The sequence below is a fragment of the Herbiconiux sp. J20-20 genome, from assembly GCF_057365085.1.
Genome location: NZ_CP195122.1, coordinates 1,357,290 through 1,469,428, shown reverse-complemented (window position 1 = coordinate 1,469,428; position 112,139 = coordinate 1,357,290). Strand labels below are relative to the sequence as shown.

General features: G+C 68.7%; 113 protein-coding genes and 1 tRNA gene (2 of these 114 cut by a window edge). 89 read left to right on the top strand and 25 right to left on the bottom strand.

The features are described from left to right. A tRNA-Ser gene (locus tag ACR3ZA_RS07050) sits at window positions 1-61 on the top strand; it begins 30 nt to the left of the window's first position. Between the two features lie 144 nt (window positions 62-205). Here ACR3ZA_RS07050 and ACR3ZA_RS07045 read toward each other — a convergent pair. Next, window positions 206-1,186: an SRPBCC domain-containing protein gene (locus ACR3ZA_RS07045; protein WP_473661288.1), complete on the bottom strand. Its 981-nt coding sequence runs from the start codon at window positions 1,184-1,186 to the stop codon at window positions 206-208. A gap of 11 nt (window positions 1,187-1,197) precedes the next feature. Continuing rightward, window positions 1,198-1,542 (bottom strand): metalloregulator ArsR/SmtB family transcription factor, encoded by a 345-nt coding sequence (locus tag ACR3ZA_RS07040; protein ID WP_473661287.1) that lies wholly within the window; start codon window positions 1,540-1,542, stop codon window positions 1,198-1,200. 144 nt (window positions 1,543-1,686) lie between these two features. On the opposite strand from ACR3ZA_RS07040, the gene ACR3ZA_RS07035 reads away from it, so the two are divergent. After that, window positions 1,687-2,841 carry a hypothetical protein gene (locus ACR3ZA_RS07035; RefSeq protein ID WP_473661286.1) on the top strand — a complete coding sequence of 385 codons (1,155 nt, stop codon included), beginning with the start codon at window positions 1,687-1,689 and terminating at the stop codon, window positions 2,839-2,841. An 83-nt stretch (window positions 2,842-2,924) separates the two neighbouring features. Further along, window positions 2,925-3,620 (top strand): NAD(P)-binding domain-containing protein, encoded by a 696-nt coding sequence (locus ACR3ZA_RS07030; protein ID WP_473661285.1) that lies wholly within the window; start codon window positions 2,925-2,927, stop codon window positions 3,618-3,620. On the opposite strand, the gene ACR3ZA_RS07025 is transcribed toward ACR3ZA_RS07030, so the two are convergent. Next, on the bottom strand, window positions 3,617-4,639 hold the full coding sequence (locus tag ACR3ZA_RS07025) for an alcohol dehydrogenase catalytic domain-containing protein (RefSeq protein ID WP_473661284.1): 1,023 nt from the start codon (window positions 4,637-4,639) through the stop codon (window positions 3,617-3,619). The genes ACR3ZA_RS07030 and ACR3ZA_RS07025 overlap by 4 nt on opposite strands. Window positions 4,640-4,720: 81 nt before the next feature. On the opposite strand from ACR3ZA_RS07025, the gene ACR3ZA_RS07020 reads away from it, so the two are divergent. Then, window positions 4,721-6,439: a dihydroxy-acid dehydratase gene (locus tag ACR3ZA_RS07020; protein WP_473661283.1), complete on the top strand. Its 1,719-nt coding sequence runs from the start codon at window positions 4,721-4,723 to the stop codon at window positions 6,437-6,439. A 14-nt stretch (window positions 6,440-6,453) separates the two neighbouring features. On the opposite strand, the gene ACR3ZA_RS07015 is transcribed toward ACR3ZA_RS07020, so the two are convergent. Together ACR3ZA_RS07015 and ACR3ZA_RS07010 are read right to left on the bottom strand one after the other, a co-directional pair. After that, window positions 6,454-7,590 (bottom strand): Gfo/Idh/MocA family protein, encoded by a 1,137-nt coding sequence (locus tag ACR3ZA_RS07015; RefSeq protein WP_473661282.1) that lies wholly within the window; start codon window positions 7,588-7,590, stop codon window positions 6,454-6,456. Next, entirely contained in the window at window positions 7,590-8,390 is an 801-nt protein-coding gene (locus ACR3ZA_RS07010; RefSeq protein WP_473661281.1) for a TIM barrel protein, read from the bottom strand. Before ACR3ZA_RS07010 ends, ACR3ZA_RS07015 begins: the two co-directional genes overlap by 1 nt. Before the next feature lie 90 nt (window positions 8,391-8,480). Here ACR3ZA_RS07010 and ACR3ZA_RS07005 point away from each other — a divergent pair, with 90 nt between their 5' ends. Next, entirely contained in the window at window positions 8,481-9,059 is a 579-nt protein-coding gene (locus tag ACR3ZA_RS07005) for a TetR family transcriptional regulator (protein WP_473661280.1), read from the top strand. Between the two features lie 17 nt (window positions 9,060-9,076). Here ACR3ZA_RS07005 and ACR3ZA_RS07000 read toward each other — a convergent pair whose 3' ends face one another. After that, complete coding sequence (locus tag ACR3ZA_RS07000) at window positions 9,077-9,829, bottom strand: GDSL-type esterase/lipase family protein (protein ID WP_473661279.1); 753 nt, start codon at window positions 9,827-9,829, stop codon at window positions 9,077-9,079. A 65-nt stretch (window positions 9,830-9,894) separates the two neighbouring features. Here ACR3ZA_RS07000 and ACR3ZA_RS06995 point away from each other — a divergent pair, with 65 nt between their 5' ends. From ACR3ZA_RS06995 to ACR3ZA_RS06980, 4 genes are all read left to right on the top strand, one after another. Continuing rightward, window positions 9,895-10,314 (top strand): pyridoxamine 5'-phosphate oxidase family protein, encoded by a 420-nt coding sequence (locus ACR3ZA_RS06995; RefSeq protein ID WP_473661278.1) that lies wholly within the window; start codon window positions 9,895-9,897, stop codon window positions 10,312-10,314. A gap of 309 nt (window positions 10,315-10,623) precedes the next feature. Further along, window positions 10,624-11,958, top strand: coding sequence for an extracellular solute-binding protein (locus ACR3ZA_RS06990; protein ID WP_473661277.1), 1,335 nt, complete (start codon window positions 10,624-10,626; stop codon window positions 11,956-11,958). Between the two features lie 5 nt (window positions 11,959-11,963). Beyond that, window positions 11,964-12,866 (top strand): ABC transporter permease subunit, encoded by a 903-nt coding sequence (locus ACR3ZA_RS06985; protein WP_473661276.1) that lies wholly within the window; start codon window positions 11,964-11,966, stop codon window positions 12,864-12,866. Window position 12,867: 1 nt separating this feature from the next. Beyond that, on the top strand, window positions 12,868-13,761 hold the full coding sequence (locus ACR3ZA_RS06980; protein ID WP_473661275.1) for an ABC transporter permease subunit: 894 nt from the start codon (window positions 12,868-12,870) through the stop codon (window positions 13,759-13,761). Window positions 13,762-13,960: 199 nt separating this feature from the next. On the opposite strand, the gene ACR3ZA_RS06975 is transcribed toward ACR3ZA_RS06980, so the two are convergent. The 6 genes from ACR3ZA_RS06975 to ACR3ZA_RS06950 form a co-directional block, all read right to left on the bottom strand. Beyond that, a complete protein-coding gene (locus tag ACR3ZA_RS06975; RefSeq protein ID WP_473661274.1) occupies window positions 13,961-14,230 on the bottom strand; it encodes a hypothetical protein in 270 nt (89 codons plus the stop codon). Window positions 14,231-14,708: 478 nt separating this feature from the next. After that, window positions 14,709-15,131: a hypothetical protein gene (locus ACR3ZA_RS06970; protein WP_473661273.1), complete on the bottom strand. Its 423-nt coding sequence runs from the start codon at window positions 15,129-15,131 to the stop codon at window positions 14,709-14,711. A 66-nt stretch (window positions 15,132-15,197) separates the two neighbouring features. Next, window positions 15,198-16,010: a DNA-formamidopyrimidine glycosylase family protein gene (locus ACR3ZA_RS06965; protein WP_473661272.1), complete on the bottom strand. Its 813-nt coding sequence runs from the start codon at window positions 16,008-16,010 to the stop codon at window positions 15,198-15,200. A gap of 31 nt (window positions 16,011-16,041) precedes the next feature. Further along, the gene (locus tag ACR3ZA_RS06960; protein WP_473661271.1) at window positions 16,042-16,629 is read right to left on the bottom strand and encodes a thermonuclease family protein; all 588 of its coding nucleotides are present in this window, start codon (window positions 16,627-16,629) and stop codon (window positions 16,042-16,044) included. A gap of 38 nt (window positions 16,630-16,667) precedes the next feature. Continuing rightward, window positions 16,668-21,455: an ATP-dependent helicase gene (locus tag ACR3ZA_RS06955; RefSeq protein WP_473661270.1), complete on the bottom strand. Its 4,788-nt coding sequence runs from the start codon at window positions 21,453-21,455 to the stop codon at window positions 16,668-16,670. Between the two features lie 29 nt (window positions 21,456-21,484). Beyond that, complete coding sequence (locus tag ACR3ZA_RS06950; protein WP_473661269.1) at window positions 21,485-22,747, bottom strand: substrate-binding domain-containing protein; 1,263 nt, start codon at window positions 22,745-22,747, stop codon at window positions 21,485-21,487. On the opposite strand from ACR3ZA_RS06950, the gene ACR3ZA_RS06945 reads away from it, so the two are divergent. From ACR3ZA_RS06945 to ACR3ZA_RS06905, 9 genes are all read left to right on the top strand, one after another. Further along, entirely contained in the window at window positions 22,730-23,482 is a 753-nt protein-coding gene (locus ACR3ZA_RS06945; protein WP_473661268.1) for a ThuA domain-containing protein, read from the top strand. The genes ACR3ZA_RS06950 and ACR3ZA_RS06945 overlap by 18 nt on opposite strands. Next, window positions 23,467-24,585, top strand: a complete 1,119-nt coding sequence (locus tag ACR3ZA_RS06940) for a Gfo/Idh/MocA family oxidoreductase (RefSeq protein ID WP_473661267.1) — start codon at window positions 23,467-23,469, stop codon at window positions 24,583-24,585. The genes ACR3ZA_RS06945 and ACR3ZA_RS06940 overlap by 16 nt, the downstream gene beginning before the upstream one ends. Continuing rightward, complete coding sequence (locus tag ACR3ZA_RS06935; protein WP_473661266.1) at window positions 24,582-26,123, top strand: sulfatase-like hydrolase/transferase; 1,542 nt, start codon at window positions 24,582-24,584, stop codon at window positions 26,121-26,123. The genes ACR3ZA_RS06940 and ACR3ZA_RS06935 overlap by 4 nt, the downstream gene beginning before the upstream one ends. Before the next feature lie 71 nt (window positions 26,124-26,194). Then, window positions 26,195-27,334: a Gfo/Idh/MocA family protein gene (locus ACR3ZA_RS06930; RefSeq protein ID WP_473661265.1), complete on the top strand. Its 1,140-nt coding sequence runs from the start codon at window positions 26,195-26,197 to the stop codon at window positions 27,332-27,334. Between the two features lie 5 nt (window positions 27,335-27,339). Continuing rightward, complete coding sequence (locus ACR3ZA_RS06925) at window positions 27,340-28,350, top strand: TIM barrel protein (protein WP_473661264.1); 1,011 nt, start codon at window positions 27,340-27,342, stop codon at window positions 28,348-28,350. A gap of 90 nt (window positions 28,351-28,440) precedes the next feature. Continuing rightward, window positions 28,441-29,748: an extracellular solute-binding protein gene (locus tag ACR3ZA_RS06920; protein ID WP_473661263.1), complete on the top strand. Its 1,308-nt coding sequence runs from the start codon at window positions 28,441-28,443 to the stop codon at window positions 29,746-29,748. A gap of 85 nt (window positions 29,749-29,833) precedes the next feature. Further along, window positions 29,834-30,763: an ABC transporter permease subunit gene (locus ACR3ZA_RS06915; RefSeq protein WP_473661262.1), complete on the top strand. Its 930-nt coding sequence runs from the start codon at window positions 29,834-29,836 to the stop codon at window positions 30,761-30,763. Further along, window positions 30,760-31,593, top strand: coding sequence for an ABC transporter permease subunit (locus tag ACR3ZA_RS06910; RefSeq protein ID WP_473661261.1), 834 nt, complete (start codon window positions 30,760-30,762; stop codon window positions 31,591-31,593). The genes ACR3ZA_RS06915 and ACR3ZA_RS06910 overlap by 4 nt, the downstream gene beginning before the upstream one ends. A gap of 5 nt (window positions 31,594-31,598) precedes the next feature. After that, window positions 31,599-33,905 carry a family 78 glycoside hydrolase catalytic domain gene (locus ACR3ZA_RS06905; RefSeq protein WP_473662294.1) on the top strand — a complete coding sequence of 769 codons (2,307 nt, stop codon included), beginning with the start codon at window positions 31,599-31,601 and terminating at the stop codon, window positions 33,903-33,905. Here the strand turns inward: ACR3ZA_RS06905 and ACR3ZA_RS06900 are convergent. Next, entirely contained in the window at window positions 33,874-34,506 is a 633-nt protein-coding gene (locus ACR3ZA_RS06900; protein WP_473661260.1) for a dienelactone hydrolase family protein, read from the bottom strand. The two genes, ACR3ZA_RS06905 and ACR3ZA_RS06900, sit on opposite strands and share 32 nt — an antisense overlap. A gap of 23 nt (window positions 34,507-34,529) precedes the next feature. Between ACR3ZA_RS06900 and ACR3ZA_RS06895 the strand changes: the two genes are divergently transcribed. Continuing rightward, window positions 34,530-35,102 carry a DUF4916 domain-containing protein gene (locus ACR3ZA_RS06895; RefSeq protein ID WP_473661259.1) on the top strand — a complete coding sequence of 191 codons (573 nt, stop codon included), beginning with the start codon at window positions 34,530-34,532 and terminating at the stop codon, window positions 35,100-35,102. Between the two features lie 201 nt (window positions 35,103-35,303). Next, window positions 35,304-43,640, top strand: coding sequence for a DUF5979 domain-containing protein (locus tag ACR3ZA_RS06890; RefSeq protein WP_473661258.1), 8,337 nt, complete (start codon window positions 35,304-35,306; stop codon window positions 43,638-43,640). 76 nt (window positions 43,641-43,716) lie between these two features. Here ACR3ZA_RS06890 and ACR3ZA_RS06885 read toward each other — a convergent pair whose 3' ends face one another. Together ACR3ZA_RS06885 and ACR3ZA_RS06880 are read right to left on the bottom strand one after the other, a co-directional pair. Then, entirely contained in the window at window positions 43,717-45,237 is a 1,521-nt protein-coding gene (locus tag ACR3ZA_RS06885) for a DEAD/DEAH box helicase (protein WP_473661257.1), read from the bottom strand. Window positions 45,238-45,434: 197 nt separating this feature from the next. Next, window positions 45,435-45,899 (bottom strand): hypothetical protein, encoded by a 465-nt coding sequence (locus ACR3ZA_RS06880; protein ID WP_473661256.1) that lies wholly within the window; start codon window positions 45,897-45,899, stop codon window positions 45,435-45,437. Between the two features lie 55 nt (window positions 45,900-45,954). Between ACR3ZA_RS06880 and ACR3ZA_RS06875 the strand changes: the two genes are divergently transcribed. Continuing rightward, window positions 45,955-46,461: a 2-phosphosulfolactate phosphatase gene (locus tag ACR3ZA_RS06875; RefSeq protein ID WP_473661255.1), complete on the top strand. Its 507-nt coding sequence runs from the start codon at window positions 45,955-45,957 to the stop codon at window positions 46,459-46,461. 85 nt (window positions 46,462-46,546) lie between these two features. After that, window positions 46,547-46,852, top strand: coding sequence for a DUF427 domain-containing protein (locus ACR3ZA_RS06870; protein WP_473661254.1), 306 nt, complete (start codon window positions 46,547-46,549; stop codon window positions 46,850-46,852). A 12-nt stretch (window positions 46,853-46,864) separates the two neighbouring features. Here the strand turns inward: ACR3ZA_RS06870 and ACR3ZA_RS06865 are convergent, their stop codons facing one another. The 4 genes from ACR3ZA_RS06865 to ACR3ZA_RS06850 are packed head-to-tail and all read right to left on the bottom strand — an operon-like array spanning window position 46,865 to window position 49,985. Next, window positions 46,865-47,452: a CGNR zinc finger domain-containing protein gene (locus tag ACR3ZA_RS06865; protein WP_473661253.1), complete on the bottom strand. Its 588-nt coding sequence runs from the start codon at window positions 47,450-47,452 to the stop codon at window positions 46,865-46,867. 34 nt (window positions 47,453-47,486) lie between these two features. Next, window positions 47,487-47,942 carry a SprT-like domain-containing protein gene (locus tag ACR3ZA_RS06860; RefSeq protein ID WP_473661252.1) on the bottom strand — a complete coding sequence of 152 codons (456 nt, stop codon included), beginning with the start codon at window positions 47,940-47,942 and terminating at the stop codon, window positions 47,487-47,489. Between the two features lie 2 nt (window positions 47,943-47,944). Then, window positions 47,945-49,105, bottom strand: coding sequence for a PQQ-dependent sugar dehydrogenase (locus ACR3ZA_RS06855; RefSeq protein WP_473661251.1), 1,161 nt, complete (start codon window positions 49,103-49,105; stop codon window positions 47,945-47,947). 25 nt (window positions 49,106-49,130) lie between these two features. Continuing rightward, the gene (locus tag ACR3ZA_RS06850) at window positions 49,131-49,985 is read right to left on the bottom strand and encodes a fused MFS/spermidine synthase (RefSeq protein WP_473661250.1); all 855 of its coding nucleotides are present in this window, start codon (window positions 49,983-49,985) and stop codon (window positions 49,131-49,133) included. 256 nt (window positions 49,986-50,241) lie between these two features. On the opposite strand from ACR3ZA_RS06850, the gene rpoB reads away from it, so the two are divergent. Together rpoB and ACR3ZA_RS06840 are read left to right on the top strand one after the other, a co-directional pair. After that, window positions 50,242-53,736 (top strand): DNA-directed RNA polymerase subunit beta, encoded by a 3,495-nt coding sequence (gene rpoB / locus ACR3ZA_RS06845; protein ID WP_473661249.1) that lies wholly within the window; start codon window positions 50,242-50,244, stop codon window positions 53,734-53,736. A 49-nt stretch (window positions 53,737-53,785) separates the two neighbouring features. Next, a complete protein-coding gene (locus ACR3ZA_RS06840; protein ID WP_473661248.1) occupies window positions 53,786-57,658 on the top strand; it encodes a DNA-directed RNA polymerase subunit beta' in 3,873 nt (1,290 codons plus the stop codon). A gap of 10 nt (window positions 57,659-57,668) precedes the next feature. Here ACR3ZA_RS06840 and ACR3ZA_RS06835 read toward each other — a convergent pair whose 3' ends face one another. Genes ACR3ZA_RS06835 through ACR3ZA_RS06825 form a run of 3 tightly spaced genes read right to left on the bottom strand, consistent with a single transcriptional unit; the run spans window position 57,669 to window position 60,525 of the window. Beyond that, a complete protein-coding gene (locus tag ACR3ZA_RS06835; RefSeq protein WP_473661247.1) occupies window positions 57,669-58,709 on the bottom strand; it encodes a hypothetical protein in 1,041 nt (346 codons plus the stop codon). Then, window positions 58,706-59,866 (bottom strand): ATP-binding protein, encoded by a 1,161-nt coding sequence (locus tag ACR3ZA_RS06830; RefSeq protein WP_473661246.1) that lies wholly within the window; start codon window positions 59,864-59,866, stop codon window positions 58,706-58,708. The genes ACR3ZA_RS06835 and ACR3ZA_RS06830 overlap by 4 nt, the downstream gene beginning before the upstream one ends. Then, a complete protein-coding gene (locus ACR3ZA_RS06825; protein WP_473661245.1) occupies window positions 59,863-60,525 on the bottom strand; it encodes a response regulator in 663 nt (220 codons plus the stop codon). Before ACR3ZA_RS06825 ends, ACR3ZA_RS06830 begins: the two co-directional genes overlap by 4 nt. A gap of 215 nt (window positions 60,526-60,740) precedes the next feature. Between ACR3ZA_RS06825 and ACR3ZA_RS06820 the strand changes: the two genes are divergently transcribed. The 53 genes from ACR3ZA_RS06820 to ACR3ZA_RS06560 all read left to right on the top strand — a co-directional run bounded on the left by ACR3ZA_RS06820 (window position 60,741) and on the right by ACR3ZA_RS06560 (window position 100,819). Continuing rightward, complete coding sequence (locus ACR3ZA_RS06820; protein ID WP_473661244.1) at window positions 60,741-61,091, top strand: hypothetical protein; 351 nt, start codon at window positions 60,741-60,743, stop codon at window positions 61,089-61,091. Between the two features lie 77 nt (window positions 61,092-61,168). Continuing rightward, window positions 61,169-61,966 (top strand): hypothetical protein, encoded by a 798-nt coding sequence (locus ACR3ZA_RS06815; RefSeq protein WP_473661243.1) that lies wholly within the window; start codon window positions 61,169-61,171, stop codon window positions 61,964-61,966. Then, window positions 61,938-62,351, top strand: a complete 414-nt coding sequence (locus tag ACR3ZA_RS06810; RefSeq protein ID WP_473661242.1) for a hypothetical protein — start codon at window positions 61,938-61,940, stop codon at window positions 62,349-62,351. Before ACR3ZA_RS06815 ends, ACR3ZA_RS06810 begins: the two co-directional genes overlap by 29 nt. A 132-nt stretch (window positions 62,352-62,483) precedes the next feature. Next, on the top strand, window positions 62,484-64,148 hold the full coding sequence (locus tag ACR3ZA_RS06805) for an ATPase, T2SS/T4P/T4SS family (protein ID WP_473661241.1): 1,665 nt from the start codon (window positions 62,484-62,486) through the stop codon (window positions 64,146-64,148). A gap of 31 nt (window positions 64,149-64,179) precedes the next feature. After that, on the top strand, window positions 64,180-66,027 hold the full coding sequence (locus ACR3ZA_RS06800; protein WP_473661240.1) for a PilT/PilU family type 4a pilus ATPase: 1,848 nt from the start codon (window positions 64,180-64,182) through the stop codon (window positions 66,025-66,027). Next, window positions 66,027-67,277 carry a type II secretion system F family protein gene (locus tag ACR3ZA_RS06795; protein WP_473661239.1) on the top strand — a complete coding sequence of 417 codons (1,251 nt, stop codon included), beginning with the start codon at window positions 66,027-66,029 and terminating at the stop codon, window positions 67,275-67,277. The genes ACR3ZA_RS06800 and ACR3ZA_RS06795 overlap by 1 nt, the downstream gene beginning before the upstream one ends. Window positions 67,278-67,424: 147 nt before the next feature. Next, complete coding sequence (locus tag ACR3ZA_RS06790) at window positions 67,425-67,859, top strand: prepilin-type N-terminal cleavage/methylation domain-containing protein (RefSeq protein ID WP_473661238.1); 435 nt, start codon at window positions 67,425-67,427, stop codon at window positions 67,857-67,859. 91 nt (window positions 67,860-67,950) lie between these two features. Further along, a complete protein-coding gene (locus ACR3ZA_RS06785) occupies window positions 67,951-69,336 on the top strand; it encodes a type IV pilus modification PilV family protein (protein ID WP_473661237.1) in 1,386 nt (461 codons plus the stop codon). After that, entirely contained in the window at window positions 69,333-70,028 is a 696-nt protein-coding gene (locus ACR3ZA_RS06780) for a prepilin-type N-terminal cleavage/methylation domain-containing protein (RefSeq protein ID WP_473661236.1), read from the top strand. Before ACR3ZA_RS06785 ends, ACR3ZA_RS06780 begins: the two co-directional genes overlap by 4 nt. A gap of 3 nt (window positions 70,029-70,031) precedes the next feature. Beyond that, window positions 70,032-71,849: a hypothetical protein gene (locus tag ACR3ZA_RS06775; protein WP_473661235.1), complete on the top strand. Its 1,818-nt coding sequence runs from the start codon at window positions 70,032-70,034 to the stop codon at window positions 71,847-71,849. Then, entirely contained in the window at window positions 71,846-72,673 is an 828-nt protein-coding gene (locus ACR3ZA_RS06770; protein WP_473661234.1) for a prepilin peptidase, read from the top strand. Before ACR3ZA_RS06775 ends, ACR3ZA_RS06770 begins: the two co-directional genes overlap by 4 nt. Window positions 72,674-72,692: 19 nt before the next feature. Next, a complete protein-coding gene (gene pilM / locus ACR3ZA_RS06765; protein WP_473661233.1) occupies window positions 72,693-73,742 on the top strand; it encodes a type IV pilus assembly protein PilM in 1,050 nt (349 codons plus the stop codon). Next, window positions 73,739-74,491 (top strand): PilN domain-containing protein, encoded by a 753-nt coding sequence (locus ACR3ZA_RS06760; RefSeq protein WP_473661232.1) that lies wholly within the window; start codon window positions 73,739-73,741, stop codon window positions 74,489-74,491. Before pilM ends, ACR3ZA_RS06760 begins: the two co-directional genes overlap by 4 nt. Continuing rightward, window positions 74,488-75,210: a hypothetical protein gene (locus ACR3ZA_RS06755; protein ID WP_473661231.1), complete on the top strand. Its 723-nt coding sequence runs from the start codon at window positions 74,488-74,490 to the stop codon at window positions 75,208-75,210. The genes ACR3ZA_RS06760 and ACR3ZA_RS06755 overlap by 4 nt, the downstream gene beginning before the upstream one ends. A gap of 302 nt (window positions 75,211-75,512) precedes the next feature. Continuing rightward, the gene (gene rpsL, locus ACR3ZA_RS06750; RefSeq protein WP_141145283.1) at window positions 75,513-75,887 is read left to right on the top strand and encodes a 30S ribosomal protein S12; all 375 of its coding nucleotides are present in this window, start codon (window positions 75,513-75,515) and stop codon (window positions 75,885-75,887) included. Further along, a complete protein-coding gene (gene rpsG / locus ACR3ZA_RS06745; protein ID WP_294178381.1) occupies window positions 75,887-76,357 on the top strand; it encodes a 30S ribosomal protein S7 in 471 nt (156 codons plus the stop codon). The genes rpsL and rpsG overlap by 1 nt, the downstream gene beginning before the upstream one ends. Before the next feature lie 113 nt (window positions 76,358-76,470). Next, complete coding sequence (fusA, locus tag ACR3ZA_RS06740; RefSeq protein ID WP_473661230.1) at window positions 76,471-78,585, top strand: elongation factor G; 2,115 nt, start codon at window positions 76,471-76,473, stop codon at window positions 78,583-78,585. A gap of 107 nt (window positions 78,586-78,692) precedes the next feature. Next, on the top strand, window positions 78,693-79,886 hold the full coding sequence (gene tuf, locus ACR3ZA_RS06735) for an elongation factor Tu (RefSeq protein ID WP_473661229.1): 1,194 nt from the start codon (window positions 78,693-78,695) through the stop codon (window positions 79,884-79,886). Window positions 79,887-80,041: 155 nt separating this feature from the next. Then, window positions 80,042-80,257: an Rv0909 family putative TA system antitoxin gene (locus tag ACR3ZA_RS06730; RefSeq protein ID WP_473661228.1), complete on the top strand. Its 216-nt coding sequence runs from the start codon at window positions 80,042-80,044 to the stop codon at window positions 80,255-80,257. Window positions 80,258-80,769: 512 nt separating this feature from the next. Beyond that, complete coding sequence (rpsJ, locus tag ACR3ZA_RS06725) at window positions 80,770-81,078, top strand: 30S ribosomal protein S10 (RefSeq protein WP_294178374.1); 309 nt, start codon at window positions 80,770-80,772, stop codon at window positions 81,076-81,078. Between the two features lie 37 nt (window positions 81,079-81,115). Continuing rightward, window positions 81,116-81,766, top strand: coding sequence for a 50S ribosomal protein L3 (gene rplC, locus ACR3ZA_RS06720; protein WP_473661227.1), 651 nt, complete (start codon window positions 81,116-81,118; stop codon window positions 81,764-81,766). Between the two features lie 5 nt (window positions 81,767-81,771). Then, the gene (rplD, locus tag ACR3ZA_RS06715; RefSeq protein WP_473661226.1) at window positions 81,772-82,425 is read left to right on the top strand and encodes a 50S ribosomal protein L4; all 654 of its coding nucleotides are present in this window, start codon (window positions 81,772-81,774) and stop codon (window positions 82,423-82,425) included. Further along, window positions 82,422-82,721 carry a 50S ribosomal protein L23 gene (gene rplW / locus ACR3ZA_RS06710; RefSeq protein ID WP_473661225.1) on the top strand — a complete coding sequence of 100 codons (300 nt, stop codon included), beginning with the start codon at window positions 82,422-82,424 and terminating at the stop codon, window positions 82,719-82,721. The genes rplD and rplW overlap by 4 nt, the downstream gene beginning before the upstream one ends. A gap of 17 nt (window positions 82,722-82,738) precedes the next feature. Further along, on the top strand, window positions 82,739-83,578 hold the full coding sequence (gene rplB, locus ACR3ZA_RS06705; protein ID WP_294178367.1) for a 50S ribosomal protein L2: 840 nt from the start codon (window positions 82,739-82,741) through the stop codon (window positions 83,576-83,578). A gap of 12 nt (window positions 83,579-83,590) precedes the next feature. Next, entirely contained in the window at window positions 83,591-83,872 is a 282-nt protein-coding gene (rpsS, locus tag ACR3ZA_RS06700) for a 30S ribosomal protein S19 (protein WP_473661224.1), read from the top strand. Then, a complete protein-coding gene (gene rplV, locus ACR3ZA_RS06695) occupies window positions 83,872-84,270 on the top strand; it encodes a 50S ribosomal protein L22 (RefSeq protein ID WP_473661223.1) in 399 nt (132 codons plus the stop codon). Before rpsS ends, rplV begins: the two co-directional genes overlap by 1 nt. Then, on the top strand, window positions 84,270-85,031 hold the full coding sequence (rpsC, locus tag ACR3ZA_RS06690; protein ID WP_294178363.1) for a 30S ribosomal protein S3: 762 nt from the start codon (window positions 84,270-84,272) through the stop codon (window positions 85,029-85,031). The genes rplV and rpsC overlap by 1 nt, the downstream gene beginning before the upstream one ends. 2 nt (window positions 85,032-85,033) lie before the next feature. Continuing rightward, window positions 85,034-85,453: a 50S ribosomal protein L16 gene (rplP, locus tag ACR3ZA_RS06685; protein WP_473661222.1), complete on the top strand. Its 420-nt coding sequence runs from the start codon at window positions 85,034-85,036 to the stop codon at window positions 85,451-85,453. Beyond that, entirely contained in the window at window positions 85,453-85,788 is a 336-nt protein-coding gene (gene rpmC / locus ACR3ZA_RS06680; RefSeq protein WP_473661221.1) for a 50S ribosomal protein L29, read from the top strand. Before rplP ends, rpmC begins: the two co-directional genes overlap by 1 nt. Beyond that, on the top strand, window positions 85,788-86,105 hold the full coding sequence (gene rpsQ, locus ACR3ZA_RS06675; protein WP_294178360.1) for a 30S ribosomal protein S17: 318 nt from the start codon (window positions 85,788-85,790) through the stop codon (window positions 86,103-86,105). Before rpmC ends, rpsQ begins: the two co-directional genes overlap by 1 nt. Window positions 86,106-86,108: 3 nt before the next feature. Further along, window positions 86,109-86,477: a 50S ribosomal protein L14 gene (gene rplN / locus ACR3ZA_RS06670; RefSeq protein ID WP_473552129.1), complete on the top strand. Its 369-nt coding sequence runs from the start codon at window positions 86,109-86,111 to the stop codon at window positions 86,475-86,477. A gap of 2 nt (window positions 86,478-86,479) precedes the next feature. Beyond that, a complete protein-coding gene (gene rplX, locus ACR3ZA_RS06665; RefSeq protein WP_294178356.1) occupies window positions 86,480-86,842 on the top strand; it encodes a 50S ribosomal protein L24 in 363 nt (120 codons plus the stop codon). After that, complete coding sequence (rplE, locus tag ACR3ZA_RS06660; RefSeq protein WP_473661220.1) at window positions 86,842-87,426, top strand: 50S ribosomal protein L5; 585 nt, start codon at window positions 86,842-86,844, stop codon at window positions 87,424-87,426. Before rplX ends, rplE begins: the two co-directional genes overlap by 1 nt. A gap of 109 nt (window positions 87,427-87,535) precedes the next feature. Continuing rightward, window positions 87,536-87,934 (top strand): 30S ribosomal protein S8, encoded by a 399-nt coding sequence (gene rpsH, locus ACR3ZA_RS06655; RefSeq protein ID WP_473552124.1) that lies wholly within the window; start codon window positions 87,536-87,538, stop codon window positions 87,932-87,934. Between the two features lie 6 nt (window positions 87,935-87,940). Further along, window positions 87,941-88,477: a 50S ribosomal protein L6 gene (gene rplF, locus ACR3ZA_RS06650; RefSeq protein ID WP_473661219.1), complete on the top strand. Its 537-nt coding sequence runs from the start codon at window positions 87,941-87,943 to the stop codon at window positions 88,475-88,477. A 2-nt stretch (window positions 88,478-88,479) separates the two neighbouring features. Beyond that, window positions 88,480-88,854, top strand: coding sequence for a 50S ribosomal protein L18 (gene rplR / locus ACR3ZA_RS06645; RefSeq protein ID WP_294178426.1), 375 nt, complete (start codon window positions 88,480-88,482; stop codon window positions 88,852-88,854). Window positions 88,855-88,886: 32 nt separating this feature from the next. Continuing rightward, window positions 88,887-89,570: a 30S ribosomal protein S5 gene (gene rpsE / locus ACR3ZA_RS06640; RefSeq protein ID WP_473558460.1), complete on the top strand. Its 684-nt coding sequence runs from the start codon at window positions 88,887-88,889 to the stop codon at window positions 89,568-89,570. Beyond that, on the top strand, window positions 89,570-89,755 hold the full coding sequence (rpmD, locus tag ACR3ZA_RS06635) for a 50S ribosomal protein L30 (protein ID WP_271119459.1): 186 nt from the start codon (window positions 89,570-89,572) through the stop codon (window positions 89,753-89,755). The genes rpsE and rpmD overlap by 1 nt, the downstream gene beginning before the upstream one ends. Further along, a complete protein-coding gene (gene rplO, locus ACR3ZA_RS06630; RefSeq protein ID WP_473661218.1) occupies window positions 89,755-90,546 on the top strand; it encodes a 50S ribosomal protein L15 in 792 nt (263 codons plus the stop codon). The genes rpmD and rplO overlap by 1 nt, the downstream gene beginning before the upstream one ends. An 86-nt stretch (window positions 90,547-90,632) precedes the next feature. After that, complete coding sequence (secY, locus tag ACR3ZA_RS06625) at window positions 90,633-91,955, top strand: preprotein translocase subunit SecY (protein WP_473661217.1); 1,323 nt, start codon at window positions 90,633-90,635, stop codon at window positions 91,953-91,955. Continuing rightward, on the top strand, window positions 91,952-92,536 hold the full coding sequence (locus ACR3ZA_RS06620) for an adenylate kinase (RefSeq protein WP_473661216.1): 585 nt from the start codon (window positions 91,952-91,954) through the stop codon (window positions 92,534-92,536). The genes secY and ACR3ZA_RS06620 overlap by 4 nt, the downstream gene beginning before the upstream one ends. Window positions 92,537-92,691: 155 nt before the next feature. Beyond that, window positions 92,692-92,913, top strand: coding sequence for a translation initiation factor IF-1 (gene infA / locus ACR3ZA_RS06615; RefSeq protein ID WP_066056559.1), 222 nt, complete (start codon window positions 92,692-92,694; stop codon window positions 92,911-92,913). Window positions 92,914-92,979: 66 nt separating this feature from the next. After that, the gene (rpmJ, locus tag ACR3ZA_RS06610) at window positions 92,980-93,096 is read left to right on the top strand and encodes a 50S ribosomal protein L36 (protein ID WP_055821300.1); all 117 of its coding nucleotides are present in this window, start codon (window positions 92,980-92,982) and stop codon (window positions 93,094-93,096) included. Window positions 93,097-93,226: 130 nt separating this feature from the next. Beyond that, entirely contained in the window at window positions 93,227-93,607 is a 381-nt protein-coding gene (gene rpsM, locus ACR3ZA_RS06605) for a 30S ribosomal protein S13 (protein WP_294178336.1), read from the top strand. Beyond that, window positions 93,607-94,005 (top strand): 30S ribosomal protein S11, encoded by a 399-nt coding sequence (gene rpsK, locus ACR3ZA_RS06600; RefSeq protein ID WP_294178335.1) that lies wholly within the window; start codon window positions 93,607-93,609, stop codon window positions 94,003-94,005. Before rpsM ends, rpsK begins: the two co-directional genes overlap by 1 nt. 185 nt (window positions 94,006-94,190) lie before the next feature. Continuing rightward, window positions 94,191-95,183 carry a DNA-directed RNA polymerase subunit alpha gene (locus ACR3ZA_RS06595; protein ID WP_473661215.1) on the top strand — a complete coding sequence of 331 codons (993 nt, stop codon included), beginning with the start codon at window positions 94,191-94,193 and terminating at the stop codon, window positions 95,181-95,183. Window positions 95,184-95,231: 48 nt separating this feature from the next. Further along, window positions 95,232-95,759 carry a 50S ribosomal protein L17 gene (gene rplQ / locus ACR3ZA_RS06590; protein WP_473661214.1) on the top strand — a complete coding sequence of 176 codons (528 nt, stop codon included), beginning with the start codon at window positions 95,232-95,234 and terminating at the stop codon, window positions 95,757-95,759. A gap of 89 nt (window positions 95,760-95,848) precedes the next feature. Beyond that, the gene (locus ACR3ZA_RS06585) at window positions 95,849-96,868 is read left to right on the top strand and encodes a GNAT family N-acetyltransferase (RefSeq protein ID WP_473661213.1); all 1,020 of its coding nucleotides are present in this window, start codon (window positions 95,849-95,851) and stop codon (window positions 96,866-96,868) included. 52 nt (window positions 96,869-96,920) lie between these two features. Next, window positions 96,921-97,820 carry a tRNA pseudouridine(38-40) synthase TruA gene (gene truA, locus ACR3ZA_RS06580; protein ID WP_473661212.1) on the top strand — a complete coding sequence of 300 codons (900 nt, stop codon included), beginning with the start codon at window positions 96,921-96,923 and terminating at the stop codon, window positions 97,818-97,820. 165 nt (window positions 97,821-97,985) lie between these two features. Then, the gene (rplM, locus tag ACR3ZA_RS06575; protein ID WP_473661211.1) at window positions 97,986-98,432 is read left to right on the top strand and encodes a 50S ribosomal protein L13; all 447 of its coding nucleotides are present in this window, start codon (window positions 97,986-97,988) and stop codon (window positions 98,430-98,432) included. A 34-nt stretch (window positions 98,433-98,466) separates the two neighbouring features. Then, the gene (rpsI, locus tag ACR3ZA_RS06570) at window positions 98,467-98,955 is read left to right on the top strand and encodes a 30S ribosomal protein S9 (RefSeq protein WP_473661210.1); all 489 of its coding nucleotides are present in this window, start codon (window positions 98,467-98,469) and stop codon (window positions 98,953-98,955) included. 21 nt (window positions 98,956-98,976) lie between these two features. Next, complete coding sequence (gene glmM / locus ACR3ZA_RS06565; protein WP_473661209.1) at window positions 98,977-100,350, top strand: phosphoglucosamine mutase; 1,374 nt, start codon at window positions 98,977-98,979, stop codon at window positions 100,348-100,350. A gap of 28 nt (window positions 100,351-100,378) precedes the next feature. After that, window positions 100,379-100,819 carry a nitroreductase/quinone reductase family protein gene (locus ACR3ZA_RS06560; protein ID WP_473661208.1) on the top strand — a complete coding sequence of 147 codons (441 nt, stop codon included), beginning with the start codon at window positions 100,379-100,381 and terminating at the stop codon, window positions 100,817-100,819. 43 nt (window positions 100,820-100,862) lie between these two features. On the opposite strand, the gene ACR3ZA_RS06555 is transcribed toward ACR3ZA_RS06560, so the two are convergent. Continuing rightward, complete coding sequence (locus ACR3ZA_RS06555) at window positions 100,863-101,423, bottom strand: alpha/beta hydrolase (RefSeq protein ID WP_473661207.1); 561 nt, start codon at window positions 101,421-101,423, stop codon at window positions 100,863-100,865. 59 nt (window positions 101,424-101,482) lie between these two features. On the opposite strand from ACR3ZA_RS06555, the gene ACR3ZA_RS06550 reads away from it, so the two are divergent. Continuing rightward, the gene (locus ACR3ZA_RS06550) at window positions 101,483-101,833 is read left to right on the top strand and encodes a MerR family transcriptional regulator (RefSeq protein ID WP_473661206.1); all 351 of its coding nucleotides are present in this window, start codon (window positions 101,483-101,485) and stop codon (window positions 101,831-101,833) included. A gap of 24 nt (window positions 101,834-101,857) precedes the next feature. Here the strand turns inward: ACR3ZA_RS06550 and coaA are convergent, their stop codons facing one another. Next, window positions 101,858-102,805 (bottom strand): type I pantothenate kinase, encoded by a 948-nt coding sequence (gene coaA, locus ACR3ZA_RS06545; protein WP_473661205.1) that lies wholly within the window; start codon window positions 102,803-102,805, stop codon window positions 101,858-101,860. A gap of 43 nt (window positions 102,806-102,848) precedes the next feature. Between coaA and glmS the strand changes: the two genes are divergently transcribed. The 8 genes from glmS to ACR3ZA_RS06505 all read left to right on the top strand — a co-directional run bounded on the left by glmS (window position 102,849) and on the right by ACR3ZA_RS06505 (window position 109,305). Beyond that, window positions 102,849-104,699 (top strand): glutamine--fructose-6-phosphate transaminase (isomerizing), encoded by a 1,851-nt coding sequence (glmS, locus tag ACR3ZA_RS06540; protein WP_473661204.1) that lies wholly within the window; start codon window positions 102,849-102,851, stop codon window positions 104,697-104,699. Window positions 104,700-104,709: 10 nt separating this feature from the next. Then, complete coding sequence (locus ACR3ZA_RS06535; protein ID WP_473661203.1) at window positions 104,710-105,081, top strand: holo-ACP synthase; 372 nt, start codon at window positions 104,710-104,712, stop codon at window positions 105,079-105,081. After that, complete coding sequence (alr, locus tag ACR3ZA_RS06530) at window positions 105,078-106,196, top strand: alanine racemase (protein ID WP_473661202.1); 1,119 nt, start codon at window positions 105,078-105,080, stop codon at window positions 106,194-106,196. The genes ACR3ZA_RS06535 and alr overlap by 4 nt, the downstream gene beginning before the upstream one ends. Next, a complete protein-coding gene (tsaE, locus tag ACR3ZA_RS06525) occupies window positions 106,189-106,704 on the top strand; it encodes a tRNA (adenosine(37)-N6)-threonylcarbamoyltransferase complex ATPase subunit type 1 TsaE (protein ID WP_473661201.1) in 516 nt (171 codons plus the stop codon). Before alr ends, tsaE begins: the two co-directional genes overlap by 8 nt. A 9-nt stretch (window positions 106,705-106,713) precedes the next feature. Beyond that, on the top strand, window positions 106,714-107,358 hold the full coding sequence (tsaB, locus tag ACR3ZA_RS06520; protein ID WP_473661200.1) for a tRNA (adenosine(37)-N6)-threonylcarbamoyltransferase complex dimerization subunit type 1 TsaB: 645 nt from the start codon (window positions 106,714-106,716) through the stop codon (window positions 107,356-107,358). Beyond that, window positions 107,355-107,828 (top strand): ribosomal protein S18-alanine N-acetyltransferase, encoded by a 474-nt coding sequence (rimI, locus tag ACR3ZA_RS06515; protein ID WP_473661199.1) that lies wholly within the window; start codon window positions 107,355-107,357, stop codon window positions 107,826-107,828. Before tsaB ends, rimI begins: the two co-directional genes overlap by 4 nt. Beyond that, window positions 107,825-108,877, top strand: coding sequence for a tRNA (adenosine(37)-N6)-threonylcarbamoyltransferase complex transferase subunit TsaD (tsaD, locus tag ACR3ZA_RS06510; protein ID WP_473661198.1), 1,053 nt, complete (start codon window positions 107,825-107,827; stop codon window positions 108,875-108,877). The genes rimI and tsaD overlap by 4 nt, the downstream gene beginning before the upstream one ends. 107 nt (window positions 108,878-108,984) lie before the next feature. Further along, the gene (locus tag ACR3ZA_RS06505; protein ID WP_473661197.1) at window positions 108,985-109,305 is read left to right on the top strand and encodes a hypothetical protein; all 321 of its coding nucleotides are present in this window, start codon (window positions 108,985-108,987) and stop codon (window positions 109,303-109,305) included. 77 nt (window positions 109,306-109,382) lie between these two features. Here the strand turns inward: ACR3ZA_RS06505 and ACR3ZA_RS06500 are convergent, their stop codons facing one another. Beyond that, window positions 109,383-110,558, bottom strand: coding sequence for a THUMP-like domain-containing protein (locus ACR3ZA_RS06500; protein WP_473661196.1), 1,176 nt, complete (start codon window positions 110,556-110,558; stop codon window positions 109,383-109,385). Window positions 110,559-110,687: 129 nt separating this feature from the next. Between ACR3ZA_RS06500 and groES the strand changes: the two genes are divergently transcribed. From groES to ACR3ZA_RS06485, 3 genes are all read left to right on the top strand, one after another. Further along, window positions 110,688-110,984, top strand: a complete 297-nt coding sequence (gene groES, locus ACR3ZA_RS06495; protein ID WP_473552034.1) for a co-chaperone GroES — start codon at window positions 110,688-110,690, stop codon at window positions 110,982-110,984. 79 nt (window positions 110,985-111,063) lie between these two features. Next, the gene (gene rarD, locus ACR3ZA_RS06490) at window positions 111,064-111,999 is read left to right on the top strand and encodes an EamA family transporter RarD (RefSeq protein WP_473661195.1); all 936 of its coding nucleotides are present in this window, start codon (window positions 111,064-111,066) and stop codon (window positions 111,997-111,999) included. Window positions 112,000-112,039: 40 nt separating this feature from the next. Then, window positions 112,040-112,139: the start of an ABC transporter substrate-binding protein gene (locus ACR3ZA_RS06485; protein WP_473661194.1), read on the top strand. 1,157 nt of this gene lie beyond the right edge of the window; the window shows 100 of its 1,257 coding nt (coding positions 1-100); the start codon lies at window positions 112,040-112,042; its stop codon lies off the right edge, out of view.

Genomic DNA, 112,139 nt, shown 5'->3' with positions numbered 1-112,139 from the left:
CTCTCGAAAAGTTGTGTGGGCCTTAAACCCACCGTGGGTTCAAATCCCACCGGTACCGCCACTGTCTTACATCAGGACACAGAAAAGCCCTCGAATCTCTCGGTTCGAGGGCTTTTCCGGTTCCGGGGGCGATCTGTCGCAACCGGCAAGGGTCTCGATCTGGCCCCGCATCTCTCGCGGGGCCGACCGTGGCCCGCTCGAAGGCCTACGCCGTGACCGACTCCAACAGACCCTCGAGCCGCGCATAGCTGGTCTCCATGCCGCCGGTCATGCCGGTCGCGAGCACCGCGTCGCGCTGCGCCGCATCCGCGTAGGTGATGACGATCGACAACAGCGTGCCTCCCGCGACGGGCGTGAGAGTGAGCTCGTTGAGGGTCGCGGGGAAGTCCATGCCGATCATCGCCTCGGTGGTCACCGCGCGATAGGGTGCCTCCGACTCAAGCAGCTCGCCGGTGAAGCCGAATCCCTCGCCGCCACCGTCCGGCTCCCAGACGTAGCGATAGCTGTCGCCGACCGCCGTGGCGATCTCGCAGACGGGCATGGTCCAGCCGTCGGGGCCGAGCAGCCACTTCTTCATGAGCTCGGCGTCGTTGTGCGCGTGCCAGACCTGCTCGACGGTTCCGCGGATGACGCGAGACACCCGCACCTGGGTGTCGCCGAGCATCTGCGCCTCCACGGCTCGGTCGGAGGCGAAGGCGGCGAGGTCGGCGAGCACGTCGTCAATCTGCGCCATGGCCTGCTTCGTGCCCTCGAGCATTCCCATGGCGAGGAGCTGGTCGAGCTGTTCCAGGGTGTCGAAGCTCGTGACGGTGGTCAGGCGCGAGCCGGTGTCGGTCGCGTCGAAGGCGAAGGTCACCCGCATCGTCGGCAACTCGGTGTTGGGTGCGCCGGTCTCGTCGGCGAACCCGTCGACGACGGCGAAGGATGCCGGAGCGTTGACCTCCTTCCATTCCCAGAAGCCGAAGTGCTCGTCGCCATCCGGGCCGGTCATCTTGTAGAGGCTGCGGCCGCCCACCGCGGCGTCGTGACGCAGGAAGGTCGCGGGATACGTCGGAGGGCCCCAGAAGCGTTCGATCTGACGCGGGTCGACGTAGGCATCCCACAGTCGGGGAAGGGGTGCCGCGAACTCCGCGACGATGGTGAGGGTGAGCGTGTCGAGGTCTTTCTCGACGGAGGTGACAGGCATGATCGCTCCTTCTAGTTGTGGTGGTCTTCTTCGAGCAGCGCGTCGAGGCGGTCGATCCTCGAGCGCCAGAGTTCTTCGAACTGGGTGAGCAGGCGCTGCGCTTGGCGGATCCGGTCGGGGTTGCCCCGCACCATCCGCTCTCGGCCGCGCGGTTCCTTGGTCACGAGCCTCGCCTCCTCCAGCACGGCGACGTGCTTCTGAACTGCGGCGAATGACATGGCGTACGCGTCTGCGAGCTGCGACACCGAGACCTCGGCAACGAGCGTTCGGCGCACGATGTCGCGTCGCGTTGCGTCGGCGAGAGCCCGGAAGATGCGGTTCACGTCGTCGTCGGAGAGTTCAAGTTCTACAACCATTTGGTTGTACGATACGCCTCGGCTTGGCGGCGCGCAAGGGGTCAGGCGGGTGCGCGCCCGCGCGCGCCCGCCACGCCGCGCGGGGGCACCCGCCTCGCCCGCATCCCGCTACGCTGGCCCGACCCCCTGACTTCTGGAGACTCGATGCTGCGCGTCCGAAATTCCCTTCTCATCGGCGCGCTCGCCGCTGGCCTCGTCGTTGCTGGCGGCGTCTCCGCCGCGGTCGCCCTCGGCGGCCCGACCGACACCCGCACCTCCATCACCGTGGATTGCGCGGTCGGAGAAGGCGACGGCGACAACCAGGTGATCCTCCCCGGCGAGACGCTCACGATCGCCCTCCTCAACTGCGAGGACTGGACCGTCGAAGACCAGGATGCGCTCGGCGCCATGACGGTTCCCGGCGAGGCGACGCCCGTCAACTCGTTCGTCGTGCCCAGTGGTGCGTCGAGCTTCACCTTCACCGTCGACGACGAGGTCGACATCGAGGTCGCGTTCGGCGGCGACGACATCGACATCGACGTCTACTTCGCGACTCCGGGCGCCGACCCGACCGGGTCGTTGATCGTCACGACGAGCGTCGACATGCCGGTCGTGATCGACGACTTCGCGGTCGACGTCGACCTTGCCGGCGACGATGTCGACCTCGGCGGCTTCGCTGACTGCGAGATGGAGGCCGGGTACCACCCGTATCAGGCGCTCCCGATCGTCATCTCGACCGACGGCGACTTCACCTTCCGGGTGATCGACGTCACCCCGGTCGACGAGGATGTCCAGTGGGGTCAGCCCTACTACCCCTCCCAGGACCTCTTCCTCGCGGTGTACACGAGCTTCGATCCCGAGAACCCGGCCGACAACCTGGTCGACTGCAACGACGATCGCGACCTCGACAACGTCTCGTTCGTGAACGGCGGGGTCGACTACATCTCCGATGACCAGGCCCCCGAGTTCGTGTCGTCCCTGACCGCCGGCAGCTACACCCTCGTCGTGACCACCTACCGCTCGACGAGCAGCGACGACTGGGCGAACGGCCGGTTTTCGCCCTGGTCGGGCGTCTCGGACATCTCCTGGACCCCGACGCCGATGAGCGCCCTATTCGAGCTCTGGGGCCCGGCTGGCAGCATCGCGCTGGGGTCGGACGCGGGCGCGGGCGAGGTCGACGATGCGGCGGAGCCCGAACTGGCGGCGACCGGTGCCGACGGTGGCGTCGCCGCGGGAACGGCCGCGATCGCGCTTCTGCTCATCGCGGTCGGGATGCTGTTCGCGCTGACGCGTTCGCGTCGGGGCCTGCCTCAGGCCTGAGCCGGCGCGAGGGCGCGACGCGCGAGGCGCACCCGCGACGCGGCAGCCTGCACCCGACCCGCTCAGTTCCCTACGCTGAACTCATGCCCCAGCCCACCCTCGCCATCCTCGGCGCGGGCAAGGTCGGCACCGTGCTCGCCCGGCTCGCGCGCGATGCCGGCTACGAGGTGCTGATCGCCGGGTCGGGAGATCCGGGCCGCATCCGGCTGATCATCGAGGTGCTCGCCCCGGGCGCCGTCGCGACGACGGCGGCGGATGCGGCGGCACGCGCCGACCTGGTGGTCCTGGCGCTGCCGCTCGGCAAGCACACCGCGCTGCCGGTGGACGAGCTCGCCGGCAAGCTCGTGGTCGACGCCATGAACTACTGGTGGGAGGTCGACGGCATCCGTGACGACCTCAACGACCCGACCACCTCGTCGAGCGAGATCGTGCAGCGCTTCCTGGCGCGCTCGCGCGTCGTCAAGGCGCTCAACCACATGGGCTATCACGACCTCGACGAAGAGCCGCGGCCACCGGGCGCGCCCGGCCGCAAGGCGATTGCGATCGCGGGGGATGACCCCGCCGACCTGGCGACGGTCGCTCGACTGGTCGATGACCTCGGTTTCGATCCGGTCGTCGCCGGACCGCTCGCCGAGGGGGTGCGCTTCGAGCCGCACACCGAGCTGTTCGGCGCGCATGTCGAGGCCGAGGAGGTGCGCCAGATGCTGGCGCGCTTCCCCGACTCGGCACGGGGGCAGGTTGTCGCGCGGGCGCGTGAGCGTCGAGGGGCTGCGGATTAGAGACGCGGGTCGACGTGCACCTTGGGGCCGGGCCCCGCGTCTGCGCCGCGCCGCCCCTCCAGCCGGTCCGGCACCTCGGCCAGGGTGACAACCTCGCTGACGATCGCGTCGGGGACGACAACCCCGCTCGCGAAGGCCTCGATCGCCCCCGCCAGCCCGGGTGACGCCGACAGGATCCCCACCACGTCCACGTCCTTCAGGGCGATCGCGCGCGAGTCGACGAGGCTCGCCGTGGACGACAGCCCGATGTAGACGACGCGGCCCCCCGGTTTCACGAGGCGCACGGCCAGCGCGGGCATCCGCTCGTTGCTGGTGCACTCGATGACCGCGTCGAAGCGGTTCTCGTCGCTGTCGGCCAGCTCGGTGAGCGTGTGCGTGTGCGGCACCCCGAGCGCGCGAGCGAGTGCAAGCGACTCGGCGCGCACGCCGCCGACGTGAACCTCCGCCCCCTCGGCGAGGGCGAACTGGGCGGCGAGCAGGCCGATCGTCCCCGAGCCGAGCACCAGCACGCGATGGCCGGGCTCGATGCGCGCCGCCCGCGCCGCCCGCAGCGAGTTGCCGCCGGGCTCGACGAGCGCGGCGGCGGCGAGGCTCACCTGCGACGGGATCTCGAACGCGAACCGCGTCGGAATCAGCACCTTCTCGGCCAGGGCGCCCGCCCACCCGTCGCGGATGCCGACCTCGAAGCGTTCCGGGCAGACGTGCTGCTTTCCGGCGGTGCAGTACCCGCAGCGGCCGCAGCCGAGCATGGTGTCGCCGGTGATGCGGGTGCCGAGCCACGCCTCATCGGTACGGCTGCCGACGCCGACCACGCGGCCCGTCCATTCGTGTCCGAGCCGCAGCGGAAAGTGCATGTGACCCTGCTCGATGTACGCCATCTCGCCGGTGTACAGCTCGACGTCGGTGCCGCAGATGCCGACCCGCTCCACGTCGACAAGCAGTTCCCCCGCCGCGGCGACGGGATCGGGCACCTCGAGCACCGCGGCCTCTCGGGGCGCCGTCACGACGAGCGCGCGCATCAGGTCTGCCCCGCCGCGTTGCGTGCCATAATCTCGAACACTACCCAACCCGTCGCGCGGTTGGAGTCAAGAGGTTCACTGGTGAATCACCTCCGCAGTGCCGACTGGTACCGAGGAAGCGACCGCAACGCCTACATCCATCGGGCGTGGATGCGGCGCGGCAACCCGAGCGACGCCCTCGACGGCAGCAAGCCGCAGATCGCGATCGCGAACACCGCATCCGATCTGACGCCCTGCAACCTGCATCTCGGCGAGGTGGCCGAGAGCGTGAAGAACGGGGTGTGGGCCGCGGGTGGCGTGCCCTACAACCTGCCGGTCGTCTCGCTCGGCGAGACCCAGGTCAAGCCGACCGCGATGCTCTGGCGCAACCTGGCGGCGATGGCGATGGAGGAGATGTTCCGCGCCAACCCGATCGACGGGGTGGTGCTGCTCGGCGGCTGCGACAAGACCATCCCGGCGCTGCTGATGGCGGCCGCCTCCGTCGACATCCCCGCCATCGTCGTGCCGGGCGGCCCGATGCTCACCGGCCACTTCCGGGGCGAGGCGCTCGGCTGCGGCACCGATGTCTGGCGACTGAGCGAGGAGGCGCGCGCCGGCACCATCACCAACGGCCAGTTCATCGAGTCGGAGCAGTCGATGATCCGCAGCAAGGGGCACTGCAACACGATGGGCACCGCCTCGACCATGGCCGTCGTCGCCGAGGCGCTCGGCATGACGATCCCCGGCTTCGCGGGCACCCCCGCGGCGGATTCCCGGCTGCTGTCACTCTCGCACGAGACCGGGCAGCTCATCGTCGACATGGTCGCGAAGAACTGCACCCCGAGCCAGATCATGACGCGGGATGCCTTCCTCAACGCGATCGTCGCCGTCGCCGCGCTCGGTGGGTCGACCAACGCCGTCGTGCACCTGCTCGCGATCGCCGGCCGGCTCGGCGTCGACCTCACGCTCGACGACTTCGATGCCGCCGGGCGCGGGGTGCCGGTGCTGGCGAACCTGCAGCCGAGCGGCGCCTTCCTGATGGACGACCTCTACCGCGCGGGCGGCGTGCTGGCGGCGCTCGCCGAGGTCAAGGACCTTCTGCGGCCCGATCCGATCACCGTCACCGGTGCTCCGCTGGTCGATGCGCTCGACGACCGGCCCGTCTACGACGACACCGTGATCCTGCCTCGCGACGCTCCGCTCATGCAGAACGCGGGAATCGCCGTGCTCCGCGGCAACCTGGCACCCCGCGGCGCGATCGTGAAGCCGGCTGCCGCCACTCCCGCGCTGCTGCAGCACACGGGCCCCGCCGTGGTGTTCGACAGCATCGAAGACATGCGCGCGCGGATCGATGACCCCGATCTCGACGTCACCGCCGACTCGGTGCTGGTGCTGCGCGGCTGCGGGCCGCGCGGCTACCCGGGCATGCCCGAGGTCGGCAACATGCCGCTGCCGCGCAAGCTGCTGGAGCAGGGGGTGCGTGACATGGTGCGCATCAGCGACGCTCGCATGAGCGGCACCGCCTACGGCACCGTGATCCTGCACGTCGCGCCGGAGGCTGCCGCCGGCGGACCGCTCGCGCTCATCCGCACCGGCGACCTGGTGACGATCGACGTCGCCGCACGCGAGCTGAGCTTCGCGGTCAGCGACGACGAGCTGCGCTCCCGCGGGCAGGCTCCCGCCCGTGAGGCGGCGTATGCGTCACCGGCGCGCGGCTGGGAGCGACTGTACATCGATCACGTGATGCAGGCCGACACCGGTGCCGACCTCGACTTTCTGATCGGGTCCAGCGGTCCCGACGTCAGTCGCGAGTCGCACTGAGCCGACCGGCGAGTTCAGAGCGTCCGCTCGAGCGGGCCGAAGTCGACCGGCATCGCGTCGGGCGACACGACGGTGCTCTCAACCGGCACGAACCGGCCCGATTCGGCGGCCTCCGACGTCGACATGAGGATGTCGAGCACGTGGTAGCCGAGTTCGCCGGTCGCGCGGTGCGGCCGACCTTCGCGGATCGCGCGCGCCATGTCGAGCACGCCGAGTCCGCGACCCACGACCGTCCCTTCTTCGATCACGTCGACGCGGACCTGCTCGGAGCTGCCGCGTTCGCGCGGCCGGATGATCGTGGTGGTGCCGCTGAAGGTGTTCGGGTCGGGCAGGACGATCGTGCCCTCCGTGCCGGAGATCTCGACGACGCCCTGGCGGGTGAGCGGGGAGTCGAAGCTCAGGAACGACTGCGCGGTCGCGCCGCGTTCGAAGGCGGCGAGCACCGAGATGGTCGACGGCACCTCGACGGGGAAGGTGGTTCCGGCGAGCGCGCCGACGAGGATCTCGCGCTCCTCGCGCGCCTTCATGCCGAGCGCCGCGACGGCGGCGACCGGGCCCAGAATGCTCACGAGGGTCGTGAAGTAGTACGGCCCCATGTCGAAGAGCGGGCCCGCACCGTGGGCGAAGAGGAAGCCGGGGTTGGGGTGGAACGACTCCGGGCCGGCGTACTGCATGCCGGTCTGCGCGAACAGCGGCGTGCCGATGTCGCCGCGGTCGATCGCCCGTTTGGCGCTCTGGATGCCGGGGCCGAGAACCGTGTCGGGGGCGATCCCGACGCGCAGCCCGGCGGCATCCGCTTGAGCGAGCAGGGCCGAGGCGCTCTCGCGGTCGATGCCGATCGGCTTCTCGCTCCAGACGTGCTTGCCGGCGGCGAGTGCGGCCGACGAGACGGCCGCGTGCGACGCCGGAAGCGTCAGGTTCACGACCAGTTCGACGCCCGGATGCGCCAGCACATCGTCGGCGGTGCCGAACGCGGGGACGCCGTGCTTCTCGGCTTGTTCGCGAGCCCGCTCGGGGAGCAGGTCCCCGACGATGAGCACCTCGATGTCGGGGAAGCTGTTCAGGTTCTCGAGGTAGGTGTCGCTGATGTTGCCGGCCCCGATGAGGCCGACGGCCACCGTTCCGGTGCGTCCGGAGATCGTCGCGGCCATCAGGCGAGCCCTCGCGACGCCAGGAACTCGAAGCCGGTCTTCATGCCGTGCCAGATGTCGCCCCGGTAGGCATCGAACTCGACGATCGCGTACGTGGCCGCTGAGGCCGCGTCGAGGGCGGCGCCGAGTGCCACCACGCCTTCGCCGGCCGGGACCTGGTCCGTCGGCGGGGAGCCGAGGTCGGGACGCGGGTCGAGCGTTCCGTCTTTGATGTGGAGTGCCGTGACGCGGTCACCGAGCGTGCCCAGAAGCTCGACGAGGTCGGCGCCGCCCGCTGTCGCCCAGTACAGGTCGAGCTCGAGCTGCACGGCGGGATCGAGCAGGTCGGCGAACACCTCGAGAGCGAACCGCCCGTCGATCGTGGCCTCGAACTCCTGGTTGTGGTTGTGGTAGCCGACGGCGATGCCGTGCGCGGCGCCGACCTGGGCGGCCGCGTTCAGCGCCGCGGCGGTGGCCGCGATCTCCGCGTGCGTGGTCCAGCGCTCCGGCGCGACGAAGGGATCGAACACGGTGGTGATGCCGAGCGTCGCCGCCGCGGCGAACACCTCGTCGGCGGTCGGCGCGGTGATCGAATCGTCGAAGGGGTTCTCGGTCGCCGAGGCCAGCGAGGCGTGACCTGTCGGGCACGCGATGTCGTGACGCGCGAACGCGGCGGCGAGCGACTCGGCGCGCGAGACGAAGTCGAACGCCTCGACGTTCGCGAAGCCGATGGCGCGGAGTCGGGCGAGCGCTCCGTCGAGATCGGCGGTGATCTCGTCGCGCACGCTCCAGAGCTGCGCCGAAATGGTGGGTGTCTGCATGGGCTGCTGCCTTCGGTGGGATTTCAGGGTCGTGGGATGACGGTAGCAGAAAACCGCCACCTGGAGGTTTTCGATCGCTAGGGTGGGAGCGTGGCGGAAAAAGGCGTGCAGCGCTCCTACGCGAAGGGCGTCGCCCGGCGGCAGGAGATCCTCGATCGGGCGATCGAGGTGTTCATCGACAAGGGGGCCGAAGGAACGTCGTTGCGCGCCATCGCCGAGAAGATCGGCGTCTCCCATGCGGCCCTGCTGCACTACTTCGGCTCGCGAGAAGAGCTCCTGGTTGCGGTGCTCCAGGAAACGATGGCCCGCCGTGCCGACCCGATCGCCGACCGTGAGGTCGTGGGGTCAATGGTGAGCGCCGCCGAGCGGAACGTCGTGGTTCCGGGGTATGTCGCGCTCTACACGATGCTGCTGGCCGGGTCGCTCGAAGCCGACAAGACGCACTCCCGCGAGTTCTTCAGCACCCGATTCGCGGCCCTGCGCGCGCGGTTGGCGCGGCTGATCCGCGACGGGCAGGAGGCCGGCACGATCCGAGCCGGCGTCGACCCGATGGCGATGGCTGCGCTGGTGATCGCCGCGTCCGATGGCCTCCAGACGCAGTGGCTCCTGGACGACACGGTCGACATCGCCGACAGCCTGAGGCTGCTGGAGCGGATTCTCGAGCCGTAGCCGATCAGAGCGTCGCGTCAGAAGGTGACCGGCTGCAGCGTCGCGCTCTTCGGCTCGCGGGAGTCCCCCGACGACGTGCCGCGCAGTCGGCGGCCGATCCACGGCAGGACGTACTCGCGCCAATAGGCCGCGGTGCCGGGGCGCTGATCGGGCGCGCCGCCGTCGAGGGCGAACTCGGGCACGGCGACGCCGAGAGCGCCCAGCACGTTGCTCGCCACCCGCGCGTGGCCGACCGGGTTGAGGTGCAGCTTGTCGACCGACCAGTACTCGAGCCGGGTGAGCTCTTCGTCGCGCCAGTTGTCGACGAAGGTGACGCCCTCGCGCGGCATGTGCGCGAGCACCGCATCGGCGTACTCGTTGCCGCGTCGTTCGATTCCGCGACCGAGCGGCAGATGCCGGCTCGGGTTGCCGCCGCTCAGCAGCAGCACGTGGATGCCCGCCTCGCGCGCCCGGTCGACGGCGGCGAGCAGGCGCTCGGCCACCGAGGCGATGGTGAACTGCGGGCGCAGCATGTCGTTGCCGCCGCCGTTGATGCTGATCAGGCTCGGCGCGAGGGCGATCGCCGCATCCAGCTGCTCGGTGACGATGGGCTCCAGCAGGCGGCCGCGGATCGCCAGGTTGGCGTAGCCGAACGGCTCGGTGCTGGCCTGCGCGAGCCCGAGTGCGACGAGGTCTGCCCAGCCGCGCACGCGGCCGTCCGGCAGCTCGTCGCCGACCCCTTCGGTGAAGCTGTCGCCGATCGACACGAGGCTGGAGAACGGATGCGTCATACTCCGAGTTCACCACAGGACGTTCGGCACTGCCCGCATCCGCCGTGCCGCGGTGAACTGGGTGCATGAACGCTGCGATCCGAGATGCCTCCGCCGTCACGAGCGTGCTCACCGGTCCCGACTGCTGGGAGCTGCTGCGCGGCGCCGACCTGGCGCGCCTGGCCGTGGTGACGCCGGAGGGCGCCGACATCTTCCCGGTGAACTACGTCGTCGACGGGGAGACGCTCGTCTTCCGCACCGCGCCGGGCCAGAAGCTGCGGGAGCTCACCGCCGAACCGCGCGTCGCCCTCGAGGCCGACGGGGTCACCGGGTCGATGCGGTGGAGCGTGGTCGTGCGCGGCGTGGCCCACCGTCTCGACCGTGACGACGAGATCGAGGCGAGCGGAGTGCTCGCGCTGGTGCCCGCGAACCCGGCGCCGAAGCACAACTTCGTGCGCGTCAGCCCCGTCCGGGTCTCAGGCCGACGGTTTCCGACCCAGCGCTGATCAGCCCGGCGGGCGAGAAGGCGACGACGAACCCGTTGGCACGTCTCGGGTCCCCCGGCGATGGCGCGCCACTGAATGTCAGACCAGTAGTTCGTATTTCGACAGGGAATCAAAAGTTTCTCGACCAGGAATCGCGGCTATTGGGGCTGAATCAGGGTCAACGAAACCATCCTCAGAGAGGAAGATCTCCTGCACATCTGATGAATGGAAGCTAGACGCCCGAAAAATTTCTGAAAACCTTCGCATTATTGCGAACGGTACAGGCCATTCGTAGTGTGAGCCTCCTGCAGCACTTCATCGAGAGGAGCAATGATGCTCACGAAGTCCACATCCGAGACGGTCTTGTCGCGCAGAGGCGCGGATCGTCGTCGTTCGAAGGCCGCGGTCGCGGTCGGAGCCGCCCTCGCCATCGCTCTCGCGGGGTGCGCCCCCGCCAGCGACAGCGGATCTACTGAGGCCGCCACCATCTGGGCGGTCGGCAACACCTCCGCCACGATCCTCAGCCCGTCGCTGGAGGAGTGGAACGCGGCGAACCCCGACCATCTCATCGAAGCCGTTGACATGCCGGGCGATGAGTACAAGACCAAGATCCGAACCGCGATTGCCGCGGGTGCACCGCCGAGCCTGATCTTCAGTTGGGGTGGAGACAACCTGAAGACCTACGCCGAGGCGAACATCATCCTCGACCTCACGGACGCGATGTCGACAAGCTCGGAGAAGTTCCTCCCGTCGATCCTTGAGCAGACGATGGTCGGCGACAAGATGTACTCCGTGCCGATCAGCGGCGTCTCGCCGGTCGTGCTGTACATCAACGAGAAGGTGCTCGCGGATGCAGGTGTGGCTGTGCCCGAGACCTGGGATGATCTGCTCGACGCCGTTGAAAAGCTCAAGGCTGCGGGGGTCATCCCGATCGCCTTGGCTGGTGCGCAGAAGTGGACCAACATGATGTGGATGGAGTACCTGGTGGATCGCATCGGCGGTCCCGAGGTCTTCGAGGCGGTGCTCAATGAAGAGCCGGAGGCGTGGTCCGATCCCGCTGTGCTCGATGCCAGCGAGAAGATCCTCGAGCTCGTCAACGCGGGTGCGTTCGGCAGCAGCTTCGCGTCGGTCGAAGCCAGTTCCGGTGCCGATGCGGCGCTCGTCTACACCGGCAAGGCCGGCATGGTGCTCCAGGGTGCCTGGCTCTACGGCACGTTCCGCGACCAGGCCGCCGACTTCGCCGCCGCAGACTTGGGCTTCGCACCGTTCCCGACGGTCGCGGGCGGCACAGGTGATCCGTCGAACGTCGTGGGAGTTCCCTCGACCTATCTCTCTGTCTCCGCCGACGCGAGCGAGTCCGAGCAGGAGAGCGCTCTGGCGTATCTCGTCGAGGGCGTCTTCGATGAGAACTACGTTCAGCGCATGGTCGACTCGGGCCTCGTTCCGCCGATTGCCGGCATCGAAAGCCGCCTCGAGTCCGGATCGTTCGCGAGCTACAGCTACGGCCTTGCGGCGGAGTCCAAGAACTTCCAGGCCTCGTGGGACCAGGAGCTGCCCTCCGCTCAGGCGACGCCGCTGCTGTCCAATCTGGATCTGCTGTTTGCCGGAAAGCTCACGGCGAAGGAGTTCTCCGACGCCATGAACGCAACCATCGGACAGCGGTAGCCACCATGCGTTCTCCACGCCGGCCCAGCATCGCCCGTCGCGATGTTGGGCCGACGGGGTGGCTGGCCGCGCCTGCCCTGGCCTTCTTCCTCGTCTTCGCAGTGGTTCCGCTCGGCGTCGTGCTCTATCTCAGCCTCACCAATTGGAACGCGATCGGTGACCCGACGTGGGTCGGCTTGGAGAACTGGGACCGAATCCTGAACGACCCCGTGACCTGGGATTCGATCGGGCTGAGCATCAAGCTTGTGATCCTCTCGTGGATGGTGCAGACGCCGATCAGCCTGCTTCTCGGCGCCTACGTCGCGGGCGCGCAACGGCACCGAGCGGCGATGGCGGCGGTATTCTTCGTGCCGCTCATTCTGTCGTCGGCGGCGATCGGGATCGCGTTCAAAGCGATGCTCGATCCCAACTTCGGGCTGGGGGCTTCCACGGGACTCCCGTTCCTGCAGCAGGACTGGCTGGGCAACCAGGACGTCGTTCTGTACCTGGTCGTATTCATCACCGCCTGGCAGTTCGTCCCCTTCCACACGCTCCTGTATCAAGGAGGCATTCGGCAGATCCCGGCCTCCTTGTACGAGGCGGCGCAACTCGACGGCGCCGGCACGATCAAGCAGTTCTTCAACGTCACGGTGCCACAACTCCGCAACACGATCATCACGTCGTCGACGTTGATGGTGGTCGGCTCGCTGACCTACTTCGACGTGATCTTCGTGCTGACCGCTGGCGTGCCCAGTTCGGGGCTGCGCATTCTGCCGATTCAGATGTACATCACGGGGTTCTCGGCCAACCGGATGGGCGACGCCAGTGTGCTCGCGGTGCTGCTCGCGGTCTTCGGGCTGACGCTCGCGCTCGTGCTCACGCGACTCAGTGGGTTCGCCAAGATGACGAGCCAACAGGAAGGGGTCTGACATGACGACGATGTCGCAGGCCATCACGTCTGACCGCGGCGCGGGTACGTCACCTCGTCGGATTCCGGCCGGCCTCGGGAGGCAGCGTCCGAACATCCTCGGGACGGCACTCGCCGTCCTCTGGCTGGTGGTCGTCGCACTGCCGATCTACTACATCGTGATCACCAGCATTCGACCACAGGCAGGGTTCTTCTCTGCCAACCAGTTCGTTCCGCCCGCCAACCCCACGCTCGAGCAGTACGGGCTGGTACTGCAGAGTGACTTCACCCTCTACTTCGTGAACAGCGTCGCGGTCACCGCTGCGTCCGTGGCTGTGACGGTATTCATCTGCTTGATGGCGGCGTACGCGATGGTGCGCTCGCGTACCCGATTCCTCCAGGCCACCTTCAGCCTGTTCCTCCTTGGGTTGGCGATCCCGCTGCAGGCCACGATCATTCCGCTGTTCTTCATGATGGTGAATGCGGGGCTGTACGACACGCTGGCGGCGCTGGTGCTGACGTCGATCGGCTTTGCGATCCCCATGACAGTGCTGATTCTCGTGAACTTCCTGCGTGACATCCCGAACGAGCTGTTCGAGTCGATGAAACTCGACGGCGCCTCGCATTGGCGCATGTTGTTCACCCTGGTCGTGCCGCTGGCGCGCCCGGCGATCGTCACGGTCGGGCTCTACAACGCGCTTCACGTCTGGAATGCGTTCTTGTTCCCGCTCATCCTCACGCAGAGTCCGGAGAAGCGCGTTCTCCCGCTCTCCCTCTGGGCGTTCCAGGGTGAGTTCACGACGAACGTGCCCGGGATTCTCGCAGCCGTGGTGCTCTCGACGCTGCCGCTGTTCATCCTCTACCTGTTTGGGCGCCGACAGCTCATCGCAGGCCTGACGGCGGGGTTCGGCAAGTAGGTCGTGCTCCGAGCCTCGGTGGTCGATCCAGCGCCGATCAGCGCGGTTCGCGGATGACGACGGCGGTGCGCGGCCCACGCCGCTCGCAGGAACCAGCGCGGCGGCACGGGCGGAGGCGTGCGTGTCGATTCGGCGCTCACGCCGCGTGCGACACCGCGGGCTCCCGCTGGGGGAGCGGAAGCCCGCGGTGTGCAGCACCTCATCGCGGAGGCAATGACATCAGCGCGAGGCGCTGAGCCGCGAGCTCGCGCGACTCGGTCGCGCGTGCCTGCTCGATGCGCGCCCGCTGCTCTTCACGGCTGCGGTACGGGCGTCGGCTCCAGGTGATGAGCAGGATGCCGAGGCGCAGCGCCGCGCGGTCGAGCAGACCGACGCGTCGGACCGGTCGGTCGAGGCGCGCCGGGGCGGCCTCCGCGTGGGGCGGGTGCTGGTGGATGTGTTCGGCCGGGGCCGAGGTGGTGATGGACATGCGTGTTCCTCGCAGAATCGGTCGCGCTGCCGCCGTGGCAGCGCAGTCGACGGGGTGCCGCTCACGGCGGCGGGTGGGAGCGACCTCATCGGAGCGACGAGCGCATCGACGGATCGTGGACGGGACGAGAGACCGAGGCGCCACGAAGGGTCGCCCGATCGGGGGCTTCGAGAGCGTCGTCACCGCGAGACCGGCGACGAGTGAAGCGTCGCGTCAGCCGCGCGTGAGAACGCCGACGAAGCCAGCGGTGCGAGGACGGGTGATTCCCGTGATGGTGATCATCATCAGCTGACTCCTTTCAGATTTCGGCAGCAACGAAATATAACGCGTGATCTGAGCAAAGCGCAACGACGACTTCCGCGTCGTGATCGTTCCGCAATCTTCCGCGGATCCTGCCCCGACACAGCAAGGCCGGGGCAGCCATCCGATGAGGCGATGGCCGCCCCGGCCTTGTGCCAGGGGGTGAGGGGTCGACGACTCAGCTGTCGTCGGAATCGGTGTCGGCGTCGGGCGCGGAGCCCGGGCCGCCTTGGCCTCCGTTCATCTCGCCGGGACGGTCGCCCGCGCCCGCGCCCGCGCCGGCGTCATCCGGAAGCGCGGGGCGCTCGCCGGCGTCGACGCCGGCCGTCACGGCCGGACGCTGGTCGGCGGCGGAGGTGCCGATGAAGAAGCCGCCGGCGCCGCCGGCGGCGACGCCGACGACGAGTGCCGCGGCGGCGATGAGGGAGGTCACCAAGACGGTGGGCTTGGCTCGGGCAGGCGCCGCGGGGGCGGCAGTCGCCGGCGCGTCGGGGGTCGCGTCAGCGGCGGGTGCTGGCGGGGCGGCGGGGGCCGCGGTCTCGGCAGCGGGGGCAGCCTCCTCCGGCTCCGGAGGAGTCTCAGACTTCGGTGAAGTGGTCATGACACGAGTGTCGAGCGGGGCGCTATGCCCACTCGATGAGCAGGCTGGATGCTTGCTGTGACCGATTCAGCGCTGGCAGTGCGGGCACCAGGTGACCTCGCGGTCCTGCTCCGCGTGCGCGGCTGAGACCTCGGGTCCGAGCCGGCCGCCGTGGATCGTCGTGCCGCAGCGCCGGCACGATTGCCCGGCGCGTCGATACACCCACGTCGTCTGGCCGCGACGCAGGTCGCCGGTCGTGCTGCGGGTCGTGCGGTCGCGATTCGCCACCAGGAGCCGGCGCGCAAGATCGACGATCGCGGCCGCGTCGGTGTCGCCCATCGGCCGGGTGGGCAGCACACCGCGCAGAAAGCACAGCTCGTTCGCGTAGACGTTGCCGATGCCCGCGAGGTTGTGCTGGTCGAGCACCGCGACGAAGACCGGAACTGCGGGCCGCGCCGCGAGTCGGGCGGCAGCCTCGGCGGCGTGATCCGCGCCCCAGTCCGGGTCGAGCAGATCGGGGCCGAGGCGCTCCCGGACGGTGTTCTCTTCGGTGCGCAGCATCACCTCGAGCGTGCCCAGCTCGAATCCCACGGACTCGAGCGACTCGGTGCGCAGCACCGCGCGCGCGAGGTGCGCCGGGCGGTCCCAATGCGCATCCGCGTCAGCCCACCTCGGGTACAGCTGCCAGGAGCCCTCCATCTTCAGGTGCGAGTGGATGCTGTACTCGCCCACCCGGTGGAACAGGTGCTTGCCGACCGCGACGACCTCGTCGACGGTCTCGCCCGCAAGGTCGAGCGTGGCGAATCGCGGCACCCGGAAGTCGCTCGCCGTGAGCACGGAGCCCGCGAGTGCGGCGTGCTGACCGCGAGCGCTGCGGTGGACGGTGTCGCCTTCGGGCATGGTGTGCGAAGGCTACCGCAGGCCGCCGAGACTACGGCGTGCCGCATTCACCCCACAGTCCGAGCCCGGCGCGCGCGGCGTCGTGCTCGGCTGCGAGCAGCGTGTCGTAGTGCCGGTCGTTCGGCGCGATGCGGATCGCCTCGGCGAAGCCGCCCTCGACGAGCGCCAGGTTGATGAACTCGCCGCCCTCCGTCCACAGGTAGAACAGTCGGCGGTCGTAGTCGTCCCAGCTGTCCTCATCGGCGGCAACCCAGAGCGTCGACCCGAGCGGCGCGAGGCGTGCGAGCTCATCCTCGGCCTCGGCGCCGTAGCACTCGAGCTGCGGGTAGACCTCGGGCGTATCGATGCCGATCAGACGGACCGCGATCGGGCGGGTCGTCGTGACCAGGTCGCCGGGCTCGTCGGTGGAGAGCTTCAGGGTGTCGCCGTCGGTGATGGATTCGACGCGCATCGCGATGGCGTCGGCAGGGATCGGGATGCCCTCCCGCTCGCCGCCGTCGCTCGCGGCCGGGGCGGCGGGCTGGCTGGCATCCGGCCACTCGAACGAGGCATCGCTCACGGCGACGATGAGCAGCGCCGCCACGCCCACGGCGAGAACCACCCCGATCACACGCTTCACACATCCAGGCTAGGCGGTGCGAGGCGGCGGCCGGTCGGTCAGCCGCGCAGGCGCATCCCCTGCGGGGTCGCGGCGAAGCCCGCCGCCTCCAGCAGTCGACCGAACTCGGTGCCGACACTGAACTCGGCGTCGACCTTCTCGACGCGGAGCCGTCCGCCGGTGGCCCGGATCGTCTCGGCGAGCGATCGGGCGGCAGCGCCCAGGAAGGCGCTTCGCGACTCCGCGTCGTCCGCCTCGGCGCTCGGGTCGGCGAAGGTCAGGACGGTCTTGCCGCCGCGTTCGACATAGAGCGCGAGCGCGCCGTCGACCAGCACGACCAGGGCGCCGGCCTTGCGGCCCGGTCGGTGCCCGGCGGTCTCCGGCCACGGCAGCGCGGCTCCGTAGGCGTTCGCGGGGTCGGTCGCGGCCAGAGTGAGCGCGGTCGGGTCGGCTGCGGCGCCGGAGCGCGAACGATCGTCGGCGTGCGCGCGCAGTCGATCCACGGTCGCGGGGGTGGCGAACTGCGCGGCGCCGAGCCCGTCGATGAAATACCCGCGCCGGGTGCGGCCGGTCTCCTCCAGCTTGCTGAGCACGCGGTAGGCCAGCGCGAAGCCGCCCACGACGCCCTCCGACTGCACGGCGCCGCGGGTGACCACGCCGTGCCGTTCCAGCAGGTTCTCGGCGAGGGCGCTCGCGCGTCTCGTCGCGTCGGGGGACGGCTCCGGCAGCAGGCTCCAGCGTCCGGCGAGCGTCGGCGGGCTCGACAGCGCGAGCGACGAGGCGACGCGGGCCCGAGATCGGGCGGGTCGGCCCCGCGGCGTCACGCGGGCGCGCGTCGTGGTGGCGCCAAGCCGGGCGCGCACCGGCGCCAGGGTGTCGTTGCCGACGATGCCCGCCCAGGCGAGCTCCCACAGCGCCTCGGCGAGCTCCTTCTCCGGGACCGGCGTGCCGCCCGGCTCCGCGGTCGCGGTCTGCAGCTGCCGCAAGAAGAACGCGCCGCCGCCGGCCAGGGAGGCGAGGATCCGCGCCTGCACGTCGTTCGGCTCGGCGCGGATCGCCGCCGCCGCGGGCGACTCGACGAGCGTGAGCGGGGCGAGGTCGGCGAGGTGCAGCGAGAGCCAGCCGTCGCCGCCGCTCAGCGCGCCGCCGCCCGCCCACAGCACCTCGCCGCTCGTCGTCAGCTCGTCGAGCATGGCGGGGCTGAAGTCGCGCACGCGCGCGGGAAGCACGAGGCTCTCCCACGCGGAGGCGGGAAGGGCCACCCCGGCGAGCTGCTCGATGGCGGTGAGGACCCCGTCGATGCCGCGCAGCCCGCCGCGACCGGGGGCGGCGACCTGCTGCCACTCGGGCAGGAAGCGAGCGAGGGCGCGCTGCGGCACCGGCTCGACCTCGTGACGCAGCGCCGCGAGCGAGCGGCTGCGCAGGCGCCGCAGCACCTCGGTGTCGACCCACTCGCCGCCGCTCGCCCCGGGTCGGAACTCGCCCTCGACAGCCCGCCGGTCGGCGGCGAGCCGCTTCAGCGCGTCGGTGACGACGGCGACGCCGAGCCCGAATCGGATGGCGACGTCGTTCGCGGTGAACGGGCCGTGGGTGCGCACGTAGCGGCTGATGAGGTCGCCGACCGGATCCTCGACCGGGTCCAGAAACGCGGTGGGAACGCCGATCGGCAGCGGCACGCCGAGCGCGTCGCGCAGGCGGCTCGCATCCTCGACCGTCGCCCAGCGTGCCTCGCCTGCGATGGTCGCGCGAACGACCCGGTTGGCACGTGCGAGCGCCTCCAGGCTCGCGGCGATGTCGACGCCGGGGTCGGTGCGCTCGCCGAGTTCGGCTGTCGAGAGCGGGCCGAGCAGCCGAAGCAGGTCGACCAGGCCCTCGGCGTCCTTCGCGTGCCGTTCCGGGTCGAGCCGCTGCAGTTCGCGCTCGGTCTGGACGATCACCTCAGGGTCGAGCAGTTCGCGGAGCTCGGCGCGACCGAGCAGCTCGGCGAGCAGCGCCGGGTCGAGGGAGAGCGCCGCCGCGCGGCGTTCCGCGAGGGGGGAGTCGCCCTCGTACATGAACGCAGCGACATATCCGAACAGGAGTGTGCTGGCGAACGGCGAGGGGGAGTCCGTCTCGACCTCGATCAGGCGCACTCGACGCTGTTGGATCCGCTGGGTCAGCGCGGTGAGGGCCGGCAGGTCGTAGACGTCCTGCAGCACCTCGCGCACCGTCTCGAGGATGATCGGAAAGCTCGGGTACTTGCGCGCCACCTCGAGCAGCTGGGCGCTGCGCTGCCGCTGCTGCCAGAGCGGGGAGCGCCGGCCCGGGTTGCGGCGCGGCAGCAGCAGGGCGCGGGCGGCGCACTCGCGGAAGCGCGAGGCGAACAGCGCCGAGGAGCCGACCTCCTCGGTGACGAGCGCGTCGAGCTCCTCCGGTTCGAACTGGAACAGCTCGGCGCCGGGAGGCTCGGCGTCGGTCTCGGGCAGCCGCACCACGATCCCGTCGTCGCCCGCCATTGCGGCCGATTCGACGCCGTGGCGTTCGCGGATGCGCGCGTTGACCGCGAGCGCCCACGGTGCGTGCACGGGCATGCCGTACGGGGAATGCAAGACCAGGCGCCAGTCGCCGAGCTCGTCGCGGAAGCGCTCGACGAGCAGCGTGGTGTCGCTCGGCACTGTGCCGGTGGCCTGCTTCTGGTCGGCCACGAACCCGAGCAGGTTGTCGACCGCCCACGGGTCGAGGCCGGCCTGATCGAGGCGCTCTCGGATGGCGGACTTCTCGCCGCGCGCGTTCGCGAGCTCATTCGTGAACGCGCCGATCGCCTCGCCGAGCTCGGCGGGGCGGCCCAGCCCGTCGCCCTTCCAGAACGGCACGCGCCCCGGCTGCCCGAAGGCGGGGCTGACCAGCACGCGATCGGAGGTGATCTCCTCGATGCGCCAGCTGGTGGCGCCGAGCGCGAAGATGTCGCCGACGCGAGACTCATAGACCATCTCCTCGTCGAGCTCCCCGACCCGGCGCCCGCCGCCTGAGCTGGTTGAGCCGCCTGAGCCGGTTGCGCCGCCTGAGGTGGTTGAGCCTGTCGAAACCTCCGACCCCACAATGAACACCCCGAACAGCCCGCGGTCCGGAATCGTCCCGCCGCTCGTCACGGCGAGGCGCTGCGCTCCCGGGCGCCCGGTGAGGGTGCCGGCGACGCGGTCCCAGACGATGCGCGGGCGCAGCTCGGCGAACTCGTCGCTCGGGTAACGCCCCGAGAGCAGGTCGAGGGTGGCCTCGAATGCCGAGCGCGGCAGGGTCGCGAACGGCGCGCTGCGGCGCACCGTGTCGAACCAGTCGTCGACGGTCAGCGGGCCGCCCGGGTTCTCGAGCGCGACGGCGGCGACCGTCTGCTGGGCGAGGATGTCGAGGGGGTTCGCGGGCACCTTCAGCGCCTCGATGAGGCCCGTGCGCATCCGCTCGCTCGCGACGGTGGTGTGCAGCAGGTCGGCGCGATGCTTCGGGTAGAGCACGCCCTTCGAGATCTCGCCCACCTGGTGTCCGGCGCGACCGACGCGCTGCAAGGCGCTGGCGACGCTCGGCGGCGCCTCGACCTGGATGACGAGGTCGACGGCGCCCATGTCGATGCCGAGTTCGAGGGAACTGGTCGCGACCACGCAGCGCAGACGGCCCGACTTCAGGTCGTCTTCGATGATCGCGCGCTGCTCCTTGCTGACGCTGCCGTGGTGGGCGCGGGCGAGCACGAGGTCGGCGCCGGAGGTCTGCCCGGATGCCCCCATCATCTCGGCGGGCGGAGCTGGTCGAGTAGGCGACGGAGTCGCCGTATCGAGGCCTGCGGGGCTGGGTTTCGATACGCGATCCTGCGGATCGCTACTCAACCCGCTCGAATCGAGCGGTTTCGATACACCGCCTTCGGCGGCACTCGACCCGCTCGGGTCGAGGCGCTCGGCGTAGACCTCGTTGAGGCGCGCGGTGAGCCGTTCGGCGAGGCGCCGCGAGTTGGCGAACACGATCGTGGAGCGGTGCTTCAGCACCTCGTCGACGATCGACTCGTCGACGTGCGGCCAAATCGAGCCGGCGCTCTGCAGCCCCGTCTCGCCCGCGGCGGTCGGCTCGGTGCGGCGCACCCCCAGCTCGCGCATGTCCTCGACCGGCACGACGACGCGCAGCTCGAAGGTCTTCTGCGCCGGCGGGTTGACGATCGTGACGGGCGCGCGACCGCCGAGGAAGCGCGCCACCTCATCAAGGGGACGCACCGTCGCCGACAGGCCGATGCGCTGCGCGGGGCGCTCCAGCAGCGCATCCAGCCGCTCCAGCGACACCGCCAGATGGGCTCCGCGCTTGGTGGCCGCCACCGCGTGAATCTCGTCGATGATGACCGTCTCCACGTTGGCGAGGCTCTCGCGCGCTGAACTAGTGAGCATCAGAAACAGCGACTCCGGCGTCGTGATCAGGATATCGGGGGGCTCGCGCTGCAGCAGCCGCCGGTCGGCGCTCGAGGTGTCACCCGAGCGCACGCCGACCTCGATCGGCGGCGCCTCGACGCCGAGCCGGCGCGCGGTCTGGGTGATGCCGACCAGCGGTGAGCGCAGGTTGCGCTCGACATCGACGCCGAGCGCCTTCAGCGGTGAGATGTAGAGCACGCGCGTGCGGGCCCGGCGCTGCTCGGGCGGTGGCGTGGTGGCCAAGCGGTCGAGGCTCCACAGGAACGCCGAGAGCGTCTTGCCGGATCCGGTGGGCGCCACCACCAGGGCGTGCCCGCCGGCGCTGATCGCCTCCCACGCGCCAACCTGCGCCGCGGTCGGCTCCGGGAACGCGCCGGAGAACCACTCCCGCGTGGCGGGAGAGAAACGCTCGAGCGCGGCGTGCATCCCCCTATTGTCGCTGGAGCCGCCGACGATCAGCTCGGCTGGGCCGGGGCAGCGGTGCTTTCCCGCGTCACGAGGGTCGTCGCCAATTCGGTTCGGATGTTGTCGACCGGCCCCGTGGATCTGAGGCGAAGGATCAGGCGCGTCGCCGCGCTGGCGATGTCGGCGAGCGGCTGGCGAATGGTCGTGAGCGGCGGATTGGCCAGCTCCGCCATCGGCAGATCGTCGTAGCCGATGATCGAGATGTCGTCGGGGATGCGAAGACCTCGGCGCTGGACGGCGCGGTACGCACCGAGCGCCTCGAGGTCGCTCTGAGCGAAGATCGCGGTCGGCGGCCGGGGCAGGTCGAGCAGCGCGTCGGCTCCGGCGATGCCTGCCGCGACGGTGAAGTCGCCCGCCACGATCAGGTCGGGGTCCAGGGTGACCCCCGCGGCGTCGAGAGCGGACGAGTATCCCGACAGGCGAGCGCGCGCATTTCGCATTCCGCGAGGCCCGCAGATCGTGCCGATCCGGGTGTGTCCGAGTTCGAGAAGATGGCGGGTCGCCATCATCCCGCCGTCCCAGTTTGCGGTTCCAATCGTCGGCAGATCAGGAGGTGGGTCTCCCGCCGGGTCAACGACCACGAACGGGATGTTCCGGGTGCGCAGTCGCCGCTTTTCGACGTCCGACAGGCTCGAGAAGACGAGAATCACCCCGATCGGTTGGCGCCGCATCACGCCATCGAGCCACGTTTCCGGCTGTGCGTCGAACGTGCCGCTGATCGTGACGACGGTGCTGATTCCTTCGGCGCGGGCGATCGCCTCGACGCCGCGCAGCAGCTCGACCGCCCAGGGCCCGAGCCTCTCGAAGACGACCTCGATCAGCTCACCGTGGGGTCGAGGATCCCCCCGACGCGAGTAGCCGAGCGACGACAGTGCGCGTTCCACGTGTCGGCGTGTCTCGTCGGAGACATCGGGCTTGCCGTTCAGGACCTTCGAGACGGTCGCGACGGAGACCGCAGCCTCGCGGGCGACAGCGGTCAGCGTGGGCCGGGGCTTGCCGTTGACCATCACGTTCCTTTCGCCACGGCGCTGCAAGTTCGCAGTCCGATTCGTCATTGATTCGGCGAGGAATGGCATCCCAGCAGATGCAGATGCGCATATCTCCCCGGAAACAATAGCGCCTGCACGACCGCAACGTTCGAAAATTTTCTGTTCAATGACGAATTGTTGCGGGCGCTTTTTCGCGTTCGTAGAGTGAGCTTCTGCGAAACCCCGCTCTACCTGACGGAAGCAACGATGCTGAACAATCACCACTCGGACGGGCCTGGCCCCCACGACTCCCCGCCGCGCGGCGCGGCGACCAAGCAAGCGCTGATCGTGCGCGGCGGCTGGCCCGGACACTCGCCGGTCGAGGCGACGGACGCCTTCGTGCCGTTCCTCACCGCGAACGGCTACGAGGTTCGAATCGAGGATTCGCCAGCGGTCTATGCCGATGCGGCGGCAATGAACGAGGTCGACCTCGTTCTGCAGTGCATCACCATGTCGACCATCGAGCCGGAGCAGTTCGAGGGACTCGAATCAGCAGTTCGCCGAGGCGTCGGCCTGGCCGGATGGCACGGCGGCGTCGCCGACTCGTTCCGGAATACCTCCGAGTACCTGCAGCTGGTTGGCGGCCAGTTCGTGAAGCACCCGCCGAAGCCCGAGCACGAGCGCGTCGGGGATCCCAGCGACAACATGGTGCCGTATCGAGTCGAGCTCACCGCAGCCGGGCGCGAGCATCCGGTGATGCAGGGGATCGACGACTTCGAACTCGTCACCGAGCAGTACTGGGTGCTGACCGACGACTACAACGACGTTCTTGCCACGACCACGCACCCCGCGAAGCCAGGCGACGCCTGGAACCGGCCGGTCACGTGCCCGGCCGTGTGGACGCGGCAGTGGGGCGAGGGTCGGGTCTTCGTCGCGACACCCGGTCACACCCCCGAGGTTCTTGAGGAACCGGCCGTGCGCACCATCATCGAAAGGGGACTCCTGTGGGCAAGCCGCTAGCAGTCGGAATCGTCGGCCTCGGCAAGATCAGCGATCAGTACTTCGCCACGCTCACGCGTCGCGACGAGCTCACCATCGCCGCGGTCGCCGATCTCGATCACGACCGGGCGCGAGAGGTGGCCGAACGGCTCGGCGTACCCGCACTCTCGGTCGATGAGCTGATGTTGGCACCCGAGGTCGACGCCGTGCTCAACCTGACGATCCCCGCAGCGCACGCTGAGGTGTCGCTTCGAGCCATCCGCGCCGGTAAGCACGTCTTCGTCGAGAAGCCGCTCGCGCTCGAGACTCGCGATGGCGAAGAGCTCCTGCGCGCCGCCGACGCCGCCGGGGTCCGCATCGGCTGCGCCCCCGACACCATCCTGGGCACGGGCGTGCAGACGGCGATCGAAGTCCTCGACCGGGGTGACATCGGAACACCGATCGGCGCGGCGGCCGTCTGGTCGGCACCCGGTCACGAGCTCTGGCATCCCTCGCCGAAGTTCTACTATCAGCCGGGTGCGGGGCCGCTGCTCGACATGGGCCCGTACTACATCACGGCGCTCATCTCGATGCTGGGACCCGTGATCCGCGTCGCGGGGCACGCGGCGCGCTCGACGCGCGCACGCAGCGTCGCGACCGGGCCGCTGGCGGGCGACGCCGTCCCGGTCGACGTCGATACCCACGTGAGCGCGATCCTGGTGCACGAGTCCGGAGTCTCCTCGACGGTGACGATGAGTTTCGAGGTCTGGGCAAGCCGCATGCGAGGGATCGAGGTCTACGGCACGGACGGCACGCTCGGCGTCCCCGACCCGAACCGATTCGCTGACCCCGTCGAGGTGTTCCGTGCGGGAGCTGCCGACTGGGAGCAGGTGCCGGAGCTCGCCGGCTACGTCAACGGAGGGCGAGGACTGGGCCTTGCCGACATGGCAACCTCGATCGCCGCGGGTCGCCCGCATCGGGCATCCGGGGAGCTTGCGCTCCACGTGCTGGAGGTCATGAACTGCGTGCTCGAGACCGGGCGCGAGGGAGGGATGCGAGAGCTCACCACCTCGGTGGAGCGTCGCTCCGCACTTCCCCTGATCCCCGACTCGGAGTCGGTTGCGACGAGCGAGGTGCCCGCATGACCGAGTCCCGTCGACCCAACGTGCTGTTCGTCATGACCGACCAGCAGCGTTTCGACACTCTCGCGGCCCTGGGCAACGCTGAGATCTCGACGCCGAATCTCGACCGGCTTGCCGCGCGCGGTGCTGTGTTCGACAACGCGTATGCGACCTGCCCGGTCTGCGTCCCGTCGCGCTACTCGATTCTCTCCGGCGCCCAGCCGACGCAGACCGAGGTGTACGAGAACGGTGTCAAGGACGGCGCGCACGAGCGCATCGTCGAGCGGGTCGGGCCCTACCTGGCGACCACGATGGGCGAGCTCGGCTACCGAACCTGGGGTGTGGGCAAGTTCCATACGATTCCGTGGAACGCCGAGCTCGGCTTCGACCTGCAGCTGCGCAGCGAGGAGCTCTATTTCGAACCCGAATCGCGCCAGGGCGACGACTACGCGGCGTTCATCGCGAACGAGCACCCGGAGTACAACTGGATCGAGGCGCTCATGGGTGAGCGCACCGACATGTATTACATGCCGCAGATGAGCGCCATGCCCGCCGAGATCACGGTCGAGGCGTGGGCCACGGATCGCGCGATCGAGCAGCTCGCGGTGGAGGATGAGCGCCCGTGGTTCGGCTACGTCTCCTACATCGGGCCGCACCCGCCGTTCGCGCCGCCGCTGCCGTTCAACCGCATGTACGACCCTGACCGGATGCCCCTGCCGGTGTCGGGCGATCTCGCCGTCGACCACCTCGACCAGCAGATCCCGTGGATGAACCATGCGGTGTACGCCGAAGACGTGGATGACCACCGCGCGCGTGCCTTGAAGGCTCGCTACTACGGCGAGATCAGTTACATCGATGCCTGCATTGGACGTCTGCTCGACGCGCTCGATGAGTCCGGCCAGGCCGACAACACGCTGATCTGCTTCTACTCCGACCACGGCGATCTGCTCGGCGACCACACCGGCTGGCAGAAGGAGAGCTTCTTCGAGGCATCGACGCGCATTCCCTTCCTGCTGAGCTGGCCGGGCCAGATCGCTCCCGGCGATCGACGCGACGAGCTCACCTGTCTGGTGGATCTCTTCGGCATTGCCACGACCGCGGCCGGCTCGCCCGAGCTGCGTCAGGGTGCCGACATCATCGGCGGGATCTCGGACGCCTCCCGACACCGTGATCTGCTCCTCGGGTACCACGGGAACCCCGGAACCGAGCGGTTCAAGGCGATGGTGCGCCGCGGATCGTACAAGCTCATCTGGATGGCGAACGGCGACCACTCGCTGCTGTTCGACGTCGAGTCGGATCCGCACGAGCTGAACCCCATCCAGGACGCTCACCCCGAGATCGTCAGCGAACTCCGCGCCGAACTCGTCGCGGCGCTCCGCGCCGATGAGGTTGAGGAGGCCTTCGACGGCGATGCGCTGCGGGTCTTCGACTACACCGTACGGCCGCTCGTGCGCATCGACCAGTTCGATGTCTCCCGCGGTGTGCGGGGCTTCCCCGCGCGTCCTGCCGATGTGCACTACGAGCCCGCAATGGCGAACTCGAAAGAGGAGAAGGACCAGTGAGCACGGCGTCGGAGTCCGCTCGTCAACGTGCTGGCGAACGTCATCGGGTTGCACTGATCGGAACCGGGTTCATGGGGGTTGTGCACTCCCATGCCTGGCGCACCGTGAGCCACGTATTCCCGACCGCCTCCGTCGAGCGCACCGTGATCTGCGGTCGTGACGCGGAGCGCACGACGGACGCCGCGGCGAAGCTCGGATGGGCGGAGGCGGCGACCGACTGGCGCGAGGTCGTCGAGCGCGACGACATCGACATCGTCGACATCTGCACGCCGGGCGACTCCCATGCCGAGATCGCCGAGTCGGCGCTGGCCGCCGGCAAGCACGTCCTCTGCGAGAAGCCGCTGGCCAACACCGTGGCGGAGGCCGAGCGCATGGTCGACGTGGCGCGCGCGGCGCGCACCCGCGGAGTTCGTTCGATGGTGGCGTTCAACTACCGACGTGTCCCCGCGCTCGCGTATGCGCGGTCGCTCATCGCGGACGGTCGACTCGGTCAGATCCGCCACGTTCGCGCCCACTACCTCCAGGACTGGATCGCCGACGAGACGTTTCCGCTCGTGTGGCGCCTGCAGAAGGACAAGGCCGGCTCGGGTGCGCTTGGCGACATCGGCGCCCATGTGCTCGATGCGGCCGAGTACCTCACGGGCGAGACGTTCGAGGACGTCTCGGCCATGCTGCACACCTTTGTCACGCAGCGGCCCCTGGCCGATGCGTCGCACGGGCTGAGCGCCAGCGGTTCGGAGCAACTCGGGGAGGTCACCGTTGACGACGCGGCGCTCGTCCACGCGCGCATGTCCGGTGGAATCGTGGCGGCGCTCGAGGCGACCCGCTTTGCCACCGGACGCAAGAACGGGATCCACATCGAGATCAACGGCTCGCTCGGCTCCGTCTACTTCGACTTCGAATCGATGAACGAGCTGCAGTTCTATGACGCAACCGTGCCGTCGGCGGAGGCCGGGTTCCGGCGCATCTACATGACCGAACCGGACCACCCGTACGCTGCGGCCTGGTGGCCGCCGGGCCACGGTCTGGGCTATGACCACGCCTTCGTTCACGAGCTCGCCGACTTCCTGGGCGCGATCGAACGGCACGAGGATCCGACACCGTCCTTTGAGGACGGCTTGCGCGTGCAGCGCATTCTTGACGCGATCGAGCGCAGCGCACACGACGGCTCGGCATGGACGGCCGTCTCGGCCGCGCACGGAGAGGACTGATCACGATGCCACGACCGGTCACACTGTTCACCGGCCAATGGGCCGACCTTCCGTTCGAGGAGGTGGCTCGGCTCGCGGGCGAGTGGGGTTTCGACGGACTCGAGATCGCCTGCTGGGGCGACCACCTTGATGTGGTTCGCGCGGCGAACGACCCGGAGTACGTTGCCGATCGCAAGGCGATCCTGGAACGCCACGGACTGAAGGTCTGGGCGATCTCCAACCATCTCGCCGGGCAGGCCGTCTGCGATGACCCGATCGACGAGCGGCACCGCGACATCCTGCCGGCACGCGTGTGGGGGGACGGCGAACCGGAAGGTGTGCGCCAGCGCGCGGCCGAGGAGATGATCGCGACGGGGCGTGCGGCCGCGGCGCTCGGCGTCTCGACGGTGGTCGGCTTCACCGGTTCGTCGATCTGGAAGGCGGTCGCGATGTTTCCGCCCGCTTCTCCGGAGTACATCGAGCGCGGGTACGCGGACTTCGCGAGCCGATGGATGCCCATTCTGGATGCGTATCAAGAACTCGGGGTGACCTTCGCGCTCGAGGTGCATCCGTCGGAGATCGCTTACGACTACTGGACGGCGAAGCGCACGCTCGACGCGATCGAGCATCACCCGAGCTTCGCGTTCAATTTCGATCCGAGCCATTTCGTCTGGCAGCAGCTCGACCCGACGATGTTCGTGCAGGACTTCGCCGAGCGCATCGCGCACGTCCACTGCAAGGAGACGGCGACGGCGTTCAACGGGCGCAACGGTCGGCTCGGCTCGCATCTGCCGTGGGGAGACCCGCGACGCGGCTGGGACTTCGTGTCCACCGGGCATGGTGACGTTGCGTGGGAGGCGATCTTCCGCACCCTGAACGCGATCGGCTATGCCGGCCCGACGAGCGTCGAGTGGGAGGACGCGGGAATGGACCGACTGGTCGGCGCTCCGGAAGCGCTCGAGCTCGTTCGTCGACTCGGAAGGATCACGCCGCCGGCAGCGGCGTTCGACGCAGCCTTTTCCGGGCCGCCGTCGTAGCAGAGGAAGGTGTCACCGCACCGTAGCTGCACCCCACCGCCCGGTGGTTCCGGGCACTCCATACGAAATCATTACGAAGAGGTAATCACAGTGTTCACACATTCGAAGAAGCTCCTGGGTGCGGTCGCCGCCGCCTCGGTTGCCACGCTCGCGCTTGCGGGCTGCACATCGGGCAGCGGCGAGACCGACGGGCCGGTCCAGATCACCTACCTGACGTGGAGCGACGAGACCGGAGTCAACCAGGCCAACGCGCTGATCGAAGCCTTCGAGACCGCCTATCCGGACATCTCCGTCACGCTCGACACGTACCCGGCGGGCGCCGAGGGCGACAACCTCATCAAGACCCGTCTGGCGACAGGTGAGATGGCGGACGTGTTCCAGTACAACTCCGGTTCTCAGCTCCAGGCGCTCAACCCGGACCAGACGCTGCACGACCTGTCGGGCGAGTCGTGGATGTCGGACGTCCACGAGGACTTCCAGGCCGCGGTGTCGACGGACGCAGGGATCTACGGCGCTCCGACCGGCGCTTCTCGCGCCGGCGGCTTCGTCTACAACAAGGACGTGTACGCCGAACTCGGTCTGGACGTGCCGACCACGTGGGATGACTTCATGGCGAACAGCCAGGCGGTCAAGGACGCAGGCATCACCCCGATCTTCCAGGCCTACGGAAGCACCTGGACCTCGCAGCTGATCGTGCAGGGGGCGTTCGCGAACGTCACGCAGGTCGACCCTGACTGGGCCGCTCAGTACACGGCCGGCGAGGTGAAGTATGCCGACCAGCCGGCCCTCGAGAGCTTCCAGCACCTTGAGGAAGCCGCCAAGGCCGGTCTGTTCAACGAGAACTACCCCTCGGCGACTCACGACGAAGGGGTCGCGGCGGTGGCCAACGGCACGGCGGCGCACTACCCGATGCTCACGAACGTCGTGCTCAACAACGTGCGTCAGAACTTCCCGGACGCACTCGACTCGCTCGGCGTGTTCCCGATTCCGGCGGACGACGCCGACGCCACCGCGTTGACGATCTGGGCGCCGAACGCGCTGTATGTTCCGACTACGACCGACGGCGCCAAGTTGGAGGCGGTCAAGAAGTTCGTCGCCTTCTTCAACTCGGCCGAGGGCTGCGAACTGCAGAACGCCACGGCGCCGGGCGGCCCCTACATGATCAGCTCGTGCAGCCTTCCGGAGGATGTCGCGCCGATGGTTCTCGACGTCCAGGAGTGGGTCGACGCCGGCAAGTCGGGCCTCCAGCTGTCCTTCCTCTCACCGATCAAGGGCCCGAACCTGGAGAACATCCTGGTTGAGGTCGGCTCGCAGATCATCGACGGCGAAGACGGGGCGAAGGCCTACGACGCCGACTCGAAGAAGCAGGCTCAGCAGCTCGGTCTGTCCGGCTGGTAATCGCCGCGCACCATCATGCCGGGAGCCCCCGGCGCGGGGTCGGCGGTGGCCGTGCCGCCGACCCCCAAGATCAAGGAGAAACCCCATGTCTCAGGTTGACGTGTCGCCGTCCGGCGTCTCGGTGGCCGCCGTGACACCGGCGCGACCGCCCCGGCGTCGGATGCGAAGCCCGTATCCGACCTGGTTCCACTTCCCGGCGGCGGCGCTCTACATCACGCTCTTCGCCGTCCCGACGTTCGCGTCGTTCTACTTCGCGCTGACACGGTGGACGCTCTTCGACGTGGAGTTCATCGGGCTGGACAACTTCGTGCAGTTCTTCGCCGAGCGGCAGTTCGTCCAGGCGTTCTTCAACACCTTCATCTACGCGGTTGTGACCTCCGGAAGCAAGGTGGTTCTCGGCTTCGCACTGGCGCTCCTGCTGTCGTCACAGATCCTCGGCCGGGGGTTCCTCCGCTCGACGGTCTTCTTTCCGGTGCTCGTGTCGACGATCGGCGTGGGGCTCACCTTCAAGGTGCTGCTCGATCCCTTCGATGGTGTGCTGAACGGCTTTCTCGCGTCGGTCGGGATCGACGGCCCGGGCTGGCTCACCGACCCCGATACCGCTCTGCTGACGGTGGCGGCGATCGACATCTGGAAGGGTGTCGGCATCGCGACGCTCATCTTCATCGCGGGCATCGCGGCGATCCCGCACGAGTACTACGAAGCGGCGCGCGTGGATGGCGCCAACTCGTGGCGGCTGCTTCGGCACATCACCCTGCCGTTGGCGCGGCCGGCGACCGTGACCGTCGTGATTCTGTCGCTCATCGGAGGGCTTCGCTCGTTCGACCTCATCTGGGCGACGACCGGTGGCGGGCCTGGGTTCTCGAGCGACGTCCTCGCTTCGGTGATCTACAAGCAGTATCAGTCGGGCTTCTACGGGCTTTCGACAGCGGGCAACGTCGTGCTGTTCCTCGTCGTCGCGGCCGTCATCTTCCCCCTTTCGCATTACCTGAATCGTCGGACGGTCGAACAATGAGAGCAACAGCAATTCGCGGCCGCATCGTCGGCGTCATCGCGATCTTGGTCACGGTGGTGGTGTTCATCGTCCCGTTCGCGTTCATCTTCGTCACCGCGGCGAAGACCGCTCCCGAGGCGAATCTTCTCGACTTCACGCTGCCGACCGAATGGGCGCTCTGGGAGAACCTGACGACGGTGCTCACCACCCGCGACGGCATCGTCGTGCGGGCCTTCATCAACAGCACCATCATCACGGTGGCCGCCGTCAGCCTGAAGGTGCTTCTGGCGGCGATGGTCGGCTACGTACTGCAGCGGCGGAAGTCGCGGATCAACGGACTGATCAACTTCTTCGTGCTGGCCGGTCTGATCATCCCGCCCGCGGTCGTCCCGACGATCTGGGTGCTGCAGAGCCTCGGCCTGTTCAAGACCATTCCGGGCCTCGTGCTCATCGAGGCGACGTTCGGGATGTCCTTCGGCATTCTGCTCGTGCGCGCGTTCGTCGCGTCGATTCCGCGAGAGCTCGACGAAGCGGCGATCATCGATGGCGCAGGACCGATCCGCCTGTTCTTCCAGGTGGTGCTTCCGCTTCTGAAGCCGGTTCTCATCACGATCGTCGTGGTGCAGGCGGTGGCGGTGTTCAACGAGTTCCAGAACGCGCTCTACTTCCTGCCGGGCGCCCAGAACGCCACCGTCCAGCTCACGCTGTACAACTTCTCGTCTCAGGAGTTGAGTCAGTACAACCTGTTGTTCATGGACATCCTGTTGATCACGATCCCCCCGCTCGTGATGTTCATCTTCTTCAACCGGCAGATCGTCGCGGGCATGACGTCCGGAGCGATCAAGGGGTGAGCGACATGCGGGCGCGCTTCATCGCCGCCGAGGCCGAGCCGGACAGCGCCCCGGTCTTCCGTCGGGAGTTCCGATGCGACTCGGGGCACGGAGCACTGCACTCCGCACGACTCCGGCTGAGCGCGCTGGGCATCTGCGAAGCCTGGATCAACGGTGCGCGGGTGTCCGACGACGTCCTGGCGCCCGGGTGGACGAGTTACGAGTGGCGTCGGCACTTCGTCGAGTACGACGTCACGGAGTCGGTTCGAGACCACTCGGCGATCGCGATCATGGCCGGGAACGGCTGGCATCGCGGCCGTCTCGGCTGGATCGAGACGCAGCGCTACGGCGACGAGCTGGCCGTGTTCGCCGAACTCCGATTGCGGTTCGCCGACGGCCACGAACAGGTGGTCGGCACCGACAGATCCTGGCGGGTCGGGCCGAGCTCGGTGCTCGCGAACGACTTCTACGACGGCCAGACGATCGATGCGCGCCGCGTCGATGGCGCGTGGAAGAGCGTGGGATTTGCGGATGACGGCTGGGGCGAGGTTCGCCCGCTCGGCGGCCACCTCGACGCGCTGACGCCTGACCCCGCGCCGCCGGTGCGTCGCATCGCAGAGTTCGAGCCCGTCGCGGCGTGGCGCAATCCTGCGGGCAACCTGATCGTGGACTTCGGTCAGAACATCGTCGGCTGGGTTCGGCTGCACGTGCGGGGCGACGAGGGCGCTGAGATTGTGGTGCGCCACGCGGAGGTCCTGGAAGCCGGCGAGCTCTGCACCCGGCCGCTGCGCTCGGCGCAGGCGACGGACCGCTACATCCTGAGCGGCGGGGACGACGTCTTCGAGCCGACGTTCACATTCCACGGATTCCGCTACGCCGAGATCTCCGGCTGGCAGGGCGCGCTCGACACCGTCGCTCCAGCGGCCGTCATGGGAGTCGCCATCTCCTCGGACCTGCGCCGGCTCGGTCACTTCGAGTGCTCTGACCCTGACCTCACGCGCTTTCACCAGAATGTGGTGTGGGGGATGCGGGGCAACTTCGTCGACATTCCGACAGACTGCCCGCAGCGCGACGAGCGGCTCGGCTGGACGGGCGACATCTCGGTGTTCGCCCCGACCGCCGCGTTTCTCTTCGACGTGAAGGACTTCCTCGCCGACTGGCTGGTCGACGTGGGCTTGGAGCAAGCGCATCACGGCGGCGTCGTTCCCTACACGGTGCCCGACGTTCTCAAGCGGACGCTCGACCCGCGGAAGGGCCCGCCCCGGGGGGAATCGGTCGCGATCTGGAGCGACGCGATCGTGTGGGTGCCCTGGGCGCTGTGGGAGGCATACGGCGACCCCGAGGTTCTGGCGGCCGCATGGACGTCGATGGTGTCGCACGCGCGACACGTGGCGTCGCTGCTGTCGCCCGCCGGAGTGTGGGACAACGGCTTTCAGTTCGGCGATTGGCTCGACCCCGATGCGCCGCCGGACCGCGCCGGCGATGCCAAAGCCGACCGCGGCGTCGTCGCGACCGCATGCGCGTTCCGCACCGCGATGCTCGTCGCGGCGACCGCACGGGTGCTCGGCCACGAGAGCGAGGCGCGCGAGTTCGACGAGCTGGCGACGCGGCTCCGCGATGCATTCCATCGCAGCTACGTGCGAGGTGAGCGCATCCAGAGCGACTGCACGACCGTGTACTCGCTGGCGATCGCCTTCGGGCTCCTGGGGCCCGAGCAGCTGCGCTGGGCAGGATTGCGCCTGGCAGAACTGGTCGAGGCCAGCGGCTTTCGCATTTCAACGGGCTTCGCGGGGACCCCGTTCATCGCAGATGCGCTGACGGCGACAGGACACGTGTCCGTGGCATATCAGCTCCTGCTGCAGCGCGCGTGCCCCTCATGGCTGTATCCGGTGACGATGGGCGCGACCACGGTCTGGGAGCGCTGGGATTCGATGCTGCCCGACGGCAGCATCCACCCCGGGTCGATGACCAGCTTCAACCACTACGCGCTCGGGGCGGTGACCGACTGGATGCATCGAACCGTCGGCGGGCTGGCGCCGCTCGAACCCGGGTACCGCCGGATCCTCGTCGCCCCGCGCGTCGGCGACGGCCTCGACTGGGCGCGCGTGAGGCACGACACGCCCTTCGGGCTCGCCGAAGTGGGGTGGAGCAGGCGCGACGACGCCATCGCGCTGGAAGTCCTGGTGCCCGAGGGGGCGACGGCCGTCGTGCAGTGGCCTGAGACGGCGGACATCGAGCTCGCACCGGGCGCCCACTCGATCGCGCTGCCGCTCGTCGGGGTCCACCCGTGCGGCGCCCCGGCTACGTCAGACGTGCACGCAGAAACGCGGTGATGTCGCCGAGCTCGTCGTCCGAGATCGAGTGCGCGAGCCCGCGGTAGGAGCGCACCGTCGCGTCGGTGTTCTCGCCGAGCCAGCCGGCGGTGTACTCGAACATCCGCTGCGGCACGATCATGTCGTCGAGGCCGTAGCCGAGGAAGACCGGCGGGCGCTGTTCGGCGAGGGCGGCATCCGCCGGCTCGGGGCGCGGGAAGGCGCCGCCGGAGAGGGCGACCGCGTAGTCGACCAGCCCCGGATGCCGCCGCATCGTCAGCAGCGACACCATCGCGCCCTGCGAGAAGCCGAGCACTCCGACGCTCGAGGCGCCCTCGGACGCCGTGGCAAGCCACGCCGCGAACGCGTCGGCGCCGGCCGCGGCGCTCTCCACCCGCTCCTCGAGCGGAAGCGCCTCGTGCCGCGGAAACCAGGCGAAGCCGGGAGGCTCGGGCAGCGGTGCGCGCACCGCCGCGATCGTGAACTCGGTCGGCAGGTACGGAGACAGCGCGAAGAGGTCGCCCTCGTGGCTGCCGAGGCCGTGGAGCAGCACGAGCAGCGGGGTGCCCGCCCGCTCAGCTTCGGGGCGAGACCAGATGACCGCGTCGGAGTCGAGTTGCATGTCTCCACGGTAGACAATGGAGCATGGCCTCCGTTGGAACCCCGGACCCGACTCCCGACCGCGATCGCGACCCCGAGCCGAACTCGGCATGGCTGAGCGACCAGGAGCTGGCCGAGGTGCGCCGCCGCATGCCCCTGCTCTATGTGGAGGCCGTGCCGGTGCGACTGGACGGGATGGGCATCGTCAAGGAGGTCGGCATCCTGCTGCGCGCCAACCCGCATGGTGCGATCTCGCGCACCCTCGTCAGCGGCCGGGTCATGTACGGCGAGACTCTGCGCGACGCGCTCTTCCGCCATCTCGAGAAGGATCTCGGCCCGATGGCGTTCCCGCAGCTGCCCGTGAGCCCCGTCCCCTTCCACGTCGCGGAGTACTTCCCGATTCCCGGGCTCTCGGCGTATCTGGACGAGCGGCAGCATGCGGTCTCGCTCGCGTACGTGGTGCCGGTGACGGGCACCTGCGACCCGCGTCAGGATGCGCTGGAGCTCACCTGGATGACCCCCGCGGAGGCGTCGAGCGCCACCGTTCACGCCGAGATGGAGGGCGGTCGCGGCACCCTGCTGCGGGCAGCGCTGGCGTCGGTGGGCGTCCTCGGCTGAGCCTCGGTCGGACCATTCCGCGCGGGCACGACCGGTTCACCCCCAAACGGGTCTCCCCTGTCCTGGGACTGACAAGCAGTCCTGTCCGCTCGTTAGCGTCGAAGCGACGGTGATCCCGTCTCGGGCCGCTGACCTGCCGCCTGAGCACCGTGTCGCTTTGGGGGCCCCCACTTGTTCAGTCTGTCGCGCCGACGCAGTCGCGTGCTCTCGTCCACCCTGCTCACCGCGGCGCTCGCCGGCCTTCTCGGTTCTTTCGTCGTCGCCACGCCGGCGACCGCAGCCGAGTACCCGGCGGTGCTCGACATCACGAAGAGCGTCAGCCGCACCAGTGTCGAGCCGGGGCAGTCGTTCACGTACACGATCGCCGTGGACTGCTCGAGCGCGGTGTGTCTCGACGCCCAGGTCGTCGACGTGCTCCCGCCCGAGTTCGACGCGCTGACGCTCAACTCCTCGGTGATCGTGACGGGCGCCCCGTCGAGCTACGCCTGGTCGGGTGAGAACAACCGCACGCTCACCGTGGACTTCACGCGCACCGTCGACGGCGGGGTCGGTCTCGACTCCGGGGACGGACCCTCGATCCAGGTCACGCTCACCGTGCCGCTCGGGATCTCGCCCGACTGGGCCTACAACGGCGTTCCGGTCGAGAACTCGGCCGAGGCGACGGCCTCCAACGCGGAGCCGAAGTCCGATGCAGCGACCACGACGGTCGTCATTCCCTACGTCATCGACACCACGGCCAGCGCCACCTGGTCGCCGTCGAGCACGCGGTTCCGTGTCGGCGAGGCCTCCGAGCTGACGCTCACGACGCGCAACACCTCGAACGCGCTCGCCGAGAGCCTCACCCTGACCGCGCCGACCGATCCGACGCTCTCGAGCAGCTTCTTCGACGTCGTCGACCTCACCGGCTTCGGTGACGTCACCTTCCCGCAGGGCGCCGACCGAATCCAGGTGGATGCCTGGGTCGGCGGCGAATGGGTGCTCGGCGCACCCGCCGAGACGGCGGCACTGCCGACCGGTGTCACCGCGGGGGACGTGACGGGTCTGCGCTTCGTCTTCACCTCGTCGACCGGCACGACGCTGACCGCCGCCGGCACCGCCGGCTCCGTGGTCGTCCAGCTCGCCCAGCGCTCCGCCTTCCGGTCCTCGGGCAACTCGCTCGTCGTCGGCTCGACCGTCACCGCGCGCGTCACCGGCACGGTGTCGGTTCCCGGCCAGGGCACCGATTCGGCCACCACCAGCGCCAGCTACGCGATCGGACCGCTGACCTCGGTGGTGTCCGGCTCGACCGGCTTCGACACGGCTCGCATCCCGGCGGGAACAAGCACCACCGCGACGACGACCGGGCGCAACGACTCCAACGGCATCCTGCAGACCTTCACCGTGACGCAGCCGACGACAGGAATCCTCTCCGACGCCTCCGTCACGTTCGCCGGATTCCGCTCGCTCGGCTTCTCGTGGCCGACCGGCGCCACCGGTGCCACCGTGCGCTGGTTCGTCGACAGCGGCAGCGCACCGGCGGACGTCGAGCTCGAGTACGGCGACGCGCTTCCGGCGACCCCGACGCTCAGCGGCGCACAGAAGATCGTCGGCTTCGAGGTCGAGTTCGCGGGCGCCATCGAGAGCGGCGCGACCACGGCCATCCCGTTCCGCATCGACATCGCCGATGACGCGGTCGCGGCCGACCCCGGTGTGCGCAACATCGGCAACCAGGCCTGGATCGACGGCTACAACGACGCGGGAGCCGCGACGCGCGCCACGCCGAGCGCGACGCTGCAGGTGCTCTACCCGCAGATCAGCGTGGGGCTCGGCAAGGAGGTCGTGCCGAGCAAGGCGGTTCCCGCGGGCGGTCTGTCGACCGTGAAGCTGACCGCGGTCACGGTGAGCGACTCCGGGTACGTCTCGCCGAATGAGATCGTCATCACCGACGTCGACTCCGGGCTCGACGACAACTACTGGTCCGCGTTCGACCTGATCGCCATCGCGCCGACGCAGGTTCCGGCGGGGGCAGTTCTCACGATCGAGACGACGACGAACCGCTCCGACTGGACGACCTTCGCGACGGTGACCGCGTCGAGCGCGGCAATTCTGTACCGCGCCGAGGTCTCGGACCGCGATGTCGTCGGCATCCGGTTCACCTTCACGAGCTCGTCCGGGTTCTCGCAGGGCTCGACCATGCGGGCGAACCTCTCGTTCCAGGCTCGCGAGCTGCTTCGCGGCACGAGCACCCCGACGGCGGTCGGCGACGATGAGGTCGACTACGAGAACGTCGCCACCGTCGTCTCGACCGGTGACGTCGAGCTGCCGGAGGGTGGCACCGTGCAGGATTCCGCTGTCGCCAGCGATGTCGGGACGATCATGACGGTTCCGGCCGGCAGCGGCGGCCTCGAGCTCGACAAGACGTGGCAGAAGGTCTCGGGCTCGACCGATGTCTCCGCCCAGTCCCGCGAGAAGCGCACCGCGCGGCTCGAGTGGAAGAACCAGGTGCTCGGCTACGACACCGTGGTCGTCAGCGACCCGGCAGACCCCGGCGCTCCGGTGGCGGAGACGATCTTCCAGACCTTCAACCTCACGCAGATCAAGGCGATCAACTCGTCGAACGACCCTTACATGACGTACGACCAGGTGGAGAGCGTCGAAATCTTCGACGGCACCACATGGACGCAGGTCGGCGACTGCTCGCCGACCTCCCCCTGCGAAGGGTCGATGCCGGCGATCACGCTGACGACCGCGCAGCAGGAATCCACGGTCGGCGTGCGCATCACCTTCGGCGAGTACGCGGAGGGTCGCATGACCGACGCCGAGGCGCCGCCGGTCGGCTCCGGCGTCGCCGGGGGGCCGGAGGATCGCACGATCGACCTGGTGTTCGAGCTGCGCAACACGCTGCGGGACACGACCGGCGTCGACGAAGCCGATCAGTGGATCACCGAGGACACGGTGGTGGGCGGCGGCGAGCCGGGCGTGTTCACCAACACGGCCGCCATCGCCGCCAGCGGTGACGCCGGTGACTACACCGGCACGGACTCCGATTCGCTGGTCGCGCTCGACGGTGTTCCGAGTCTCGGATTTGCCAAGTCGGCGAGCGCGGGCGTCTCGACGCCGATCGCGATCCCGTTCCCCGGCGACGTCGCCGAGTCGGGCTACCCGACGAGCCGGTTCACCCTGGCGGCATCGAACACTGCGGCCTCCCACGCCTGGTACATCCGGGTCACCGATCAGCAGCCGTGCACCGTCTTGAGCGAGTGCGCGCACCTGTCGGACGAGACCGGATCCGGTGCGCTCGTCAACCCGTACGAGGGCTACAGCTACGACCCGGCGACGAACCCGTTCGAAAAGTTCACGATCACCAAGGTGAGCTACTCGAGCCTGAGCGGCACCGGCATCAGCGCGAGCGCCTCGACCGTGACGGTGCTGCGCGCCGACGGCACGACTCAGACCGTCGCGCTCAACTCGAGCCAGCTCTCGAACGCGAGCTTCCTCGCCGATGTCGTGGGGGTCAGCGCCCTGTTCGCGGGCACGTCGACGAGCGACGGCGGCACGATCACGCCGGGCGCGTCGGTCTCGCTCTACCTCGACACCAAGCTGCGCAAGTTCCTGCGCAGCGAGCCGACCACGCTGGTCGGCCCCGGCACCGTCACCAACTCGGCATTCGCGCAGCTCTGGGATGAGGTGCTCGTCGACGACCTCGCATTCGGTTCGTCCTCGGCCGTGCTCACGCTGCAGGACGCCGGCCTCGACGTCGCCGCGACGAAGACGATTCGCAACTCCGCGGGTGCGAACATCAGCTCCCTGCTCGAGAAGGATCGCGCCTCCGAGCTGATCATCCGACTGACGGCGAATCAGGGCACCGCGACCGCATCGCCGAGCGAGGTCGTCGTCGAGGACACCGACGCCGACTTCTGGGAGGACTTCGAGCTGCGCTCGTTCACCGGCGCGACCCTCCCGACCGGCGCCAACCGCGTGCGCGTCGACGTGCAGGTGAATGGCACGGACGAGTGGATTCAGGGGACCACGGTCGCCTCCAGCCCGAGCCTGCCGAGCGGGATCACCCTCTCTGAGGTGACCGGCATCCGCGTCACCTACACGAAGGCCGACGGCACGATCTTCTCGACGACGGCTCCCGCCGCCGCCTGGAGCACGACGATCAACTTCGTCGTGGCGCTGCGCGCGAGCGTGCCGAGCTCGGCGTTCCCGAGCACGATCTCCGACACCGCGGTGGCCACGGTGCGCCACCCGTCGCTGGCCTACGACACGGCATCCGCGACCGACACCCTGGCGCTGTCGACCGGCACGTTCGTCGTCGACATCTCGAAGACGCCGGCCGTGACGACCACTCCGGCGGGCGAGACGGTCGACTTCACCCTGGTGATGAAGAACACCGGCACCGGCTACCTCGATAACCCCGTCGTGGTCGACCAGCTCCCGATCGACGCCTCGCTGCGCACCGGCGGTCCGCTGGTCTTCGACCCGACGAGCGAGCTCACGTTCACGACCAGCACGGGCGGCATCCTGCCGACCTCGGGCGTCGAGATCGACTACGACGATGGCGCGCGCACCATCACGCTGAGCTGGCCGGACGGCTCCCGTCTCGCGCCCGATGAGGTCTACACGATCGTCATTCCGCTGCTGGTGGCCCCCGGCCTCGAGGCGTCGTATGTCGCCACCAACCGGATGGAGTTCTCCAGCGATCGCACGCTCAGCAACTGCACGAACACCTCGGGCAACGGCAAGCCGGTGGTCCGCTCCGGCGCGACCTGCCGCACCGAGCACAGCGTGAGCACCTTCTCGGCCTCCGCCATCACCTCCTTCAAGGGGGTCAAGGGTGACGTGAACGACGCGGGCGTGTCGACGAGCGGTGCGGAGAACGTCAAGGACTCCGCGACCGCGTGCGTCTCGGACTCGGAGGGCTTCTACCGCCAGCCGTGCGCCGCGAACACCGTGATCGGCGGCACCGACCTCTGGAAGCTGCAGTTCACGAACGGCGGCAACGTGCCGGCGAGCTCGGCGACCATCATCGACGTGCTTCCGAACGTCGGCGACGCGTACCTGCGATCCGGCGCCGCCCGTGAAACGGACTACCGTCCGGTGTTCGCCGGCTCGGTCCAGCTGGAGACGGACGATCTGTCCGAGGGAACGGTCATGACCTGGGAGGTCACCACGACCGCCAGCCCGTGCACCAACTTCGAGACGAACGCGCTGTGCACCACGGCGACCTGGGTCGACGGCGCGTCGTTCCCGAGTGCCGACTACGCGAGCGTCACCGCGCTGCGCATCCACTTCGACTTCAGCGGCATTGAGGGTGCCGACAACACCCTGCCGCCGGCCGCCTCCCTCAAGGTCACCTACGAGTCGGTCAACGTGCCGTCCACCAGCGACGACGACAACCGCGCGCCGGTCACCGTGCCGGTCGACCAGTCGCGCGCCTGGAACAGCTTCGGCGTGTTCGCCACGTTCCCCGGCTTCAGCGACCGTCGCGTCGAACCTGTGCGGGCGGGCGTGCAGCTCGCCACCGGTCCGCTCCAGATCACCAAGGTGATGGCGGGCGCCGCTGCGGCGTACGCGCCGAACGCGGTGACGGCCGTGCTCTCCTGTGAGGTGGAGGGGGCCGAGGTGATCCTCCCCAGCTCGAGCGAGGTGACGCTGTCGAAGGACAATGCGACGCCGTACGTGGCTCGCGTGGACGGGATCCCGGTCGGCACCGAGTGCGAGATCGTCGAGTCGGGCAGCGGGGCGAGCTCCGTGGCGTACAGCCCGGCCAACACCGACGGGGATGCGGCCGTGCTCACGGTCGCGACCGCGGCGTCCTCGATCGACGCGGTGCCGAGCGCGCACCGTGCCACGATCACGAACACCTACGACACGACGCAGCTGCGCATCACGAAGGACGTCACCACCACGAGCACCGTCGGCACGTTCGGGCCGTACGACTTCTCGCTCGAGTGCAGCGTCGACACGGGCGCCGAGACGCTGGACGTGCCGCTGGCCGACGGCGACTCGACCTTCACGCTGGCCGACGGCGACGACAAGCTCGTCACCGGTCTGCCGGTGACGGCCGAGTGCGAGCTGCGCGAGGTCGACTCCGACGGCGCCAACCGCATCCAGGTCACGGTCGACGACGGGGCGCCGGTGACGGTTGCCGAGAACGGCCCGGCCACGATCACCCTCGGCACGAACGCCGAGTACGCCGCTGTCGTCGAGAACCACTTCGCCGGCGGAGTCGTCTCGGTGCTCAAGTCGCTCTCGGGCGACGGCGCCGAGGCGTACGGCGACGGCCCGTTCACGGTCGAGGTGTCGTGCGTCTTCGACGGCCAGACGCTTCTGGAGACCGAGCTCGAGCTCGAGGCCGATGAGGCCGTCGCCCTCGACCCGATCTTCCCGCAGGGCACCGTCTGCACGGTCGTCGAGACCGACGCGGGCGGCGCCACGACCGCCGCGGAGGACACGGCGGTGACCGTTCCCGGCCCGACCGGTGAACAGGTCGTCGGCGCCATCACGGCGGGCCTCACCAACGACTTCGCGGTCGGCAGTCTCGACATCACCAAGGTGCGCGACGGCTCCGGCGCGACCGCCTACGGGGTCGGTCCGTTCACCGCCCAGGTCACGTGCACCTGGGAGAAGTCGGGGGAGACCCTCACGATTCCGCTGCCCGATGGCGGTGCGGTGACGCTCTCCAGCGACAACGGCTACGAGGCCGAGGTCACCGGGCTGATCGCGGGAGCCGACTGCTCCGTGACGGAGACGAGCACCGGCGGGGCGACCGAGTCGAGCATCGGCGAGCTTTCGCCCGCGATGATCCCGGCCGACGGCTCCAGCGCCGTCACCATCACCAACACCTTCGACACCGGCTCGCTCACGATCGACAAGGTGCGCACGGGCGACGGCGCCGAGCGCTTCGGCGACGGCCCCTTCGAGGTCTCGGTCGAGTGCCGCTACCTCGCGAACGGCGCCTGGCGCGACATCGACCTCGGCGGCGACGCGACGCAGGAGCTCAGCGCCGAGAACGATTACTCGGTGACGCTCACGGGTCTGCTGTTGGACGCCGAGTGCACCGTCGAGGAGACGGATGCGGGACTCGCCATCGAGAGCTCCCTCACCCCGGCCGACGGCACCGTCACGATCACCGACGCGCGGGCGCCGGCGAAGGTGACCGTGACGAACACGTTCCGCATCGGAACGCTCGACGTCGAGAAGGAGGCGAGCGAGGAGCTGATCCAGGGCGGTCAGGAGTTCGACTACACGATCGACGTGCGCAACGTCGGCGACGTGGACGCTGCCGACGTGACCGTGGTCGACGAGATCGACGCGCTGCTGAAGGTGCGGGAGATCGACGCACCCGGCTGGAGCGACTGCGCGGTGACCGGGGCTGACCGGGACGGCTTCGGCGGCACCCTCACCTGCGTCCTCGACACGGTGCTGGCGATCGGCGGCATCGCGCCGACGATCACGGTCGGCGTGAGCGTCGACCCGGAGATCCGCCAGGACACGCTCGCCAACGAGGCGGTCGTCACCTCGAGCACCCGGGTGGTCGACGGCGACGACGACACGGTCACGGTCGACGTGGCCTGGCTCGACGCCACCGCGACGCCGGAGTGCGTGAGTGACGCCCCGTGGCTGTACTACACGGTGGATGCCCACAACCTCGCGGTCGGCGGCCGCACCATGGTGGTCGACTGGCTCGATGCCGACGACAACGTCATCTCGACGGTGTCGATCGCGCTGACCGAGGACGGCGCGGTGAGCGGCCGCCTGCTGTGGCCGGGCGCGTCGATTGACGCGGACGAGCGCGGCACCGGCTGGCCGGGCTGGCGCGAGGCGCTTCCCGGCGAGACTCCCGACTGGGAGAACCTCGTGCTCGACGAGACGCTGCCCGAGTACGCGCTGCGCTCCGGCGCCCAGGTGCGCATCACGATCAACCCCGAGACGACGCTCGCGGTGGAGTATCCGCCGGCGACGCTCGCGTGTGCCGAGACGCCGACGGACCGCGCGTCCGACCTGTGGTTCACCAAGTCGACGGATGCGACCCGGGTCGACCGGGAGCAGACCTTCGACTACACGATGAGCATCGGCAACGAGGGGTTGGGTGCCGTCACCGACGTGCAGCTGGTCGATGACGTGCCCGACGTGCTCAAGATCGTGTCGGTGACGCCGCAGCGCACCGCCGACGGCCCGCAGTGGGTCGGGTGCGAGGTCACCGACCGGCTCTCGAACGGCTACGGCGGCACCGTGGTGTGCGACCTGGATCGCGCGCTGGGCTACCAGCAGCAGACGCCGGACGTGATCCTCACGGTGATGCTGAGCCCCACGGCGTCGCCGGGCACCGTCGTCAATGTGGCCCAGGTGACGGCGATCGAATCCTATGACGGACGGCTCCGCGAGCTCGAGACGTTCGCTCTCGACGATGACGCCTCGATCTGGTCGACCGGAACCCTCGCGCTCACGGGGAGCGAATCGCGCCAGGCCGTGCTGGTCGCGCTGCTGCTGATGGGGCTCGGCGTGCTGCTGTTCGCAGCGGCCGGAGCCCGTCGCCGCCGCGCCCATTAACCGGCTCTCCCGAGGCGGGAACGGGTCCCGCCTCGGGAGAGGCTGATGCTGAGGCTGCCGGAGCAGCGGGCCGGGTCTAGCCGATCGGGCGCGAGCTGCGACGGCCGCCGCGACGCGGGTTGCCGCCGCCGGTCGACGTGCCGTTCGAGTTCGTCGAGTAGACCGAGCGGGCCCCACCGCGGGTGCCCGCGGTGCCGCCGGTGCGGGCGGCGCCTCCGCGGCCCGAGCTCGCGGCGCCGGCCGCAGCTGCGGCCCCGCGGCCGGAGCCCTGCGAACGACGACCCTGGCCCGAGCCTCGGCTCGGCTGGCTCTGGCCCTCACGCGCGGCGCGCTTGCGCTGCGCGTTGGCGCCCTGCGAACGTCCGCCGCCGCGGGCGGGCTGCGCCGCGCGGGGAGCGGGGGTCACGTACGCGGCGACCTCGCCGACGAGCTCGCGCACGGGGGCGGAGTCGGCGGTCACACGCTGCGTCGCCGCCGAGATCTGCGCCTTGCGCATCAGCTGGGCGAGGTCCTTCTCCTGTGCGGGAAGCACGACGGTGACGACGTCACCCGACGAGCCGGCGCGCGCCGTGCGGCCGCTGCGGTGCAGGTAGGCCTTGTGCTCCATCGGCGGGTCGACGTGCACGACGAGCTCGACGTCGTCGACGTGCACGCCACGGGCGGCGACGTCGGTCGCGACGAGCACGCGAGCGCTGCCGTCGGCGAAGGCCGCCAGGTTGCGGTCGCGCGCGGGCTGGCTCAGGTTTCCGTGCAGGTCCACCGCGGGAATCCCCTCGGCGGTGAGCTGCAGGGCGAGCTTCTTCGCGTGGTGCTTGGTGCGCATGAAGAGGATCCGGCGACCGGTGCCGGAGGCGAGCGTCTTCACGAGCTGCTTCTTCGACTCGACATCGGCCGTAGCGAAGACGTGGTGCGTCATGTCGGCGACGGGGGAGTTGGCCTCGTCGACGGAGTGCATGACGGGCGAGCTCAGGAACTTCGCGACGAGCTTGTCCACGCCGTTGTCGAGCGTGGCGCTGAACAGCAGACGCTGGCCGTCGCTCGGGGTGGCGTTCAGGATGCGGGTCACGCCGGGCAGGAAGCCGAGGTCGGCCATGTGGTCGGCCTCATCGAGCACCGTGATCTCGATCGCGTCGAGCTTGGCGAAGCCCTGCTTCATGAGGTCTTCGAGGCGACCGGGGCAGGCCACGACGATGTCGACGCCCGAGTTGAGGGCCTGCACCTGGCGGTTCTGCGAGACGCCGCCGAAGATCGTGGTCGTCGTCAGGCCGTAGGCCTTCGCGAGCGGCTCGAGGGTGGCGTTGATCTGGGTGGCGAGCTCGCGGGTCGGGGCGAGCACGAGGCCGAGCGGACGACCGGGGCGCCGCGCGCCCCCGGCGAGGCGCGTGCCGAGGCGGGCGACCATCGGAATCGAGAAGGCCAGGGTCTTGCCCGAGCCGGTCTTCCCGCGGCCGAGCACGTCGCGTCCCGCGAGTGTGTCGGGCAGGGTGTCGACCTGGATGGGGAAGGCTTCGGTCTTGCCGGCCGCGGCGAGAGCCTCGACAAGCGGGTACGGCACGCCGAGCGTGCTGAAGTTGGTGGACACAGTGGTCCCTTTCATTGGCAGTGCCGGTCGAGTAGTCGCGCGTCAGCGCGGCGTATCGAGACCAGCGGAGGGCGAGCGTGACGGTGGTCACGTCGAATCGCCGTAAGAAGATGTCAGCCGGGCCTCGGTGAACCGAGCGGCGAGGGATGCGTTCTTCGACGCAAGAAGCGCGGGATCGCGCTGCAAGTGGTCTCAGGCTAGCAGACGGCGGTTCAGAGCCTCGCGAAGAGGCGTCGCAGCCGCGCGGCGCGCCACTGCCACATGATCCACATCGCGGCCCAGAGGAACGGGGTGGCGATGCCCGCGCTGATGTCGAGCCGGTCGCGGTAGAGCGTGCCGCCGCCGGGCAGGGCCGAGACGGCCATCCGGTGCCGCCAGCGCGAGATGACCGACAGCGGGCCGCTGAGCGGGCGCCCGGAGTCCTCGATGATCCGCACGCCGCCGCGCTCCGCGTACGAGATGACGATCTTCTGCTCCCCGACCGGAATGATCCCCATCAGGGTGCTCAGGGCGACGCGCGCCTCGCCTTCGGGCCACTGCTCGGGGAAGATCGCCGGCTCGACGGGCACCATCTCGATGATCGGCGCATAGATCTCGGCGAAGCTCGCCGGGGAGCGCAGGGCGTCCCACGCGGCGTCGGTGGGGCAGTCGACTTCGAGGCGGAGTTGGACGCGCATGGTTCCAGTCTCCGCCTTGCGGGCCCGGATCGCGAGGGCCGCTACTCTCACAGTCATGAACGCCCCGGTCTCCGATCCGTCCGCCCAGTCCGACTACCAGGTGCGCTTCGACTGGGGTCGCTCGGGCGCCGCGGCGATCGGGCGCGACGTCGAGGCGATCGTCTGGGTCGACGAGCTGGGTGCCGTTGCCGTCCCCGAGTTCGAGTCGGGACCCGCGGTCGCCCTCGCGACGCTGGCGTCGGCGGAATCGCTCGCCCGCTGGGCGCTCGCCCGACAGGAGTCGCTCGGCGGACGCTTCCGGATCGCGGTCGTGGCAGCCGGGGCCACGCGTCCCGACGGCGGCGAGCGGTTCGCGGTGGAGGACCTTCTCGCGGCGGGCGCCGTGATCGACGCGCTCGCCGAGGTCGGCATCGACCACAACTCGCCGGAGGCGGCCGCGGCCGCCTCCGCCTACACGGGCCTCCGCCGCGCGACGCGGCATCTGCTGAGCGCCTCGACAAGTGCGCGCGAGGGACAGTCCCCGTCGACGGTCGGGGCAGAGGTCGCTGTCGTCAGGGAATGATCCGCGAGGGTGTGCGGTTGGGGTCAAGACACCGCGACGGCCCTGTGTCGGAGCGCGGTGCGGACCACGAACCACGGGAGAACTCATGCCGAAGGCCGTACTCAACGGAACTGTCATTGCCGAAGCCGACGCGTCGGAGGTGCTGCACATCGAAGGCAACACGTACTTCCCGCCGTCGAGTGTGAAGAGCGAGCTCCTCGAGAAGAGCCCGACTCCCTACACCTGCGCGTGGAAGGGCGAGTGCCAGTACTTCTCCGTCAAGGACGGCGACCAGCTGCTGCAGGATCGCGCGTTCAGCTACCCGACGCCGCACGCGAGCGCGTTCGACCGCGTGGGCGCCGACTTCTCGAACTACGTGACGTTCTGGAAGGAAGTCCAGGTCATCGACTAGCCGCCGCGCGGGCTAGCGCGCCGCGCGCGCCCGCTCGCGGTGGGCGCGCACCTTGGCCCGGTTGCCGCAGCGCTGCATGGAGCACCAGCGGCGCGACTGCGTGCGCGACTCGTCGCGGAACAGCAGGTCGCAGTCCGCGGCGCCGCAGCGGCGAAGCGACGCCGGGTCGCCCTCGAGCATGGCGATCGCCTCGCGTGCGAGCGACGACAGCGCCTGGCTGACGCGGATGCGCGAGGCCCCCGCCTGCCGTCCTCCGCCGGCGAGGCGCGGGGGCAGGTCGGGCATCGCCGCGACGAGGTTGACGACGTCGATGTCGTCGGGGTCGACGGCCGCGCCGGCGCGCCGGGCCTCGGCGAGGCGCGCGAGCGCGCGCGCCAGGGTGCGGGCGTCGAGCAGGTCGCGGTCGGTCGCGTCCTCGGCGGCGAGCCGGGGCACGCGCTCGGCGAGCCACTCCCCGAGCCGGCGGGCGGAGTCCACCGGCTCCGTCGCACGGGCGCCCGGGATGCTGCCGAGGGCGTAGGCGAAGTCGAGTGATTCCGCGCCGGCCTCGAACCGCCAGGTGGCGCCGTCGGGGGTGGTCACGAGCTGGCCGGTTGACATGTAACCAGTATCGCCGGTTGCGAGACCGTGCCGACTACGTGGAGCGCTGCGTCCACGCGATGCGATGCCGGGTGTCGAATCGGCGCGAGCACTGCGCGCAGGAGGTGACGCGCTTCGGTCGCCGATAGCGGTAGTGCTGGTGCCCGGCAGGGCAGACGCCCACCCACGGGGCCAGCTCGGTGGCGACCGGCCCGTGGTGAACGCGTCCGCCGACGTAGCCGAGGTCGGCGGCGATCGCCTTCCACTCGGGGCCGTGGGCGGCGGCCGGGCCGGCGAGCGCGTGCGCGACCTCGTGCAGCAGTGTCTGGTGCACCTCGTCGTCGTCGGAGCGCTCCGCGATCAGTCGCGACACCGTGATGCGATGCCGGGTGTAGTCGCACGCCCCCGCCCGCGTTCGAGCGTGGTCGAACGCGAACGTCCACACCGTCGGGTCCAGGTGAAGGCGGATGAGGGCCTCGGCCCAGGTCCGCACCCGTTCGAGCTCTGCCACCGTCAGCCCTCCCCGAGCGGCCGCAGGGCCGCCTCCACGAGACGATCGTCGCCCGCGCGCGCGTCCCCGCGCCCGTCGGTGTTGTTCGTCAGAAACCACAGCGTCCCGTTCGGTCCCGCGGTGACGTCCCGAATCCGGCCGAACTCCCCAACGAAGTACGCCGCGGCCTCGACCGTCGTGCCGTCGGGGCCGGGCGTGATGCCCCAGACGCGCTCGCCGCGCAGTGCCGCCAGGAAGAGGGTGCCGTCGATGAACGCGAGACCGCTCGGGCTCGCCTCCGAGGTGGACCACTGCGCGACCGGATCCACGAACCCCTCGCGCCCCGCCGCGCCCTCGACGATCGGCCAGCCGTAGTTGGCGCCGGGCGTGATCAGGTTGAGTTCATCCCAGGTGTTCTGTCCGAACTCGGCCGCCCAGAGCCGCCCGCTCTCGTCCCAGGCGATGCCCTGCGGATTTCGGTGCCCGAGCGAGTAGACGACCGACCCCGGGAACGGATTGTCGCGGGGTGCCGCACCCTCGGCAGTCATCCGCAGGATCTTGCCGGCCAGGCTCGACGGATCCTGCGCGGCCTCGCGGTCGCTCGCATCGCCCGTCGTCGCGTACAGAAGCCCGTCCGGCCCGAACGCGAGGCGGCCGCCGTTGTGGTTGCCGGCTTTCGGGATTCCGGCGAGCACCAGCTCCGGCTCGCCGAGACGCAGCCCCGCGCCGGTGCCGGTGATCGCGAGGCGCACGATGCGGTTGTCGTTCGCCGCCGTCAGGTAGGCGTAGAGCCAGCGCTCGCCCGACTCCTCGCGCGGGGCCAGCCCCAGCAGGCCCCCTTCGCCCGCGGGTGCGGCGTCGTCGAGGGTGGTCACGGTCGTCGCGGCGCCGGAGTCGTCGAGTCGGACCACGCGTGCGGAGTCGCGTTCGCTCACCAGGACGGTGCCGTCCTCCAGTTGCGCGATCGACCACGGGGCGGCGAGGCCGGTCGCGACCTCGCGCACCTCCCCGGTCGGCTCGACGCCGGAGGTGGCCGCCGGGATCGGGTCGCTCGGGCGGCTCGGCGGCGCGGTCGGGGCGGAGGGCGCGCCGGCGACGCACCCGCTGAGCGCGAGCGCGAGCGCGGTCACAGCCGCAGCGGTGCCGCCCGCCGCGCGGGCCGCCGACGTCGAAGCTCGAGGCATGCTTTGAGGCTACGCCGGGGTCCCGTCACGCGCCGCCGCGCTGGGCGAAGACGCTCTTGTTGGGCGTGGGGGAGGGAATGGCGGTCTGATCGGTGACGATCGCGGCACCGGCGATCCAGTCGCGGAGCGCGCGACCGTGCACGAGCGCCGCCGGATGCGGACCGCCCGCCAGCAGTCGCGGCATCCAGTCGAGCGGCAGCTCGCCCTTCGAGGCCACCAGGACGAAGTTTCCGAAGCGCCGCCCGCGCAGCACCGCCGACTCGGCGAGCACGGCCACGTCGGAATACGCCACCCGGAGGGTCGCCGCCTGGCCGCGCGCGAACGCGCCGCCGGCCCCGTCCGCCGCATTGACCAGGAGCACCCCGTCGGGTCCGAGCAGCTCCGCGCACTCGGCGTAGAACTCCACGCTCGTGACGTGCGCCGGGATGCGCGCCCCGCCGAACACGTCGACGACGAGCAGGTCGACGGAGCCGCGCAGCCCCGCCGGCAGCTTGCCGAGCACCTCCCGCGCGTCGCCGTAGCGCATCCGGATCGAGGCGCCGCGGGGAAAGGGCAGCGCCTCGCGCACCAGCTCGATGAGGTCCGGCTCCAGCTCGACGACCTGCTGGCGCGATCCCGGCCGGGTCGCCTCGATGTAGCGCGGCAGGGTCAGAGCGCCGGCGCCGAGGTGCACGGCGGTGAGCGGACCGCTCGGCAGCTGGTCGATCACGTGGCCCATGCGGCGCACGTACTCATAGAAGAGGTGCGTCGGATCGCCGAGATCGACGTGCGACTGCGGCGTTCCGTCGACCACCAGCTCGAACGAGCCGGGAACGTGGCGGTCGGCGCGCACCACCGCGTGGAGGCCGCTGCGCAGCGAGCGAGAGAGCTCGGAATCCACCGTTTCTGACTGCCTTTCCGCGCGCTTATAGACCCATTCTCAGATCAAGTCAAGGAATTACTGGACATGTCGCGGAGTTGGGACATATAGTTGACCTTTGCGCTCCCACACTCTCACGCCGTCATATTGCGGTCGGCTGGCGCGCCCGGAGAGAGACCCCGAGTATAGCGGCGGGGTTATTGATTCATGGGCATGGGGCGTTCTCTCCACTACCGACACAGAATGAGACTCTTTCGTCTCACGGAGGTTGTTTTCCTTGGTTGCTGCGCGCTCCGCATCCAGTAAGAAGTCCCTCAAGAACGGCCGCACCGCATCGCGGCTGTCTTTCGCCAAGATCACTGACACGCTGACGGTCCCCGACCTTCTCGCGCTGCAGACCGAGAGCTTTGACTGGCTTGTCGGCAATGACGCCTGGAAGGCCCGTTCGGCCGAGGCGAAGGCGGCGGGCAACGACTCGGTTCCCGAGACCACCGGTCTGGACGAGATCTTCGAAGAGATCAGTCCGATCGAGGACCTCGGCGAGACGATGCAGCTGTCGTTCTCGCAGCCCGAGCTCGAAGAGCCGAAGTACACGATCGACGAGTGCAAGGAGCGCGGCAAGACGTTCGCCGCGCCGCTCTACGTCAACGCCGAGTTCATGAACCACATGACGGGTGAGATCAAGACCCAGACGGTCTTCATGGGCGACTTCCCGCTGATGACCGAGCGCGGCACCTTCATCATCAACGGCACCGAGCGTGTCGTCGTCTCGCAGCTCGTCCGGAGCCCCGGCGTGTACTTCGAGCGTCAGATGGAGAAGACCTCCGACAAGGACATCTACTCCGCTCGCATCATCCCTAGCCGCGGTGCCTGGCTCGAGTTCGAGATCGACAAGCGCGACCAGGTCGGCGTTCGCATCGACCGCAAGCGCAAGCAGTCGGTCACCGTCTTCCTCAAGGCCCTCGGCCTCACGAGCGAGGAGATCCTCGAGCACTTCGCCGGCTACGAGTCGATCGCCGCGACGCTGGAGAAGGACGCCATCCTCACCAAGGAGGAGGCGCTCAAGGACATCTACCGCAAGCTGCGTCCGGGCGAGCAGGTCGCCGCCGAGGCCGCGCGTGCGCTGCTCGACAACTTCTACTTCAACCCGAAGCGCTACGACCTGGCCAAGGTGGGTCGCTACAAGATCAACCGCAAGCTCGGAATCGACGCGGACCTCCGCGACTCGGTGCTCTCGGTCGACGACATCATCGCGACCATCAAGTACCTCGTCGCGCTGCACGCCGAGCAGAAGACCCTCCCGGGTGTTCGCGACGGCAAGAAGGTCGACATCCGCCTCGACGTGGACGACATCGACCACTTCGGCAACCGCCGCATCCGCGCGGTCGGCGAGCTCATCCAGAACCAGGTCCGCACGGGCCTGAGCCGCATGGAGCGCGTCGTGCGCGAGCGCATGACCACGCAGGACATCGAGGCGATCACGCCGCAGACCCTGATCAACGTGCGCCCCGTCGTCGCCGCGATCAAGGAGTTCTTCGGAACCAGCCAGCTGTCGCAGTTCATGGACCAGAACAACCCGCTCGCGGGCCTGACGCACAAGCGGCGTCTCTCGGCCCTCGGCCCGGGCGGTCTGTCGCGTGAGCGCGCCGGCGTCGAGGTTCGTGACGTCCACCCCAGCCACTACGGCCGCATGTGCCCGATCGAGACGCCGGAAGGCCCGAACATCGGTCTGATCGGCTCGCTCGCCTCGTTCGCGCGGATCAACTCGTTCGGGTTCATCGAGACCCCGTACCGTCGCGTCACCAAGGGCAAGGTGTCGACCACGATCGACTACCTCACCGCGAGTGAGGAGGACGAGTTCGTCGTCGCCCAGGCCAACGCGCCGCTCACCGCCGACTTCCGCTTCGCCGAGCCCAAGGTGCTCGTGCGGAAGAAGGGCGGCGAGGTCGAGCTCGTCGACGCCGAAGACGTCGACTACATGGATGTCTCGCCGCGCCAGATGGTGTCGGTCGCGACCTCGCTCATCCCCTTCCTCGAGCACGACGACGCGAACCGCGCCCTCATGGGTGCGAACATGCAGCGCCAGGCCGTGCCGCTGCTGCGCTCGGACTCGCCGTATGTCGGAACCGGCATGGAGAACTACGCCGCGATCGACGCCGGCGACGTCGTCACCGCCGACAAGGCCGGTGTCGTCGCCGAGGTGAGCGCCGAGGTCGTCACGATCCAGCTCGACGAGGGCGGCACGCAGGACTACTACCTGCGCAAGTTCGACCGCTCGAACCAGGGCACCAGCTACAACCACCGCGTGATCGTCGACGAGGGCGAGCGTGTCGAGGTCGGCCAGGTCATCGCCGATGGCCCCGCGACCGAGAACGGTGAGCTCGCGCTCGGAAAGAACCTGCTCGTGGCGTTCATGCCGTGGGAGGGTCACAACTTCGAGGACGCGATCATCCTGAGCCAGAACCTGGTGAAGGACGACGTGCTCAGCTCGATCCACATCGAGGAGTACGAGGTCGACGCGCGCGACACGAAGCTCGGCAAGGAGGAGATCACCCGTGACCTCCCCAACGTCAGCCTCGACCTGCTCGCCGACCTCGACGAGCGCGGCATCATCCGCGTCGGCGCCGAGGTCCGCCCCGGCGACGTCCTCGTCGGCAAGGTCACGCCGAAGGGTGAGACCGAGCTCTCCGCCGAAGAGCGCCTGCTCCGTGCGATCTTCAACGAGAAGAGCCGCGAAGTGCGCGACACCTCGCTCAAGGTTCCTCACGGTGAGCAGGGCACGGTCATCGGCGTCAAGGTGTTCGACGCGCAGGACGGCGACGACGAGCTCGGCTCGGGCGTCAACCAGCGCGTGGTCGTCTACATCGCTCAGAAGCGCAAGATCACCGAGGGCGACAAGCTCGCCGGCCGTCACGGCAACAAGGGCGTCATCGCCAAGATCCTGCCGGTCGAGGACATGCCGTTCCTCGCCGACGGAACTCCGGTCGACGTCGTGCTCAACCCGCTCGGCATCCCCGGTCGAATGAACTTCGGCCAGGTGCTGGAGACCCACCTCGGGTGGGTCGCCAAGCAGGGCTGGAAGGTCGACGGCTCGCCGAAGTGGGCCGAGACCCTTCCCGCCGAGGCCCGCGAGGCCGAGCCGGGCACCAAGGTGGCGACGCCGGTGTTCGACGGCGCCTTCGAGTCCGAGATCGAGGGGCTGCTCGACAGCACCCTGCCGAACCGCGACGGTGAGCGTCTGATCGACTCGAGCGGCAAGACCCGCCTGTTCGACGGTCGCTCGGGCGAGCCGTACCCGGCTCCGATCTCGGTCGGCTACATGTACATCCTGAAGCTGCACCACCTGGTGGACGACAAGATCCACGCCCGCAGCACCGGCCCGTACTCGATGATCACGCAGCAGCCGCTGGGTGGTAAGGCGCAGTTCGGTGGCCAGCGCTTCGGTGAGATGGAGGTGTGGGCCCTCGAGGCCTACGGCGCCGCCTACGCGCTGCAGGAGCTTCTGACGATCAAGTCCGACGACATCCTCGGCCGCGTGAAGGTCTACGAGGCGATCGTCAAGGGCGAGAACATCCAGGAGCCCGGCATCCCCGAGAGCTTCAAGGTCCTCATGAAGGAGATGCAGTCGCTGTGCCTGAACGTCGAGGTGCTCGCGGCTGACGGTTCCGTCATCAGCCTGAAGGACACGGATGACGAGGTCTTCCGCGCTGCTGAAGAGCTGGGCATCAACATCTCCACCCGCTTCGAGTCTTCGTCGGTCGACGAGATCTGATCCGGGCCCGTACACAGGTTTATAGAGAACTAGCGAGAGAGACACACACGTGATCGACGCAACTACTTTCGATCAGCTCCGCATCGGGCTCGCGACCAGCGCTGACATCCGCGCGTGGTCGTACGGCGAGGTCAAGAAGCCGGAGACGATCAACTACCGCACCCTGAAGCCCGAGAAGGACGGTCTGTTCGGTGAGCAGATCTTCGGACCCTCGCGGGACTGGGAGTGCTCCTGCGGCAAGTACAAGCGAGTCCGCTTCAAGGGCATCGTCTGCGAGCGCTGCGGTGTGGAGGTCACCAAGTCCTCCGTCCGCCGTGAGCGCATGGGCCACATCGAGCTCGCCGCCCCCGTGACGCACATCTGGTACTTCAAGGGTGTGCCGAGCCGCCTGGGCTACCTGCTCGACATGGCGCCGAAGGACCTCGAGAAGGTCATCTACTTCGCCGCCTACATGGTGATCTCGGTCGACGAGGAGGCACGTCACGCCGACATGCCCGGCCTCGAGAACGAGCTCCGCCTCGAGATCAAGCAGCTCGAGTCGCAGCGCGACTCGCGGATCGCCGCGCGTCTCGCGACGCTCGAGACCGAGCTCGCCGCGCTCGAGGAGGAAGGCGCCAAGGCCGACCAGAAGCGCAAGGTCAAGGACGCCGCCGAGAAGGAGATGTCGCAGACCCGCAAGGCCTTCGACGAGCAGATCAAGCAGCTCGAAGAGGTGTGGGAGCAGTTCCGCACCCTCAAGGTCGGCGACCTGAAGCCGGAGGACAGCGTCTTCCACGAGCTCCAGGACCGCTTCGGTCTCTACTTCGAGGCGTTCATGGGCGCCGAGTCGATCAAGAAGCGCCTCGAGTCCTTCGACCTCGCCGCCGAGAGCGAGACCCTCCACGAGGAGATCGCCAACGGCAAGGGCCAGAAGAAGATCCGCGCGATCAAGCGTCTGCGCGTCGTCAACTCGTTCCTGCAGACCGGCAACTCGCCGGCCGCCATGGTGCTCGACGTCGTGCCGGTGATCCCGCCGGAGCTGCGCCCGATGGTGCAGCTCGACGGTGGCCGCTTCGCGACCTCCGACCTCAACGACCTCTACCGTCGTGTGATCAACCGCAATAACCGTCTGCGTCGTCTGCTCGACCTCGGTGCGCCCGAGATCATCGTCAACAACGAGAAGCGGATGCTGCAGGAGGCCGTTGACGCGCTGTTCGACAACGGTCGCCGTGGTCGCCCCGTCACCGGAACCGGCAACCGCGCCCTGAAGTCCCTGAGCGACATGCTCAAGGGAAAGCAGGGTCGCTTCCGCCAGAACCTGCTCGGCAAGCGCGTCGACTACTCGGGTCGTTCGGTCATCATCGTCGGACCGCAGCTCAAGCTGCACCAGTGCGGTCTGCCGAAGCAGATGGCGCTCGAGCTGTTCAAGCCGTTCGTCATCAAGCGCCTGATCGACCTGAGCCACGCGCAGAACATCAAGAGCGCCAAGCGCATGGTCGAGCGTTCGCGCCCGCAGGTGTGGGATGTGCTCGAGGAGATCATCCGCGAGCGCCCCGTGCTGCTGAACCGTGCGCCCACGCTGCACCGTCTCGGCATCCAGGCCTTCGAGCCTCAGCTCGTCGAGGGCAAGGCGATCCAGCTGCACCCGCTCGTCTGCACCGCGTTCAACGCGGACTTCGACGGTGACCAGATGGCCGTTCACCTGCCGCTCTCGGTCGAGGCGCAGGCCGAGGCCCGCATCCTGATGCTCGCGTCGAACAACATCCTGAAGCCGTCGGACGGCCGCCCGGTGACCCTGCCCAGCCAGGACATGATCATCGGTCTGCACCACCTGACGACGCTCAAGGAGGACGCGGTCGGCGCCGGTCGTGCCTTCTCGTCGGTCGCCGAGGCGATCCTCGCGATGGACCAGGGCTCGCTTGACCTGAACGCGCCCGCGCGCATCCGTCTCGAGAACGTGCACCTCGCCGACGCCCCGGAGGACTTCGTCCAGGGCTCGACGAAGCTCGTCGACACGACCCTCGGTCGCGCGCTCTTCAACGAGACGCTCCCGGCGGACTACCCGTACGTCGAGGCCGTCGCCGACAAGGGCAAGATCTCGGCGATCGTCAACGACCTCGCCGAGCGCTACCCCAAGGTGGAGGTCGCTGCGGCGCTCGACCGGATCAAGGACGCGGGCTTCCACTGGGCGACCCGCTCCGGCGTCACGGTGGCGCTGTCGGACATCCTGACGCCTGCCGAGAAGCCGGCGATCATCGCCAAGCACGAGAAGCAGGCCGCGAAGGTCCAGAACGACTTCGACCTCGGAAAGATCGAAGACGTCGATCGTCGTGCCGACCTGATCAAGATCTGGACGGAGGCGACCAAGGAGGTTGCCGACGCGATGCAGGCCGGGTTCCCCAAGGACAACAACATCTTCCGGATGGTGTCCTCGGGTGCTCGAGGTAACTGGCTGCAGGTCCGCAACATCGCCGGTATCCGTGGTCTGGTGGCGAACCCGAAGGGTGAGACCATCCCGCGTCCGATCATCTCGTCGTACCGTGAAGGACTCTCGGTCGCCGAGTACTTCATCGCGACGCACGGTGCTCGCAAGGGCCTCGCCGACACCGCGCTCCGCACCGCCGACTCGGGCTACCTCACGCGTCGTCTCGTCGACGTCTCGCAGGATGTCATCATCCGCGAGGACGACTGCGGCACGGGCAAGGGCCTCGAGCTCCCGATCGCGACGGTGGTGGACGGCGTCCTCACCCGCGACGAGAACGTCGAGAACGCGGTCTACGCCCGCAGCCTCGCCGAGGACGCGGTCGACGCGAAGGGCACGGTCGTCGCGGCGGCCGGCTCCGACGTCGGCGATGTCCTCATCGACACGCTGATCGCGGCGGGCGTCGAGTCGATCAAGGTCCGCTCGGTGCTCACCTGTGAGTCCGCGGTCGGTGTGTGCGCGGCCTGCTACGGCCGTTCGCTCGCGACCGGAAAGCTCGTCGACATCGGCGAGGCCGTCGGCATCATCGCGGCCCAGTCGATCGGTGAGCCCGGAACCCAGCTCACGATGCGTACCTTCCACCAGGGTGGAAGTGCCGGTGCGGATGACATCACGCAGGGTCTGCCGCGTGTCACCGAGCTGTTCGAGGCGCGGACCCCGAAGGGCGCGAGCCCGATCGCGGAGACCGCCGGTCGCATCGTGATCGAGGACACCGACAAGCAGCGCCGGATCGTGCTCACGCCCGACAACGGCGACGAGCCGCAGGTGTACCCGGTGCTCAAGCGCGCGACCCTCCTCGTCGAGGACGGGCAGCACGTCGAGCTCGGCCAGCAGTTCGTGGTCGGAAACCTCGACCCGAAGGAGGTGCTCCGCGTGCAGGGCGTTCGCGCCGTGCAGAAGCACCTCGTGGACGGCGTCCAGGGCGTGTACCGCTCGCAGGGTGTTCCGATTCACGACAAGCACATCGAGGTCATCGTGCGGCAGATGCTGCGCAAGGTCACGGTGGTCGAGCACGGCGACACCGAGCTGCTCCCGGGTGAGCTCGTCGACCGGTCGCGCTACAACGCGATCAACCGGGCCTCGCTCACCGAGGGCAAGAAGACCGCGTCGGCGCGTCAGGAGGTCATGGGCATCACCAAGGCCTCGCTGGCCACCGAGTCGTGGCTGTCGGCCGCGTCCTTCCAGGAGACGACCCGCGTTCTGACGCAGGCCGCCATGGAGGGCAAGTCCGACCCGCTGATGGGTCTCAAGGAGAACGTCATCATCGGTCAGCTGATCCCGGCCGGTACCGGGCTCAACCGCTACCGCAACGTGACGGTGGAGGCGACCGAGGAGGCGAAGGCGGAGCGGTACCCGAACCGCATCTTCACCGACGACGCGTCGTTCAACGAGGCGGACCTGAGCTTCGTCGACTTCGACTCGTTCAGCTCCGACGACTTCACGCCGGGAACCTACAACTAGGTCTCGTTCGTCAGTCGAGATCGACGGCCCCGCTCGCACTTCGGTGCGGCGGGGCCGTCGTCGTGTGAAGGTCGTCCAGGGTCAGGGCGAGTCGGCGCGGGGTCGCGCTGTCGACGAGCACCGTGGCCAGGGTGGCGCCGGACTCGGGCGGGAGCCGGACGACGACACGGCCGGAATCGGCGGCGTCCAGCTCGGCCGCGATCCGCTCGCGGAGCGCGTTGGCAACGGCGCGGGGGAGCTCGGTGGCGCGGTCATCTAGCAGCACCACCTCGATCCCGCGTCGACGTGCGGTTCGCGCGGCCGAGCTCACCGGCTCGTCGGCGAGAGTCCGCGCCCGCAGCCCGTCGCGCAGCTCGGCCTCGGCGAGCGCCGCCTCGCTCCGGATCTCGTCGGTGAGCTCGGTGTCGCGCGCGATCGCATGCAGCGACGGTGCCGCGATGCCGAAGGCCCAGCGCACGCGGGCCCGGCGCTCATGCTCGGCGGCGTTGGTGGCGGCGGCTGCGGCGGCGAGTCGGCTGTTCGAGGCGGCGAGCGCATCCAGTTCGTCACGCACGCGTCCGACGGCGATGATGAAGACGGTGCCGATCACGAGGATCGCGATCTGGCGAATCATGATCCCGGCGAGCGTTTCCACGCCGAAGTGCGAGGAGGCGCCCCAGACCAGCGCGGTCAGGGTCATGCCGAGCATCCCGAGCCAGGCGGCGCCGAGGCGGCCGCGAAGCGCCAGCGCCAGCAGGAGGAATGCCGACGCGCCCAGATGCCACATCGCGTGCCCGGTGCGCACGATCGGCCATGACACGAGGAGCACGAGAACCGTCGGCGTGGCCGCCGCGATGATGGTGTGCCGGGCCGGCAGGACGATGCCTCGTGTCGAGGTGGTCACCAGCAGCACCGCGCTGAACACGGCGATGCCCAGCAGGGCGGGCCCCGGGGTCTCGGTCGAGGGCAGGGAGGTCAGAGCGAGGATCGCGGTCGCGACGACCACGATGAGGCTGACCGCGCGCGTCGGGGCCCGGGGCAGGTCGAGGATCCGCACGGGGAACAGCTTCACGATGACACCGTCCACTCGAGCTCGACGTGCGTCCCGCGGCCTGGTGCGGAGCGCACGCGAGCGGCGGCCCCGGGGAGGGACTCGAGTCGTCCGAGAATGCTCGCGCGGAGGCCGAGCCGCTCGGCGGGCACGAGCGCCGGTTCGAAGCCCACGCCGTCGTCATCGATCGTCACGATGAGGCGATCATCGTTGACATGGACGCGGACGGTGGGGAGCTTGTGGCCCAGACGTGCGTGCCGGAGCGAGTTGCGGGCCGCCTCGGCCGCGGCGTCGGCGAGCGCGTCGGCGATGGCGGGCGGCACGTCCGGCAGCTCAGCCGGGAACAGGAGCGGGATGCGCGGAGACACGCGGTCGAGACGAGCCCGCAAGGTGCGTCGGAGGTCCACGAGCGAGCCTTCCGCCGCGTCGGACTCGCGGACCCCCGTCGCGAGCGCGGCGACGGCGCTGCTCGCCTGCTCTCGCAGCGCCTCGGTGCTGCGCACCCCAGCGCGCGAACCGAGCATCAGGACCGCCAGCACAGTGTCGTGCAGGACGGCGTCGACGCGCTGCCGCTCGCGCGACCGCGCGTGGGCCGCCGCGACCACGGCGGCATGTCGTGTGACCGCGCGGGTCTCCTCGTCGACGAGCCGCGCCCGGTCGATGGTGAACTGGGCCAGGGCGATGAAGACGGCGCAGAACATGAACGAGTACACCCCGTCCTGGATCCCGTTGAGGAGGCCGCTCATGTCCGGACCGCGCGTCCGCGACGCGATCACGATGACCGCCACGACCGCGTTGTAGGTCCACGCGAGGCTGCGCGGCGCCGCCAGGGCCACCGCCGAGGTCGCGGCGGCGGTGTTGTTGACGACCCATTCCGTCTCGGGCAGCGGGAGCGGGTCCACCAGGAACAGCGAGCTGAACGCTGCGGCGAGGTAGCCGATGCCGGTCACGCCGAGCAGCACGCGCGCCGCGGCGAGGGAGGCGATGGGCATCGCGAGCGAGGCGAGGACCGGCAGGGCGAAGACGGTGAGCACCGCTGCCACCGTCCACCAGGCGGGGGCGAAGTCCTGCTGCACCTTGATCGACTCGCGCGCGAGCAGAGCGAAGATCGCTGCGCCGATCGCCACCACGACCGCCATGCTGCGGATGAGTCGCAGCTCGGCGCTGTCCGATGTCACTCGCGCCTCGAACCGGGCCCTGCGACGTAGCCGTCCTCCACCGCGCGCTTGTAGAGGTCGACGCGGGAGAGGGCGGGGCGCCCGACGGCGGCGTATTTCATCCGGATGCGGCGCACGTATTCCGCGACGGTCTTCTCGGAGAGACCCGCGGCGTGCGCCACGCTCACCGATTTCTCCCCGGATGCGTACAGGGCGAGAACTTCGCGCTCCTTGGGGCTGAGCCGCGCGTCGCTGAGTCGCGGATCGGCATCGATCGCGGCGGCCCACTCGATCGTGGCGACGGCGTCGCCGCTCGCGGCGGCGCGAAGCGCGGCGATCAGCACGTCGGAGGTGTCGGTCTTGCGCACGATTCCGAGCGCTCCGGCAGCGGCCGCGTCGCGCACGCCGTCGGCGTCTTCGGCGCCGGTGAAGCAGAGCGCGGGCAGGCCGGCCGCCTGCAGTCGGTGCAGGTTGCCGGTGACCCCGGAGCCGTCGGCCAGCCTGATGTCGAGAACCACCAGGTCGATCTCGGATGAGGCGGCGAGCACGGGCGCGATCGTCGCGGCGGAGACGACGAGACGGAACTCGGGGTGGTCTTCGAGAATCGCCGCCATGCCGCGACGCATGGCCTCGTGATCATCGACGTGCGCAAGTCGCACGGGGTGGAGCGGGGCGTCCATCCTCGTCTCTCCCTTTGACCTTCCCGTCGTCATGGCGCTCGCGGTGGGTCCGAGCCTACTCGTGTTGACGTTCGCTCGTCCTCCTGATGGGGTACGCCAGACCGGTTTTGTACCCCAAATGGGTGTCAGGAAAGCGCCGACTGGGGCGAACGGTCTGTGTCGCCCACACTGTTTATCACGTAGTTGGACTAATTCATCCGCGCTTGGGAGCAGACATGAACGCGCATCGCCACTTGATCTCGACGATCGCCGACGAGTGGAGCGAGTCAGCCGGCAGCGCGTTCGACACCGCCGGGGGCGGGATCATGTGCACCGGATGCGCCACGTCGGATCTGGTTTCCGAGCTCAGTGCGGCGGTCTGGCCGCACGCGGCGCTGCACCGTCTGGTCGCGCCGATCGAAGAAGTCCTGGACTCCGCCGTCGAGACCTACATCGCGACGTCGCCGGATCGGGAGTCCACCCTGCACCTCGTCGATGTCTACCGCGACGAACTTCGCTCCACCGCCCGCATGGTCGTCGACCGGGCCCTGTTGCGAGGAAACTTTCTCGGCGCCGTCCCGGTCTAGGCCGCGCGGAGGGAACCCGCCCGTCGCGCCTGGGGGTCCACTTGCTAGAGTGGCCCCGAGACGTGAAGGAGACCTCCATGGCTGACGACTCCGAAGGACAGAAGCGTTCGACGCCGGACCCGGCGGACGGCGCCGAGAAGACCACGTCCGACACCGCTGACCTCGATCGCGAGGCGCTGGTCGGCGACGGGCCGGCGAGTTCGGCCGACGTCGAGACGGCGCCCGAGAGCGACGCCGTGACGCAGGTCGAGGCCCCGGCCGAGCAGTCCGAACCCGGCGCTGCCGACGCCCCCGCTCGGGTCGTCTTCGTCGAGACCCCTGCACCCCCACGCAACCGCGGCAACCGCGTCGCGGGCGCCGCGCTCGCGCTGCTCGGCGCGGTGATCTACGCGCTCGTCTACGCGCTGGCCGTCTTCGTGCTCATCCTGGCGACCGAGCCCTCCGAGTTCGTCGCCGCGACCTTCTCGACGTTCCTGAGCGGCGCGGCGCTGTGGATTCCGGTCCTCTTCTTCGCGCTGAGCTTCCTGCTGGCCGTGCTCATGCTGAATCGCGCTGGCTGGTGGGTCCACATCGTCGTGAGCCTGGTCGTCGGTGCGGCGACCTACTTCGGCTCGATCGGCCTGCTGCTCCTGGTCGACAACGTCGTGCTGATGTCGCCCAGCGAGGCGAGCGACGCCTTCGTGGCGCTGGCGCTGGATCCGCGCGTCATCATCGCCGCGCTCGCAGCGCGCGAGGTCTCGATCTGGATCGGTCTGGCGGTCGCCGCGCGCGGTCGGCGGGTGAAGGCGCGCAATCTCGAGCGCCGTGCGGAGTTCGAGCGCGAGCTGGCGGAGAAGAAGGCGGAGCGTGAGCGGGCCGCGGCCAGCTCGACCTGAGTTCTTTCTGGGGCTCCTGACGACCGTCCTCTGGGCGGCGAGCGCGTTCGCCATGATGGGGATGCTCGCCTGGGCGCTCGACCGCGAGCCGGTTGCGCGACCGGTCGGCCCCGCCTATGCGTTCCTCGCGCTCGCGGCCGCGGGGGTCTTCCTCTGGCTGCTGACCGGGTTCTCGGTTCGCGCGGAGCGCCCGTGGGCGGGGATGCTCGCGGCCGCCGCCGGCGTGTATCTGGCGATCGTGCTCACCGCTTTCGTCGTCGACTTCGGACTTCTCGTCGAGCAGGCGACGAGCGTCTTCGTCATCGCGGCCTCGTTCCTGGCGCCGCCGGCGGTGGCGCTCGCGTGGTGGCTGGCGACTGTCCGGCCCCCCCGGATGCGGGACTAGTCCGCGCCGTAGGGGCCGGGATAGCCTGACCACCACAGAGCGGACGAGCCCGGGATTCCCCGGCGCCGCATCCGATCTGGCACTGGTCGATTCGGGGGGAACGGCCAGCGCAGTGAGCCCGTAGGGGGTGACATGGCCTCCCTTTCCGAGATTCTCATCATCCGCGGGCTGATGCCGATCCAGAGCCTGGATCAAGTCACCGGCGATCCCGCGCGTGATGACCAGCATGTTCTCGAGCTCGTCGAGAACGGCGTCGTGACCGAGAGCCAGGTCGCTTCAGCGCGCGCCGCCCAGCTGGGCCTTCCGTTCGTCGACCTGACCGAGTACCCCGTCGACCGCGCCGCGGTGGCGCTGGTGCCGATCTCGCTGCTGCGTCGTCACAACGTGCTGCCGATCGGACGCGATGGCGACCGCCTGCTGCTGGCGATGGCCGACCCGCGTGACGTCGTGGCGGTCGATGACGTCCGTGCGACCGTCCGGCTGCAGGTGCGCCCGGTCATGGCCGAGCGCGGCGATCTGAATGCCGCGATCGACCGGTTCGTGCGATCCGACGGCGAGCTGGACGAGCTCACCACCGCGATCGTCGAAGAGTCGAGCTCGTCGACGGACCTCGCGGTCAACGACGAGGTCGAAGACGACGCGCCGATCGTGCGGTTCGTGAACCTGCTGATCGGGCAGGCGATCCAGGACAACGCCTCCGACATCCACATCGAGCCGGCGGAGACCGACGTCAAGGTCCGTTACCGCATCGACGGTGTGCTGCACGAGATGAGCCGCGCGCCCAAGAACATCCAGAACGGTGTGATCTCGCGCCTCAAGATCATGTCGGACATCGACATCGCCGAGCGCCGCAAGCCGCAGGACGGCCGCATGTCGGTCATGCACTCCGGTCGCAAGATCGACCTTCGTGTCGCGACCCTGCCGACGGTGTACGGCGAGAAGGTCGTCATGCGTATCCTCGACAACTCGTCGACCGGGCTGGGCATGGAGCAGCTGCGGATCCTCGGCCGGAACGCCGAGGTCTACAAGAACTCGTACACGAAGCCCTACGGCATGATCCTGGTCACCGGACCGACCGGATCGGGAAAGTCGACCACGCTCTACACGACGCTCAACGAGGTCTCGCGACCGGAGATCAACGTGATCACGGTCGAGGACCCGGTGGAGTACCGGCTGGCCGGCATCAATCAGGTGCAGGTGAACCCCAAAGCGGGACTCACGTTTGCCAGCGCGCTGCGCTCAATCCTGCGATCCGATCCGGATGTGGTGCTGATCGGTGAGATCCGCGACCACGAGACGGCGCAGATCGCCATCGAGGCCTCGCTCACCGGTCACCTCGTCCTCTCGACTCTGCACACCAACGACGCTCCGAGCGCCGTCACCCGACTGATCGAGATGGAGATCGAGCCGTTCCTCGTGGGATCCGCGCTCGACTGCGTCGTGGCCCAGCGTCTTGCCCGCCGCCTCTGCGACCGCTGCAAGGAGCCCTACCAGCCCGATCCCACGGAGCTGGCGCACATGCGATTCGCGGTGAACCCGGCGGTCGGGATTCCGACGCTGCACCGTCCCGTGGGATGCGCGGCGTGCTCGAAGACCGGCTACCGGGGTCGGATCGGTCTGCACGAGGTCATGCCGGTCACCGAGGAGATTGAACGTCTCGCGGTGACGCGCGCGTCCGCTGCCGAGATCGGTCGCGTCGCGCAGGAGCAGGGAATGATCACGCTCCGCCAAGACGGCTGGACCAAAGTCCAGCTCGGCCTCACCTCGATCGAAGAGATCATGCGCGTCGTCGCCTAGGGCGACGCGCTGGAGAACACAAGGAGGGGCCATGGAAAAGCCCATTTTCGAGATTCCGGTTGCCGATTCCTCTGAGTCGCCGTTCGGCGCCGGAGGCGCGGGTGAGGCACGGACGCCTCGCCATGAAGCGGCGCCGCACCAGCTGTCGGGACCGGCACCGGTCGACTTCTCGCAACTTCCGCCCCCCGCGGTGTCGCCAGTCGACTCGAGCGTGCCGGCCCCGACGCCCGCCGCGAAGGTCGAGCCGCTGGCCTCGATGTTCGCGCCGCCCGCTCCGGGCGCGACGGCCTACCCGGCCCCGGGAGCCGCGGCCGCCGTGCCGCCGGCTCCGCCCGCACCCGCTGCGGTCGCCCCGGCACCGCAGCAGCAGGTGCCGCAGCAGCAGGTGCCGCCGCAGCAGGTGCCGCAGCAGTCGGTGCCGCAGCAGCCCGCCCCGCAGCAGCCGACCGCCGCGGCCCCGTCCGCACGGGACGCGCAGAACCCGCCGGCCTACGGGACCGCGACCCCGATCCCCGGCTACACGCCGGCTCCGGACGAGCACGAGTTCCGACTCCCGGACTCGGCGCAGACGCCGAACGGCGCGCTGCTCGACGCCGGTCCGACCCCGGGCGCAGCCGTGCCCGGCCTGACGCCGCCGCCCTCAGAGCTGGACGGAATCGGTCCGGTGAGCGCGCCGACGATCCCGATGCCCGACTTCGACGCCGCGCCGACTCTGATGCCGGAGCTCGCGTCGCCGCCGCCGTTCGTCGACGACGACTTCACGCGTCGTGCGCGTGAGACCGTCGACTCCGATCTCATCTCCGCGATGCAGCAGGTGCTGATGCACGGCGGCTCCGACCTGCATGTGTCCGCCGGAAGCCCGCCGCTCCTTCGCATCGACGGCGCCCTGCGTCCGATCGAGGGCGCCGTGACCTGGGATGCGGAGCGGGTCGAGACGGCGCTGCGTTCGCTGCTCAGCGAGGAGCAGGCCGCACGATTCGACGAGGTCCGCGAACTCGACTTCGCGTTCACCCTGTCGGCCAACGCGCGATTCCGCGTCAACTTCTACCAGCAGCGCGGCGTCACCGGCGCGGCCTTCCGCCTCATTCCCACCGAGATCAAGAAGCTGTCGCAGCTCGGCGTGCCCGAGGTGGTGGGGGAGTTCGCGACCCTTCCGCGCGGACTGGTGCTCGTCACGGGTCCGACCGGTTCCGGAAAGTCGACGACGCTCGCGGCGCTGATCGACCTGGTGAACCGCACGCGCACCGACCACATCGTGACGATCGAGGACCCGATCGAGTTCCTGCACACCAACCAGCGGGCGCTGGTGAACCAGCGCGAGGTCGGCCACGACACGCACTCCTTCGCGAACGCGCTCAAGCACGTGCTGCGGCAGGACCCCGACGTGATCCTGATCGGCGAGATGCGCGACATGGAGACGATCTCGGTCGCCCTCACCGCCGCCGAGACCGGTCACCTCGTCTTCGCGACGCTGCACACGCAGGACGCCGCCCAGACCATCGACCGCGTCATCGACGTCTTCCCGCCGCACCAGCAGGGGCAGATCCGCACCCAGCTCGCCGCCACGCTGCGCGGCGTCGTCTGCCAGACCCTGGTGAAGCGCGCCAGCGGCCGCGGGCGCGCCGTCGCCACCGAGGTGATGAAGACCACCCCGGCCATCGCGAACCTGATTCGCGAAGGCAAGACCTACCAGGTCACCTCGGCCCTGCAGTCGGGTGCGAACCACGGCATGCACACCATGGATCAGCACCTCGCCGAACTCGTCAACTCGGGCCAGGTGCAGTACACGGCCGCCCGCGAGAAGGTGCAGGATCCCGAGACGTTCGACCGTCTTGTGACCCGCCGCGACCTCAACAGCTCCCAGGGAGGGACGGCATAATGCCCGCCACCATCGCCACCGCAGGTTCGACGCGCGCCTGGCAGTATCGCGGGCGCGACAGCGCCGGCAAGGTCGTCAAGGGGCGCCTCGAGGCGTCCACCGAGAGCGCCGTCATCGACAAGATGCGCCAGCTGGGTCTCACCCCGATGAAGGTGACCGAGGCCACCGCGGGCACCGGGCTGAACCGCGAGATCGAGCTCGGCGGCCTGACCGGCAACGTCGGCCTGAAGGATCTCGCCGTGTTCAGCCGCCAGGCCGCCACCATGGTCGCCTCGGGGCTGTCGCTGCTGCGTGCGCTGAGCATCCTCGCCGAGCAGACCGAGAACAAGAAGCTCAAGGACGCCCTGCTGCAGGTCTCGCACGACGTCGAGGTCGGGTACGCCTTCTCGGATGCGCTGGGTCGGCATCCGCGCATCTTCCCGCCGCTCATGATCAACATGGTGCGCGCGGGCGAGACCGGCGGCTTCCTCGACGGCGCGCTCAACACGATCGCGACCAACTACGAGAAGGAAGCCAAGCTCCGCGAGCAGATCAAGTCGGCCATGACCTACCCGGTCATGGTGCTGTGCCTCTCGGTCGTCGCCGTGATCGTCATGCTGATCTTCATCGTGCCGATCTTCGAGGAGATGTTCGCCGGCTTCGGCAGCGAGCTCCCGCTGCCGACGATGATGCTCGTCTGGTTGAGCAAGGCGATGGTCTTCGTCGTCCCGATCGGACTGGTGGCCTCGCTGATCTTCGCGGTCTGGTGGAACGCCAACAAGAACACCGAGCGGGTGCGCAGCTTCGTCGACCCGCTCAAGCTCAAGATGCCCGTGTTCGGCAGCCTCAACAGCAAGATCGCCGTCACGCGCTTCTGTCGGAATCTGGCCGACATGGTGGCCGCGGGCGTGCCGATTCTGCAGGCGCTCACCATCGTCGGCGAGGCCTCCGGCAACTGGGTCATCGAGAAGGCGGCCATCAACATCGCCGGCTCGGTGCGTGTCGGGCAGACGATCGCCGGCCCGCTCGCCGAGGAGAAGGTGTTCCCGCCGATGGCCGCGCAGATGATCGCCGTCGGTGAGGACGCGGGTGCCCTCGACACGATGCTGTCGAAGGTCGCCGACTTCTACGACGCCGAGGTGCAGGCCACGACCGAGGCGCTGACGTCCATCATCGAGCCGCTGCTGATCGCGTTCCTCGGTGTCGTCGTCGGCGGAATGGTCGTCGCGCTGTACATGCCGATCTTCAGCATGATCCAGGTGGTCGGCTGAGAAAACGGGGCTGTCGCCCCCCGTTCGGATGCCACCCGGAGGTGGGCTGTCGGGGGACGAAAAGTCTCAGCAATATTGCAGTATCGGGTCATCACCGTAGGGGGGACGGCTCGCGAATCATATTCACCTTCACGAATGGATAAGCACATGACTCGCTTCACCGAAGCACTCGCAGCGCACCGCGCCAAGCTGGCCAACAAGAACGACGAGGGCTTCACGCTCATCGAGCTCCTCGTGGTCGTCATCATCATCGGCATCCTCGCCGCGATCGCCATCCCGGTCTACATCGGGGTGCAGAACAGCGCCAAGGAGTCGGCACTGCAGAGCGACATCAGCAACTACAAGAACGCGCAGGTCGCCTACTACACGCAGAACGGCGCGTACGCGACGGATGTCGCCGACCTGGCGGCGCAGGGCTACCCCGGTCCGAGCCAGAGCGACTACCAGGTCGACCCGACGTTCACGGCGGGGACGGCCGGCGCGTTCAGCATCTGCGGCACGGCCGCGACCGGCAAGGTCTTCGTGGCCACCGACGCGAGCGGCGTGGAAGAGGCCGCCTCGGGCGTCACCTGCGGCTCCTAAGTCCTAGGACTGCCAGCTCAACCCGGCGGGGCATCCTGGAAAGGATGCCCCGCCGGCACATCGCAACATCACGACGGTTGGGGGGCCGGAGATGTTCACACGCGTTCGCGTGCAGCTTGCGCGCCGCATCGCCGCGGCCTCGCGAGACGACGAGGGAATCTCGATCATCGAGGTCCTCGCCGCCACACTGATCTTCCTGATTCTCTCGGTCGGCGTCGCCCAGGCGACGGTGACCTCGGTCCGCCTCGCCGGCGACCAGCGCCACCGCATCACGGCCCTGAGCCTGGCCGCGAGCGAGATCGACTACGTGCGCTCGATCCAGGATCCGTTCACCGTGCTCGATCGCACGCAGACGCAGGAGATCGACGGGATCGTCTACACGATCACCCGCGACACGTCCTGGGTGGCCGGCACCGGGCTCGACATCCCGTGCGGCACCGGCGGCACCGACAACCTGCAGCTCAAGCGCGTCAACGTGCGCGTCACCTGGGCAGGCCAGCTGGCCGCCACCTCTCCTGTGTCGTCCGACACGGTGCTCGCCCCGGAGGGGCGCATCAACGACCCGACCCGCGGCACCATCATCGTCGGCGTGACTCGCGCCGACGGCACCGGCGCCGCCGGCGTCACGGCGAGCATCACTCCCGTCAGCGGGGGTGCGACCGCCCTCGACGAAGCTCCCGCGGCCACCAACGCCGAGGGCTGCACCTACGCGCTTCAGGTGGTCCCGGGCACCTACACCGTCTCGCTCTCCCGCAGCGGCTACATCGACATCAGCCAGTCCGCCTCGCCGAGCGTCAGCGTCTCGGTGGTGGCGGGTGCGACCGCCACGGCGGGCTTCAGCTACGACGCCGCCTCGAACTTCGCCGTCAGCTACGCGGGCGGCGCGAGCGTGAACTTCGCGACCAACAACGAGACGACCTACGTCAACACCTACGGCACCTTCTACGTGTCGGGAACGTCGTCGTCGACGCAGCTGTTCCCGTGGAGCGCCGGCTACACGCCGATCGCCGGCCATTACCTGGCGCCCGATGGAAGCGGAGCCGGCGGCTGTCGCGCGGTCGACGCCTCCGAGTGGGACGCCGCCACGGTGGCGCTTCTCTGGTCCCTGGCCGACGGCGAGGGGGCGGACCCCGTGGCGACCGCGCCGGGAGGCACGGGCACGGTCAATGTGCCGATGGCGATCGTCGAGCTGTCGAGCCTGCCGAGCAACCGCTACGTGACCGCGGTCAGCCAGAGCACGCCCGCCGTGCCCGGGCAGCCGACCTGCGAGGTGGGCATGACGTACCGCTTCGGCAAGCTCAGCGGAACGGCGCTGATCGCCCTGCCCTACGGCACCTGGAAGATCTACACCGGAACGACCTCCGGGTCGACCTCGACCGCGCTGCTGAGCTCCCAGATCCAGCCGCAGACCAACGTCGTGCCGATCGGAATGGTCGTCGGCAACGCCGTCACCCTCGACCCGAGGAAGGCGTCATGATCCGGCAGCGGTGGCAGGCGCGGATGGCGCGACTCCGGCGCGAGGAGTCGGGCGTGACGCTCGTGGAAGTGCTGGTCGTGATGATGCTCAGCGCGCTGCTGATGACGATCGCCGGCACGTTCTTCGTCAACGTGACGCAGCTGACGATGCGCGCCGACGACACGGCGCGATCGACCTCCGACGCGAGCAACATCATGAACGTTGTCTCGACCTCGATCCGCGCCGCGGTGCGCAACGCGGTCGCGAGCTCGCCGAATCCCGATCCGGCCGTCGTCGCCGGCGACGCCAACTCGGTCACCGTGATCACGTACACCGATGCGGGGCCGAGCTTCGAGCTGCCGCTGCGACTGCGCTACCGCGTCGACTCTGACGGTCGCATGATCGAGGAGCGCTGGGAGGCCAGCGAGGTCAACGGCTATGCCGTCTTCCCGAGCATGGCCACGACGCCGGACTCGACGCGGTACCTCGGCAATGTCGTAGTCAACGCGGTCTCCGAACCGCTGTTCACGTACTTCTCGGTCAGCGGCACCCAGCTCGGCGGATCGGCCGCGCTCACCAGCGCTCAACGGGATGCCGTGACGTCGGTGCGATTCCACGTGAAGGTCCAGGCCGACGGCTCGAACGAGGTCGTCGAGCTGATCAACACGATCGGGATGCCGAACATGAACCTCGACGTCTCGGAAGAGGAGTAGACGATGCTGCGACGACTTGTCCGCCGTGAAGACGGCTACGTTCTGCCGATGGTCTTGGGGCTCGGGCTCGTCCTGGTGCTCATCTCGTCCACGATTCTCGCCGTCACCGCGAACGGGACCCGCAAGGCCGACACCGAGGCCGACTGGAACGCGGCGCTCGCCGCCGCCTATGCCGGAATCGAGGACTATTCGAGCCGAATCGAGAACGACGCGAGTTACGCGGGCTACGGCAACCCTGCCTCCGCTTTCAGCTCGGCGAGCAGCGGACTCACGCTCCCCACCGGCAGCAATGCGAACGATGCGTTCAACGTCACCGCCGGTTCCGACTGGGCGGTCGTTCCCGGTTCCGACGGCAACGCGATGTTCCGCTACGAGGTCGACAACTCCACCTACGCCTCGACCGGAGTGATCCGGATTCGATCGACCGGACTGGTCGGCGAGCAGACCCGATCGGTGATCGCGGATCTGCGGCAGGACGGCTTCAGCGACTACGTCTACTTCACCGACTTCGAGACGCAGGATCCGCTGCTCACCTCCGGCGACGACCCGTACTGCGCCAACTACTGGTGGAACCGTCCGCCGGAGAAGACGAGCGGGGTTCCCGGCTACTCGTGGGGCTCGCCCTCCTGCTCGGTGATCCAGTTCGCCTCGTCGGACACCTTCAGCGGCAAGGTGCACTCCAACGACCGCTTGTACATGTGCGGGGCGACCTTCGAGGGGGCCGTGACGACGGCAAGCACCACCACGCCGCTGTACGGCAGCGGCTCGGGATGCCCGTCGCCGACGTTCAAGGCGGGGACGGCGCAGCGCGTCGGCACGATCTCGATGCCGGTGACGAATGCGGAGATGAAGAAGGAGACGCGCAACGATCTGCCGTCCGAGGTCCCCGACCCCGGCTGCCTCTACACCGGACCGACCGTCATCCAGCTCAACAGCAACGGCACGATGACCGTGTGGTCGCCGTTCACCCGGAAGACCCAGATCGCCGCGACCTCCTCGGGCGCCTCGTCGCCGTCGAAGTGCGGCACCCCGGGCACCAGCTCGGGCCAGCTGGGGCACAAGGACGGCGCCACGATTCCGGTGCTCGATCTCAACCTGCTCTACGTGCAGAACGTTCCGGTCTCCTCGAGCGACCCGAACGTCCCGACGACGTCGGGTCTCGGCAGCAAGAAGTTCAGCTACAACAACTTCACCTGCACCGCGACGGGCGCCGATCAGGGCTGGTACATCGGCAACAAGAACTCGCCGACGCAGGCGTTCCCGACGGCGGACGAAGACCTGCCGTCGACGTCGACGTCCTCGACGCCGGCCTACGGCTGCCTGAACGGCGACCTGTACATCAAAGGCACCCTCAACGGCCGGATGACGGTCGCCGCCGAGAACTACGTCTACGTCACGGGCGATCTGCGCTACGCCGACACCCAGGAGGACATGCTCGGCGTCGTCGGTCAGAACGCCGTGTGGATCTGGAACCCGATGGAGTGCGGCAAGTCGTCGTGCGACGCCCTGCTGAGCAAGAACCGCACGATCTACGCCTCGCTGCTCTCGGTGGCGCACACCATCCAGGTGCAGAACTACACCGAGGGCTCCGATCGCGGCACGCTGACGATCGTCGGCAGCATGGCGCAGAAGTTCCGCGGAACGGTCGGAACGGGCAGCTACTGGGGTGTCTCCACCGGTTACGCGAAGGACTACAACTACGACCAGCGGCTGACCTACACCGCGCCTCCGAAGTACCTGATGCCGACCTCGACGAGCTACGGCACCACGCAGATTGCCGGCGTTCCGGCGGCGTTCGACGCGACCGGAGCGCCTCGATGACCGCAGTCGTGATCGTCCTCGCGGGCGTCGTGGGACTCGCGGTGGGCTCGTTCCTGAACGTGGTCATCCATCGCGTGCCCCTCGGGCTGTCGGTGGTGCACCCTGCCTCGAGCTGCCCCGGATGCGGCCACGCTATTCGACGCCGCGACAACGTGCCGGTGCTGTCGTGGCTGGTGCTGCGTGGCCGCTGCCGCGACTGCGGGATGCGGATCCCTGTCCGCTACCCGCTCGTCGAGCTGCTGGGTGCGGTCGCTTTCGTTCTCGTCGCGTTCCTGTTCGCGCCCGCGATCGAGGTCGCGGCAACCGGGGCCGAGCTCGCGGCCGCGACTCTCACGCTCCTCGCCTATCTCGTGCTCGCGGCGCTCAGCATCGCGCTGTCCGCGATCGATCTGGATGTCCGACGCCTGCCCAACCGGCTTGTCGGCCTGGCGTTCGTCGCCGGTGTCGTGCTTCTTGTGCCGGCCCTGCTGCTGGCCGGTCGTGCCGACCAGCTGGTGCCGTTGGCGGTCGGCGCCGCGGGCTCGTTCGCGCTGTACCTCGTGCTGGCCGTGGCGCGGCCCGGCGGCATGGGGTTCGGTGACGTGAAGCTCGCCGCCGTTCTCGGCGTGTACCTCGGCGCGCTCGGCTGGGCACCCCTGCTGGTCGGTCTCGGCTCTGCCTTCCTGCTCGGCGCCGTCGGAGGCCTTATCGTGATCGCCATCCGACGTTCGTGGCGGGACCGCACCATTCCGTTCGGCCCGTGGATGTTCGCGGGCGCGTGGGTGGGCATCTTCGCCGGTGAGCCGATTGCGGCCGCCTACCTCAACCTCGTCGGCCTCGGCTGACCTACGAAGGAGAATCCTCATGGCATCGACGATCGTCGGTCTGGACTTCGGGCACGGGGTGATCCGCGCCGCGGAAGTCCAGGGCGCGGCCACCGCCAATCCCACGCTCGTGCGCTATCACCAGATCTCGGTGCCGGTCACGGCGGTCGATCGCGGCGACGTCGTCGAGCGCGAGACGGTGATGTCGGCTCTCAAGCAGCTCTGGGTCCAGGGCAAGTTCAAGTCGCGCAAGGTGGTCGTGGGTGTCGGCAATCCCCGCGTGCTCGTGCGCGAGATGAGCCTGCCGCGGATGCCCATGACCCGGATCCGCGAGACGCTTCCTTTCCAGGTACAGGACGTGCTGCCGGTGCCGGTGGCCGAGGCGCTCCTGGACTTCTACCCGACGGCGGATGACGTCGAGGACGGCGCCCCCGTCGTGCGCGGACTGCTCGTCGCGGCGATCAAGGAGAGCGTCGTGTCCACGGTGGAGACCATTCGTGCGGCGAAGCTCGAGCTTCTCGACGTCGATCTGGTGCCCTTCGCGATCTGCCGCTCCGTCGTGTCGGGGCAGATCGCGCGCGGGACTTCCGCTCTCGTCCATGTCGGCGCCCACACCACGATCGTGACGATCGTGGTGGACGGGGTTCCGCGCTTCGTGCGCATCGTGCAGAGCGGCGGCGACGACATCGACCGCGCCCTGACCACCGAGCTCGGATTCGACGAGCGCCAGGCCGACCAGCTCAAGCGCCGGCTGGGTCTGGCGACCCAGGGGGTCACGGTCGACACGCGACCCGCGGTCGAGATCGTGTATCGCGTGAGCGGTGACCTGATCGCGGCGATCCGCAACACCGTGAGCTTCTATCTCTCGAGCCGCCCCGGCGCGGCGGTCGACCGCATCGTGCTGACCGGCGGCGGCGCTCAGCTTCCGGGCTTCTCCGGGGCGCTGGCGGACGCGACGCGCCTTCAGCTGCTCGTCCCGGAGCCGCTGGAGCATCTTCGACTCGCGCGATCCGTCGATCGCGACCAACTCGCCGTGGGAGCGGCCGGCGTGCCGGTCGCCGTCGGCCTGACTCTGGGGAACAAAGGATGAGCACCGGAACTCACGCTCAGTCGTCCCGCGCGGCGACAAAAGCGGCTCGCACCTCGCTCGCCGGGGGTTCGCCGCGGGTCTCGCTGCTGCCCCCGGAGATGGGGGAGCGGCAGCGCCAGCTCGGCATCCAGCGCGGCCTTCGCCTGCTGATGTTCGCGGCGATCGTCGTGGTGGCAGCCGGTATCGGCGCCGCCTGGTACTTCTCGTTCGTCAGCTCCGTGGCCCTGGCCGCCGAACAGCGTCGGACCGCGGAGCTCCAGGAGCAGCAGCTCGAGTACTCGCAGGTGCAGAACACGCTCAACGCGGTCGCGCTCGGCGAAGCGGCCCTCGCGGTCGGGGGGTCGACGGAGATCGACTGGCTCGATTACCTGACGCGCGTGCAGGACTCGCTGCCGAAGGGGGTGACGCTGGAGAGCTTCACCGTGGACGCCTCGACCATCACCGAGCAGTACCCGCAGTCGACAGTGCCACTCCAGGGCGCCCGCATCGCGACGCTGCAGTTCTCGGCTCTGAGCGACGAGCTGCCATCCATCCCGGACTGGCTCGACAGCCTGCGTGGCCTCCCCGGCTTCGTGGACGCCACCCCGGGAAGCGTGGTGCTGTCCTCCAGCGGTGAGGGCTACAGCGCCAGCATCACCATGCACATCGATGCCGAGGCCTACACGAATCGGCTCGTCGCCGATGCGGCCGCCGCGCAGACCGCCGGCAGCGATGACGACGCAGCCGACAACGAGGGAGACGACCAGTGAATATCGGGACGCGCATCTGGGCGCTGATCACCACGTTCGTTGTCATCGCCGTCCTCGCGGGCGGATGGTTCCTCGGCGTCGCGCCGCTGCTGGCCGCGCGCGCGTCCGCGGACGCCGAGCTCGCCAGCACGAAGACGCAGAACGCCGCGCTCGAGTCGGTCATCCTTCAGCTGCAGGAGGCCGAGTCGGAGCTGCCGATTCTGGCCGCGCAGGCTCGCGAGTTCGAGCAGGCGATCCCGAGCGATGTCGATGCGTCAGCGTTCATCACGGGTCTCAATGCGCTCGCCGGCAAGGCCGACGTCACCATCACGGCGATCACCCTCGGGGACTCGACTCCGTACGCCGAGCCCGCCGGCGACGCCGTCGATCCCGAGCTGGCGCCCAACCCGGTCACCGACGCTCGCATCACGGCCGAGAACTTCGTCCTGATCCCGATCACGATCACGGTCGACGGCGGCTGGTCCGAGGTGCTCAAGTTCGTGCACGGCGTGCAGACGAGCGATCGGTTCGTCCTCGTGACCCAGTTGGCGACGACGTCGTCGGATTCCTCGATCTCGGTCACCATCTCCGGGGCGATGTACGCGCTGCTGCGGCCCGAGGCTCTCGTGCTGGCGGTGGCCGAGACGGATCCGGAGGCCGCCGAGACGCCCACGCCGACGCCCACGCCGACCACGACGGAGACGCCGGTTCCGACGGAGAGCGCGACGCCGACGCCGTAGGACGCGAGGTGCACGACCGTCGCGACATTGCGCCCGGTTACGCGCCGGACTATCATCGACTGCGTGTGTGCTCTTCGCACACGATTCCCCGTGCTCCCGCAACCTCGGTCGCGTGTGTCGGGAGTCGGAGCGAGTTGAGCGCATCCAGAGGGTCACGCCCGTCGAAGCGATTCGACGCGGGTGGCCCCCACGGCATATCCATCACACACACGCGAGTCGGTTCCGGCTCGCGGATGGATCCCGATGGACGATTTACCACCCATCAGCCGCTGTCACCGTGCAGCGATTATTGAGGAGCACTTTTGCCCACCATTCAACAGCTGGTCCGCAAGGGCCGGACGCCGAAGGTCGTCAAGACCAAGGCGCCGGCGCTGAAGGCCAATCCGCAGCAGCGCGGGGTTTGCACCCGCGTCTACACGACCACCCCGAAGAAGCCGAACTCGGCCCTTCGCAAGGTCGCGCGCGTCAAGCTTTCCAACGGCACCGAGGTCACCGCCTACATTCCCGGCGAGGGCCACAACCTGCAGGAGCACTCGATGGTGCTCGTCCGCGGCGGTCGTGTGAAGGACCTCCCCGGCGTGCGCTACAAGATCGTGCGCGGCGCGCTCGACACCCAGGCCGTCAAGAACCGTCAGCAGGCCCGCAGCCGCTACGGCGCGAAGAAGGACAAGAAGTAATGCCTCGTAAGGGTCCCGCCCCGAAGCGTCCCGTCGTCGCCGATCCGGTGTACGGCGCGCAGGTCGTCAGCCAGCTCGTCAACAAGATCCTCCTCGACGGCAAGAAGGACCTCGCTCAGCGCATCGTCTACGGCGCGCTCGACGGAGTCGCTCAGAAGTCCGGTCAGGATGCCGTCCAGGTTCTCAAGAAGGCGCTCGACAACGTGCGCCCGACCCTCGAGGTCAAGAGCCGTCGTGTCGGTGGATCGACGTACCAGGTCCCCGTTGAGGTCAAGCCGCACCGTGCGAACACTCTCGCGCTGCGCTGGCTGACCAGCTACGCCAAGTCGCGTCGTGAGAAGACGATGACCGAGCGTCTCACCAACGAGATCCTCGACGCGTCGAACGGTCTCGGCGCGGCCGTCAAGCGTCGTGAAGACACGCACAAGATGGCCGAAGCCAACAAGGCATTCGCTCACTACCGCTGGTAGCCAGCAGCTGGTCGAGCAGCGCGCGAGCGCGGATCGAGACCCTGGTTTCGAGCCGCCGCTTCGCGCCTGCTCGACCGGCCCCCCACATCAACTTCTAACGTTAGGAACTGCCCGTGGCACAGGACGTGCTCACTGACCTGACCAAGGTCCGCAACATCGGCATCATGGCTCACATCGATGCGGGAAAGACCACGACCACCGAGCGCATCCTGTTCTACACGGGTATCACCCACAAGATCGGTGAAGTCCACGATGGCGCAGCCACGATGGACTGGATGGCGCAGGAGCAGGAGCGCGGCATCACGATCACGTCGGCCGCGACGACCTGCTTCTGGGACAAGCACCAGATCAACATCATCGACACGCCCGGTCACGTCGACTTCACCGTCGAGGTGGAGCGCTCGCTCCGCGTCCTCGACGGCGCCGTCGCCGTGTTCGACGGCAAGGAGGGCGTCGAGCCCCAGTCCGAGACCGTGTGGCGTCAGGCCGACAAGTACGACGTTCCGCGCATCTGCTTCGTCAACAAGATGGACAAGCTCGGTGCCGACTTCTACTACACGGTCGACACCATCGTGAAGCGCCTCGGCGCCAAGCCGCTCGTGCTGCAGATCCCGATCGGCTTCGAGAACACCTTCGAGGGTGTCGTCGACCTGGTCGAGATGCGCGCGCTCACCTGGCGCGGCGACTCCAAGGGTGACGTCCAGATGGGCGCCAAGTACGAGATCGAAGAGATCCCGGCCGACCTGGTCGACAAGGCCAACGAGTACCGCCAGATGCTTCTCGAGACCGTCGCCGAGAGCGACGACGCACTGCTCGAGAAGTTCTTCGCGGGCGAAGAGCTCACCGTCGCCGAGATCAAGGGCGCGATCCGCAAGATGACGATCGCGAGCGAGCTCTACCCGGTGCTCTGCGGCTCGGCGTTCAAGAACCGCGGCGTGCAGCCGATGCTCGATGCGGTCGTCGACTACCTCCCCAGCCCGCTGGACGTGCCCGACATGGTCGCGCACGACCCGCGTGACGAGGAGAAGGAGATCATCCGCAAGCCCTCCTCGACCGAGCCCTTCTCGGCGCTCGCGTTCAAGGTTGCGGTGCACCCGTTCTTCGGCCGTCTCACCTACATCCGCGTCTACTCGGGCACCATCGAGTCGGGCTCGCAGGTCGCCAACTCGACCAAGGGCAAGAAGGAGCGCATCGGGAAGATCTTCCAGATGCACGCCAACAAGGAGAACCCGGTCGACAGCGTCAGCGCCGGTCACATCTACGCCGTGATCGGTCTGAAGGACACCACCACCGGTGACACCCTCTCGGACATGCAGGAGCAGGTCGTCCTCGAGTCGATGACCTTCCCCGAGCCGGTCATCGAGGTCGCGATCGAGCCCAAGACCAAGGCCGACCAGGAGAAGCTGGGAACGGCGATCCAGAAGCTCGCCGAGGAAGACCCCACGTTCCGCACGGAGCAGAACCAGGAGACGGGTCAGACCGTCATCAAGGGAATGGGCGAGCTGCACCTCGACATCCTGGTCGACCGCATGAAGCGCGAGTTCAACGTCGAGGCGAACGTCGGCAAGCCGCAGGTCGCCTACCGCGAGACCATTCGCAAGACGATCGAGAAGTTCGACTACACCCACAAGAAGCAGACGGGTGGATCGGGTCAGTTCGCAAAGATCCAGATCAAGCTCGAGCCGCTGGAGGTCACTCCGGAGACGACCTACGAATTCGAGAACGCCGTGACGGGTGGTCGCGTTCCGCGCGAGTACATCCCCTCGGTGGATCACGGAATTCAGGACGCGATGCAGGTCGGCGTGCTCGCCGGCTTCCCGACGGTGGGCGTCAAGGCGACGCTCCTCGACGGTGCCTCGCACGACGTCGACTCTTCGGAGATGGCGTTCAAGATCGCCGGATCGATGGCCTACAAGGAGGCCGCGCGCAAGGCGAGTCCCGTTCTGCTCGAGCCGCTGATGGCGGTCGAGGTGCGTACGCCCGAGGAGTACATGGGCGACGTCATCGGCGACCTCAACTCGCGGCGCGGTCAGATCCAGTCCATGGAGGACGCCACCGGCGTGAAGGTCGTGTCGGCAAAGGTCCCGCTGTCCGAGATGTTCGGATACGTCGGCGACCTGCGCTCGAAGACCTCGGGTCGCGCGGTGTACTCGATGACGTTCGACTCCTACGCTGAGGTCCCCAAGGCCGTGGCCGACGAGATCGTCCAGAAGAGCAAGGGCGAGTGACCTTTCAGGTCTCTCGTCTGCGAACCCCACTAAAGTAACCAAGTACCCAAACAGCGGATCATCCGGAAACCATCCGGGTTCCGCGCCGAGTCCTGAGGAGGACCCAAGTGGCTAAGGCCAAGTTCGAGCGGACCAAGCCGCACGTCAACATCGGAACGATCGGTCACGTCGACCACGGCAAGACGACCCTCACCGCTGCCATCTCGAAGGTTCTCGCAGAGAAGTACCCCTCGGATGTCAACGTGCTGCGCGACTTCGCCTCGATCGACTCGGCGCCGGAAGAGCGCCAGCGTGGTATCACGATCAACATCTCGCACGTCGAGTACGAGACCCCGAAGCGCCACTACGCGCACGTCGACGCCCCCGGTCACGCTGACTACATCAAGAACATGATCACCGGTGCGGCCCAGATGGACGGCGCGATCCTCGTGGTTGCGGCGACCGACGGCCCGATGGCGCAGACCCGTGAGCACGTGCTGCTCGCCAAGCAGGTCGGCGTGCCGTACCTGCTGGTCGCGCTCAACAAGTCCGACATGGTCGACGACGAGGAGATCCTCGAGCTCGTCGAGCTCGAGGTGCGCGAGCTCCTCTCGAGCCAGGACTTCGACGGCGACAACGCGCCGGTCGTGCGCGTCTCGGGCCTCAAGGCTCTCGAGGGCGACGCCGAGTGGAGCGAGAAGATCGTCGAGCTCATGCAGGCCGTCGACGACAACATCCCCGACCCGGTGCGTGACAAGGACAAGCCGTTCCTCATGCCCATCGAGGACGTCTTCACCATCACCGGTCGTGGAACCGTCGTGACGGGTCGCGCCGAGCGCGGCACCCTCGCGATCAACTCCGAGGTCGAGATCGTCGGCATCCGCCCGACGCAGAAGACCACGGTCACGGGTATCGAGATGTTCCACAAGCAGCTCGACGAGGCCTGGGCCGGCGAGAACTGTGGTCTGCTCCTCCGCGGCACCAAGCGCGAGGACGTCGAGCGCGGCCAGGTCGTCGTGAAGCCGGGCTCGGTCACGCCGCACACCAACTTCGAGGGCACGGCGTACATCCTGTCCAAGGACGAGGGTGGGCGTCACAACCCGTTCTACGGCAACTACCGCCCGCAGTTCTACTTCCGCACCACCGACGTCACCGGCGTCATCACGCTGCCCGAGGGCACCGAGATGGTCATGCCCGGCGACACCACCGACATGACGGTTGAGCTGATCCAGCCCATCGCCATGGAGGAGGGCCTCGGCTTCGCCATCCGTGAGGGTGGCCGCACCGTGGGCGCCGGCAAGGTCACGAAGATCAACAAGTAAGTACCTTCGTACTTCCGCGAACGGGGTCGAGCCGCAAGGCTCGGCCCCGTTCGTCGTTCCCGGGAGGCCTTCGGGGGCACGGCTTGCCGTGGCTGGCCGGAGCCCGAAGAATGGAGGCGCGCGCGGGGAACTGCTCCGCGGCAGGAAGAGGACTCATGGGATTCGACATCGGCGACCTCGGCGACAAGGCCAAGGACTTCCTCGAGAGCGACCAGGTCCAGGACGCGCTCAAGAGCGAGCAGGCGGAGGACATCAGCGACAACGTGCTCGACAAGCTCGAGGACGTTGCGGACGACGTGACCGGCGGCAAGTTCACGGAGCAGATCTCTGACGCGCGCGACGCCGCTGACGGGGCCGTCGGCACCGACTAGCCGTCGCCGTCTCGAAAGCCCGGTGCCCCCGCTGCGCCGGGCTTTTTCGCGCCCCGGAGCGCGCGACGCCGCAGCAGCGGCGGGGGCGTTTGCGGGCGTCGACTTGAGCGGATTTCGCGAAGCGCAGCGACCGCGCTCGGTGCGCGGAGCGCGCGACGCCGCAGGAGCGGCGGCGTCGCCAGAAAGCACGACACGCCCGGGTTGCAGCAAATGCCGGGGTGTGGCAAACTCTTCTAGTTCGACATTCCGCGCTTCGGTGCGCGGATCACTGCCAGGCAGTGCATAGCCGCCGGAACTACGGTTCTGACGCAGGCTAGGCCGCGGGGAGCAGAACAAAGCTTCAATCGAATCCAATCCTTGCCGGGAATTCGTGCGTTCGCGCGCGCGTGCCGGCGAGCGGGGTGGATTGACAGAAGAACAGTGGTGCGTCAGCACGAAAGGTTCGTGAAGAACCGGACGTTGTTGCGCGATGCCTCGCGACGCGAGGTGTGAGACAGAGAAGAGAGATGCACATGGCGGGACAGAAGATCCGCATCCGGCTGAAGTCATACGACCACGCTGGCCTCGACGCCTCGGCGCGCAAGATCGTTGACACGGTCACCCGTGCGGGTGCCACCGTGGTCGGTCCGGTTCCGCTTCCGACGGAGAAGAACGTGGTCACCGTGATCCGTTCTCCCCACAAGTACAAGGACAGCCGCGAGCACTTCGAGAAGCGCACCCACAAGCGTCTGATCGACATCATCGACCCCACTCCCAAGGCGGTCGACTCGCTCATGCGCCTCGACCTCCCCGCCGACGTCAACATCGAGATCAAGCTCTAGTCCCCGCGACTGGCGCTCAGAAATCAAGGAAACTCCAATGTCTGCAGTCAAGACGACCAAGGGTCTGCTCGGCACCAAGCTCGGCATGACCCAGGTCTGGGATGAGAACAACAAGCTCGTTCCGGTGACCGTCGTCCAGATCTCCCCGAATGTCGTGACCCAGGTCCGCTCGGTGGAGAAGGACGGCTACGCCGCGGTTCAGATCGCCTACGGGCAGATCGACCCCCGCAAGGTCAACAAGCCCGCCGCTGGCCACTTCGAGAAGGCCGGCGTCACGCCGCGCCGCCACCTCACCGAGGTTCGGACGGCCGACGCTGCCGAGTACACCCCGGGCCAGGAGCTCAGCGTGGACATCTTCGAAGCCGGCCAGTTCGTCGACGTCGTCGGCACGAGCAAGGGCAAGGGCTTCGCCGGTGTCATGAAGCGCCACAACTTCAAGGGCGTCTCCGCCTCGCACGGTGCGCACCGCAACCACCGCAAGCCCGGCTCGATCGGTGCCTCCTCGACGCCCAGCCGCGTCTTCAAGGGCATGCGCATGGCCGGCCGCATGGGTGGCGACCGCGTCACGGTTCAGGGCCTCAAGGTCCACGCCGTGGACGCCGAGAAGGGCCTCCTGCTGGTCAAGGGCGCCGTTCCCGGCGCGCGTGGCCGCATCGTGTTCGTCCGCAACGCCGTGAAGGGTGCGTGATCGTCATGGCTAACACCACTGTCGACGTCATCGACGCGAAGGGAAAGAAGTCCGGCTCGGTTGAGCTGCCCGCTTCGATCTTCGACGTCCAGACCAACGTCCCGCTGATCCACCAGGTGGTGACCGCGCAGCTCGCGGCCGCCCGCCAGGGAACGCACAAGGTCAAGGGTCGCGGCGAGGTGTCGGGTTCCGGCACCAAGCCGTTCAAGCAGAAGGGCACCGGCCGTGCTCGTCAGGGCTCGATCCGCATGCCGCAGCACCGCGGCGGTGGCATCGTCCACGGACCGGTCCCGCGCGACTACTCGCAGCGCACCCCCAAGAAGATGATCGCCGCGGCACTGCTCGGTGTCATCTCGGACCGCGCGCGCGGCGAGCGTCTGCACGTCGTTGAGAGCTTCGGCCTGTCCGAGGCGCCCAGCACCAAGACCGCCGTCTCGCTGCTGACGCAGGTCGCCACGAGCAAGAACGTGCTCGTCGTGCTCGAGCGCAGCGACGAGGTCAGCGCGAAGAGCGTGCGGAACCTCCGCAACGTGCACGTGCTGTTCGCGGACCAGCTCAACGCCTACGACGTGGTCGTCAGCGACGACATCGTCTTCACCAAGGGTGCCTTCGAGTCGTTCGTCGCCTCGAAGTCGAACAAGGAAGAGGCCAGCGCATGAGCGGCTACAACAAGGACCCGCGCGACATCATCCTCGCGCCCGTCGTGAGCGAGAAGAGCTACGGCCTGATCGATGACGGGAAGTACACCTTCGAGGTGGACCCCCGCTCGAACAAGACCGAGATCAAGCTCGCCATCGAGAAGATCTTCAACGTGAAGGTCGCGTCGGTGAACACCCTCAACCGCAACGGCAAGACCCGTCGTACGCGTTTCGGTGCCGGTAAGCGCAAGGACACCAAGCGCGCGATCGTCACCCTCAAGTCCGGTTCGATCGACATCTTCACGGCTGTCGGCTAGGACCTCAGGAGACCATCATGGCAATTCGCAAGTACAAGCCGACGACCCCCGGTCGTCGTGGCTCGTCGGTCGCCGATTTCGCGGAGATCACGCGCTCGACGCCCGAGAAGTCGCTCGTTCGCCCGCTGCCCAAGACGGGTGGCCGCAACAACACCGGACGCATCACCACGCGTCACATCGGTGGCGGTCACAAGCGTCAGTACCGACTCATCGACTTCCGTCGCAATGACAAGGACGGCGTCGACGCGAAGGTCGCGCACATCGAGTACGACCCGAACCGCACGGCGCGCATCGCGCTCCTGCATTTCGTGGACGGCACCAAGCGCTACATCCTCGCGCCGAACAAGCTGTCGCAGGGCGACATCGTCGAGTCGGGTCCCTCGGCCGACATCAAGCCCGGCAACAACCTGCCGCTGAAGAACATCCCGGTCGGTACCGTCATCCACGCGATCGAGCTGCGCCCCGGTGGCGGAGCGAAGATGGCCCGTTCGGCTGGTGCCTCGGTCCGTCTCGTCGCCAAGGACGGCCCCTACGCCCAGCTGCGTCTGCCCTCGGGCGAGATCCGCAACGTCGACCTGCGCTGCCGCGCGACGATCGGCGAGGTCGGCAACGCCGAGCAGTCGAACATCAACTGGGGCAAGGCCGGCCGTCTGCGCTGGAAGGGCGTCCGCCCGACCGTCCGTGGTGTCGCCATGAACCCGATCGACCACCCGCACGGTGGTGGTGAGGGCAAGACCTCCGGTGGACGCCACCCGGTCAGCCCGTGGGGTCAGAAGGAGGGCCGTACGCGCCGTCCGAACAAGGAAAGCGACAAGCTCATCGTCCGTCGTCGTACCGTCGGCAAGAAGCGCAAGTAGAGGTAGAAGAAGATGCCGCGCAGTCTCAAGAAGGGTCCTTTCGTCGACGACCACCTGTTCCGCAAGGTTCAGGCCCAGAACGATGCAGGCTCCAAGAACGTGATCAAGACCTGGTCGCGCCGTTCGATGATCGTCCCCGCCATGCTGGGACACACCATCGCCGTGCACGACGGTCGCAAGCACATCCCGGTCTTCGTGACCGAGACCATGGTCGGGCACAAGCTCGGCGAGTTCGCGCCCACCCGCACTTTCCGTGGGCACGAGAAGGACGACAAGAAGGGACGGCGTCGCTGATGGTTGAGTCGATCGCCCGCGTGAAGCACATCCGCGTCACGCCCATGAAGGCTCGTCGCATCGTGGACATCATCCGCGGCAAGCAGGCTCAGGAGGCTCTCGCCATCCTGAAGTTCGCGCCGCAGAGCGCCAGCGAGCCGATCTACAAGCTCGTGGCCTCGGCCATGGCGAACGCACGTGTGAAGGCGGATGCCTCGAACACCTTCCTCGACGAGCAGGACCTGGTCATCGCCAAGGCCTACGTCGACGAGGGAACGACGCTCAAGCGCTTCCGTCCGCGTGCCCAGGGCCGCGCCTTCAAGATCCTGAAGCGCACGAGCCACATCACCGTCGTGCTGGCGACGCCGGACGAGCTCGTCTCGAAGGCAGCGCCGACGCAGAAGGCAGGGAAGAAGTAATGGGCCAGAAGGTCAACCCGTACGGTTTCCGTCTCGGCATCACCACCGACCACGTGTCGCGCTGGTTCGCCGACTCGACCAAGCCCGGTCAGCGCTACGCCGACTTCGTGGCCGAGGACATCAAGATCCGCAACCTGCTCAAGACGAGCCTGGACCGCGCTGGTGTTGCTCGCATCGAAATCGAGCGCACCCGTGACCGCGTGCGTGTCGACATCCACACCGCGCGTCCCGGCATCGTGATCGGTCGCCGCGGCGCCGAGGCCGAGCGCATCCGCGCCGACCTCGAGAAGCTCACCAAGAAGCAGATCCAGCTCAACATCCTCGAGGTGAAGAACCCCGAGGCCGAGGCGCAGCTGGTCGCGCAGGGAATCGCCGAGCAGCTCTCTGCTCGTGTCGCCTTCCGTCGCGCGATGCGCAAGGGTCTGCAGGGCGCTCAGCGCGCCGGCGCCAAGGGTGTTCGCATCCAGGTGTCGGGCCGTCTGGGTGGCGCCGAGATGAGCCGGTCGGAGTTCTACCGCGAGGGTCGTGTGCCGCTGCACACGCTGCGCGCGAACATCGACTACGGCTTCTACGAGGCCCGCACCACCTTCGGTCGCATCGGAGTCAAGGTGTGGATCTACAAGGGTGACATCACCAACAAGGAACTTGCTCGTGAGCAGGCGGCTCAGAAGTCGTCGCGCCCCGAGCGTCGTGACGGCGGCCCGCGCGGCCGTGGCCCCCGTGCCGAAGCCGCGCCCGCTACCGCAGGAGCCGAGGCGTAATCATGCTTATTCCCCGCAAGGTCAAGTACCGCAAGCAGCACCACCCCGGCCGTGATGGCCAGGCCACCGGTGGCACCAAGGTGTCGTTCGGTGAGTACGGGATCCAGGCGCTGACTCCCGCGTACGTCACCAACCGTCAGATCGAGTCCGCTCGTATCGCGATGACCCGTCACATCAAGCGTGGTGGAAAGGTGTGGATCAACATCTACCCCGACCGTCCGCTGACGAAGAAGCCGGCCGAAACCCGCATGGGTTCCGGTAAGGGTTCGCCGGAGTGGTGGGTCGCCAACGTCAAGCCGGGTCGCGTCCTCTTCGAGGTCGCCGGCGTTGACGAGGAGCTCGCCCGCGAGGCGCTGCTCCGTGCAATTCACAAGCTGCCCCTCAAGGCACGCATCATCAAGCGCGAGGAGGGCGACGCGTAATGGCCGTCGGATCCAAGGAGCTCGCCCCGATCGAGCTCGACACCTACGAAGACGAGCGACTCGTCGAAGAGCTGAAGAAGGCCAAGGAAGAGCTGTTCAACCTGCGCTTCCAGTCGGCCACCGGTCAGCTCGAAAGCCACGGACGCCTGCGTGCCGTGAAGCGCGACATCGCTCGCATCTACACCGTCATCCGTGAGCGCGAGCTCGGCATTCGGGCCACGCCCGCGCCGATCGAGGCTCCCGCGAAGGCGCCCAAGAAGTCCGCCAAGAAGTCGGAGACCGCTGAGGCTCCCGAGGTCGAGGCTGCTGACACCGCCGAGGAGGCGAGCAAGTAATGGCACAGGTCAAGAAGGCCGAGGCCGGACACGAGTCCGCCGCCCACGACGTTCGCGACGAGAGCGCGCGTGGCTACCGCAAGGTGCGCCGCGGGTACGTGACGAGCGACAAGATGAACAAGACCATCGTGGTTGAGGTCGAGGACCGCGTGAAGCACCCGCTTTACGGCAAGGTCATCCGCCGCACCTCGAAGATCAAGGCTCACGACGAGAACAACACCGCCGGCATCGGCGACCTCGTCACGATCACGGAGACTCGCCCGCTGAGCGCGACCAAGCGCTGGCGTCTGGTCGAGATCAACGAGAAGGCGAAGTAAGCCATGCTGCAGCAAGAATCTCGAGTCAAGGTCGCCGACAACACCGGCGCCAAGGAGCTCCTGACGATTCGCGTGCTCGGTGGTTCCGGCCGTCGCTACGCCGGTCTCGGCGATGTCATCGTCGCGACCGTCAAGGACGCGATCCCGGGCGGCAACGTCAAGAAGGGCGACGTCGTCAAGGCCGTCATCGTGCGCACCGTCAAGCAGACGCGTCGTCCCGATGGCTCCTACATCAAGTTTGACGAGAACGCCGCCGTCATCCTGAAGGCTGATGGGGACCCGCGTGGAACCCGCATCTTCGGACCGGTCGGCCGCGAACTGCGCGACAAGAAGTTCATGAAGATCATCTCGCTCGCGCCGGAGGTGCTCTAACTATGGGCCGCAACATCAAGAAGGGCGACCTCGTCCAGATCATCAGCGGTCCCTCGCAGGACCGCGGCGGTGACCGGGGCAAGCAGGGTCGCGTGATCGAGGTTCTCTCCGAGAAGAACCGCGTCATCGTCGAGGGCGTCAACTACGTCACGAAGCACGTCAAGGTCGGGCAGTCGCAGCGCGGCACCAAGACCGGCGGCATCGAGACGCACGAGGCGCCGATCCACATCTCGAATGTGGCACTCGTCGACCCCAAGACCAAGACGCCGACCCGCGTCGGTTTCCGTGAGGAGACCGTCGAGAAGGACGGCGTCAAGAAGACCGTTCGCGTGCGCTACGCGAAGAAGTCCGGAGAAGTGATCTGATGGCCGCGACGACTGAGGCTGGCACAATCCAGCCCCGACTCAAGTCGAAGTACCGCACGGAGATCGTCAAGACTCTCAGCGAGCAGTTCGGGTACACCAACCCGCACCAGGTTCCTGGTCTTGTCAAGATCGTCGTCAACACCGGTGTCGGTGAAGCCGCACGCGACTCGAAGGTGATCGAGGGGGCCATCAAGGACCTCACGCTCATCACGGGTCAGAAGCCGCAGGTGACGCTGGCCCGCAAGTCGATCGCCCAGTTCAAGCTGCGCGAGGGCATGCCGATCGGCGCCCACGTGACGCTGCGCGGCGACCGTGCCTGGGAGTTCCTCGACCGCCTGCTGTCGCTCGCGCTTCCGCGCATCCGCGACTTCCGCGGCCTGAGCGACAAGCAGTTCGACGGTAACGGCAACTACACCTTCGGTCTCTCGGAGCAGAGCATGTTCCACGAGATCGATCAGGACAAGATCGACCGCGTCCGCGGATTCGACATCACGGTCGTCACCACCGCGAAGACGGATGACGAGGGTCGCGCCCTGCTGCGCGCGCTCGGCTTCCCGTTCAAGTCGGCGGAGAACCCCCAGTAACACCCGACGGGGCAACCGCCCCGTCGACCATCAACCAGGTCGGCATCCGGTCGGTGCTCTTGAGGAGCTAGCGGATGTCGAAACCGGCTGAACGAAGGAAACACACACAATGACGATGACAGACCCGGTCGCGGACATGCTGACCCGTCTGCGCAACGCGAACCGCGCCTACCACGACACGGTTTCGCTGCCGAACAGCAAGCTCAAGACCCACATCGCCGAGATCCTCCAGAAGGAGGGCTACATCTCCGGGTGGAAGGTCGAAGAGGCGCGCGTGGGCTCGACGCTCACGATCGACCTCAAGTACGGCCCCAACCGTGAGCGGTCGATCGCGGGCATCAAGCGCGTGTCGAAGCCCGGCCTCCGCGTGTACGCCAAGTCGACGGAGATCCCTCACGTCCTCGGCGGACTCGGCGTGGCCATCCTGTCCACCTCCTCGGGGCTCCTCACGGACCGCGAGGCGACCAAGAAGGGCGTGGGTGGGGAAGTCCTCGCCTACGTGTGGTGATCTGACATGTCGCGTATTGGACGTCTTCCCATCGACGTGCCCGCCGGCGTGACCGTGACGATCGACGGCCAGGCCGTCGCCGTCAAGGGTCCGAAGGGCGAGCTGTCGCTCACCGTCAAGAACCCGATCGAGGTCAAGCTCGAAGAGGGCCAGGTCGTCGTGACCCGTCCCGACGACGAGCGCGAGTCGCGTTCGCTGCACGGGCTCACCCGCACGCTGATCGCCAACCAGATCGTCGGCGTCACCGAGGGCTACTCCAAGAGCCTCGAGGTCGTCGGCACCGGTTACCGCGTGGCGTCGAAGGGCAGCTCGGTCGAGTTCGCTCTCGGCTACTCGCACTCGATCACCGTGGACCCGCCCGCCGGCATCTCGTTCGAGGTCGAGGGCAACAACAAGCTGACCGTCAAGGGCATCGACAAGCAGGCCGTTGGCGAGGTCGCGGCGAACATTCGCAAGCTGCGCAAGCCCGAGCCCTACAAGGGCAAGGGTGTGCGTTACGCCGGCGAGGTCGTTCGTCGCAAGGCCGGAAAGAGTGGTAAGTGATCATGGCTGGAATCGTCAAGCGTTCGGATTCGAAGTCCGCGCAGCGCGCCCGTCGCCACACCCGTGTGCGCAAGCGCATCGTGGGCACGGAAGAGCGTCCGCGCCTCGTCGTCACCCGCTCGGCCCGTCACGTCTTCGTGCAGGTCGTTGATGACAGCAAGGGCCACACCGTGGCCTCCGCGTCGACCCTCGAGGCGGATCTTCGCGCCTTCGACGGCGACAAGACCGCAAAGGCCCGCAAGGTCGGCGAACTCGTCGCCGAACGTGCCAAGAAGGCCGGCATCGCCGCAGTCGTGTTCGACCGCGGTGGCAACCGCTACGCAGGACGCGTGGCCGCGATCGCCGAGGGCGCTCGCGAGGGAGGGCTGGAGCTGTGACCGAGGCCACTGAAAACCAGGAGCAGAACAACGTGACCGACGAGACCACCGTCGCGGCCGGCAAGGTCGTGGAGACGGCGGCCGGGACGGCGCCGTCGACCGAGCCTCGCGAGGCTCGTCGTGGCAGCCGTGAGCGTGGACCGCGCAACGATCGCGGTGCGCGTGGCGGCCGCGAGGAGAGCCAGTTCCTCGAGCGCGTCGTCACCATCAACCGCGTGTCGAAGGTCGTCAAGGGCGGCCGTCGCTTCAGCTTCACGGCGCTCGTCGTCGTGGGCGATGGCAACGGCATGGTCGGCGTCGGCTACGGCAAGGCGCGTGAGGTGCCGCTCGCGATCAGCAAGGGTGTCGAGGAGGCGAAGAAGAACTTCTTCCGCGTCCCGCGCTCCGGCGCGACCATCCCGCACCCCGTGCAGGGTGAGGCCGCTGCCGGTGTCGTCCTGCTGCGTCCCGCCGGCCCCGGTACCGGTGTTATCGCCGGTGGTCCGGTCCGCGCGGTGCTCGAGTGCGCCGGCATCCACGACGTCCTGAGCAAGTCGCTCGGATCGTCGAACACGATCAACATCGTTCACGCGACCGTGGAGGCGCTGCAGCAGCTCGAAGAGCCGCGCGCGGTGGCCGCACGTCGTGGCCTCGACTTCGAAGCCGTCGCTCCGGAGCGCCTCGTGCGCGCCGAGGCCGACGCTCGTGCCGCGGCAAGTGCAAAGGCAGGTTCATGATGGCTGCGCGCCTCAAGGTGACCCAGATCAAGTCCGTTATCAGCGAGAAGCAGAACCAGCGCGACACGCTGCGGAGCTTGGGCCTCAAGCGCATCGGCGACGTCGTCGTGCGTGAGGACACCCAGGCCAACCGCGGCTACGTCCGCACGGTCGCCCACCTCGTGAAGGTCGAGGAGATTGACTAATGGCTGAGGAAGACAAGAAGGAGACCGCCGCGGCGGCTCCGAAGAAGGCTCCGGCGAAGAAGGCTCCGGCCAAGGCCGCGGCCGACAAGCCGGCCGCCGAGAAGGCGCCCGCGAAGAAGGCTCCGGCCACGACGACGGCTGCCAAGTCGACCGCCGCCAAGGCTCCGGCCAAGGCTGCCGCCGACAAGCCGGCCGCCGAGAAGGCGCCCGCGAAGAAGGCTCCGGCCAAGGCTGCTGCTGACAAGGCTCCGGCCGAGAAGGCCGCTGCCGAGAAGGCTCCGGCGGCGAAGGCTCCGGCCAAGGCCGCGGCGAAGCCCGCCGCCAAGAAGGCTGCCGAGCCCAGCGAGGCTCGCCCGCAGATCCTGAAGGCCCACCACCTCCGTCCCGCTGCGGGCGCGAAGAAGGCCAAGACCCGCGTGGGTCGCGGTGAGGGCTCCAAGGGCAAGACCGCGGGTCGCGGAACCAAGGGCACCAAGGCGCGCTACCAGGTGGCGGCCGGGCTCGAGGGCGGAAACCTCAACTCGATCATGCGTGCGCCGAAGCTGCGCGGGTTCAAGAACCCGTTCCGCGTCGAGTACCAGGTCGTCAACCTCGAGAAGCTCGCCGAGCTCTACCCGAAGGGCGGCGACGTCACCGTCGGCGACCTCGTGGCCAAGGGCGCCGTTCGCAAGAACGAGAAGGTCAAGGTTCTCGGCGGCGGCGACATCGCGGTCAAGCTGAACGTCACGGTCGACAAGGTCTCGAGCTCCGCGGAGCAGAAGATCGTCGCCGCAGGCGGTTCGGTCAAGTAGTTTCTGACGGCGGCTCCCCACGGTGGGGAGCCGCCGTCTCTGCGACCCGGTAAGGTCGCACTGTCCCAAAAACTTCTGGAGGCGTCGTGTTCAGTGCCGTCGCGCGGATCTTCCGCACGCCCGACCTGCGTCGCAAAATCGGGTTCACACTCGGCATCGTCGCGCTCTTCCGCCTGGGGTCGTTCATCCCAGCGCCGTTCGTGCAGTTCGAGAACGTGCAGGCCTGTCTTGCCGGGAACTCCACCGCGGGGAGCCTGTACGACCTGGTCAACCTCTTCAGCGGCGGGGCTCTCCTGCAGCTGTCGATCTTCGCGCTCGGGATCATGCCGTACATCACGGCCTCGATCATCGTGCAGCTGCTGCGCGTGGTCATCCCTCACTTCGACACCCTCTACAAGGAGGGCCAGTCGGGCCAGGCGAAGCTCACGCAGTACACCCGGTACCTGACGATCGCGCTCGGCGTGCTGCAGTCGACCACGCTGATCACGGTCGCCCGCTCCGGTGCGCTGTTCCCGACCGGCTCGGTCGCCGAGTGCTCCGACCTGATCGCGAACGACGCCTGGTACGCCATCCTGCTCATGGTCATCACCATGACGGCCGGTACCGGCGTCATCATGTGGATGGGTGAGCTCGTCACCGAGCGCGGCATCGGCAACGGCATGTCGCTGCTGATCTTCACCTCGATCGCTGCCACGTTCCCGACTTCGCTCGGCACCATCGCGACCACCCGCGGCATCGAGATCTTCATCCTCGTGCTTGCGATCGGCGTGCTGATCATGGTCGCCGTCATCTTCGTCGAGCAGTCGCAGCGCCGGATCCCCGTCCAGTACGCCAAGCGCATGGTCGGTCGCCGCACCTACGGCGGCAACAACACGTACATCCCGATCAAGGTCAACATGGCGGGCGTCGTGCCGGTCATCTTCGCCTCGTCGCTGCTGTACCTGCCAGCGCTCATCGCGCAGTTCAACCAGCCGGCGTCGGGCGAAGCCCCGGCCGCCTGGGTGAGCTGGATCTCGGACACGCTGACGGCGGGCGACCACCCGCTGTACATGCTCACGTACTTCCTGCTCATCGTCGGGTTCACCTACTTCTACGTCGCGATCACGTTCAACCCCGACGAGGTCGCCGACAACATGAAGAAGTACGGCGGCTTCATTCCGGGCATTCGCGCCGGACGGCCGACCGCCGAGTACCTCGACTACGTCCTGACGCGCGTCACCCTGCCGGGCTCGATCTACCTCGGCCTCGTCGCGCTCATTCCGCTCATCGCGCTCGTGTTGGTCGGCGCCAACCAGAACTTCCCGTTCGGCGGCACCAGCATCCTGATCATGGTCGGCGTCGGCCTCGAGACGGTCAAGCAGATCGACTCGCAGCTGCAGCAGCGCCACTACGAGGGGCTTCTGAAGTGACCCGACTGCTGATCGTCGGCCCGCCGGGTGCCGGCAAGGGCACCCAGGCGGCGCGGATCGCGGAGAAGTACCAGATCCCGACGATCTCGACGGGCGACATCTTCCGGTTCAACATCGCCAACGAGACCGAGCTGGGCAAGCAGGTGAAGGCGATCGTCGACTCCGGCGACTACGTCCCGGACTCGCTCACCAACGCGCTTGTCACCGATCGCCTGAACGAAGCGGATGCCCAGGGCGGATTCCTGCTCGACGGCTACCCGCGCACGCCCGACCAGGTGCGCTACCTCGATGAGCTGCTGGGCTCGCACGGTCACGCCCTCGATGGTGTCGTGCGGCTCGCCGCCGACCAGGAGGAGGTCGTGCGGCGTCTGCGTCAGCGCTCGGTCGAGCAGGGCCGCGTGGACGACTCGGAGGAGGCCATCCGGCACCGCCAAGAGGTCTACCAGCGCGAAACGGCGCCGCTGCTCGAGATGTTCGACCAGCGCGGGCTCCTGATCGAGGTCGACGGTCTCGGCGAGATCGACGAGGTCACCGCACGAATCTTCGCCGCGCTGGACGCGCGCGATCTGGGCGCGGCTTAGCGCACAACCCCGCCGCACCCGACATCCGTGTCGGCGTGTGGCAAAAACGCCCCCGATGGGCTAGGCTCGATCTTTGGTGCCGTGCGCCTTCGGGCGTGCCTGCATCACCCACCCACCGCACGACCAGCAGTACACACGTGAGCGCTTGAGAGGTTATGGCCAAGAAAGACGGAGTCATCGAGATCGAGGGATCGGTGGTCGAAGCTCTTCCCAACGCGATGTTTCGCGTTGAGCTGAGCAACGGGCACAAGGTACTCGCCCACATTTCGGGCAAGATGCGTCAGCACTACATTCGGATCCTCCCCGAGGACCGAGTGATCGTAGAGCTGAGCCCCTACGACCTGACTCGCGGCCGTATCGTCTACCGCTACAAGTAAGGACTGCTGGAAAGTAACGGCCGGGCGCCTGACGGTGCCCGCGCACGATGACAGCGAGAGAGAACAATGAAGGTCAACCCCAGCGTCAAGCCCATCTGCGACCACTGCAAGGTCATTCGCCGCAACGGTCGCGTCATGGTCATCTGCAAGTCCAACCCGCGCCACAAGCAGCGCCAGGGCTGACACGCACAAGCTCCACAACTGAATAGCTGAATCAGCATCGTCAGAACCTCGCGAGAGGGGACACCCCGGGTCGGAGGCCCGGGCACCGACGGTGTGTCACACCTCCGAATGACTCCCAGGAGAAGCCACCATGGCACGTCTCGCCGGCGTCGACATCCCGCGCGAAAAGCGCGTGGAGGTCGCACTGACGTACATCTACGGTGTGGGCCGCACGCGCGCCCTCGCCACCCTCAAGGAAACCGGAATCTCCGGTGACATCCGCGTGAAGGATCTGACCGACGACCAGCTCGTCGCCCTTCGCGACTACATCGAGGGCACCTACAAGGTCGAGGGTGACCTGCGCCGCGAGGTGCAGGCCGACATCCGCCGCAAGGTCGAGATCGGCTCGTACGAGGGCATCCGCCACCGTCGCGGCCTTCCCGTGCGCGGACAGCGCACCAAGACCAACGCCCGCACCCGCAAGGGCCCGAAGCGCACCGTCGCCGGTAAGAAGAAGGCAGGCAAGAAGTAATGGCTACCCCGAAGTCGGCCGCGCGCAAGCCCCGCCGCAAGGAAAAGAAGAACATCGCCGTGGGCCAGGCCCACATCAAGTCGACGTTCAACAACACCATCGTCTCGATCACCGACCCCTCGGGTGCGGTCATCGCCTGGGCCTCCGGCGGCGACGTCGGCTTCAAGGGTTCGCGCAAGTCGACCCCGTACGCGGCCGGCATGGCCGCCGAGGCGGCCGCGCGCAAGGCGCAGGAGAACGGCATGAAGAAGGTCGACGTCTTCGTGAAGGGCCCGGGTTCGGGTCGCGAGACGGCGATCCGTTCGCTGCAGTCGGCGGGCCTCGAGGTCGGCACGATCAACGACGTGACGCCTCAGGCGCACAACGGTGTTCGTCCGCCGAAGCGTCGCCGCGTCTAAGTCTCAGACGCCGCGCTGACAGAGTCACGTGGCGTGGTCGGGTGCGCTTCGCGCGCGGAGCGCACCCGACACACCCGCGGATCCGCGGCGCAGTTCTGACAATTCAATAACCCGGCGGCCCAGCCACCCGCCGTCTTCCCGTGAGCGTCATATGGCGGACGCTCTCGCCGAAAGGAAACACCAACGTGCTGATTGCACAGCGTCCCACTCTGTCCGAGGAGAACATCTCGGAGTTCCGTTCGCGCTTCATCATCGAGCCCCTCGAGCCCGGCTTCGGCTACACGCTCGGGAACTCGCTGCGTCGCACGCTCCTCTCGTCGATTCCCGGTGCTGCGGTCACGAGCATCCGCCTCGACGGCATCCAGCACGAGTTCTCCACCGTTCCGGGTGTGAAGGAAGACGTCGTCGAGATCGTCTTGAACATCAAGAACCTCGTCGTCTCGAGCGAGCACGACGAGCCGATCACGGCGTACCTGCGCAAGAAGGGTGCCGGCCAGGTCACGGCCGCCGACATCTCGGCGCCGGCCGGGGTCGAGATCCACAACCCCGAGCTCGTCATCGCGACGCTCAACGACAAGGCGACGTTCGACCTCGAGCTCACCATCGAGCGCGGCCGCGGCTACGTCTCGGCGACGCAGAACCGCAGCGAGTTCAGCGAAGCGGGTCAGATCCCGATCGACTCGATCTACTCGCCCGTGCTCAAGGTCACCTACCGCGTGGAAGCCACGCGTGCCGGTGAGCGCACCGACTTCGACCGCCTCGTCGTCGACGTCGAGACCAAGCCGGCGATCAGCCCGCGCGACGCGATCGCGTCGGCCGGCCGCACCCTCACCGAGCTGTTCGGTCTCGCCCGCGAGCTGAACACCGCGGCCGAGGGCATCGAGATCGGCCCGGCCCCGGCCGAAGCCGTTCTGTCGAGCGAGCTCAGCATGCCGATCGAAGACCTCGACCTGTCGGTGCGCAGCTACAACTGCCTCAAGCGCGAGGGCATCAACACGGTGAGCGAGCTCGTGGCGCTCTCCGAGACGCAGCTGATGAACATTCGCAACTTCGGCCAGAAGTCGGTCGACGAGGTGAAGGACAAGCTCGTCGAGATGGGCCTTTCGCTCAAGGACAGCGTGCCCGGCTTTGACGGCGCACACTTCTACGGCGGATACGACGAGGAAGAGAACCTCTAGAGCCGGCCGCCCCGCCGCTTCTGAGCTAGGAAACCAAGGAAAAACGACATGCCTAAGCCTACGAAGGGACCCCGCCTCGGAGGCGGACCCGCCCACGAGCGTCTGCTCCTCGCGAACCTCGCGGCGGCGCTCTTCACCCACAAGAGCATCCAGACGACCGAGACGAAGGCCAAGCGCCTGCGTCCGCTCGCGGAGCGCCTCATCACGTTCGCCAAGCGCGGCGACCTGCACGCGCGCCGTCGCGTGCTGTCGGTCATCTCGGACAAGGGCGTCGTGCACGAGCTCTTCACCGAGATCGCGCCGCTCGTCGCCGAGCGTGAGGGCGGCTACACCCGCATCACGAAGACCGGCTACCGCAAGGGCGACAACGCGCCGATGGCCGTGATCGAGCTCGTTCTCGAGCCCGTCACGAAGAAGGCCAAGCCGGCGAAGGCCGCGGCGGCTCCCGCCAAGGCCGAGCCCGTCGCCGAGGAAGCCCCCGTTGAGGAGGCGCCGGTCGAGGAGACCCCCGTCGAGGAGGCTCCCGTTGAGGACGCCCCCGCCGAGGACGCGGCCGCGGAGAACGACGAGAAGTAGTCGTCGAGAGATTCGACACGGAATGGGGGCCCCTCGGGGCCCCCATTCTTCGTCTCGCCGAGAAAGAAGCGATCCGCTAGATTCACCGCATGACGATGAGTTCGCTGCGCGAACGGCTCGGCGCGGTGGAGGCGCCGCGTCGCCCGGCTGACACGGCCGAGATCACCTGGCGGCCCGCCACGATCGAGGACGTCCCCGCGGTGCTCGGCTTCTACGCTGCCCTGGCATCCGCCGACCACCCCGAGTGGGTCGAGACGCTCGAAGAGATCGACGAGGAGTTCCGCCATCCTTGGGTGGACCTCGCCCGCGACACGCTGATCGGGGAGACCGCCGACGGCTTCGTCGCGTTCGGGCACGTGATGGCACCACCCGACCCGGAGACGATCGCCCGCGCGATCCTGTTCGGCGGCGTGCACCCGGACCACCGCGGCCGAGGCCTCGGTCGCCAGCTGCTCGCCTGGCAGCGCCAGCGCGCCCGCGAACAGCTCGCCGCCGTGGATGCGGCGATGCCCGGCTGGATCATGGCATACGCCGAAGAGCGGACCGCGGATGCCCGGCGCCTCTTCGACCGTGCCGGGATGCCACTGGTGCGCTGGTTCTCGAAGCTCGAGCGCGATCTCACGGAGCCGATCCCCGAGATCGCGGTGCCGGACGGGCTGCGCTTCGAGCTCCCGCGCGATGCGGACCGCGAGGCGGTGCGCCTCGCCAAGAACGACGCCTTCCGCGACCACTGGGGCAGCCAGCCCACCTCGCTCGAGCAGTGGCACTCGGGATGGAGCCTGCCCACCCGCGCGGTCGAGCTCTCGCTGGTCGCCTGGGACGGGGATCGGGTCGTCGGCTTCGTCGAGACGCAGGTGAACCCCGACGACTTCGATCGCCAGGGCTATGTCGGCGGCTACGTCGCGCTGGTCGGAGTGGTCCGCGACTGGCGGCGACGCGGCGTCGCCCCGGCGATGCTGGCAGCGGTGATGCGCACGGCGCGCGCGGCCGGGCATGAGCGGATCGCGCTCGACGTCGACAGCGAGAACCCGAGCGGAGCGCTGGGGCTGTACACCGGCATGGGCTTCGTCGCGACCTCGCGCTCCGTCGCGCACGTCGACGAGCTGTAGCCGCGACCTCGCGTCTCGCCGCAGGGGAGCGGGTGCCGCCTAGACTCTCAGGGTGAATTTCGGAGATCCGTCGGAGGCGCCCGTCCGCGTGCGCCTCGATCTCGCCTACGACGGCACCGACTTCCACGGCTGGGCCAAGCAGCCAGGGCTCCGCACCGTGCAGGGCGAGATCGAGAGCGCCCTCGCGACCCTGTTCTCGCGCCACCTTCCCGCGCCGACCCTCGTCGTCGCCGGACGCACCGACGTCGGCGTGCACGCGACCGGTCAGGTGGCGCACCTCGACCTGACGCCTCCGCAGCTCGCACGGCTGCGCGTCGCGCGGCGCGGGGTCCGCTCCACCGACGACCCGGCGGTGGCGATCGGATCGCTCACCCGACGCCTCAACGGAATCGCCGGTGCCGCGGGCGACCTCTCCCTCTCGCGGGCGACGCCGGCGGACCCCGGCTTCGACGCGCGCTTCTCCGCGAGCTGGCGGCGCTACGAGTACCGGATCGCCGACGCGGTCGCCGTGAAGGACCCGCGGCTCCGGCGCTCGACGGTGTGGACCCCGGAAGAGCTGGACGTCGACCGGATGAATGAGGCGGCGACCGTGCTGCTCGGGCTCCACGACTTCGCCAGCTTCTGCAAGCCGCGTGCGGGAGCGACCACGATCCGCACGCTGCAGCACTTCGCGTGGCGCCGCGACGAGGCCGGCGTGGTGGTGGCCGAGGTTCGCGCCGACGCCTTCTGCCACAGCATGGTGCGGGCGCTTGTGGGGGCCGCCGTCGCCGCCGGAACGCGCAAGCTGGAGTCGGGTCAGGTGGCCGAGCTCCGGGACGCCGCCACCCGCACCTCGGCGTTCAAGGTGCTGCCCGCGCACGGGCTGACGCTCGTGGAGGTGGGCTACCCGGGCACGGAAGAGCTCGCCGCACGCGCCGAGCAGACCCGGGCCCGGCGCGCGCTCGAGGAGTGACCCGCACGCTGGTTTGACCGCACCCATCGCGATCGACTACGCTTGCGAAGTTGTGTCCGCATCCGCGGGCGCGACTGAGCCCTCCACCGCTGGGTTCCCCGTGATCCACGAGGAACGCACACCGGAGTGGGATTCACGAACACCTCGACAGAAAGCAGTCATTCCGTGACGCGTACGTTCAGCCCCACGCCGGCGGACATCAAGCGTGAGTGGGTCGTCATTGACGCGACCGACATCGTGCTCGGTCGTCTTGCCAGCCACGCCGCCGCGATCCTTCGTGGCAAGCACAAGCCCACCTTTGCTCCGCACATGGACATGGGTGACTTCGTGATCATCATCAACGCCGAGAAGGTGGCCCTCACCGGTCAGAAGCTCGAGAAGAAGCTTGCCTACCGTCACTCGGGGTACCCGGGCGGTCTCACCGCGACCAGCTACGTGGAGATGCTCGAGAAGCACCCCACGCGCGCCGTCGAGAAGGCCATCCGCGGAATGCTTCCGAAGAACTCGCTGGGCCGCGCCCAGATCAAGAAGCTGAAGGTCTACGCCGGTGCCGAGCACCCGCACGCCGCGCAGCAGCCCAAGACCTACACCCTGACCCAGGTCGCGCAGTAGCGCCGGCCGGACGATTTCAAGGATTCACGACACCATGGCGAAGATCGAAGATTCCCTGGCCCCGGAGCTCGCCCAGAGCTACAGCACCGAGACCCCTGCCGAGGCGGCTGCGGCCCCCGTGCGCGCACCCCTCAACGTTCCCGGCGCGGCCGTCGGTCGCCGCAAGGAGGCGATCGCGCGCGTGCGCCTCGTTCCCGGCGGCGGCTCCTTCACGGTCAACGGACGCACGTTCGAGGAGTACTTCCCGAACAAGCTCCACCAGCAGCTCATCAACGACCCGTTCAAGGTCCTCGAGCTGCTCGGCAGCTACGACGTGATCGCGAAGATCACCGGCGGTGGCCCCTCGGGCCAGGCCGGCGCGCTGCGTCTCGCGATCGCCCGCGCGCTCAACGAGATCGACCGTGAGAACAACCGCCCGGCGCTCAAGAAGGCGGGCTTCCTGACCCGTGACGCGCGCGTCATCGAGCGCAAGAAGGCCGGTCTCAAGAAGGCCCGCAAGGCGTCGCAGTTCTCGAAGCGTTAATCCCACCTCGGGAGGTACGCGATGTCGCGTCTCTTCGGCACTGACGGGGTCCGAGGGCTTGCCAACGGTGAGGTCATCACCGCCGGGCTCGCCCTCGGCCTCGCGCAGGCCGCCGCGGTCGTCCTGACGCAAGGACGGCACGCGGATGAGCTCAAAGCGCAGGGTCTGCGCTCGAAGGCCGTTCTTGCGCGCGATCCGCGCGTCTCCGGCGAGTTCATCGGCGCGGCTGTTGCGGCCGGGCTCGCCAGCTCCGGCATCGACGTGCTCGACGCCGGAGTCATTCCGACGCCGGCCTGCGCCTTCCTGGTCGCCGACGTCGGCGCCGACTTCGGCGTGATGGTCTCGGCCTCGCACAACCCGGCGGCCGATAACGGCATCAAGTTCTTCGCGCTCGGCGGCGTCAAGCTTCCCGACGAGGTCGAAGACCGCATCGAGCGCGCGCTCGAACTGCCCAAGCTGACGCCGACCGGCGGCGGTGTGGGGCGCATCCGCCGCTTCTCGGACGCCGAAGACCGCTACGTTCTTCACCTTCTCGGCACGCTCGGCAAGACCCGGCTCGATGGGGTGCACGTCGTCATCGACTGCGCGAACGGCGCCGCCGCGGGAATCTCGCCGCGCGTGTTCGCGGATGCCGGCGCACAGGTCACCGTCATCGGCAGCGACCCGGACGGCCTCAACATCAACGACGGCGTCGGCTCGACCTACCTCGACACCGTCGCGGCGGCCGTGCGCGAGCACGGGGCCGACGTCGGCATCGCGCATGATGGCGACGCCGACCGCTGCCTCGCCGTCGATGCCGACGGCAACGTGGTGGACGGCGACCAGATCATGGCGATTCTCGCCACCGCGATGCACGCTCGCGGCGAGCTCGCCGACGACACCCTCGTCGCGACGGTGATGAGCAACCTCGGACTGCGGATGGCCATGCGCGAGCACGGCATCTCGATGATCGAGACGGCCGTGGGCGACCGTTACGTGCTCGAAGAGCTGAGCGCCCGCGGGCTCTCGCTCGGCGGCGAGCAGTCCGGGCACGTCATCTTCCGTCAGCACGCCACCACCGGGGACGGCATCCTGACCGGGCTGCAGCTGGTCGCCGAGATGGCGCGCACCGGCAAGAGCCTGGCCGAGCTCGCGAGCGTCATGACGGTGTTCCCGCAGGTGCTCATCAACGTGCGCGGCGTCGACCGCCGCGGGCTCGCCGGCGACGCGGAGATCGCGGCCGCCGTCGCCGCCGCGGAGGCCGAGCTCGGCGAGACCGGGCGCGTGCTGCTGCGCCCGTCCGGCACGGAGCCCCTGGTTCGTGTCATGGTGGAGGCGGCCGAACAGGCCATCGCACAGCGCATCGCGGAGGATCTCGCCGAGATCGTCCGCACCAGACTGGGCACCGCCGACTGACCGGCGCGTCGCCCCGACGAGGAGACCCATGCCCCTGTCCGGCGAGTACGCCCCCAGTACGGTCGAGTTCGCTCGCGAGCAGGCCGAGCGCTACGAGAGCTCGGGCGGAACCGAGGCCACCGAGCGTCACGGCCGCCCCGTCGTGATCTTGACGACCGTCGGCGCCAAGACCGGCCTGCTGCGCAAGACGCCGCTCATGCGGATCGAGCACGACGGCGACTATGCGGTCATCGCCTCGCTGGGCGGGGCCCCCAAGCACCCGGTCTGGTACTGGAACATCGTGGCGCACCCGCACGTGGAGCTGCAGGACGGCCCGGTGAAGAAGGATTACCGTGCGCGCGAGGTGACCGGCGAGGAGCGCGCCGCCTGGTGGGAGCGCGCCGTCGCGACCTGGCCCGACTACGACGAGTACGAGAAGAAGACCGAGCGTGTGATCCCGGTGTTCGTGCTGGAGCCGTTCGACGCCTAGCGCGACCCGCCGGCGCCGGCGGCACGCTGACAGAGCTGCCGCATCAGGCGAGGGCGTCGTGCGCCGCAGGCAGCGCCGTGACGCCGTCGGACGCGAGGAAATGGCCCGCGCCCGGGACGATGCGAGCTGACGTCGACAACTGGCGAGCGAGACGGTCGGTGTGCGCGACCGGAACGTACGCGTCGTCGTCGGAGCGCAGGACCGTGAGCGACGCGACGCGCTCGCGGATTCCGCCGAGCGGGACGCCGTCCCCGATGAAACCGTCGAGTTCGGGCAGCGCGGGGAGCTTGTCGATGAACCCCGCGACCAGCACGAGCGTTCCCAGCCGCCACGGGCCCGGAAGCGCCGACAGGTGCCGCAGCACGGTCAGGCAGCCGAGGCTGTGGGCGATCACGATCGTCTCGCGGTCCGGCACGCCCACCACGGTCGTCGCGGTGGCCGTCCAGAGATCCGGGTCGGGGTGCGCGGAGCCGGGCAGCGCCGGCACCAGCGTGGGGATCCCCTCGGATTCGAGCTGCTCGGCAAGCCAGCCGAACCAGTGGTCGTGGGGTGCTGCGCGGTAGCCGTGGAAGATCACGGCCCGCTTCCGGGTTGTCGATCGCATAGGACGGCACGCTAGACCTTCTCGCTAGCGTGAAGGTCAAGTCCGAGGAGGGGAGACGGATGCTGATCAGTGAACTCGCCGCGCGCACCGGGGTCTCGGCCCGAGCGCTGCGGCACTACGAGGATCGCGAGCTGCTGGTCGCGGAGCGCGATGCGAACGGGTATCGCGTGTATGTCGAGCCCGACATTGCGCGGGTGCGGCAGATCAAGACGATGATCGACGCAGGCCTCACGACGCAGGTCATCCGCCGCTACCTCGACTGCGGGCGAACGGGAGAGCACGGGCCCGAGCTCGAGATGTGCCCGGATCTCCGTGCGGAGGTCGACGCGGTCGCCGAGCGGATCGATCGGCAGCGCGCCCTTCTGGACGGGACGAAGCGGCGGCGCTGCGCACTCACGTCCGCGAGCTGACCGAGTGAGCGTCGTCGTCGACGCCTAGATCTTGCGCAGGAGGACGCTCGACACGGTGTGGTCGGCGGCCTTGCGGAGCACAAGATCGGCGCGGGCCCGCGTGGGCAGCACGTTGTGCTCAAGGTTCGGGCCGTTGATCTCCGCCCAGATGGAGCGCGCCGTCGCGACGGCTTCGTCCTCGGCGAGGTCCGCGTAGCGGTGGAAGTACGACTCCGGGTCGGCGAACGCGCCGCGCTGGAGGCGCAGGAACCGCTCCACGTACCAGCGCTCGATGTCGCTGGTGCGGGCATCGACGTAGACCGAGAAGTCGAACAGGTCGCTCACCGCGAGGTGCGCGCCGCCGGCGGGCGGCTGCAGCACGTTCAGACCTTCGACGATCAGCACGTCGGGTCGGCGCACGCTGATGTGCTCGCCGGGCACGATGTCGTAGACGAGGTGCGAGTAGACGGGGGCGTGAACCTCGGCCACCCCGCTCTTCACCTGCGAGACGAAGCGCAGCAGCGCGCGGCGGTCATAGCTCTCGGGGAAGCCCTTGCGGCGCAGCAGACCGCGGCGCTCGAGCTCGGCGTTCGGGTAGAGGAATCCGTCGGTGGTCACCAGCTCGACCCGCGGGGTGCCCACCCAGCCGGCGAGCAGTTCCCGCAGCAGGCGCGCGGTCGTCGACTTGCCGACGGCGACGGATCCGGCGACGCCGATCACGAACGGGGTGTGCTGCGGTGTCTGGCGGAGGAACCCGGCGACGTCGGTGCGCAGCGAGCGCGAGCTCGTGGCGTACAGGTTCAGCAGTCCGCTGAGCGGGGCGTAGACCTCGGCGACCTCCGCGACGTCGAGACGTTCGCCGATGCCGGCGATCTGCGCGAGCTCGTCGGGTCGAAACGGCTGCGAGGTGCGCGGGGCGAGAGCGGCCCAGTCCCCGCGGTCGAGCTCCAGGAACGGTGTCGCCCCATTGCCGGAGGAATGGGCGTCGGACATCCCCCTCAGGATAGTGCCGCTTCGCCCACCTAGAATCGTCAGCATGTGTGGCATCGTGGGGTACGTCGGGCCGGGTAGCAGTGTCAAGGTGCTGCTGGGCGGCCTGAAGCGGCTCGAATATCGCGGATACGACTCCGCCGGAGTTGCGGTCCTCGACGACGCGGGGGCGCTCAGCACCCGCAAGCGCGCGGGCAAGCTCGGCGTTCTGGTCGACGACCTCGAGGCGGACCAGCTCAGCGACGGGCACACCGGCATCGGGCACACCCGCTGGGCGACGCACGGCGGTCCGACCGACGGCAATGCGCACCCGCACCTGGGCGACGACGGCAAGCTCGCGCTCATCCACAACGGCATCATCGAGAACTTCTCCGAGCTGAAGCAGGAGTTGCTGGATGCCGGAGACACCTTCACGAGCGAGACCGACTCCGAGGTCGCCGCTCTGCTCGTCGGACGCGCCTACCGCGAGACCGGCGACCTGACCGCGGCGCTGCGCGCGGTCGCCGTGCGCCTCGAAGGCGCGTTCACGCTGCTGGTGGTGCACCAGGACGAGCCGGGCGTGGTGGTCGGCGCTCGCCGCAACTCGCCGCTGGTGATCGGTCTGGGCGAGGGGGAGAACTTCCTCGGCTCCGACGTGGCCGCCTTCGTCGAGCACACCCGTCGCGCGATGGAGATCGGGCAGGACGAGATCGTGACGATCCGTCCCGACTCGGTGGTCGTCACCGACTTCACCGGCGCGCCCGTCGAGGCCAAGGAGTTCGAGATCTCCTGGGACGCCTCGGCCGCCGAGAAGGGCGGCTGGTCGAGCTTCATGAAGAAGGAGATCAGCGAGGAGCCCGAGGCGGTCGAGAAGACGCTGCTCGGTCGCGTGCACGACGGCGCGGTCACGCTGCCCGAGCTGGAGCCGCTCGGCGGTGTGCTGGCCGATATCAACCGGGTGATCGTGATCGCCTGTGGCACCGCCGCCTATGCGGGCATGGTCGGCAAGTACGCGATCGAGGCCTGGGCCCGCGTTCCGGTCGACGTCGAGCTCAGCCACGAGTTCCGCTACCGCGACCCGGTGCTCGACGAGCGCACGCTCGTCGTCTCGGTCAGCCAGTCGGGCGAGACGATGGACACCCTGATGGCGGTCAAGTACGCGCGCGAGCGCGGGGCGCGCACGCTGTCGATCTGCAACACCCAGGGCGCGACGATTCCGCGCGAGTCCGACGCGGTGCTGTACACGCACGCCGGCCCCGAGGTGGCGGTGGCCTCGACCAAGGCATTCGTCGCGCAGGTGACGGCGCTCTACCTGCTCGGTCTCGACCTGGCGACCCGTCGCGGCACGCTGACGACCGAGCGGATCGCCGAGAACGTCGCCGAGCTGCAGGCGATTCCCGAGAAGCTCGCCGAGGTCGTCGCCTCCGGCTCGGAGCGGATCGCCGACTTCGCGCGCTGGATGGGCGACACGCAGTCGGTGCTGTTCCTCGGCCGCCACGTCGGATATCCGATCGCCCTGGAGGGCGCTCTGAAGCTGAAGGAGCTCGCCTACATCCACGCCGAGGGCTTCGCCGCGGGCGAGCTCAAGCACGGCCCGATCGCGCTCATCGAGCCCGGCCAGATCGTCTTCGTGATCGTGCCGAGCCCGCGCGACCCGGGGTCGCTGCACAAGAAGGTCGTGTCGAACATCCAGGAGATCCGCGCTCGCGGCGCTCGGGTGATCGCGATCGCCGAGCTCGGTGACGTCGAGGTCGTCGCGCACGCCGACGAGGTGATCCGCATCCCGCTCGCCGCGCCGATGTTCGAGCCGCTGCTCGCGGTCGCGCCGCTGCACATCTTCGGCATGGAGCTGGCGAGCGCCAAGGGGCTCGACGTCGACCAGCCGCGCAACCTGGCCAAGTCGGTCACGGTCGAGTAGGCGGTCGGCGATGATCGCGGGGATCGGCATCGACATCGTCGATCTCGCTCGTTTCGAGCGGGCCGTGGCTCGGACCCCGCGACTGCGCGCCCGCCTGTTCGCTGAGAGCGAACTCGTGCACGAGGGGCGCGAGCTGCCCCTGCGCTCGCTCGCCGGCCGCTTCGCCGCCAAGGAGGCGCTCATGAAGGCGCTCGGTGAGACCGACGGCATCGCCTGGCACGACATGGAGGTGGTGCGCGACGCCGACGGCAACCCGTCGTTCCGGGTCAGCGGAGCTGTCGCCGACATCGTCGAGCGCCGAGGCATCGGCGCGCTGCATCTCACGATGTCGCACGACGCGGGCATCGCCATCGCGCAGGTGATCGCCGAGGCCGCGCCGTGACCGCGCCCGTGCGCGAGGCGCGCATCGACCTGACCGCCGTGCGCGACAACATCCGCGTGCTGCGCGAACACGTCGCGCCCGCGCAGGTGCTCGCCGTCGTGAAGGCGGAAGGGTACGGCCACGGAGCCGAACTCGTGGCGCGAGCGGCGCTCGAGGCGGGGGCCGACTGGCTCGGCGTGGCCGACATCGATGAGGCCCTGGCGCTGCGAGCCGCGGGCATCGAGGCGCCCCTGCTCGCTTGGCTCCACGGACCCGAGATCGACCTGAGCGCCGCGCTCGCCGCCGAGATCGACCTCGGGGTGAGCTCGCTCACCCAGCTCGAGCAGGCCGCCGAGCACGGCCGCGGTCGGGTGCACCTGAAGATCGACACCGGACTCAGCCGCAACGGCTGCGCGCCCGAGGACTGGATCGCGCTCGTCACGCGCGCCGCCGACCTCGAGGCCGCGGGCAGGCTCCAGGTGCGCGGCATCTTCTCGCACCTCTCCAACACCGATCAGACCGAGGATGCGCTGCAGCGCGCCCGGTTCACCGCCTCCGTCGACCTGGCGAAGGCAGCAGGCCTCCGCCCCGAGCTGCGGCACCTCGCCGCGAGCCAGGCCGCCATCACGACGCCCGAGGCGCGCTTCGATCTGGTGCGGCTGGGCATCTCGATCTACGGGCTGGCTCCCGACCCGAGCATCGACGCCGCCGCACTCGGACTGCGCCCCGCGATGGAGCTGTCGGGCCGCGTGGCGGCGGTGCGCCGCGTGCCCGCGGGAGCCGGGGTGTCCTACGGCTACACCTACCGCACGCCCGCCCCGACGACGCTCGCCCTCGTGCCGCTCGGCTACGCAGACGGCGTGCCGCGCAGCGCCTCCAATCGCGGTGCCGAGGTGGCGATCTCGGGAGCGCGGCATCCGATCGTCGGGCGCATCGCGATGGACCAATTCCTGGTCGACGTCGGCGATGCGCCGGTGCGAGTGGGGGATCGCGCGGTGCTCTGGGGCGACCCGGCCACCGGGGTGCCGAGCGCCGACGAGTGGGCCGAGTGGGCGGGCACCATCAACTACGAGATCGTGACGCGCGTCGGACCCCGCGTCACCCGCATGCCGGTGGACGGTGAGCCCGATGTTTGACCTGGTCATTCCCGACGCCGAGGCGATGGAGTCCCTCGGAGCACGGCTGGCGCCGATGCTGCGCGCCGGTGACCTGGTGCGCCTGGACGGCGAGCTCGGCGCGGGCAAGACGACCTTCACGCGCGGCCTCGGAGCCGCGCTCGGGGCCCGAGGCGCCATCACGAGTCCCACCTTCGTGCTCGCGCGCGAACATCCCACGACGAGCGGCGTGCCGCTCGTGCATGTCGATGCCTACCGCCTGAGCACCGGGCGCGACGTCGACGACCTCGACCTCGACCTCGACGGCTCGATCGTCGTCGTCGAGTGGGGCGCGGGCAAGTTGGAGGACATCGAGTCGTGGCTCGGCATCGAGATCGAGCGGCCGCACGGCGGTGCCCCGCTCGACGCGGAGGCCGACCCCGATCTCGCCGACGAGCCGCGGGCGGTGCGCATCACCGGGATGGGCGAGCGCGGGCGCGAGCTCGAGTCTGCCCTCTACGCCGCGCTCGACGCGGACACGTCGAACTAGGCTCGCTCTGTGCTTCTTGCGATTGACACCTCCACGGGCACGAGCGTGGCGCTCGTGGACCCGGAGCGCGGCGTGCTCGCCGAGCACACCGTCGCCGACACACGTCGCCACGCCGAAGTGATCGGCACTCTCATCGAGCGCGTGCTCGCCGAGGCCGGCGTCGGTCCGCGCGAGGTGAGCGGTGTCGTGGCAGGCATGGGTCCGGGGCCTTTCACCGGCCTGCGGGTCGGAATCGCCGCCGCGCGCGCCTTCGCCCTCGGAATCGATCGGCCCGTGCTGCCACTCGCCTCGCACGACGCTGTCGCCTTCGCCGCCGCGCAGGCGGGGCAGGTGCGTCCGATCCTCGTGGTGACCGACGCGCGCCGACGCGAACTGGCGTGGTCGAGCTACGGGTTGCCGGATGCGGACGGACTGCCGGTGCGTCTCGCCGGGCCCGCCCTGATCCTGGCGGCCGAGCTGGGGGAGTCCGGCCCCCCAGATGCCGGGCTCGTGGGCGAGTTCGATCGGATCGACGCCAGCGAGATCCCCGCGGGCGCCCTCGGGCTGCTCGCTGCCGCACGGCGCGCGCGTGGCGAGATCGGCGACGCGGTCGAGCCGCTGTACCTGCGGGCGCCCGACGTGACGCTCTCGTCGCCGAAGAGGGTGACCGGATGACGCGGCAGGTGAGGCGCGCGCGGCCGGACGACCTCGACGCGATCATGGCGCTCGAGACGGTGCTGTTCCCGGGCGACGCCTGGTCGCGAGGGCAGATGGCCGACGAACTCTCCTCCCCGCACGGCTACTACGTGGTCGCCGAGACCGACACTGGCCTGGATGGTTACGCCGGTCTCCGCGCCCCGCGCGGCACCGAGCAGGGCGACATCCAGACGATCGGCGTCGCTCCGTTGGCGCGGCGTCAAGGACTGGGTCGCACGCTGCTCGGGGTGCTTCTCGCCGAGGCCCGCGACCGGGGGATGCGCGAGGTTTTTCTCGAGGTGCGCGACGACAATCCCGCCGCGCAGGAGCTGTACCGCGCGCACGGCTTCGAGGAGATCGCCGTGCGCCCCCGCTACTACCAGCCCGACGACGTGGACGCACTGGTGATGCGGCTCGTCTTCGGCGACCCCGAGGTGGTGCCCGCATGAGCGAGCCGCTCGTTCTCGGAATCGAGACCAGCTGCGACGAGACCGGCATCGGCATCGTGCGCGGCCAGACGCTGCTGGCCAATGTGATCGCCTCGTCGATGGACGAGCACGCGCGCTTCGGCGGGGTCGTTCCCGAGATCGCCGCCCGCGCCCACCTCGAGGCGCTCGCGCCCACCATTCGAGCCGCACTCGCCGAGGCGGGCGTCGGCCTTGCCGACCTCGACGCGGTCGCCGTCACGAACGGCCCGGGACTCGCGGGCGCCCTCATGGTCGGCGTCGGCGCGGCGAAGGCCCTCGCGATCGCCCTCGACCGGCCGCTCTACGCCGTCAACCACCTCGTCGGGCACGTCGGCGCGGATCTGCTCGGCGGCACCGGCGACGAGCCCCTCGAGCTGCCCACCATCGCCCTGCTCGTCTCGGGCGGTCACACCTCGCTGCTGCTCGTGCGCGACCTTGTGAGCGACGTCGAGCTCCTCGGTGAGACGATCGACGATGCCGCCGGAGAGGCCTTCGACAAGGTGGCGCGGCTGCTCGGTCTGCCCTACCCGGGCGGGCCGCAGATCGATCGCGCGGCCGCGACCGGCGATCCGGCGGCGATCCGCTTCCCCCGCGGACTCACCGCGCCGAAGGACCAGGCGCGGCACCGCTACGACTTCTCCTTCTCGGGACTCAAGACCTCGGTCGCGCGGCACGTCGAGGCGGCACGAGACCGCGGCGACGATCCGGCGATCGCCGACGTCGCGGCGAGCTTCCGCGAGGCGGTCGTCGACGTGCTCATCAGCAAGGCGCTGGATGCCTGCGCCGCGCACGGCATCCCGCGTCTGCTGCTCGGTGGCGGCGTCGTCGCCAACGCCCGGCTGCGCGAGGTGGCGACCGCGCGCTGCGACGAGGCGGGCGTCGCGCTGCGCATTCCGCCGCTCGCGCTGTGCACCGACAACGGCGCCATGATCGCGGCGCTCGGGGCGCAGCTCATCGCCGCCGGGCATGCCCCCTCGAGCCTGGCGATCGGCGCGGATTCGACGCTGCCGGTGACCACGATCCAGTCCTGACGACCGCTCAGCGGCTGAGCGGCGCGCCGCCTCATCCGTTGACAGCCTCTGGGCGCACTGGAAGCATTGCCGTGCTGGGACACCAGTGCCTATCTAAGGAGACCTCCATGACTGACAGCACCCCGCCCCCGGCAGCCGCTCCCGCTCCGGCGCCCGGACCGGTTCAGACTCTGAGCCTGATCTCGTTCATCGTCGGCCTCGCGAGCTTCATCTTCGCGCTCGTTCCCGTCCTCGGGTTCCTCGGCGGTCTCGCCGCGGTGATCCTCGGATTCATGGGCAAGAAGAAGGAGCTCGCCGCTCCGAAGTGGATGTGGCTGGTCGGCATCATCGCCGGTTTCGTGGCGATCGCCATCAACATCATCTTCGTGGTCGTGTCGATCATCCTGCCGCTCATCTTCGTGGCGAGCTACGGCACCTACGGCTACTAAGCACCACTCGACGGCGGGGGAGGCGGGAGTCGCCCCCGCCGTTGTCGTGTTCGGGCGTCGACCCAGAACCGGTCGACTCAGACCCGGTCGGCAAGGATCGCGACGCGCTCACCCGCGACGCGGGTGATGATCAGCGTCGCGCTCTCAGCACCCTTGAGGGCGAGCTTCACCCGGAACGCGGCGGGGTCGATGTCGACGCCGCGCTTCTTGATCTCAAGCGTTCCGATCCCGCGTGCCGCGAGCTCGCGCTTGAGCGTCTTCACGTCGAGCGGGAACCGCTCGCGCACCCGGAACACCTGACCGAACGGCGTCTCAGGAGCGGTATCGGTGGTGATCCAGGCGATCGTCTCATCGATCATGCCGCCGTCGATCGAGCGCGCCAGATCGCCGATCAGCCGCGCCCGGATGACGGCGCCGTCGGGCTCGACGAGGAATTCGCCGAGCGCGCGCACCTCGGCGTCGGCGCTGTCGGCCTCCGCGACCAGCTCGGCCGCACCGTGCGCACCGAGCACGAGCGCGGCGCGCCGAACGCCCTCACGGGCGAGCACGCCCGACCACAGCACCAGCTCGACGACCTCGTGGTCGGCCGAGATCCACTGCGCCTCGACGTCCTCCGGAATCAGGTCGCGGTCCAGTCCCGGGGCGAGCTTGATCCCGGTCGGCAGCTCCCGGGCTCGCGCGAACGCCCAGTCCAGCGTCGGCGACCAGTCGTTCGGGTCGTTGTAGCGGGTGCCGCCGGAGCGTCGGGCCGGGTCGATCCAGAGTCCCCCGACGCCGGCGAGATCGGCCCCGGTGGCGTCGCCGTGCTCCACGCGCGCGGAGCCGAACGGGGCCAGGTTGTAGGCGGCCAGGGCGGCGGTCACCTCGTCGCGCTCGACCGCGACGACGCCCAGCTCGAGAGCCGCCAGGGCGAGGCTGTCGGCACCGATGCCGCAGCCGAGGTCGGCGACCACGTCGATTCCGGCACCCGCGAAGCGGCCCGCGTGCACCGAGGCGACCCGCAGCCGTGTCGCCTGCTCCAGGCCTTCCGGGGTGAACAGCATCCGGCTCGCGAAGTCGCCGAACTTGGCGCGCGCCTTCGCGCGCAGCCGGGCCTGACTGAGCACAGCGGCGACTCGGCCGGCCGGGTGGCCCGCCTTGCGCAGTCGTGCGACGGTGCTCACGATGTCGGTCCGGGAGTCGATCGGGCCGACCTCGTCCAGCAGGCGCAGCCCCTCGGGGGTGAGCACCTCGCGCAGTTCGGCCGCATCCATGCGTCCCACGCTACCGGGCACGGTCCCGCCGCTGGCACTCGCGTTGATCGACTGCTAATCAGGCCCTATAGTGGGTCTGGCACTCTCAGTGGGAGTGTGCCAACCATGAGTTTCAGAAAGAGGTCACACGTGTCGGTCTCCATCAAGCCGCTCGAGGATCGCATCGTCATCAAGCAGGTCGAAGCCGAGCAGGTCACCGCGTCGGGTCTCGTCATCCCCGACACCGCGAAGGAGAAGCCCCAGGAGGGCGAGGTCGTGGCAGTCGGACCGGGTCGCATCGACGACAACGGCAACCGCGTTCCGCTCGACGTCGCCGTCGGCGACAAGGTCATCTACTCGAAGTACGGCGGCACCGAGGTGAAGTACGGCGGCGAGGACTACCTCGTGCTGTCGGCTCGCGACGTGCTCGCGGTCGTCGTCTCCTAAGCGACGAATTTCCGCCGAAAGGCCCCGTGGCTCTGCCATCGGGGCCTTTCGCGTTTCCGGGAGATCTACGCTGGTACTCGTGCCCCCCTCCCTCGCCCCCGAGAACGCGCGGCGGCGGGGAGCAGGGCTCGCCTACGTCATCTCTGCGTACGCGCTGTGGGGAACCTTCCCGCTGTACTTCCTGCTGTTCGCGCCGGCCAGCGCGCTCGAGGTCGTCGGCTTCCGCATCGTCCTGTCGTTCGTCTTCTGCCTGCTGCTGATCACGGTCTTCCGGCGCTGGCGCGCCATTCTCGGACTCGTCCGACAGCCGCGCGTGGTCGGCGCCATGGCGCTCGCCGGGGTCTTCATCTACGTCAACTGGCTCGTCTACGTGTTCGCCGTGCTGAACGATCAGGTGGTCGAGGCCTCCCTCGGCTACTTCATCAACCCGCTCGTCACGGTGCTGCTGGGAGTGTTCGTGCTGCGCGAGTCGATGCGTCCCGCGCAGTGGGTCGCGGTCGGGGTGTCGGCCGTCGCCGTGCTCGTGATCGCCATCGGGTACGGCACCTTCCCGGTGATCTCTCTCGTGCTCGCCGCCTCCTTCGGCCTGTACGGCTACGTCAAGAGCCGTGTCGGCGCGCAGGTGGATGCGCTCAGCGGACTGACCATCGAGACGACCGCGCTCGCCCCGTTCGCGGTGGCGCAGCTGCTGGTGCTCGGCTCGACCACCGGGCTCGCCTTCGGGCAGCACGGCGTCGGTCAGGCGGTCGCCATGCTGTCGGCGGGCATCGTGACCGCGGTGCCGCTGCTCATGTTCGCCGCCGGAACCCGGCGGCTCCCGCTCGTCGCCGTCGGGCTGGCGCAGTATCTGACGCCCGTCCTGCAGTTCGTCATCGGGGTGGCGATCCTCGGTGAGCCGATGCCGCTGGAGCGCTGGATCGGGTTCGCGCTCGTCTGGGTGGCGCTGCTGATCCTGTCGGTCGACATGGTGCGCGCAGGGCGCGCGAGCCGTCGCGCCTCCGCGCCGCCGCTCTGAGCCCGCGGTACAGTCGCTTCAATCGCCGAAAGGAGCCTCGATGCCGCGCGGTCTCGCCCGACTCGGTGCCATGACGGCGCTCGTCCTTGCCGGCACGCTGCTCTCGGCGTGCGCCGAGGAGCCCGTTGCGATGCCGACGC

Excerpts from the sequence above, each read along its gene's own strand:
- ACR3ZA_RS06895 (WP_473661259.1), top strand. The coding sequence starts at position 34,530 with ATGGCCTCCGTTGGAACCCCGGACCCGACTCCCGACCGCGATCGCGAC.
- ACR3ZA_RS06910 (WP_473661261.1), top strand. The coding sequence starts at position 30,760 with ATGAGAGCAACAGCAATTCGCGGCCGCATCGTCGGCGTCATCGCGATC.
- ACR3ZA_RS06925 (WP_473661264.1), top strand. The coding sequence starts at position 27,340 with ATGCCACGACCGGTCACACTGTTCACCGGCCAATGGGCCGACCTTCCG.
- rpmD (WP_271119459.1), top strand. The coding sequence starts at position 89,570 with ATGGCTGCGCGCCTCAAGGTGACCCAGATCAAGTCCGTTATCAGCGAG.
- ACR3ZA_RS07040 (WP_473661287.1), bottom strand. The coding sequence starts at position 1,542 with ATGGTTGTAGAACTTGAACTCTCCGACGACGACGTGAACCGCATCTTC.
- ACR3ZA_RS06980 (WP_473661275.1), top strand. The coding sequence starts at position 12,868 with ATGACGACGATGTCGCAGGCCATCACGTCTGACCGCGGCGCGGGTACG.
- ACR3ZA_RS06855 (WP_473661251.1), bottom strand. The coding sequence starts at position 49,105 with ATGCCTCGAGCTTCGACGTCGGCGGCCCGCGCGGCGGGCGGCACCGCT.
- rplN (WP_473552129.1), top strand. The coding sequence starts at position 86,109 with ATGCTGCAGCAAGAATCTCGAGTCAAGGTCGCCGACAACACCGGCGCC.
- ACR3ZA_RS06990 (WP_473661277.1), top strand. The coding sequence starts at position 10,624 with ATGATGCTCACGAAGTCCACATCCGAGACGGTCTTGTCGCGCAGAGGC.
- ACR3ZA_RS06555 (WP_473661207.1), bottom strand. The coding sequence starts at position 101,423 with ATGCGATCGACAACCCGGAAGCGGGCCGTGATCTTCCACGGCTACCGC.
- rimI (WP_473661199.1), top strand. The coding sequence starts at position 107,355 with ATGACGCGGCAGGTGAGGCGCGCGCGGCCGGACGACCTCGACGCGATC.
- rplW (WP_473661225.1), top strand. The coding sequence starts at position 82,422 with ATGAGCGGCTACAACAAGGACCCGCGCGACATCATCCTCGCGCCCGTC.
- tsaD (WP_473661198.1), top strand. The coding sequence starts at position 107,825 with ATGAGCGAGCCGCTCGTTCTCGGAATCGAGACCAGCTGCGACGAGACC.
- ACR3ZA_RS06730 (WP_473661228.1), top strand. The coding sequence starts at position 80,042 with ATGGGATTCGACATCGGCGACCTCGGCGACAAGGCCAAGGACTTCCTC.
- rpsQ (WP_294178360.1), top strand. The coding sequence starts at position 85,788 with ATGGCACAGGTCAAGAAGGCCGAGGCCGGACACGAGTCCGCCGCCCAC.
- ACR3ZA_RS06965 (WP_473661272.1), bottom strand. The coding sequence starts at position 16,010 with ATGCCCGAAGGCGACACCGTCCACCGCAGCGCTCGCGGTCAGCACGCC.
- ACR3ZA_RS06550 (WP_473661206.1), top strand. The coding sequence starts at position 101,483 with ATGCTGATCAGTGAACTCGCCGCGCGCACCGGGGTCTCGGCCCGAGCG.
- ACR3ZA_RS07035 (WP_473661286.1), top strand. The coding sequence starts at position 1,687 with ATGCTGCGCGTCCGAAATTCCCTTCTCATCGGCGCGCTCGCCGCTGGC.
- rplB (WP_294178367.1), top strand. The coding sequence starts at position 82,739 with ATGGCAATTCGCAAGTACAAGCCGACGACCCCCGGTCGTCGTGGCTCG.
- tsaE (WP_473661201.1), top strand. The coding sequence starts at position 106,189 with ATGTTTGACCTGGTCATTCCCGACGCCGAGGCGATGGAGTCCCTCGGA.
- rplQ (WP_473661214.1), top strand. The coding sequence starts at position 95,232 with ATGCCTAAGCCTACGAAGGGACCCCGCCTCGGAGGCGGACCCGCCCAC.
- ACR3ZA_RS06955 (WP_473661270.1), bottom strand. The coding sequence starts at position 21,455 with ATGCACGCCGCGCTCGAGCGTTTCTCTCCCGCCACGCGGGAGTGGTTC.
- rpsJ (WP_294178374.1), top strand. The coding sequence starts at position 80,770 with ATGGCGGGACAGAAGATCCGCATCCGGCTGAAGTCATACGACCACGCT.
- ACR3ZA_RS06870 (WP_473661254.1), top strand. The coding sequence starts at position 46,547 with ATGCCGAAGGCCGTACTCAACGGAACTGTCATTGCCGAAGCCGACGCG.
- glmS (WP_473661204.1), top strand. The coding sequence starts at position 102,849 with ATGTGTGGCATCGTGGGGTACGTCGGGCCGGGTAGCAGTGTCAAGGTG.
- ACR3ZA_RS06945 (WP_473661268.1), top strand. The coding sequence starts at position 22,730 with ATGCTGAACAATCACCACTCGGACGGGCCTGGCCCCCACGACTCCCCG.
- coaA (WP_473661205.1), bottom strand. The coding sequence starts at position 102,805 with ATGTCCGACGCCCATTCCTCCGGCAATGGGGCGACACCGTTCCTGGAG.
- ACR3ZA_RS06780 (WP_473661236.1), top strand. The coding sequence starts at position 69,333 with ATGATCCGGCAGCGGTGGCAGGCGCGGATGGCGCGACTCCGGCGCGAG.
- ACR3ZA_RS06975 (WP_473661274.1), bottom strand. The coding sequence starts at position 14,230 with ATGTCCATCACCACCTCGGCCCCGGCCGAACACATCCACCAGCACCCG.
- ACR3ZA_RS06970 (WP_473661273.1), bottom strand. The coding sequence starts at position 15,131 with ATGACCACTTCACCGAAGTCTGAGACTCCTCCGGAGCCGGAGGAGGCT.
- ACR3ZA_RS06585 (WP_473661213.1), top strand. The coding sequence starts at position 95,849 with ATGACGATGAGTTCGCTGCGCGAACGGCTCGGCGCGGTGGAGGCGCCG.
- pilM (WP_473661233.1), top strand. The coding sequence starts at position 72,693 with ATGGCATCGACGATCGTCGGTCTGGACTTCGGGCACGGGGTGATCCGC.
- infA (WP_066056559.1), top strand. The coding sequence starts at position 92,692 with ATGGCCAAGAAAGACGGAGTCATCGAGATCGAGGGATCGGTGGTCGAA.
- ACR3ZA_RS07015 (WP_473661282.1), bottom strand. The coding sequence starts at position 7,590 with ATGGCCGCGACGATCTCCGGACGCACCGGAACGGTGGCCGTCGGCCTC.
- ACR3ZA_RS06800 (WP_473661240.1), top strand. The coding sequence starts at position 64,180 with ATGGAAAAGCCCATTTTCGAGATTCCGGTTGCCGATTCCTCTGAGTCG.
- rpsG (WP_294178381.1), top strand. The coding sequence starts at position 75,887 with ATGCCTCGTAAGGGTCCCGCCCCGAAGCGTCCCGTCGTCGCCGATCCG.
- ACR3ZA_RS06915 (WP_473661262.1), top strand. The coding sequence starts at position 29,834 with ATGTCTCAGGTTGACGTGTCGCCGTCCGGCGTCTCGGTGGCCGCCGTG.
- rplO (WP_473661218.1), top strand. The coding sequence starts at position 89,755 with ATGGCTGAGGAAGACAAGAAGGAGACCGCCGCGGCGGCTCCGAAGAAG.
- rplE (WP_473661220.1), top strand. The coding sequence starts at position 86,842 with ATGGCCGCGACGACTGAGGCTGGCACAATCCAGCCCCGACTCAAGTCG.
- rplP (WP_473661222.1), top strand. The coding sequence starts at position 85,034 with ATGCTTATTCCCCGCAAGGTCAAGTACCGCAAGCAGCACCACCCCGGC.
- ACR3ZA_RS06875 (WP_473661255.1), top strand. The coding sequence starts at position 45,955 with ATGAACGCCCCGGTCTCCGATCCGTCCGCCCAGTCCGACTACCAGGTG.
- ACR3ZA_RS06820 (WP_473661244.1), top strand. The coding sequence starts at position 60,741 with ATGAACGCGCATCGCCACTTGATCTCGACGATCGCCGACGAGTGGAGC.
- rpsS (WP_473661224.1), top strand. The coding sequence starts at position 83,591 with ATGCCGCGCAGTCTCAAGAAGGGTCCTTTCGTCGACGACCACCTGTTC.
- ACR3ZA_RS07025 (WP_473661284.1), bottom strand. The coding sequence starts at position 4,639 with ATGCGCGCGCTCGTCGTGACGGCGCCCCGAGAGGCCGCGGTGCTCGAG.
- ACR3ZA_RS06775 (WP_473661235.1), top strand. The coding sequence starts at position 70,032 with ATGCTGCGACGACTTGTCCGCCGTGAAGACGGCTACGTTCTGCCGATG.
- ACR3ZA_RS06935 (WP_473661266.1), top strand. The coding sequence starts at position 24,582 with ATGACCGAGTCCCGTCGACCCAACGTGCTGTTCGTCATGACCGACCAG.
- ACR3ZA_RS06505 (WP_473661197.1), top strand. The coding sequence starts at position 108,985 with ATGACTGACAGCACCCCGCCCCCGGCAGCCGCTCCCGCTCCGGCGCCC.
- ACR3ZA_RS07045 (WP_473661288.1), bottom strand. The coding sequence starts at position 1,186 with ATGCCTGTCACCTCCGTCGAGAAAGACCTCGACACGCTCACCCTCACC.
- rplD (WP_473661226.1), top strand. The coding sequence starts at position 81,772 with ATGGCTAACACCACTGTCGACGTCATCGACGCGAAGGGAAAGAAGTCC.
- rplX (WP_294178356.1), top strand. The coding sequence starts at position 86,480 with ATGGGCCGCAACATCAAGAAGGGCGACCTCGTCCAGATCATCAGCGGT.
- rpsM (WP_294178336.1), top strand. The coding sequence starts at position 93,227 with ATGGCACGTCTCGCCGGCGTCGACATCCCGCGCGAAAAGCGCGTGGAG.
- ACR3ZA_RS07010 (WP_473661281.1), bottom strand. The coding sequence starts at position 8,390 with ATGCAGACACCCACCATTTCGGCGCAGCTCTGGAGCGTGCGCGACGAG.
- ACR3ZA_RS07030 (WP_473661285.1), top strand. The coding sequence starts at position 2,925 with ATGCCCCAGCCCACCCTCGCCATCCTCGGCGCGGGCAAGGTCGGCACC.
- ACR3ZA_RS06785 (WP_473661237.1), top strand. The coding sequence starts at position 67,951 with ATGTTCACACGCGTTCGCGTGCAGCTTGCGCGCCGCATCGCCGCGGCC.
- rplC (WP_473661227.1), top strand. The coding sequence starts at position 81,116 with ATGTCTGCAGTCAAGACGACCAAGGGTCTGCTCGGCACCAAGCTCGGC.
- rplF (WP_473661219.1), top strand. The coding sequence starts at position 87,941 with ATGTCGCGTATTGGACGTCTTCCCATCGACGTGCCCGCCGGCGTGACC.
- ACR3ZA_RS07000 (WP_473661279.1), bottom strand. The coding sequence starts at position 9,829 with ATGACGCATCCGTTCTCCAGCCTCGTGTCGATCGGCGACAGCTTCACC.
- ACR3ZA_RS06995 (WP_473661278.1), top strand. The coding sequence starts at position 9,895 with ATGAACGCTGCGATCCGAGATGCCTCCGCCGTCACGAGCGTGCTCACC.
- ACR3ZA_RS06900 (WP_473661260.1), bottom strand. The coding sequence starts at position 34,506 with ATGCAACTCGACTCCGACGCGGTCATCTGGTCTCGCCCCGAAGCTGAG.
- ACR3ZA_RS06795 (WP_473661239.1), top strand. The coding sequence starts at position 66,027 with ATGCCCGCCACCATCGCCACCGCAGGTTCGACGCGCGCCTGGCAGTAT.
- ACR3ZA_RS06560 (WP_473661208.1), top strand. The coding sequence starts at position 100,379 with ATGCCCCTGTCCGGCGAGTACGCCCCCAGTACGGTCGAGTTCGCTCGC.
- rplR (WP_294178426.1), top strand. The coding sequence starts at position 88,480 with ATGGCTGGAATCGTCAAGCGTTCGGATTCGAAGTCCGCGCAGCGCGCC.
- ACR3ZA_RS06815 (WP_473661243.1), top strand. The coding sequence starts at position 61,169 with ATGGCTGACGACTCCGAAGGACAGAAGCGTTCGACGCCGGACCCGGCG.
- rpmC (WP_473661221.1), top strand. The coding sequence starts at position 85,453 with ATGGCCGTCGGATCCAAGGAGCTCGCCCCGATCGAGCTCGACACCTAC.
- ACR3ZA_RS06985 (WP_473661276.1), top strand. The coding sequence starts at position 11,964 with ATGCGTTCTCCACGCCGGCCCAGCATCGCCCGTCGCGATGTTGGGCCG.
- rpmJ (WP_055821300.1), top strand. The coding sequence starts at position 92,980 with ATGAAGGTCAACCCCAGCGTCAAGCCCATCTGCGACCACTGCAAGGTC.
- ACR3ZA_RS06760 (WP_473661232.1), top strand. The coding sequence starts at position 73,739 with ATGAGCACCGGAACTCACGCTCAGTCGTCCCGCGCGGCGACAAAAGCG.
- ACR3ZA_RS06790 (WP_473661238.1), top strand. The coding sequence starts at position 67,425 with ATGACTCGCTTCACCGAAGCACTCGCAGCGCACCGCGCCAAGCTGGCC.
- ACR3ZA_RS06885 (WP_473661257.1), bottom strand. The coding sequence starts at position 45,237 with ATGAAAGGGACCACTGTGTCCACCAACTTCAGCACGCTCGGCGTGCCG.
- rpsK (WP_294178335.1), top strand. The coding sequence starts at position 93,607 with ATGGCTACCCCGAAGTCGGCCGCGCGCAAGCCCCGCCGCAAGGAAAAG.
- ACR3ZA_RS06535 (WP_473661203.1), top strand. The coding sequence starts at position 104,710 with ATGATCGCGGGGATCGGCATCGACATCGTCGATCTCGCTCGTTTCGAG.
- ACR3ZA_RS06500 (WP_473661196.1), bottom strand. The coding sequence starts at position 110,558 with ATGGATGCGGCCGAACTGCGCGAGGTGCTCACCCCCGAGGGGCTGCGC.
- ACR3ZA_RS06930 (WP_473661265.1), top strand. The coding sequence starts at position 26,195 with ATGGGGGTTGTGCACTCCCATGCCTGGCGCACCGTGAGCCACGTATTC.
- glmM (WP_473661209.1), top strand. The coding sequence starts at position 98,977 with ATGTCGCGTCTCTTCGGCACTGACGGGGTCCGAGGGCTTGCCAACGGT.
- rplV (WP_473661223.1), top strand. The coding sequence starts at position 83,872 with ATGGTTGAGTCGATCGCCCGCGTGAAGCACATCCGCGTCACGCCCATG.
- ACR3ZA_RS06880 (WP_473661256.1), bottom strand. The coding sequence starts at position 45,899 with ATGCGCGTCCAACTCCGCCTCGAAGTCGACTGCCCCACCGACGCCGCG.
- ACR3ZA_RS06905 (WP_473662294.1), top strand. The coding sequence starts at position 31,599 with ATGCGGGCGCGCTTCATCGCCGCCGAGGCCGAGCCGGACAGCGCCCCG.
- ACR3ZA_RS06865 (WP_473661253.1), bottom strand. The coding sequence starts at position 47,452 with ATGTCAACCGGCCAGCTCGTGACCACCCCCGACGGCGCCACCTGGCGG.
- rpsH (WP_473552124.1), top strand. The coding sequence starts at position 87,536 with ATGACGATGACAGACCCGGTCGCGGACATGCTGACCCGTCTGCGCAAC.
- rpsC (WP_294178363.1), top strand. The coding sequence starts at position 84,270 with ATGGGCCAGAAGGTCAACCCGTACGGTTTCCGTCTCGGCATCACCACC.
- ACR3ZA_RS06770 (WP_473661234.1), top strand. The coding sequence starts at position 71,846 with ATGACCGCAGTCGTGATCGTCCTCGCGGGCGTCGTGGGACTCGCGGTG.
- ACR3ZA_RS06825 (WP_473661245.1), bottom strand. The coding sequence starts at position 60,525 with ATGGACGCCCCGCTCCACCCCGTGCGACTTGCGCACGTCGATGATCAC.
- ACR3ZA_RS06805 (WP_473661241.1), top strand. The coding sequence starts at position 62,484 with ATGGCCTCCCTTTCCGAGATTCTCATCATCCGCGGGCTGATGCCGATC.
- rpsI (WP_473661210.1), top strand. The coding sequence starts at position 98,467 with ATGGCGAAGATCGAAGATTCCCTGGCCCCGGAGCTCGCCCAGAGCTAC.